This is a genomic window from Nonomuraea sp. NPDC049419, from assembly GCF_040676995.1.
Classification (GTDB): domain Bacteria; phylum Actinomycetota; class Actinomycetes; order Streptosporangiales; family Streptosporangiaceae; genus Nonomuraea; species Nonomuraea salmonea.
The window spans coordinates 113,209-228,551 of the sequence record NZ_JBFAQB010000007.1 but is presented as its reverse complement, the minus strand read 5'-3'; the positions used below and the strand labels follow the sequence as shown (position 1 = coordinate 228,551).

At 71.5% G+C, this 115,343-nt stretch carries 97 protein-coding genes and 1 tRNA gene (2 of these 98 only partly in view); 35 read left to right on the top strand and 63 right to left on the bottom strand.

Translation table 11 applies throughout. The annotated features are described in order from the left end of the window. Together AB0K12_RS22935 and AB0K12_RS22930 are read left to right on the top strand one after the other, a co-directional pair. Positions 1-585, top strand: the 3' portion of a protein-coding gene (locus tag AB0K12_RS22935; protein WP_364564465.1) for an inositol monophosphatase. 216 nt of this gene lie to the left of the window's left edge; the window shows 585 of its 801 coding nt (coding positions 217-801); its start codon lies beyond the left edge, outside the window; its stop codon occupies positions 583-585. A gap of 106 nt (positions 586-691) precedes the next feature. Further along, positions 692-934, top strand: coding sequence for a hypothetical protein (locus AB0K12_RS22930; protein WP_364564462.1), 243 nt, complete (start codon positions 692-694; stop codon positions 932-934). A 1-nt stretch (position 935) separates the two neighbouring features. On the opposite strand, the gene AB0K12_RS22925 is transcribed toward AB0K12_RS22930, so the two are convergent. Continuing rightward, a complete protein-coding gene (locus AB0K12_RS22925) occupies positions 936-2,108 on the bottom strand; it encodes an SLC13 family permease (protein ID WP_364564459.1) in 1,173 nt (390 codons plus the stop codon). 57 nt (positions 2,109-2,165) lie between these two features. On the opposite strand from AB0K12_RS22925, the gene AB0K12_RS22920 reads away from it, so the two are divergent. Further along, positions 2,166-7,733: a TIR domain-containing protein gene (locus AB0K12_RS22920; RefSeq protein ID WP_364564456.1), complete on the top strand. Its 5,568-nt coding sequence runs from the start codon at positions 2,166-2,168 to the stop codon at positions 7,731-7,733. On the opposite strand, the gene AB0K12_RS22915 is transcribed toward AB0K12_RS22920, so the two are convergent. The 8 genes from AB0K12_RS22915 to polA all read right to left on the bottom strand — a co-directional run bounded on the left by AB0K12_RS22915 (position 7,730) and on the right by polA (position 18,312). Next, positions 7,730-7,951: a hypothetical protein gene (locus AB0K12_RS22915; RefSeq protein ID WP_364564453.1), complete on the bottom strand. Its 222-nt coding sequence runs from the start codon at positions 7,949-7,951 to the stop codon at positions 7,730-7,732. The two genes, AB0K12_RS22920 and AB0K12_RS22915, sit on opposite strands and share 4 nt — an antisense overlap. A 40-nt stretch (positions 7,952-7,991) precedes the next feature. Beyond that, a complete protein-coding gene (coaE, locus tag AB0K12_RS22910) occupies positions 7,992-8,594 on the bottom strand; it encodes a dephospho-CoA kinase (RefSeq protein ID WP_364564450.1) in 603 nt (200 codons plus the stop codon). A 92-nt stretch (positions 8,595-8,686) separates the two neighbouring features. After that, complete coding sequence (locus tag AB0K12_RS22905; protein WP_364565012.1) at positions 8,687-9,154, bottom strand: GNAT family N-acetyltransferase; 468 nt, start codon at positions 9,152-9,154, stop codon at positions 8,687-8,689. 13 nt (positions 9,155-9,167) lie between these two features. Beyond that, complete coding sequence (locus tag AB0K12_RS22900) at positions 9,168-11,231, bottom strand: alpha/beta hydrolase (RefSeq protein ID WP_364565009.1); 2,064 nt, start codon at positions 11,229-11,231, stop codon at positions 9,168-9,170. Between the two features lie 92 nt (positions 11,232-11,323). Beyond that, positions 11,324-12,478, bottom strand: a complete 1,155-nt coding sequence (locus AB0K12_RS22895; protein ID WP_364564447.1) for an epoxide hydrolase family protein — start codon at positions 12,476-12,478, stop codon at positions 11,324-11,326. Positions 12,479-12,780: 302 nt separating this feature from the next. Continuing rightward, on the bottom strand, positions 12,781-14,262 hold the full coding sequence (gene rpsA, locus AB0K12_RS22890) for a 30S ribosomal protein S1 (protein ID WP_355427943.1): 1,482 nt from the start codon (positions 14,260-14,262) through the stop codon (positions 12,781-12,783). A 192-nt stretch (positions 14,263-14,454) separates the two neighbouring features. Continuing rightward, the gene (locus tag AB0K12_RS22885) at positions 14,455-15,549 is read right to left on the bottom strand and encodes a polysaccharide deacetylase family protein (protein ID WP_364564443.1); all 1,095 of its coding nucleotides are present in this window, start codon (positions 15,547-15,549) and stop codon (positions 14,455-14,457) included. Positions 15,550-15,621: 72 nt separating this feature from the next. After that, positions 15,622-18,312 carry a DNA polymerase I gene (gene polA, locus AB0K12_RS22880; protein ID WP_364564440.1) on the bottom strand — a complete coding sequence of 897 codons (2,691 nt, stop codon included), beginning with the start codon at positions 18,310-18,312 and terminating at the stop codon, positions 15,622-15,624. An 80-nt stretch (positions 18,313-18,392) separates the two neighbouring features. Here polA and AB0K12_RS22875 point away from each other — a divergent pair, with 80 nt between their 5' ends. From AB0K12_RS22875 to AB0K12_RS22850, 6 genes are all read left to right on the top strand, one after another. Beyond that, on the top strand, positions 18,393-18,788 hold the full coding sequence (locus tag AB0K12_RS22875) for a hotdog fold thioesterase (RefSeq protein ID WP_355427847.1): 396 nt from the start codon (positions 18,393-18,395) through the stop codon (positions 18,786-18,788). Between the two features lie 588 nt (positions 18,789-19,376). After that, positions 19,377-20,519 carry a branched-chain amino acid ABC transporter permease gene (locus AB0K12_RS22870; RefSeq protein ID WP_364564436.1) on the top strand — a complete coding sequence of 381 codons (1,143 nt, stop codon included), beginning with the start codon at positions 19,377-19,379 and terminating at the stop codon, positions 20,517-20,519. A gap of 16 nt (positions 20,520-20,535) precedes the next feature. After that, positions 20,536-21,534 carry a branched-chain amino acid ABC transporter permease gene (locus AB0K12_RS22865; protein WP_364564433.1) on the top strand — a complete coding sequence of 333 codons (999 nt, stop codon included), beginning with the start codon at positions 20,536-20,538 and terminating at the stop codon, positions 21,532-21,534. Continuing rightward, complete coding sequence (locus AB0K12_RS22860) at positions 21,524-22,468, top strand: ABC transporter ATP-binding protein (RefSeq protein ID WP_364564430.1); 945 nt, start codon at positions 21,524-21,526, stop codon at positions 22,466-22,468. The genes AB0K12_RS22865 and AB0K12_RS22860 overlap by 11 nt, the downstream gene beginning before the upstream one ends. 83 nt (positions 22,469-22,551) lie before the next feature. Continuing rightward, positions 22,552-23,286, top strand: a complete 735-nt coding sequence (locus AB0K12_RS22855) for an ABC transporter ATP-binding protein (protein WP_364565006.1) — start codon at positions 22,552-22,554, stop codon at positions 23,284-23,286. A 65-nt stretch (positions 23,287-23,351) separates the two neighbouring features. Further along, positions 23,352-23,753 carry a hypothetical protein gene (locus AB0K12_RS22850; protein ID WP_364564428.1) on the top strand — a complete coding sequence of 134 codons (402 nt, stop codon included), beginning with the start codon at positions 23,352-23,354 and terminating at the stop codon, positions 23,751-23,753. A gap of 62 nt (positions 23,754-23,815) precedes the next feature. On the opposite strand, the gene AB0K12_RS22845 is transcribed toward AB0K12_RS22850, so the two are convergent. Continuing rightward, complete coding sequence (locus AB0K12_RS22845; protein WP_355427832.1) at positions 23,816-25,108, bottom strand: ABC transporter substrate-binding protein; 1,293 nt, start codon at positions 25,106-25,108, stop codon at positions 23,816-23,818. A 179-nt stretch (positions 25,109-25,287) separates the two neighbouring features. Here AB0K12_RS22845 and AB0K12_RS22840 point away from each other — a divergent pair, with 179 nt between their 5' ends. Further along, positions 25,288-26,151, top strand: a complete 864-nt coding sequence (locus AB0K12_RS22840) for a hypothetical protein (RefSeq protein WP_364564424.1) — start codon at positions 25,288-25,290, stop codon at positions 26,149-26,151. A 103-nt stretch (positions 26,152-26,254) separates the two neighbouring features. On the opposite strand, the gene AB0K12_RS22835 is transcribed toward AB0K12_RS22840, so the two are convergent. Both AB0K12_RS22835 and AB0K12_RS22830 read right to left on the bottom strand, forming a co-directional pair. Further along, complete coding sequence (locus AB0K12_RS22835) at positions 26,255-27,559, bottom strand: ABC transporter substrate-binding protein (RefSeq protein ID WP_364564422.1); 1,305 nt, start codon at positions 27,557-27,559, stop codon at positions 26,255-26,257. Positions 27,560-27,913: 354 nt separating this feature from the next. Then, positions 27,914-28,498: a response regulator gene (locus AB0K12_RS22830; protein WP_364564419.1), complete on the bottom strand. Its 585-nt coding sequence runs from the start codon at positions 28,496-28,498 to the stop codon at positions 27,914-27,916. Positions 28,499-28,615: 117 nt separating this feature from the next. Between AB0K12_RS22830 and AB0K12_RS22825 the strand changes: the two genes are divergently transcribed. From AB0K12_RS22825 to dapD, 4 genes are all read left to right on the top strand, one after another. Next, positions 28,616-28,689 (top strand) — tRNA-Leu (locus AB0K12_RS22825). Positions 28,690-28,752: 63 nt separating this feature from the next. After that, positions 28,753-29,523: a helix-turn-helix domain-containing protein gene (locus tag AB0K12_RS22820; protein ID WP_364564416.1), complete on the top strand. Its 771-nt coding sequence runs from the start codon at positions 28,753-28,755 to the stop codon at positions 29,521-29,523. Between the two features lie 134 nt (positions 29,524-29,657). Beyond that, positions 29,658-30,080, top strand: coding sequence for a pyridoxamine 5'-phosphate oxidase family protein (locus AB0K12_RS22815; protein WP_345401508.1), 423 nt, complete (start codon positions 29,658-29,660; stop codon positions 30,078-30,080). Positions 30,081-30,105: 25 nt separating this feature from the next. Beyond that, on the top strand, positions 30,106-31,071 hold the full coding sequence (dapD, locus tag AB0K12_RS22810) for a 2,3,4,5-tetrahydropyridine-2,6-dicarboxylate N-succinyltransferase (RefSeq protein ID WP_364564412.1): 966 nt from the start codon (positions 30,106-30,108) through the stop codon (positions 31,069-31,071). 248 nt (positions 31,072-31,319) lie between these two features. Here the strand turns inward: dapD and pyk are convergent, their stop codons facing one another. The 7 genes from pyk to gltB form a co-directional block, all read right to left on the bottom strand. After that, positions 31,320-32,750, bottom strand: a complete 1,431-nt coding sequence (gene pyk / locus AB0K12_RS22805; RefSeq protein ID WP_364366196.1) for a pyruvate kinase — start codon at positions 32,748-32,750, stop codon at positions 31,320-31,322. Between the two features lie 35 nt (positions 32,751-32,785). After that, positions 32,786-33,136 (bottom strand): DUF2784 domain-containing protein, encoded by a 351-nt coding sequence (locus AB0K12_RS22800; protein WP_364564408.1) that lies wholly within the window; start codon positions 33,134-33,136, stop codon positions 32,786-32,788. Beyond that, on the bottom strand, positions 33,133-34,776 hold the full coding sequence (locus AB0K12_RS22795; RefSeq protein WP_364564406.1) for a S8 family serine peptidase: 1,644 nt from the start codon (positions 34,774-34,776) through the stop codon (positions 33,133-33,135). The genes AB0K12_RS22800 and AB0K12_RS22795 overlap by 4 nt, the downstream gene beginning before the upstream one ends. A gap of 141 nt (positions 34,777-34,917) precedes the next feature. Further along, the gene (locus tag AB0K12_RS22790) at positions 34,918-36,327 is read right to left on the bottom strand and encodes an MDR family MFS transporter (protein ID WP_364564403.1); all 1,410 of its coding nucleotides are present in this window, start codon (positions 36,325-36,327) and stop codon (positions 34,918-34,920) included. Positions 36,328-36,477: 150 nt separating this feature from the next. After that, positions 36,478-37,059, bottom strand: coding sequence for a helix-turn-helix domain-containing protein (locus AB0K12_RS22785; protein WP_364564400.1), 582 nt, complete (start codon positions 37,057-37,059; stop codon positions 36,478-36,480). 103 nt (positions 37,060-37,162) lie between these two features. Further along, on the bottom strand, positions 37,163-38,641 hold the full coding sequence (locus AB0K12_RS22780) for a glutamate synthase subunit beta (protein WP_364564398.1): 1,479 nt from the start codon (positions 38,639-38,641) through the stop codon (positions 37,163-37,165). Positions 38,642-38,655: 14 nt separating this feature from the next. Next, complete coding sequence (gene gltB, locus AB0K12_RS22775) at positions 38,656-43,161, bottom strand: glutamate synthase large subunit (protein WP_364564395.1); 4,506 nt, start codon at positions 43,159-43,161, stop codon at positions 38,656-38,658. Between the two features lie 487 nt (positions 43,162-43,648). Here gltB and AB0K12_RS22770 point away from each other — a divergent pair, with 487 nt between their 5' ends. Further along, positions 43,649-45,193, top strand: coding sequence for a bis-aminopropyl spermidine synthase family protein (locus tag AB0K12_RS22770; protein WP_364564392.1), 1,545 nt, complete (start codon positions 43,649-43,651; stop codon positions 45,191-45,193). Between the two features lie 350 nt (positions 45,194-45,543). Here AB0K12_RS22770 and AB0K12_RS22765 read toward each other — a convergent pair whose 3' ends face one another. The 14 genes from AB0K12_RS22765 to AB0K12_RS22700 all read right to left on the bottom strand — a co-directional run bounded on the left by AB0K12_RS22765 (position 45,544) and on the right by AB0K12_RS22700 (position 58,685). Then, positions 45,544-46,134, bottom strand: a complete 591-nt coding sequence (locus AB0K12_RS22765) for a hypothetical protein (RefSeq protein WP_364564389.1) — start codon at positions 46,132-46,134, stop codon at positions 45,544-45,546. Continuing rightward, positions 46,134-46,874 (bottom strand): hypothetical protein, encoded by a 741-nt coding sequence (locus AB0K12_RS22760; RefSeq protein ID WP_364564387.1) that lies wholly within the window; start codon positions 46,872-46,874, stop codon positions 46,134-46,136. Before AB0K12_RS22760 ends, AB0K12_RS22765 begins: the two co-directional genes overlap by 1 nt. A 2,351-nt stretch (positions 46,875-49,225) precedes the next feature. Beyond that, positions 49,226-49,930 (bottom strand): VIT1/CCC1 transporter family protein, encoded by a 705-nt coding sequence (locus AB0K12_RS22755; RefSeq protein ID WP_364564383.1) that lies wholly within the window; start codon positions 49,928-49,930, stop codon positions 49,226-49,228. Further along, positions 49,927-51,219 (bottom strand): prolipoprotein diacylglyceryl transferase, encoded by a 1,293-nt coding sequence (lgt, locus tag AB0K12_RS22750; protein WP_364564381.1) that lies wholly within the window; start codon positions 51,217-51,219, stop codon positions 49,927-49,929. Before lgt ends, AB0K12_RS22755 begins: the two co-directional genes overlap by 4 nt. Before the next feature lie 26 nt (positions 51,220-51,245). Further along, the gene (locus tag AB0K12_RS22745; RefSeq protein WP_364564379.1) at positions 51,246-52,010 is read right to left on the bottom strand and encodes a thioredoxin domain-containing protein; all 765 of its coding nucleotides are present in this window, start codon (positions 52,008-52,010) and stop codon (positions 51,246-51,248) included. Further along, positions 52,007-52,486 (bottom strand): MauE/DoxX family redox-associated membrane protein, encoded by a 480-nt coding sequence (locus AB0K12_RS22740; RefSeq protein ID WP_364564376.1) that lies wholly within the window; start codon positions 52,484-52,486, stop codon positions 52,007-52,009. Before AB0K12_RS22740 ends, AB0K12_RS22745 begins: the two co-directional genes overlap by 4 nt. A gap of 518 nt (positions 52,487-53,004) precedes the next feature. Next, entirely contained in the window at positions 53,005-53,799 is a 795-nt protein-coding gene (trpA, locus tag AB0K12_RS22735; RefSeq protein ID WP_364564373.1) for a tryptophan synthase subunit alpha, read from the bottom strand. Positions 53,800-53,886: 87 nt separating this feature from the next. Then, entirely contained in the window at positions 53,887-55,092 is a 1,206-nt protein-coding gene (gene trpB / locus AB0K12_RS22730) for a tryptophan synthase subunit beta (RefSeq protein WP_345409700.1), read from the bottom strand. A 38-nt stretch (positions 55,093-55,130) separates the two neighbouring features. Beyond that, a complete protein-coding gene (gene trpC / locus AB0K12_RS22725; RefSeq protein ID WP_364564370.1) occupies positions 55,131-55,970 on the bottom strand; it encodes an indole-3-glycerol phosphate synthase TrpC in 840 nt (279 codons plus the stop codon). Between the two features lie 122 nt (positions 55,971-56,092). Continuing rightward, positions 56,093-56,524 carry a DUF2752 domain-containing protein gene (locus AB0K12_RS22720; protein ID WP_364564367.1) on the bottom strand — a complete coding sequence of 144 codons (432 nt, stop codon included), beginning with the start codon at positions 56,522-56,524 and terminating at the stop codon, positions 56,093-56,095. A gap of 28 nt (positions 56,525-56,552) precedes the next feature. Further along, positions 56,553-57,284, bottom strand: coding sequence for a DUF4190 domain-containing protein (locus tag AB0K12_RS22715; RefSeq protein ID WP_364564364.1), 732 nt, complete (start codon positions 57,282-57,284; stop codon positions 56,553-56,555). A gap of 121 nt (positions 57,285-57,405) precedes the next feature. Then, complete coding sequence (locus AB0K12_RS22710) at positions 57,406-57,975, bottom strand: Trp biosynthesis-associated membrane protein (protein ID WP_364564361.1); 570 nt, start codon at positions 57,973-57,975, stop codon at positions 57,406-57,408. Positions 57,976-57,979: 4 nt separating this feature from the next. Then, positions 57,980-58,327 carry a phosphoribosyl-AMP cyclohydrolase gene (hisI, locus tag AB0K12_RS22705; protein ID WP_364564358.1) on the bottom strand — a complete coding sequence of 116 codons (348 nt, stop codon included), beginning with the start codon at positions 58,325-58,327 and terminating at the stop codon, positions 57,980-57,982. 37 nt (positions 58,328-58,364) lie between these two features. Continuing rightward, the gene (locus AB0K12_RS22700; RefSeq protein ID WP_364565002.1) at positions 58,365-58,685 is read right to left on the bottom strand and encodes an STAS domain-containing protein; all 321 of its coding nucleotides are present in this window, start codon (positions 58,683-58,685) and stop codon (positions 58,365-58,367) included. Positions 58,686-58,855: 170 nt separating this feature from the next. Between AB0K12_RS22700 and AB0K12_RS22695 the strand changes: the two genes are divergently transcribed. Beyond that, the gene (locus AB0K12_RS22695; protein WP_364564354.1) at positions 58,856-59,686 is read left to right on the top strand and encodes an MEDS domain-containing protein; all 831 of its coding nucleotides are present in this window, start codon (positions 58,856-58,858) and stop codon (positions 59,684-59,686) included. Next, positions 59,679-60,104, top strand: coding sequence for an ATP-binding protein (locus AB0K12_RS22690; protein ID WP_364564351.1), 426 nt, complete (start codon positions 59,679-59,681; stop codon positions 60,102-60,104). Before AB0K12_RS22695 ends, AB0K12_RS22690 begins: the two co-directional genes overlap by 8 nt. Positions 60,105-60,112: 8 nt before the next feature. On the opposite strand, the gene AB0K12_RS22685 is transcribed toward AB0K12_RS22690, so the two are convergent. Both AB0K12_RS22685 and AB0K12_RS22680 read right to left on the bottom strand, forming a co-directional pair. Then, positions 60,113-61,894, bottom strand: a complete 1,782-nt coding sequence (locus tag AB0K12_RS22685; RefSeq protein WP_364564348.1) for an ABC transporter ATP-binding protein — start codon at positions 61,892-61,894, stop codon at positions 60,113-60,115. After that, positions 61,891-63,723, bottom strand: coding sequence for an ABC transporter ATP-binding protein (locus AB0K12_RS22680; RefSeq protein ID WP_364564999.1), 1,833 nt, complete (start codon positions 63,721-63,723; stop codon positions 61,891-61,893). Before AB0K12_RS22680 ends, AB0K12_RS22685 begins: the two co-directional genes overlap by 4 nt. A gap of 116 nt (positions 63,724-63,839) precedes the next feature. Between AB0K12_RS22680 and AB0K12_RS22675 the strand changes: the two genes are divergently transcribed. The 3 genes from AB0K12_RS22675 (at position 63,840) to AB0K12_RS22665 (ending at position 66,252) form a co-directional block, all read left to right on the top strand. Then, positions 63,840-64,469, top strand: a complete 630-nt coding sequence (locus tag AB0K12_RS22675; RefSeq protein WP_364564345.1) for a TIGR03085 family metal-binding protein — start codon at positions 63,840-63,842, stop codon at positions 64,467-64,469. Positions 64,470-64,667: 198 nt separating this feature from the next. Continuing rightward, positions 64,668-64,829, top strand: coding sequence for a hypothetical protein (locus tag AB0K12_RS22670; protein WP_345401436.1), 162 nt, complete (start codon positions 64,668-64,670; stop codon positions 64,827-64,829). Positions 64,830-64,890: 61 nt separating this feature from the next. Beyond that, positions 64,891-66,252 (top strand): glutamine synthetase family protein, encoded by a 1,362-nt coding sequence (locus AB0K12_RS22665; RefSeq protein WP_364564341.1) that lies wholly within the window; start codon positions 64,891-64,893, stop codon positions 66,250-66,252. A 7-nt stretch (positions 66,253-66,259) separates the two neighbouring features. Here the strand turns inward: AB0K12_RS22665 and hisF are convergent, their stop codons facing one another. Genes hisF through hisD form a run of 9 tightly spaced genes read right to left on the bottom strand, consistent with a single transcriptional unit; the run spans position 66,260 to position 72,267 of the window. Beyond that, on the bottom strand, positions 66,260-67,021 hold the full coding sequence (hisF, locus tag AB0K12_RS22660; RefSeq protein WP_345401430.1) for an imidazole glycerol phosphate synthase subunit HisF: 762 nt from the start codon (positions 67,019-67,021) through the stop codon (positions 66,260-66,262). After that, positions 67,018-67,428 (bottom strand): Rid family hydrolase, encoded by a 411-nt coding sequence (locus AB0K12_RS22655; RefSeq protein ID WP_355420781.1) that lies wholly within the window; start codon positions 67,426-67,428, stop codon positions 67,018-67,020. The genes hisF and AB0K12_RS22655 overlap by 4 nt, the downstream gene beginning before the upstream one ends. A 20-nt stretch (positions 67,429-67,448) precedes the next feature. Continuing rightward, positions 67,449-68,171, bottom strand: coding sequence for a bifunctional 1-(5-phosphoribosyl)-5-((5-phosphoribosylamino)methylideneamino)imidazole-4-carboxamide isomerase/phosphoribosylanthranilate isomerase PriA (gene priA / locus AB0K12_RS22650; RefSeq protein WP_345401424.1), 723 nt, complete (start codon positions 68,169-68,171; stop codon positions 67,449-67,451). Beyond that, positions 68,172-68,513: a hypothetical protein gene (locus AB0K12_RS22645; RefSeq protein WP_355420775.1), complete on the bottom strand. Its 342-nt coding sequence runs from the start codon at positions 68,511-68,513 to the stop codon at positions 68,172-68,174. Then, on the bottom strand, positions 68,510-69,145 hold the full coding sequence (gene hisH / locus AB0K12_RS22640; RefSeq protein ID WP_364564334.1) for an imidazole glycerol phosphate synthase subunit HisH: 636 nt from the start codon (positions 69,143-69,145) through the stop codon (positions 68,510-68,512). The genes AB0K12_RS22645 and hisH overlap by 4 nt, the downstream gene beginning before the upstream one ends. After that, positions 69,142-69,297: a hypothetical protein gene (locus tag AB0K12_RS22635; protein ID WP_355420772.1), complete on the bottom strand. Its 156-nt coding sequence runs from the start codon at positions 69,295-69,297 to the stop codon at positions 69,142-69,144. Before AB0K12_RS22635 ends, hisH begins: the two co-directional genes overlap by 4 nt. Further along, positions 69,294-69,887 (bottom strand): imidazoleglycerol-phosphate dehydratase HisB, encoded by a 594-nt coding sequence (hisB, locus tag AB0K12_RS22630; protein WP_364564331.1) that lies wholly within the window; start codon positions 69,885-69,887, stop codon positions 69,294-69,296. Before hisB ends, AB0K12_RS22635 begins: the two co-directional genes overlap by 4 nt. Further along, entirely contained in the window at positions 69,884-70,954 is a 1,071-nt protein-coding gene (locus tag AB0K12_RS22625) for a histidinol-phosphate transaminase (RefSeq protein ID WP_364564329.1), read from the bottom strand. Before AB0K12_RS22625 ends, hisB begins: the two co-directional genes overlap by 4 nt. Beyond that, on the bottom strand, positions 70,951-72,267 hold the full coding sequence (gene hisD, locus AB0K12_RS22620; protein ID WP_364564326.1) for a histidinol dehydrogenase: 1,317 nt from the start codon (positions 72,265-72,267) through the stop codon (positions 70,951-70,953). Before hisD ends, AB0K12_RS22625 begins: the two co-directional genes overlap by 4 nt. 411 nt (positions 72,268-72,678) lie before the next feature. Between hisD and AB0K12_RS22615 the strand changes: the two genes are divergently transcribed. The 3 genes from AB0K12_RS22615 (at position 72,679) to AB0K12_RS22605 (ending at position 75,499) form a co-directional block, all read left to right on the top strand. After that, positions 72,679-72,882, top strand: coding sequence for a hypothetical protein (locus AB0K12_RS22615; protein ID WP_345401409.1), 204 nt, complete (start codon positions 72,679-72,681; stop codon positions 72,880-72,882). Positions 72,883-72,930: 48 nt separating this feature from the next. Beyond that, positions 72,931-73,935, top strand: coding sequence for a non-homologous end-joining DNA ligase (gene ligD / locus AB0K12_RS22610; RefSeq protein WP_364564322.1), 1,005 nt, complete (start codon positions 72,931-72,933; stop codon positions 73,933-73,935). 88 nt (positions 73,936-74,023) lie between these two features. Next, positions 74,024-75,499, top strand: a complete 1,476-nt coding sequence (locus tag AB0K12_RS22605) for a trypsin-like peptidase domain-containing protein (RefSeq protein WP_364564320.1) — start codon at positions 74,024-74,026, stop codon at positions 75,497-75,499. On the opposite strand, the gene AB0K12_RS22600 is transcribed toward AB0K12_RS22605, so the two are convergent. After that, on the bottom strand, positions 75,486-76,613 hold the full coding sequence (locus tag AB0K12_RS22600) for an MFS transporter (RefSeq protein WP_364564317.1): 1,128 nt from the start codon (positions 76,611-76,613) through the stop codon (positions 75,486-75,488). The genes AB0K12_RS22605 and AB0K12_RS22600 overlap by 14 nt on opposite strands. Positions 76,614-76,668: 55 nt before the next feature. Here AB0K12_RS22600 and AB0K12_RS22595 point away from each other — a divergent pair, with 55 nt between their 5' ends. Next, positions 76,669-77,406: a helix-turn-helix transcriptional regulator gene (locus AB0K12_RS22595; protein ID WP_364564315.1), complete on the top strand. Its 738-nt coding sequence runs from the start codon at positions 76,669-76,671 to the stop codon at positions 77,404-77,406. Positions 77,407-77,465: 59 nt separating this feature from the next. Next, a complete protein-coding gene (ybaK, locus tag AB0K12_RS22590; protein ID WP_364564996.1) occupies positions 77,466-77,921 on the top strand; it encodes a Cys-tRNA(Pro) deacylase in 456 nt (151 codons plus the stop codon). A 12-nt stretch (positions 77,922-77,933) separates the two neighbouring features. On the opposite strand, the gene AB0K12_RS22585 is transcribed toward ybaK, so the two are convergent. Further along, positions 77,934-80,540, bottom strand: a complete 2,607-nt coding sequence (locus AB0K12_RS22585; RefSeq protein WP_364564311.1) for a transglycosylase domain-containing protein — start codon at positions 80,538-80,540, stop codon at positions 77,934-77,936. Positions 80,541-80,592: 52 nt separating this feature from the next. After that, positions 80,593-81,903 carry a UDP-N-acetylglucosamine 1-carboxyvinyltransferase gene (gene murA / locus AB0K12_RS22580; protein ID WP_364564308.1) on the bottom strand — a complete coding sequence of 437 codons (1,311 nt, stop codon included), beginning with the start codon at positions 81,901-81,903 and terminating at the stop codon, positions 80,593-80,595. A 63-nt stretch (positions 81,904-81,966) separates the two neighbouring features. Between murA and AB0K12_RS22575 the strand changes: the two genes are divergently transcribed. Then, a complete protein-coding gene (locus AB0K12_RS22575) occupies positions 81,967-82,521 on the top strand; it encodes a hypothetical protein (protein ID WP_364564306.1) in 555 nt (184 codons plus the stop codon). Here AB0K12_RS22575 and AB0K12_RS22570 read toward each other — a convergent pair. Then, complete coding sequence (locus AB0K12_RS22570; protein ID WP_364564303.1) at positions 82,518-83,900, bottom strand: amidase; 1,383 nt, start codon at positions 83,898-83,900, stop codon at positions 82,518-82,520. The genes AB0K12_RS22575 and AB0K12_RS22570 overlap by 4 nt on opposite strands. 58 nt (positions 83,901-83,958) lie before the next feature. After that, entirely contained in the window at positions 83,959-87,486 is a 3,528-nt protein-coding gene (gene dnaE / locus AB0K12_RS22565; RefSeq protein ID WP_364564301.1) for a DNA polymerase III subunit alpha, read from the bottom strand. 159 nt (positions 87,487-87,645) lie between these two features. On the opposite strand from dnaE, the gene AB0K12_RS22560 reads away from it, so the two are divergent. Beyond that, complete coding sequence (locus AB0K12_RS22560; RefSeq protein ID WP_364564299.1) at positions 87,646-88,998, top strand: amino acid permease; 1,353 nt, start codon at positions 87,646-87,648, stop codon at positions 88,996-88,998. An 81-nt stretch (positions 88,999-89,079) separates the two neighbouring features. Further along, on the top strand, positions 89,080-90,141 hold the full coding sequence (locus tag AB0K12_RS22555; RefSeq protein WP_364564297.1) for an SGNH/GDSL hydrolase family protein: 1,062 nt from the start codon (positions 89,080-89,082) through the stop codon (positions 90,139-90,141). 110 nt (positions 90,142-90,251) lie between these two features. Here the strand turns inward: AB0K12_RS22555 and AB0K12_RS22550 are convergent, their stop codons facing one another. After that, the gene (locus AB0K12_RS22550; RefSeq protein WP_364564294.1) at positions 90,252-91,139 is read right to left on the bottom strand and encodes a chorismate mutase; all 888 of its coding nucleotides are present in this window, start codon (positions 91,137-91,139) and stop codon (positions 90,252-90,254) included. Positions 91,140-91,426: 287 nt separating this feature from the next. Here AB0K12_RS22550 and AB0K12_RS22545 point away from each other — a divergent pair, with 287 nt between their 5' ends. Genes AB0K12_RS22545 through AB0K12_RS22520 form a run of 6 tightly spaced genes read left to right on the top strand, consistent with a single transcriptional unit; the run spans position 91,427 to position 98,495 of the window. Beyond that, positions 91,427-93,379 (top strand): protein kinase, encoded by a 1,953-nt coding sequence (locus AB0K12_RS22545; RefSeq protein WP_364564291.1) that lies wholly within the window; start codon positions 91,427-91,429, stop codon positions 93,377-93,379. Positions 93,380-93,389: 10 nt separating this feature from the next. Continuing rightward, on the top strand, positions 93,390-95,249 hold the full coding sequence (locus AB0K12_RS22540) for a protein kinase (protein ID WP_364564288.1): 1,860 nt from the start codon (positions 93,390-93,392) through the stop codon (positions 95,247-95,249). Positions 95,250-95,286: 37 nt separating this feature from the next. Then, a complete protein-coding gene (locus tag AB0K12_RS22535; protein WP_364564286.1) occupies positions 95,287-96,141 on the top strand; it encodes an AraC family transcriptional regulator in 855 nt (284 codons plus the stop codon). A gap of 11 nt (positions 96,142-96,152) precedes the next feature. Further along, entirely contained in the window at positions 96,153-96,815 is a 663-nt protein-coding gene (locus tag AB0K12_RS22530; protein ID WP_364564283.1) for an AzlC family ABC transporter permease, read from the top strand. Further along, entirely contained in the window at positions 96,812-97,123 is a 312-nt protein-coding gene (locus tag AB0K12_RS22525) for an AzlD domain-containing protein (protein ID WP_364564281.1), read from the top strand. The genes AB0K12_RS22530 and AB0K12_RS22525 overlap by 4 nt, the downstream gene beginning before the upstream one ends. Before the next feature lie 10 nt (positions 97,124-97,133). After that, on the top strand, positions 97,134-98,495 hold the full coding sequence (locus AB0K12_RS22520; protein WP_364564278.1) for a protein kinase: 1,362 nt from the start codon (positions 97,134-97,136) through the stop codon (positions 98,493-98,495). Positions 98,496-98,610: 115 nt separating this feature from the next. Here AB0K12_RS22520 and AB0K12_RS22515 read toward each other — a convergent pair whose 3' ends face one another. The 3 genes from AB0K12_RS22515 to AB0K12_RS22505 form a co-directional block, all read right to left on the bottom strand. After that, entirely contained in the window at positions 98,611-99,540 is a 930-nt protein-coding gene (locus AB0K12_RS22515) for an RluA family pseudouridine synthase (RefSeq protein WP_364564276.1), read from the bottom strand. After that, complete coding sequence (lspA, locus tag AB0K12_RS22510; RefSeq protein WP_364564273.1) at positions 99,533-100,051, bottom strand: signal peptidase II; 519 nt, start codon at positions 100,049-100,051, stop codon at positions 99,533-99,535. The genes AB0K12_RS22515 and lspA overlap by 8 nt, the downstream gene beginning before the upstream one ends. A 65-nt stretch (positions 100,052-100,116) precedes the next feature. Beyond that, positions 100,117-100,506: a TraR/DksA C4-type zinc finger protein gene (locus tag AB0K12_RS22505; RefSeq protein ID WP_364366072.1), complete on the bottom strand. Its 390-nt coding sequence runs from the start codon at positions 100,504-100,506 to the stop codon at positions 100,117-100,119. A 463-nt stretch (positions 100,507-100,969) separates the two neighbouring features. On the opposite strand from AB0K12_RS22505, the gene ileS reads away from it, so the two are divergent. Beyond that, entirely contained in the window at positions 100,970-104,116 is a 3,147-nt protein-coding gene (gene ileS / locus AB0K12_RS22500; RefSeq protein WP_364564270.1) for an isoleucine--tRNA ligase, read from the top strand. Between the two features lie 454 nt (positions 104,117-104,570). On the opposite strand, the gene AB0K12_RS22495 is transcribed toward ileS, so the two are convergent. From AB0K12_RS22495 to ftsW, 10 genes are all read right to left on the bottom strand, one after another. Then, positions 104,571-106,742 carry a hypothetical protein gene (locus AB0K12_RS22495; protein ID WP_364564267.1) on the bottom strand — a complete coding sequence of 724 codons (2,172 nt, stop codon included), beginning with the start codon at positions 106,740-106,742 and terminating at the stop codon, positions 104,571-104,573. 62 nt (positions 106,743-106,804) lie between these two features. Beyond that, positions 106,805-107,680 (bottom strand): DivIVA domain-containing protein, encoded by an 876-nt coding sequence (locus tag AB0K12_RS22490; RefSeq protein ID WP_364564264.1) that lies wholly within the window; start codon positions 107,678-107,680, stop codon positions 106,805-106,807. 106 nt (positions 107,681-107,786) lie between these two features. Next, on the bottom strand, positions 107,787-108,080 hold the full coding sequence (locus tag AB0K12_RS22485) for a YggT family protein (protein WP_345401346.1): 294 nt from the start codon (positions 108,078-108,080) through the stop codon (positions 107,787-107,789). Between the two features lie 80 nt (positions 108,081-108,160). Next, on the bottom strand, positions 108,161-108,661 hold the full coding sequence (gene sepF, locus AB0K12_RS22480) for a cell division protein SepF (RefSeq protein WP_364366060.1): 501 nt from the start codon (positions 108,659-108,661) through the stop codon (positions 108,161-108,163). Positions 108,662-108,800: 139 nt separating this feature from the next. Next, positions 108,801-109,493, bottom strand: coding sequence for a YggS family pyridoxal phosphate-dependent enzyme (locus AB0K12_RS22475; protein ID WP_364564259.1), 693 nt, complete (start codon positions 109,491-109,493; stop codon positions 108,801-108,803). 125 nt (positions 109,494-109,618) lie between these two features. Continuing rightward, positions 109,619-111,157, bottom strand: a complete 1,539-nt coding sequence (gene ftsZ / locus AB0K12_RS22470; RefSeq protein ID WP_364564256.1) for a cell division protein FtsZ — start codon at positions 111,155-111,157, stop codon at positions 109,619-109,621. A 336-nt stretch (positions 111,158-111,493) separates the two neighbouring features. After that, complete coding sequence (locus tag AB0K12_RS22465) at positions 111,494-112,162, bottom strand: FtsQ-type POTRA domain-containing protein (protein WP_364564253.1); 669 nt, start codon at positions 112,160-112,162, stop codon at positions 111,494-111,496. Positions 112,163-112,252: 90 nt separating this feature from the next. Then, the gene (gene murC, locus AB0K12_RS22460) at positions 112,253-113,650 is read right to left on the bottom strand and encodes a UDP-N-acetylmuramate--L-alanine ligase (protein ID WP_364366048.1); all 1,398 of its coding nucleotides are present in this window, start codon (positions 113,648-113,650) and stop codon (positions 112,253-112,255) included. Then, positions 113,647-114,726, bottom strand: coding sequence for an undecaprenyldiphospho-muramoylpentapeptide beta-N-acetylglucosaminyltransferase (gene murG, locus AB0K12_RS22455; protein WP_364366045.1), 1,080 nt, complete (start codon positions 114,724-114,726; stop codon positions 113,647-113,649). Before murG ends, murC begins: the two co-directional genes overlap by 4 nt. Positions 114,727-114,738: 12 nt before the next feature. After that, on the bottom strand, positions 114,739-115,343 hold the 3' portion of the coding sequence (gene ftsW / locus AB0K12_RS22450; RefSeq protein WP_364564248.1) for a putative lipid II flippase FtsW. Its footprint extends 685 nt past the window's final position; the window shows 605 of its 1,290 coding nt (coding positions 686-1,290); its start codon lies off the right edge, out of view; it ends in the stop codon at positions 114,739-114,741.

Sequence of the window (115,343 nt, the reverse complement as noted above, 5' to 3'; positions counted from 1 at the left end):
AACGGCTCCGCGGGCGGCGAGTGGACATGGCTGGTGGATCCGCTCGACGGCACCAACAACGTGGCGATCGGGCTGCCCGCGTACGTGGTGGGCGTCGCGCTGTGCCGGGCCGGGCTGCCGCAGCTCGGCGTGGTGCACGACCCCGTCTCGGGACAGACGTGGTCGGCCGTCAGGGGCGGGGGCGCGCTGGCCTCGTCAGGGGGGCGGCTGTCGGCCCCGTACGCGCCGAGCCCGCACGGCCCGCTGCTGGCCTGGATCCAGGGCTACGGCATCGCCAGGGACGACCCGACCGTGCTCAGGCTGAAGACGGCGCTCGACCTCAACGCCCGCAGGGTGCTGCAGCTGTGGACGCCGCTACTGTCGTGGGCGATGCTGGCCCGCGGCGACATCGACGGCATCGTGGGCTACCGCACCGGCGTGGTCGACCTGCCGGCGGGCGCGCTGCTCGCGCAGGAGGCGGGCATCGAGATCAGGGCGCTCGACGGCGGCCCGTACGACGAGTGCGTCAACGGCGCCTCCGACGTGCGCAGCTACGTGGCGGCTCACCCGCGCGCCCTGCCAGGGCTGCTCGCGCTCCTGCAATGAGGAGAAGTGCGCGCACGCAGTGTGTCGTTCTGCGATGAGTTCCGCCGCTCCGCGCGGTCTACTCAAGTGACGCCGGAACCCGGCGCACCGCGGAGAGGAGCCCGACATGATCACCACCACCGAGCTGGCGCAGGTGCTCTTCGTCACCCCCCTGCAGCCCTCCGACGGGCTGTCGCCCGCCCAGATCCGCTCGGCCGTGGACGAGCGGCTGTGCGCGTGCGGCGGCGACCCGTCGTGGTGCGCCGCGTACGTGGCGCAGGAGGCCGGCGACCACCCCGAGACGTACGCCCCGCGCATGCGGTGGGCGCTGGCCGCGGTGGCCGGCGCCTACGAGCCCGTCGCCGCGTGAGTCAGCCGAACGTGACCAGCGCCCACACCGTCGCCGCCGTGCCCACGACGGCCAGGCCGGCGCCGATGAGCAGGAAGCGCCGCATGGGCACGGCCACGTCGTGGCGGCGGCACGACTCGAACCACAGCAGCGTCGCCAGCGACGCCCACGGCGTGATGACCGGCCCGACGTTGGTGCCGGCCAGCAGCGCCAGCAGGTGGTCCTGCTCGGCGGCCGGGATGACGGTCTCGACCGCCTTGTACGCCGGCAGGTTGTTGATCAGGTTGGACAGCCCGGCCCCGACGGCGGCGGTGCGGTAGGGGTCGCTCTCGGTGCCGATCAGCCAGGTCATCAGCGCCGACAGGCCGTGCCCGCTCAGCGTCGGCACCACCAGGAAGAGCCCGGTCACGAAGATCACGAGCTGCCACGGGACGAGGTGCCAGGTCAGGCGCTCGCGGGCGCGCAGCACGAAGGCGGCCACGACGACGACGGCCGCGGCGCAGGCGGCCACCGCGACGTGCGCGCCGACCAGCAGCAGCACGATGAACAGCAGGCAGCCGGCCGCGGCCGCCCCGAACAGCACCCGGTCGCCGACGGGCTCCAGCACCGGCGGGGTGTAGCGCAGGTCGCGACGCTCGCCGCGGCGCCAGAAGAACACCCACAGGAACACCATCGTCACCGCGATCGCGGCGATCTGCGGAGCCCACATGCGGGCCGCGAACTCCTGCGTGCTGAGACCGATCTTGCGCATGCCGAGCAGGTTGGTGAGGTTGGAGACCGGCAGCAGCAGGCTGGCGGTGTTGGCCAGCCAGATCGTGGTCATCGCCAGGGGCAGCGCGGCGATGCGGGCGCGGGGGGCGAGGGCGAGCATGACGGGGGTGAGCAGGACGGCCGTCGTGTCGAGGTTGAGGAAGATCGTGACGAAGGACGCGAAGGCCGTGCAGAGGAAGAAGAGCGCGGCGTAGTTGCCGCGGCCCAGCACCGCCATCCGCGCCGCGATCGCGTCGAAGACCTGCGCCTCCTTGGTCAGCTCCGCCACCACGATGATCGCCACGAGGAAGATCAGCAGCGGGCCGATCTCGCTGAGGCTCTCGACGGCCGCGTGCCAGGGCAGCAGCCCGGTGGCCACGAAGACCAGCCCCAGGATCAGCAGCCCGATCCTGATCCAGTCGAGTACGCCAAGACGCCGCAACACCCGACGATGATCGCACACGGACTGCACATCGCCGACGCCACAGGGGATACTGACGAGATGGCACGTGACGGCAGGCCGACCGACATCTTCGTCAGCTACTCCCCCGCCGACACGGCCTGGGCGACCTGGATCGCCTGGGAGCTCGAGGCGGCGGGCTACAAGACCATGATCCAGGCGTGGGACTTCGTGCCGGGCACCAACTTCATCGACTTCATGGACCGCGGCGTCAGCGAGGCGCGGCTCGTCGTCGCCGTGCTCTCGCGCAACTACCTCGGCTCCCGCTACGGGCGCATGGAGTGGCAGGCCGCGCTGCGCGCCGACCCCGACAACCCGTCCAACAAGCTCGTCACCATCCGCCTGGAGGACGTGCCGCTCGAAGGGTTGCTGTCCACGATCACCTGGGTCGACCTGCTCGGCGTCACCGATCCAGGACAGGCCAGGGCGCTGCTGCTCGGCCGGGTCAGAGAGGCGCTGGCCGGCCGCGCCAAGCCCGAGGCCGCGCCCGCCTTCCCCGACGGCACCAGCAGGCCGGTCCCCGTGCCGACGCTGCCGGCGCCCGCCGAGCGGCCGAGGGCCAGGCGCACCCCGGTCACCGCGCCCACGTTCCCGCCGTCGGCCGCGGGCGGGCGGGGGCGCGAGACGATCAGCGTGCTGCACATCGGCGGGCCCCGCTTTGGGAGGGGGTTGCCCGAGCCCGGCGACCCGTTCACGCCCGAGGACATGCAGGCCCGCATCTGGGCCGACCTGACCGCCATGTACGACCGCGGCATGCCACGCCCCGACCTCATGGTCGTCGCGGGCGACCTCACCGAGTCGGGCACGCTCGGCCAGTTCGGCCAGGCCACCAGGTTCGTCACCGACCTGCGGCTGCTGCTCGGGCTCGAGCCGCACCGGCTCGTCCTGCTGCCCGGCCCGCGCGACGTCACCAAGGCCGCCGCCAGCGCCTACTTCATGACCTGCGAGGCCGACGACGTCAGCCCGCAGCCCCCTTACTGGCCCAAGTGGCGCCACTTCGCCACCCTGTTCGGCGAGGTCTACCAGGGGCTCGACGACCGGGTGTTCGACGGCGGGCAGCCGTGGAGCCTGTTCGAGGTGCCCGACCTGCGCGTGGTCGTGGCCGGGCTCAACTCGACGATGGCGATGAGCCACCTGGAGCGCGACGCGTACGCGCTGATCGGGGAGGCGCAGGCGGCGTGGTTCGCCGAGCGGCTCCGGCCGTACGAGGAGCGCGGGTGGCTGCGGCTCGGCGCGATCGGCCACCCGCCGGCCGAGCTGCGCGACGCCGCCACGTACGAGCGGCTGCTCGGCCGCCGGCTCAACCTGCTCTTCCACGGCGGCGCCGGCACGGCGGCCGAGGGCCGGGTGGCCGCACCGCGCGCCGGCCGGCACCAGGTGATCGAGATCGGCCCCGACGGGCTGCGCACCTGGCTGCCCGACGAGGGCACGCCCGAGCGGGTCAGGGCCAGGTGGCGGGCCGCGCAGACCACGTTCACCGGGCAGACGCCGGCCGCGCCGCCGCCCGCGCCCGAGCCGGAGCAGCGCGCGCCCAGCCCCGTCGAGCTGCTGCTCGACCGCATCGCCGAGGTGTGCGAGGCCCGCCACGAGCGGGCCAGGATCCGCAGGTTCGACGCCCACCTCGTGGTCACCCACCCCGAGGACGGGTTCGTCCGGCAGACCATGATCGGCGCGTACGTCGGCGAGCCCACCGTGGAGAGCGCCGACGGCTTCGTCCGCACCGCCCACGCCGCCGGGCTCGCGGCCGAGCTGGTCTACCAGGGCCCGCCCGCGCCGCGCTCGGTCCGCGAGGAGCTGATGCGCAAGGGCGTGCGCCTGCGCAGCTTCACCGAGTTCCAGGGCCTGCTCGACCTCAGCGGCTACGTCACCGAGCAGACCGCGCGCCTCGCCTCCGACCGCCGCTATCCGCCCGGCCTGTACGTCCCCCAGCGCTACCGCGAGCTCGACCGCCCCGGCAGCGCCGTCAGGGCCGGGCTGACCGACGAGATGATGCGGCTGCTGTCGGCCGACCACGGCCGCTTCCTGCTGCTGCTCGGCGACTTCGGCCACGGCAAGACGTTCGCGCTGCGCGAGCTGGCCCGCCGCATCCCCGCCGAGCTGCCCCACCTGACGCCGATCCTCATCGAGCTGCGCGCGCTCGACAAGGCGCACTCGGTCGACGCGCTGGTGGCGGCGCATCTGGCGAGCCACGGCGAGGAGGTCATCGACCTCAAGGCGTTCCGCTACCTGCTCAGGCAGGGGCGCATCGTGCTGCTGTTCGACGGGTTCGACGAGCTGGTGACCAGGCTGACCTACGACCGGGCGGCCGATCACCTGGCCACGCTGCTGTCGGCGGCCGAGGACAAGGCGAAGATCGTGGTGGCCAGCCGCACCCAGCACTTCAAGTCGCACAGCCAGGTGCTGACCTCGCTGGGCGAGATGGTGGGCGTGCTGCCGCAGCGGCGGGTGCTCGGCGTGGAGAACTTCGCGCCCGACCAGATCAGCTCCTACCTCGCCAACAGGTTCGGCGACGACGCCGAGGCCGGCGCCCGCATGGCGCTGATGCGGGAGATGGAGGACCTGCTCGCGCTGGCCCAGAACCCGCGCATGCTGAGCTTCATCGCCGACCTCGACGCCGACCGCCTGCGCACGGTCGCCGAGGCCCGCCACACGATCAGCCCTGCCCTGCTGTACGAGGAGATCCTCACCTCCTGGCTGGCCTTCGAGGAGCGGCGGGCCAAGGTGCCGGGCTCGACCGGCGGGCTCAGCGTCGAGGAGCTGTGGCGGGCGGTGACCGCGCTGGCGGTGCGCCTGTGGGAGTCGGGCGACGCGCTGCTCGGCGTGGACGAGCTGACCGAGATCGGCGAGACGCTGACCGACCTGGCCGACGGGCAGCTGTCGGCCGCGCACGCCGCGTTCCGCATGGGGTCGGGCAGCCTGCTCGTGCGCACGGAAGAGGGCATGTTCGGGTTCATCCACACCTCGGTGATGGAGTGGCTGATCGCCCGCCGCATCGCCGCCACCATGGACGACCCGGTCCTGCTGTCGCGCCGGCCGCTGTCGGCGCTGACCGTCGAGTTCCTGTGCGACCTCGCCGACGTACGCGCGCTGCGCGCCTGGGTGAACCACCCGCCGGCCGACGACGTCTCCCGCGCCAACGCCGTCAAGATCTCCGCCCGGCTGCGCACGCCGGCCCGCGCCGACCTGCGCGGCGCCAACCTCAAGGGCGAGGACCTGTCGGCCAGGGATCTGCGCGAGGTCGACCTGACCGGCGCCGACCTGTCCGAGGCGACGCTGGTCGGCACCAACCTGTCCAGGGCCGTGCTGAAAGACGCCCGCCTGACCGGCGCCAGGCTCGACGCCGCCCAGCTCACCGGGGCCGACCTGCGCGGCGCCGACCTGTCGGGGGCGCGGCTGGCGCAGGTGGACCTGAGCGACGCGGCCGTCGAGGGCGCCCGCTGGCACCGCGCCACGCTGATCGACGTCACCGGCACGCTGCCGCACCTGCCGGGCGCGGCCGTGGTGCCAGGACAGCCGGTCGAGGTGGAGTTCGCGCCCGCCGGCATCGGCGTCCCGTACGGCTACCACTTCCAGACCAGCCGCCTGCCCGAGCCGATCGCCTACAGCCCCGACGGCGCCACCCTCGCGGTCGGCAACGAGGACGGCGGCGTGCTGCTGTGCGTGGGCGGCGCGCCCGTGCGCACGCTGCAAGGGCACCGGGGCCGCGTCTACGCGGTGGCGTTCGCCGGCGAGCTGATGGCCACCGGCGCCAGCGACGGCGTCGTGCTGCTGTGGGACGCGCTGACCGGCGAGCCGCTGCGCCGCCTGGCGGGCCATCCCGACGGCGTCTGGCCGCTGCGGCTCAGCGCGTCGGGCGACCTGGTGGCGGCGGGCGGCGGCGACGGCGTCGTCCGCGTGTGGGAGAGCGCCACCGGCCGCCTCGTGCACGAGCTGGCGGGGCACCGGGCGCCCGTCTACACCGCCTCCTTCGGCCGCTCCGCCCTCGTCACCGGCGACGCGGCCGGCACCGTCCGCGTGTGGGACCTCGGCTCCGGGCAGATGAAGGAGACGCTCGGCGAGCACCGCGGCAGCGTCTTCCGCGCCGTGCACAGCCCCGACGGCCGGCTGCTGGCCACCGGCGACGAGGCCGGCACCGTACGCCTGTGGGACACCGCGACCTGGACCCGCCTGCACGAGCTGACCGGCCACACCGGCAGCATCTACTCGCTGGCGTTCGCGCCCGACGGCTCGCTGCTGGCCAGCGGCGACACCGCCGGCGCCGTACGCCTGTGGTCGCCGTCGGGCGAGGAGCGCGGCGTGCACACCACCCACGCGACCAGCGTCTACCAGGTCGCCTTCAGCCCCGGCGGGCAGATCCTGGCCAGCGGCGACGCCAACGGCGTCGTACGCCTGCAGCGGCTCGGCGACGGCAACAGGGTCGAGCTGACCGGGCACCGCAGCTCGGTGTGGCCGTTCGTGTTCAGCCCCGACGGCCAGGAGCTCGCCACCAGCAGCAACGACGGCACCGTACGCCTGTGGGACCCGCACAGCGGCCAGTGCCAGCGGGTGCTGCGCGGCCACGGCCGCCGCATCTCCTCGGTCGCCTTCAGCGCCGACGGCTCGCTGCTGGCCACCAGCGGCAACGACGGCGTCGTACGCCTGTGGGAGTCCCGCACCGGCCGCCGGCTGCGCGAGTTCACCGGCCACAACGACCGGCTCATCTCGGCCTCCTTCTCCCCCGCGGGGCCGGTGCTGGCGACCGCGAGCAACGACGGCGGCGTGCACTTCTGGAACGCTTCGACCGGCGATTACGAGCGCGAGCTCAACGCCGAGACCGAGCACGTGTGGGCCGAGGCGTTCAGCCCCGACGGCGACCTGCTGGCCACGGCCAACGACGACGACACCGTCCGCCTGTGGTACCGGCCGACCGGGCGGCTGGCGGGCAACCTGACCGAGCATCGCGGCCGGGTGCGCTCGATCGCGTTCAGCCCCGACGGCGACCACGTGGCCACCGGCTGCGACGACACGCTCGTCAGGGTCTGGCACCTGCCCACCGGCCGCCGGGTGACCGTCCTGCAGGGGCACAGCGACCGGGTCTACTCCGTCTCCTACTCCCCCGACGGCCGCTTCCTGGTCAGCGCCGGCAACGACGGGCGCGCCCTGGTGTGGGAGCTGCTCCCCGGCCACGCGCCGCGCCTGGTGCACACGCTGCGGCACGAGGGGCGGCTGTGGAGCGCGGCGTTCGGCGCGGCGGGCTCGGTGCTGGCCACCGGCGGCGACGACACGCTCGTCCGCGTCTACGACGCCGCCACCGGCGACCTGCGCCACTCCCTGTCAGGCCACAACCGCCGCGTCTGGTCGGTCGCCTTCAGCCCGGCGCCCGGCTCCGAGCTGCTGGCCAGCGCGGGCGACGACGGCGTGGTCATCCTCTGGGAGGGCGGCGCGCGGCGGGCGACCCTGCTGGGGCTGCCCGAGGGGTGGGCGGCCCTGGCGCCCGACGGCCGCTACAAGCTGCAGGGCGATCCAGGCGGGCAGTTCTGGCACGTGGTCGGGATGTCGCGGTTCGAGCTGGGCGAGCTGGACGCGTACCTGCCGGGAGTGCGGCAGGTGCCGCTCGACGCGCCCTTCTAGAACACCTCGATGCGGTGTCGCACGTGGAGGAGGTCAGGAACGTTGCGGCCGTCGCGGTGGAGCGGCGTCGGCCCCTCGCGCACCTCCGTGCAGCCGCCGTCCGCCGGGATCGCGACCCGGCCGCCGGTGACCGTCCACGGGTCGCTCATGCGGGCGATGGAGAGCTGCGCGGGGCCCCCCATGCCGCGCCCCGGGCCCGCCCAAAGGCCGGCGCCCACACGACGATCTTTCTGATCGTCGCGGCAGGATGTCAGGTCGTCAACCCACGGCGGCGCGGCGCAGGAGGTCGTCCCAGACCTCGGCGACGCGGGCGTCGAGCTCCTCGAGTGAGCCGTCGTTGGGGATCACGATGTCGGCCGCGGCCAGCCGGTCGTCCCTGCTCGCCTGGGCGGCGATGCGGGCCTTGGCGTCGGCCTCCGCCATGCCGCGGTGTTCGGCCAGGCGGCGGATGCGCAGCTCGTCGGGGGCGTCGACCACGATCACCACGTCGTACATGGGGGCCAGGTTGTTCTCCACCAGCAGCGGCACGTCGTACACCATGATCGTGTCGTTGCCGGCGCCCCGCTGCAGCTCCGCGACCCGCTCCCCCACCAGCGGGTGCACGATCGCGTTGAGCGCGGCCAGCTTCTCGGAGTCGGTGAAGACGATGGAGCCGAGCTTCTCCCTGTCGAGCGAGCCGTCGGGGCGCAGCACCCCGCCGCCGAACGTCTCCGCCACCCGCGCCAGCCCCGGCGTGCCGGGCTCGACCACCTCACGGGCGATCAGGTCGGCGTCGATCACCATCGCGCCCCTGGCCGAGAGCCGCTTGGACACCTCGCTCTTCCCGGAGCCGATGCCGCCGGTGAGCCCGATCTTCAACACGCCGGAAAGCCTATCGCCCGGATCTCACGCCGCCTGCTCCGGCGTCACGCGCAGCACGCTTCCCCTTGCCACGCTCCGGCGTCATGCGCAGCTCACTCCCCGTCCGCCGGCTCCGGTGTCATGCGGAGGTGGATGAGGGTCAGGTGGTCGTCCATGCGCTCGCGGTGGGTCTCGCGGTAGCCGAGCCGGCGGTAGAGCCGCAGGTTCCCCTCGGACAGGTGGCCGGTGAACAGGTCGAACGCCTTCGCCTGCGGCACCTGCTCGTGCAGGGCGCGCAGCAGGGCCGTGCCGATGCCCCTGCCCTGCAGGTCAGGGGCCACGACGAGGCGGCCCACCAGGCAGGTGGCGCCGGAGAGCCGCCCGCGTACGGCGCCGACGATGCGCCCCGACTCGACCGCCTTGAGCACGACCGCGCCCTCGATGACCTTGCGCATCTGCTCCAGCGACTCGACCAGCGGCGGGATGTAGGGGTCGCCGTAGAGCTGCGCCTCGCTGAGGTAGGCCGCCCGCTGCAGGGTCAGGACCTCGCCCGCGTCATCGGGCACCGCCCGCTCGATCACCACCCGCCGCAGCCTACTCCCCGCGCCCGGCCCCCGCCGTCAGCTCGCCGGGACACGACGTGCGCCCCTTGGGCGGCTTTCCGCGTACGAGGAAGTCGTGCACCCGGGCCCGCAGGCAAGCGGCCCGCAGCTTCCCGGCCCCCTGCAGCAGATAGGCGTCATGCCCGTCCCCGTGCCACAACACCACCGCACCGGGGATCCCCCGCCCCAGCCGCGCCGCCGGGGCAGGCGGACTGACCACATCCAGCCGCCCCACTCCGACCAGCACCGACGCCCGATCATCGGCTCCTACGCCACCGATGTCACCCGGCACTGCGGAACCTGCCGCACCGCGCTCAAGGCCGCCGCTTGCGCCGGCACGAGGCACGGCAGGACCGGTGTCGGTCTCCTGGCCGCCGCCAGCCCTGGGCCCGAGGTCGCTGCCGGTCCGCGCCGGCCGGTCACCGGCGTCTCCCGAGGAGGGCCGGCCCTCGCCTCCGGCCGGCGCGGACGCCTCGGCGCCGGTCAGGCGGGACCGGTCGAGTCGCGGGGTGTGGGGCGGCCAGCTCGGACGGGCCCGCAGCCCCAGGCACCTGCCGACCTCGTAGCGGCCGGTCAGCCAGCCCACCCGGGGCGCCACCTCTCGTAGCCTGGCCTCCATGCGCAGGAAGGTCCGGTAGCCGGGCACCGCGGGCATGAAGTCGTGGCAGTGCATCGCCCGGGAGACCGTGGCGGGCGCCTCGGCCCGCCGTACGTCGGCGAGCGCCAGCAGCGCCCGCGTGTCCCCCTCCTCGGCGGCGGCCAGCGCCCTGGCCAGCTCGGGCCACCGCTTCGGGTCGAGCCCGGCGAGCACGGCCGCGACGACGCGCCGCTCGTCCACCGCCCGCCTGCCGGGAACGACCCCTGGCCCTGCCTTGGACGATCGCCCGCCCGCCGAACCGCCGGCGACGACCGACGGTCCTCCACCGAGCAGCTCGCCGAGCCAGGGGCCCGCCTTGAGTGGCGTCTCGCCGAGCAGAGCGTCCAGCCCGGGACCGTCGGGCGAGCCTGCCGTCGGCTCACGAGGGCCGGAGGGCGGGCCTGGGTTCGCGGGCAGGAGCAGCTCGGCAGGCGAAGCCGTGCGCTGGGTGCCGCCGCCCGAATCGACACCGCCGACCCCGTGGGCGAGGAGGTCGTCCAGGACCTCGACGGCGTCGCCGTCCAGGGGGCAGGCCAGGTGGTTGACGCACCAGTCGCGGAAGTAGCGCAACTGGCGCTCGGCCGCCCTCGCGTGGGCGATGAGGCGCCGGCCCAGGCCGGGCTGGAAGTGGTCAGGGACGCCTTCCAGGTAGATCCGACCGGCCCGGCCGGGGAACAGCTCCAGGTACGCCTGCCCGTACACCGCCCCGTACCCGTTGCCGAAGTAGCGCAGCCGGCGCCGGCCGAGTGCGTCGCGCAGGGCGTCGAGGTCGTGTGCCACCTGCCAGGCCGTCAGGCCGTCGTAGGCGGGCCCGGCCGCGATCCGGCAGCTTCTGTCGTAGGCGGCGTTGTGACGGGCGTAGGAGCGCCATGCGGCCTCTCCAGAGGCGATCTGGAGCCGCCGGGGGTCGGGTGGCGGCACCGAGCAGCGCACCATGGCCGCGCTCCCCCTGTCGCCGATCCCGCGCGGCTCCACCAGCACCACGTCGAACCATCGGGCCAGCTCGCTCACCGTGTCGGGCCTGGCGCGCACGTCCTGGACGGTGGAGCCCGCCCCGGTGTTGACGACCAGCGGGCCGAGGCTGCGTGCGGGGTCGCGGGCGGGCAGCCAGGCGAGGTCGATCTCCGTACGCGTCCCGGACGGCCGCTTCCAGTCCACCGGCACGGACAGCTTCCCGCACCTCAGCCCGTCGCCGCACTCCCGCCACCGCACCCGCCCGAGCGCCGGGCCGTCCGGCTCGCCGGACCGGTCCGACCAGAAGCCGCCGCCCCGCTCGTCCACCGGATCCAGTGCGCCGTCCGTGGCGGCGGCGGCGGACGCCACGGACGCCACGGACGGTACGGCGGTGACGAGGACGGCGCTGGCGAGGACGGCGGCGGTCGTGAGGCCCGCCGCCGCCCTGATGACCGGCTGAACCATGCCCACGCAGATCGCTCCCGAGAGTCGCAGCCACCAAGCGCCGCCCAGTCTCCCAGCACTCACCGGCGCAGGTCACAGGCTTGCAAAGACCCTCAGGTAAAATCTCCATCGCGCCGCTGCAGGATCCGGAAAAACTCCCTTATACCGTTCACGAGCGAGGCGGGCGACGCCATGGCGACCATGTGGCTGGGGCTCTCGCCGCGTCCCCAGTAGACGATGTCGTTGCCGCGCTCGGCGATCCGCCGCAGCACCTCGGGCCCGCCGTGGGTGACCCCGGTCGGCACCTCCTTCTGGTCGACGGGCAGCCCGGCCGCCCCCTCGTAGTACGGCCACGAGGACGATCCGCCGGTGCCGGTCAGCCAGTACAGGCTGGCGTTGGTGAGCAGCAGGTCCCTGTCGATGGGCTCGGCCCCCGGCTCCCACCCGTCGAACTCCCTGAACCGCTCCACCAGGTACGCGAGCTGCGCCACCGGCGAGTCCACGAACCCGTACGCCAGGGTCTGCGGCCGGGCGGCCAGGTAGGGCCCGTAGCCGCTGCCGCCCGCCATGCGCCGCCCCATCTCCTCCAGCAGGGCAAGGTCCTCAGGGGCGGCCCCGTCCAGCTCGCCGGGCTCGCCCGTGGGGACGCCGAGCCCGGCCGTGATCACCGCGCCCATCACGTGCTCGCTGTCGAGGGCGGCCAGGCGCGGCGTGACGAGCGCTCCCGCGTCGTTGCCGTGCGCGACGTACCGGTCGTAGCCGAGCCGCCGCATCAGCTCGGCCCACGTGCGCGCCACCCGGTCGATGCTCCACGGCCGCGGGCCGGCCGGCTCGGGGAACGGCGAGAACGCGAACCCGGGCAGCGACGGGGCCACGACGTGGAAGGCGGCCGAGGGGTCGAGCCCGTGGCCGCGCGGGTCGGTGAGCGGGCCGATGACGTCGAGGAACTCGGCGACGGAGTTCGGCCAGCTGTGCGTCATGATCAGCGGCACGGCGCCCGGCTCCGGCGAGCGTACGTGCAGGAGATGCACCCGCTGCCGGTCGATGACGGTGGTGTACTGCGCGAACGCGTTCAGCCTGGCCTCCTGCGCCCGCCAGTCGAACCCGCCGGCCCAGTACGCGGCCAGCTCCCGCAGATGGTCCACGGGCACGCCCCGGTCCCACCCTCCCGGCAGCGCCCCCGCCCACCGGGTCCTGCGCACCCGCTCGCGCAGCTCGTCCAGGTCGGCCTGCGGGATATCGATACGAAAAGCGGTGATCTCTTCCATGCCCGGCACGCTAACGACGAACGCGGCAAGGAGCCTTCCGCAATAGCGCAGCCACGGAAGCGAACCCGCGAGGGCGCCGCGAACGAGCCGCATCGGCCGCCATCGGCCGCCACCGGAGCCGGCGCGCGAAGGCCCCCGCCGAGCGGCCGTGAGCGGAGGCGCCGCCCGACGAACCCGGCCGGGAAGGGCCGGGACATGCGGGAGGCCCCGCACGGAGAACCGTGCGGGGCCTCCCCCACTGCTGATGGCCGCCACCCGGCGCGAAGATCACGCCTCAGGCGGCCGGCGCCCGGTGCGGGGCGTCAGCTCTGGCCGCCCGCGAGCTTCTCGCGGAGCGCGGCGAGCGCCTCGTCAGAGGCGAGCGCGCCGCTGGCCGGAGCCGACGAGGAGCCACCCTGCTGGGGCTGGGTCTCGCCGCTGTAGGACGAGGGAGCGGCCTCGCCGGCCTCCGCCTCGGCCTTGCGGGCCTCCTCGATCTGCTTCCTGTGAGCCTCGAAGCGCTGCTGGGCCTCGGCGTACTGCCGCTCCCACTCCTCACGCTGCTTGTCGAAGCCCTCGAGCCACTCCCCGGTCTCCGGGTCGAAGCCCTCGGGGTAGATGTAGTTGCCCTGGTCGTCGTACGTGGCCGCCATGCCGTAGAGGGTCGGGTCGAACTCGACCTCGGCGCCGACACCCTCGTTGGCCTGCTTCAGCGAGAGGCTGATGCGGCGACGGTCGAGGTCGATGTCGATGATCTTCACGAAGATCTCGTCGCCGACCTGGACGACCTGCTCCGGGATCTCCACGTGGCGCTCGGCCAGCTCGGAGATGTGGACCAGGCCCTCGATGCCCTCCTCGACCCGGACGAACGCACCGAACGGCACCAGCTTGGTGACGCGGCCCGGCACGACCTGGCCGATCTGGTGGGTGCGGGCGAACTGCTGCCACGGGTCTTCCTGGGTGGCCTTGAGCGACAGGGAGACGCGCTCGCGCTCCATGTCGACGTCGAGGACCTCGACCGTGACCTCCTGGCCCACCTCGACGACCTCGGACGGGTGGTCGATGTGCTTCCAGGACAGCTCGGACACGTGGACCAGGCCGTCGACGCCGCCGAGGTCCACGAACGCACCGAAGTTGACGATCGAGGACACGACGCCCTTGCGGACCTGGCCCTTCTGGAGGGTGTTGAGGAACGTCTGGCGAACCTCGGACTGCGTCTGCTCGAGCCAGGCGCGGCGCGAGAGGACGACGTTGTTGCGGTTCTTGTCGAGCTCGATGATCTTGGCCTCGAGCTCGCGACCGACGTACGGCTGCAGGTCGCGGACACGGCGCATCTCGACCAGGGACGCCGGGAGGAAGCCACGCAGGCCGATGTCGAGGATGAGACCACCCTTGACGACCTCGATGACCGTGCCGGTGACGATGCCGTCCTCGTCCTTGATCTTCTCGATCGTGCCCCAGGCGCGCTCGTACTGAGCACGCTTCTTGGACAGGATCAGGCGGCCCTCCTTGTCCTCCTTCTGGAGAACGAGGGCCTCGACGTGTTCGCCGACCTCCACGACGTCAGCGGGATCGACATCGTGCTTGATCGAAAGCTCGCGCGAGGGGATGACACCCTCGGTCTTGTAGCCGATATCGAGAAGAACCTCGTCTCGATCGACCTTGACGACGGTGCCCTCGACGATGTCGCCGTCGTTGAAGTACTTGATGGTCTCGTCGATCGCCGCGAGGAAGGCTTCCTCGGACCCGATGTCGTTGACCGCTACCTGCGGGGTGCTCGAGGTGGCCTCAGTGCTGGACGTCATGTGTGGAATTGCTCCGAACGCGGACAGGATGTCGATGTGGCGGATGCGCGGCAGGCCCTCTTCCGCATCAAGCCGAGGAATTACGACATCGACGTGACCGAGCGCGAGCCCGCTCCGTCTGAGGCGCGCGCGAGCCCACAGCGCAGCGATCAGCATATGAGACCAACGCCACGGGGTCAATCCGGCGGGGCGTCAATAGGCGATGACCTGGCGCCCTCGCTTGGCGATGATATTACCTCGAACCTTCTCCGGGATGGAGATGCGGTCGGGGTCGCCGTCGCTGACGTAGCGCTTGCCGGGATGCCGGTCCAGCCAGTCGAGCCAGTATTGGGAGCACCACTTGCGGCACTCGCCCTTCTTGCCGTTGCTCTGGATGCGCTGGATCGCCCCGCGGTCGAACTTTTTCGCGTACGGCGAGAGCGAGGGCTCGGCCCCGGCGAGGAACACGCCCGCGAAATCATAACGCGTGCCGTCCCAGGAGCCGGTCCTGGCGGGCTTCTTCCCCTTGGGCAGGGACCCGTACGGCAAAGCCATGGTCTGGGACGGCGGCGCGCCGAGCTTCTTCAGCAGCCGCTCCAGCCGGACGATCTGCTCCTTGACCTTCTTGCGCTTGAGCGTGCGCAGGTCGGGGTGGCTCCAGGTGTGGTTGGCCACCTCGTAGCCGTGGCCGGTCAGCCACCGTACGGCCGCCGCCTGCGCGTCGTGCTCGCGCAGCCCGAACGGCTCCTTGCTGATCCAGAACGTGGCCACAGGACGGAAGCCCGGGTGCCGGGCGGCCACGTCCTGGATGACGCCCACGGCGGTGTCGGGCAGCGGCCGGCCGTCGGCGCCCAGCCCGAAGTGGCTCGGATGCCCGTCGTCGAACGTCAGCACCACGGGGAACTTGCCGGCCGGCACCCTGATCTCGCCCCTGACGAACTCGGCCGCGGTGATCGGCACGTAGCCGCGCTCGGCCAGCTTCTCCAGCTCCTTCCTGAGCTGGGCGGGCGTGCGGTCGAGCGAGGCGCGCCGCTTGGCGAGGATGCGGTGGTACATCAGCACCGGCACCAGCCCCGCCTCGTTGGCGCGCACCTGCTTGGCGAACTCGGGCGTGGACACCACCCCGGGCGGCTGCCCGACCGGGGTGGGCTCGGGCGGCTCGGCGCTGCCCTGGACGGTGGCGCCGGCCTGCGGCCTGGCGTGCGGGCGCGGCTCGCCCGGCATGAGAGCGAGCCCGATGACGGCGATCGTGATCACCACCGCGTTGGCGACGACGATGACCCGCGTGAGGGACGCTGATGACCGCACGAAACTCCCGGCCGCTCGGTGATGACGGCTCCACAGATTAATGCAGAACCGCCCACAGCGCGGCTTTCGCGGCTAGTGGCCCGCGTCCTCCCACGTGCGGCCGACGCCCACCGAGACCTCCAGCGGGACCCGCAGCCGGTAGGCGGCGTTCATCTGGTCGCGCACCAGCCGGCTGAGCCGGTCGAGCTCGCCCGGCGCCACCTCGAACACCAGCTCGTCGTGGACCTGGAGCAGCATCCGCGAGGCCAGCTCCTCCTCGCGGATCGCCTGGCGCACGTTGAGCATGGCGACCTTGATGATGTCGGCGGCCGAGCCCTGGATGGGCGCGTTGAGCGCCATGCGCTCGGCCATCTCGCGGCGCTGGCGGTTGTCGCTGGTGAGGTCGGGCAGGTAGCGCCGGCGGCCCATGATCGTCTCGGTGTAGCCGTCGGTGCGGGCCTGGGCGACGATGGCGTGCAGGAAGTCGCGGACCCCGCCGAACTCCTGGAAGTATTCCTCCTTCAGCGCCCGCGCCTCGGCCACCGGGATGTTGAGCTGCCCGGCGAGCCCGAAGTCGGACAGCCCGTAGGCCAGGCCGTAGTTCATCGCCTTGATGCGGGCCCGCAGCTCGCCGTCGATCTGCTCGGGCGGCAGGTCGAAGACGCGGGCGGCGGTGGCCTGGTGGAAGTCGTGGCCCGACTCGAACGCCTCGATCAGCGACTCGTCGCCCGACAGGTGGGCCATGATCCGCAGCTCGATCTGGCTGTAGTCGGCGGTCAGCAGCGTCTCGTAGCCCTCGCCGACCGTGAAGCCCTGCCGGATGCGGCGGCCCTCGGCGGTGCGGATCGGGATGTTCTGGAGGTTGGGCTTCTCCGACGACAGCCGCCCGGTGGCGGCGATGATCTGGTTGAAGGTGGTGTGGATGCGCCCGTCGTCGGCGATCTCCTTGATGAGGCCCTCGACGGTGGTGCGCAGCTTCTGCTGGTCGCGGTGGCGCAGCATGATCGTGGGCAGCTCGTGCTCGGTCTGGGTGGCGAGCCAGGCGAGCTGGTCGGCGTCGGTGCTGTAGCCGGTCTTGATCTTCTTCGTCTTGGGCAGGTTGAGCCGGACGAAGAGGATCTCCTGCAGCTGCTTGGGCGAGCCGAGGTTGAACTGCTCGCCGACCGAGCGGTGGGCCTCTTCGACGGCGTGCTTGACCGCGGCGCCGAACTCGGCCTCGAGGGCGGCGAAGTATTCGCTGTCGACGGCGATGCCGGCCCGCTCCATCTCGGCGAGCACGGTCAGCAGCGGCAGCTCGACGTCGCCGAGCAGCTGGGTGCCGCCGCGGCCGGCCAGGAAGGTCTCGAGGGAGTCGGCCAGCTCGCGCACGGCGCTCGCGCGCAGCGCGAGGTCCTTGGCCGGTGCGTCCTCGTCGTCGCCGAACAGCGCGGCCTGCCCGTTGTCCTCGTGCTCGGCGCGCAGGTCGCGGTGGAGGTAGCGGCGGGCGAGGTCTTCGAGCGCGAACGTGCGCTGGCCCGGCATCGCGAGGTAGGCGGCCAGCGCGGTGTCGCAGCTGAGGCCGCGCAGCTCCATGCCCTGCGCCCACAGGGCCAGGATGGGCCCCTTGGCGTCGTGGACGGCCTTGGGCCTGGTCTCGTCGCCCAGCCAGGCCCGCAGGGCCGCCTCGTCGCCCTCGGTGAGCTTGACGGGGTCGATGTAGGCGGCGGTGCCGTCGGGGGAGGCGATGGCGACGGCGTCGACGCGGCCGGTGCCGCGGCCGTAGGCGCCCTTGAAGGCGAGCCCGGCGCGGCCCTCGGGCAGCGCGGCGAGCCAGCCGGCCACCCGGCCGGAGCCGAGCAGCACGGTCTCGACCTCGAAGCCCTGCTCGGGCTCCTGCTCGCCGGTGCCGAGCACCTTGAACACCCGCTCGCGCAGCTCGCCGCGGATCTGCAGGGTGTCGAACAACTTGTTGATCTCCTCGCGGTCCCACGCGCCCTGCTCGAGCTCGCCCGGCTGGACCTCGACGGGGACGTCGCGCAGCAGCTCGGTGAGCCGGCGGTTCATCAGCACCTGGGCGACGTGCTCGCGCAGCTTGTCGCCGACCTTGCCCTTGACCTCGTCGACCCGGTCGACCAGCGCGGTCAGCGAGCCGAACTCGCGCACCCACTTGGCGGCGGTCTTCTCCCCCACGCCGGGGATGCTCAGCAAGTTGTCGCTGGGGTCGCCGCGCAACGCGGCGAAGTCGGGGTATTGCTGCGGGGTCAGGCCGTATTTCTCCTGGACCGCCTCGGGGGTGAAGCGGGTCATGTCGCTGATGCCGCGCCGGGTCATCAGGACGGTGACGTGCTCGTCGACCAGCTGCAGCGCGTCGCGGTCGCCGGTGACGATCAGGACGTCCATGCCCTGCTCGCGGGCGCGCGTGGCGAGGGTGGCGATGACGTCGTCGGCCTCGAAGCCCGCCTTGGACAGGTGCGGGATGCGCAGCGTGTCGAGCAGCTCGTAGATGAGCTGCATCTGACCGCGGAAGTCCTCGGGCGTCTCGCTCCTGTTGGCCTTGTAGTCGGCGTATTCCTCGTGGCGGAACGTCGGCTCCGACCGGTCGAAGGCCACCGCGACGTGGGTGGGCTGCTCGTCGCGCAGGATGTTGGTCAGCATCGAGGTGAACCCGTAGACCGCCTCGGTGTGCTGACCGTCGGTGGTCATGAGGTTGGCGTCTTTGAGCGCGTAGAACGCGCGATAGGCCAGCGAATGCCCGTCGAGCAGCAGCAGGCACGGGCGGCTGGGGGTCACTTCACTCTTCGGCACACAGGCAGCCTAGTCTGCGTCTCCGACAGAAAACCCGAGCTCGGAAGAGTGGAGGCGTCACTTTGACGCAGACCGACCCTATGGACGTCTCGATATTCGGCGACCTGCACGAAGGAACGCTCGCCGACCGGCTGGGCATCGAGTTCCTCGAGGTCTCGCCTGAGCGGGTGGTGGGCCGCATGCCGGTCGAGGGCAACACGCAGCCGTACGGGCTGCTGCACGGCGGAGCGTCGGCGGTGCTGGCCGAGACGCTGGGCTCGGTGGGCGCGGCCGTGCACGCCGGGGCCGGGCGGATCGCCGTGGGCATCGAGATCAACGCCACCCATCACCGCTCGGCCCGCTCGGGCTGGGTGACGGGGGTCGCGACCCGGCTGCACGGGGGCAGGACGCTGGCGACGTACGACATCGAGATCACCGATGAGCAGGGCAGGAGGGTGTGCACCTCGCGGCTCACCTGCATGCTGCGTGACGCCTGACCGTAGTGCCCCTTACGTCACTTCGTCCGACCCTTTGCGCATGCCCCCCGCGGGTCGCTACGGTTGTTTCACCAGAGCCCGCGGGGAGGCCAAGTAGAAAACGTGTCCGGCCCCGCGTATGCGGGGTGCTCCCGTGTATGGCCGGGGATGCCTGACATGGCCCCAACGGCCGCCCCCGCGGGCTCGTCCACCTTTATCTTCCGATCGTTACGAGATCGTTCCCTCAAGCTGCCAGGCGTCTACCGCGATTTAGCCCCTGACCTGCCGTGTTGTTTGCTCACATCACTGACACACACATGTCACTAATTGGTGACGAACGATACTGAACCGGGCGTCTCCGCAATAAGCTCCCGCCATTGCATCCCAGTTGTGCCTGCGATGCGCGCGTGTCGAGATGGAGGGGCACAACCCCGCCTTGACCTACTTGAGGGAGCACCATTGCGCAGAGCCGTGATCGCGTTCACGGCCTTTCTGAGTGGACTCATCTTCCTGCTCGCCGGCCCCGCGCACGCGGATCCGACGGATTGCCAGGGATTGAGGGGAACGCTCAAACTCCAAGGCCAGCCAGTGAACGGCGCCAAAATCGCCGTGACCACCGAAAGCGGGCAACCCGTCGAGGAGGTCACCACCAATCCCGAGGGCACGTGGGAAGTTCAGGTCGAGGAGCCGGGTAAATACAAGGTCACCCTCGACCCCAGCACCCTCCCGCAGAACGCGGAGGTGCGCGGCGGCAACAACACCCGTACGCCGACCGTCTACGAGGGCAACTGCTCGGCCGTCCTGTTCGCGCTCCAGCCCAAGGGCGCGCCCGGCCAGGAGCAGCAGGAGGACGTCGGCGCCGCCAGCACGTTCTGGGCCCAGGCCGCGCAGCTCACCTTCGAGGGACTCAACCTCGGCCTGATCATCGCCCTGGCGGCGCTCGGCCTGTCGCTGATCTACGGCACCACCGGCCTGACCAACTTCGCCCACGGCGAGCTGGTCACCCTGGGCGCCCTGCTGGCCTACGGCTTCAACGTCGGCCTGGGGCTGCACCTCGTCCCCGCCGCGCTCATCGCCGTCATCGCCGCGGCGGTCCTCGGCTACTTCCAGGACCGCCTGTTCTGGGGCCAGCTGCGCAGGCGCGGCACCGGCATCATCGCCATGATGATCATCTCGATCGGCGTCGCGCTCTTCATGCGCTACGTCTTCCTGATCTTCTTCGGCGGCCAGACCGAGTCCTTCGCGCAGTACAACGCCCAGCCCGGCATCGAGATCGGGCCCATCTCCGCCGCGCCCAAGAACCTGGTCGCGATGGGCATCGAGCTCGTCGTCCTGATCATCGTCGGGTTCGCGCTGCTGCGCACCCGCACCGGCAAGGCGGCCCGCGCCGTGGCCGACAACCCGGCGCTCGCGGCCTCCTCCGGCATCAACGTCGACCGGGTCATCAGGATCATCTGGACCGGCGGCGGCGCCATCGCGGCCCTCGCCGGCATCATGCTCGCGCTCTCCCAGAACCTGAAGTACACGATGGGCCAGGAGATCCTGCTGCTCATCTTCGCGGGCGTGACGCTCGGCGGGCTCGGCACCGCGTTCGGCGCCCTGGTCGGCTCGCTCGTGGTCGGCCTGTTCATCCAGGTCTCCACCTTGTGGGTGCCGCCGGAGCTCAAGAACGTCGGCGCGCTGGCAGTGCTCATCATCGTGCTCCTCGTCCGGCCGCAGGGCATCCTCGGCCGCCGCGAGCGGATCGGCTGATCGGGGGAGGATCAGAATGGACTGGATCACGATTCTCAGCACCACCATCAAGTCCGCGGTCAACGTGGAGACGGTGCTGTACGGCCTCGCCGCCATCGGCCTGAACATCCACTTCGGCTACACCGGCCTGCTCAACTTCGGCCAGGCGGCGTTCATGGGCGTGGCCGGCTACGGACTGGCCGTCACGGTCACCGTGATGGGCCTGCCGTTCTGGATCGGCATCGGCGTCGGCATCGTCGGGGCGATCATCCTGGCGATCCTGCTCGGCATCCCGACCCTGCAGCTGCGGGCCGACTACCTGGCCATCGTCACCATCGCCGCCGCCGAGATCGTCCGGCTCGTCTTCCGCTCGGTGACGTTCAAGGACGTCTTCGGCGGCTCCGACGGCCAGCGCGGCTTCAGCGACGGCTTCTACGCGCTCAACCCGTACCCCGAGGGTGACTACGGCTTCAACCTCGGGCCCGTGCCGTTGTTCTTCAACAACCGCTCGATGTGGGTGCTGACCGTCGGCTGGCTGCTCATCGTGCTGTGCTGCTTCATCGTCTTCCTGCTGATGAAGAGCCCGTGGGGCCGCGTGCTCAAGGCCATCCGCGAGGACGAGGACGCGGTGCGCAGCCTGGGCAAGAGCGTGTTCTCGTACAAGATGCAGGCGCTCATCCTCGGTGGCGTCATCGGCTCGCTGGGCGGCTTCATCTACGGCCTGGCGTACGGCTCCGTGCAGCCGGACGTGTTCGGCACCGAGACCACGTTCTACCTCTACACGATGATCATCCTGGGCGGCGCCGCCCGGGTGCTCGGCCCCGTCGTCGGCGCGGCACTGTTCTGGGTGCTGCTGGTCCTGCTGAACGGCACGCTCAGCGAGGCCGTCGCCGCCGGCTACATCACCATCATCGACACCAACCAGGTCGGTGCCCTGCGCTACGTCCTCGTCGGTCTCGGACTCATCCTGTTGCTCGTCTTCCGGCCACAGGGCATCTTTGGTGACAAGAGGGAGCTGGCAATCGATGCACGCTGAGACCCAGACGACGGCCGGCGACCGCAAGGCCGCGGCCCTGGCCGCGTTCAAGGACCTGGCCCGCGATCCCGGCGTGCCCAAGCCGGACCCCATCCTCGTGGTCGACAAGGTGCTGCGCCGCTTCGGCGGTCTCACCGCCGTGGACGTCGAGCACGTCGAGATCCAGCGCGGCTCCATCACCGCGCTGATCGGCCCCAACGGTGCGGGCAAGACGACGTTCTTCAACCAGCTCACCGGCTTCGACACGGCCGACGCGGGCTCGTGGACGTTCAACGGGCGGCCGATGAACGGCGTGCCCGCGCACAAGGTCGCGCGGGCCGGCATGGTGCGCACGTTCCAGCTCACCAAGGCGCTCTCCCGGCTGACCGTCATGGAGAACATGCGCCTGGGCGCCCAGCACCAGAAGGGCGAGAGCTTCTGGCGCGCCATGATCCCGGCCTTCTGGCGCGGCCAGGAGGAGGAGATCACCGAGCGGGCAGAGGAACTGCTGGCCCGGTTCAAGCTCGACGCCAAGCGCGACGACTTCGCCGGATCCCTGTCGGGCGGCCAGCGCAAGCTGCTGGAGATGGCCCGCGCGCTCATGGTCCGGCCGGAGCTGGTCATGCTGGACGAGCCGATGGCCGGCGTGAACCCGGCGCTGACGCAGTCGCTGCTCGGCCACGTCAAGGACCTGCGCGAGCAGGGCATGACGGTGCTGTTCGTCGAGCACGACATGGACATGGTCCGCGACATCAGCGACTGGGTGATCGTCATGGCGCAGGGCGCGGTGATCGCCGAGGGGCCGCCCTCGACGATCATGTCCGACGAGCGCGTGATCGACGCCTACCTGGGCGCCCACCACGACGCGCCGCTCTCGGAAGGCGACCTTGAGACGCAGCTCCACGAGGCCGAGGCGGCTCTGGAGGCCGAGATCGAAGAGGAGACGCAGAAGTGAGCGCCGACGAAGCGCCGACCCCCGACGCCCAGGAACCGGACACGGCGGGCTCCCAGCGGGCCGTCACCGACCGCAGCGACCACCTGGCGGGCGCCGAGAACGCGGTGCTGCGCTGCGACGAGCTCATCGCGGGCTACCTGCCGGGCGTCAACATCCTCAACGGCGCCGACCTGTACGTCCAGCAGGGCGAGCTGATCGGCATCATCGGCCCCAACGGCGCCGGCAAGTCGACGCTGCTGAAGGCCATGTTCGGGCTGGTCAACATCCGCAGCGGCACGGTCCTGCTCAAGGGCGAGGACATCACGAACATGAAGGCCCACTCGCTGGTCTCGCGGGGCGTCGGCTACGTCCCGCAGACCAACAACGTCTTCCCCAGCCTCACCATCGAGGAGAACCTCGAGATGGGCGCCTTCCAGGTGCCGGGGAAGTTCAAGGAGCGCTTCGAGTTCGTGGCCGAGCTGTTCCCCGCGCTCAAGGAGCGGCGCAAGCAGCGCGCCGGCTCCCTGTCGGGCGGTGAGCGGCAGATGGTGGCGATGGCCAGGGCGCTCATGACCGAGCCGTCCGTGCTGCTGCTGGACGAGCCGTCCGCGGGCCTGTCGCCCAAGCTGCAGGACCTGGTCTTCATCCAGGCCCAGCAGATCAACAAGGCGGGCGTGACCGTGATCATGGTGGAGCAGAACGCGCGCCGCTGCCTGCAGATCTGCCACCGCGGATACGTCCTCGACCAGGGCCGCAACGCCTACACCGGCACCGGGCGGCAGCTCGCCGACGACCCGAAGGTCATCGAGCTGTACCTCGGCACGCTCGCGAAGGCGTAACGGATCACTTTCGAGACGGGGAAGGGACTCCCGCGGGAGCCCTTCCCCGTCTTTTAATGTGCCGTGTGAACCGTTTAGCGACAGTCGCGCTCGTCCTGCCCCTCGTCCTCGTCGGCTGCCAGGAGTCGGCGTCCTCCTCGGCCAAGTACAGCACCGGAGGCGACCCCACCGACGACCCGTGCGCGCGCGTGGTCTCGGCCATCGGATACGCCGGCCTCATGCTGGAGCCCAGAGGTCAGGAGGACCGGCAGAACTTCGAGGACGCCGTCATCGGCCGCCTGGCCGAGGCCCACGGCATCACGCGGGAGTTCGCCGACCGGCTGCCCGGCTCGCTGCGGCCGGCCGCCGAGACCGTCAAGCTCACCACGGCCCGCCTGTCCAAGGGCGACGTCCCCAGGGAGCGCCAGGTGGCGCTGCTGAAGCAGTACCGCGCCGCCGCCGACCAGATCGTGGCCGGCTGCACGTGAGCGCACGCGAAAGGGCCCGGCCGTGACGGCCGGGCCCTTCTCTGACGAGTGCCGGGTGGTGCTCAGCCCTCGATGTTGCCAGTACGGTACTCCAGCGCCTTCACCGGGTACTTGTTGTTGTTGCCGTACTGGTAGATGCCGATCGTGGCGACGGCCGGGTCACCGGCGTCGTTGAACTCGACCGGGCCGCTGACGCCCTCGTAGTCGATGTCCTTGCCGGCCTTCAGCAGGTCCACGCACTCCTTGAAGTTCGTGCACTTCTCGCCGCCCTTGCTGACCTCGGCCAGCTTCGCGGCGATGTCCACGCCCGCGTCGCTCTTGGCGGCCTCGGCGGCCAGCGCGATCAGGTTCGCCGCGTCGTACGACTCGGGGGCGTAGGTGTAGTCCTCGAGCTTCGGGTTGACGGCGAGCAGCTTGTCGCGGAACTCGTCGGGAGCGGCGGCGCCGGGGTAGGTGCCCTTGACGCCGGTCAGCGTGCCCTTGGGCATCTTCTCGTAGTTGGTGTTCGACATGTTGCCGTCCACCATGTACCACTTGTGCTTGCTGGCCGGCATGCCCTGCTTGACCAGCTCCTGGACGACCTTGGCGGTCTCCTCGAACCCGATGAGCACGATGCCCTTGGGGTTCTTGGCCTTGAGCTTGGCGACGTCGGCCGAGAAGTCGGCCGCCTTCGGGTCGTAGTCGACGCGCTCGACGACCTCGCCGCCGCCGTCGGTGACGGTCTTCTGGACCTGGTCGGCCAGCCCGGTGCCGTACGAGTCCTGCATCGCCATGATGCCGACGGTGTCGTTGCCGTCGGAGATGATCAGGTCACCGAGGACGCGGCCCTGCAGCTTGTCCGGCGGAGCCGTACGGAAGTACAGGCCGTTGTCCTGGATGGTGGTGAACTTGTCCGAGGTGTTGGCCGGCGAGAAGTGCACCACGCCCGCGCCCGTGATCTTGTCGATGACCGACTCGGACACCGACGAGGACGCGGCGCCGATGATGGCGTCGGCCTTCTGGGCAAGCAGCTTGTCAACCGACTGCGAGGCGATGTTCGTGGTCGTGTCGCCGGAGTCGGTGTCGAACTTGGTGACGGGCTTGCCGAGCACGCCACCCGCCTCGTTGATCTCCTTCACCGCCGCGTCGACACCTGCGAACTCGGGCGGGCCGAGGAACGCCAGCGAACCGGTCTGGGGCAGCAGCGTGCCGAGGGTGAGCGTGCCATCGCCCTTCGCCGCGGGAGCGGAAGAGGCCGGTGCGGCACTCTCGGAAGTCTGCGTGGCGGTGTCACCGCCACCACCGCAGGCTGTCAGGGCCAGGCTGGTGGCGGCCACGACAGCCAGCGCCCGTCCCACGGGAGCAATGCGGATCATGAAGTGTCTCCTTCATTCCAGGCCGGGATCCGTCAGCACCGCCGAGCGTTCCCGATCGAATGCAGGAAACGTACAAAATCGTCGCATGCTCCAACCAGATGCGCTGAGGAACTGTCGGCACTTGGATGCGGAGTCGTAATCACTCCTCAACTTACGGGACCTGCGTAAGGATGCTTAATGTGCATCTGGTGAAGCGCATAACCCCCGCCCTCGTGACGGCGCTCCTCGCGGCGGGCTGCACCGGCGCCGCGCCGGCTTCCCCGCGGCCGGCCGCACCGCCGCCGGGGGTCACGGTCTCGCTGGCCCAATACCGTTCGGACGAGCCGGTGCACGTCCTTCAAGTGGCCGTCCGAAATATTCATGAAACACCGGTTTATTTCGCTGATGTCCAACTTGTCACGGCGTCCTTCACGACCCTGCCGCCGCAGCGCGCCGACGCCACGATCCGCAAGACCGCACGCACCGACCTGCCCCTCACCTACGGCCCCGCCAACTGCCCGCCCACGGGCCTGCCCGAGGTGGCGCCCGCCACCGTCGTCGCCCGCGTCAGCACCGGCGGCCGGCCGCCGCACGCCGTCGCCTTCCCCGTGCCGCACCCCGACCCCCTCCTGGCCAGGCTGCTGCGCGACGAATGCTCAGAACACCTCGTCAAGCAGGCCGTGACCATCGAGTTCGGCCCCGAGTGGAAACAGACCGGATCCGGCGCGGACGCGGTCATGCGGGGCGACCTCGTCGTCACCCGGCGCGGGCCCGGCGTCGTCCGCCTCACCTCCATGGGCGGCACCACCCACTACATCGTCGAGCACGCGGAGCCGCTCGGCACGCTCGACGCGGAGGCGCGGCAGGTACGCCTGCCGATCCGCCTCACCCCTGGCCGCTGCGACGCCCACGCCTTCGCCGAGGCCAAGAAGGCGTTCCTGTTCCCCGTACGCGTCGCCCTCGACGGCGGCGACGAACGCGTCGTCATCGTCACACCGCCCAAACCCCTGCAGGACAGGCTCATCCACTACGCCGCCCGCGCCTGCGGGCTGCCCCAGCAGTGAAACCCGGCAGTGAAGCCGGCAGTAAAAACCGGCAGCGAAAACCGGCAGTGAAAAAACCGCCCCTCCCGCGGGCGCGACGCGGGAGAGGCGGTCAGCCGGGGGGTCAGCCCGCGATGTTGCCCGTGCGGTACTCGATCGCCTTGCTCGGGTACTTGTTGTCGTCCCCGTACTGGTAGACGCCGATCGTGGCCACCTGCGGGTCACCGTTGTCGTCGAACTCGACGGGACCGCTGACGCCGTCGTAGTCGATGTCCTTGCCGGCCTTCAGCAGGTCGACGCACTCCTTGAAGCTCTTGCACTTCTCGCCGCCCTTGCTGACCTCGGCCAGCTTCGAGGCGATGGAACGGCCGCTGTCGTCCTTGGCGGCCTCCGCGGCCAGGGCGATCAGGGTCGCGGCGTCGTAGGACTCGGCGGCGTAGGTGAAGTCGTCGAGATCCTTGTTGATCTCCTTGAGCTTGTCCCTGAACGCGTCCGGCGCCTCGGCGCCCGGGATCGTGCCCTTGACGCCCTTCAGGGTGCCCTTCGGCATCTTCTCGTAGTTGGTGTTCGACATGTTGCCGTCCACCATGTACCACTTCACCTTGTCCGCGGTCAGACCCTGCTTGACCAGCTCCGCGACGACCTTGGCACCCTCTTCGAAGCCGATCAGCACGACCGCCTTCGGGTTCTTCGCCTTGATCTTGGCGACGTCGGCCGAGAAGTCCGCGGCCTTGGGGTCGTAGTCGACCCGCTCCACCACGCTCGCGCCCGCCGCCTCGGCCGTCGCCGTCACCTGGTCGGCCAGGCCCGAGCCGTACGAGTCCTGCATCGCGAGGATGCCGACCGTGTCGTTGCCGTCGGCCGCGATCAGGTCACCGAGCACCCGGCCCTGCAGCTTGTCCGGCGGCGCCGTACGGAAGTACAGGCCATCGTCCTTGATCGTGGTGAACTTGTCCGAGGTGTTGGCCGGCGAGAACTGCACCATGCCCGCACCCGTGACCTTGTCGATGATCGACTCCGACACCGACGAGGACGCGGCGCCGATGATGGCGTCCGCCTTCTGCGCGATCAGCTTGTCCACCGACTGCGAGGCGATGTTCGTGCTGGTGTCGCCCGAGTCCGTGTGCACCACGTCGATCGGCTTGCCGAGCACCCCGCCGGCCTCGTTGATCTCCTTCACCGCCGCGTCCACGCCCGCGAACTCGGGCGGGCCGAGGAAGGCCAGCGAACCGGTCTGGGGCAGGACCGTGCCGAGCGTCAGCGTGCCGTCGCCCTTCGCCGCCGCCGGCGCCGAGGAGGCCGCCGAGGTCGCGGGGGCGGCGGACTCCTGCGCGGCCGTGTCGCCGCCGTCACTGCCACACGCCGTCAGTGCCAGGCTCGCCGCGGCCGCGACCGCCAGGACGCGGCCGGCCGGAGCAATGCGGTTCATCAAGATGAGACTCCCCCTATCTCAACGAAGGGACGATCGCCTTCGCTGGGTTTACCGGGCTCAGCATGCCCGTTGTGGGGTGAAATGGGGAGTTCTTCCGATACTTTTATGCCAATTCGTAATGTCGTAAACACTGATAGTAATGGTTTGTTTCAGGAGAGTTACGGACATGACTCGCTAGGCAGGTCTGAGCGACGATATTTCCGGACACAGACCAAAACACCCCACGAGCCCCTTACATCCCAATTCCCGGGCACCCCGCTTCGCCCCAGCCGAAACCCACCAGGAAGCACCCCGAAACCCACACGGAACGCCCCTACCGGACACCGGCCGGGACCCTCGCACGCTCCGGCCTCAGGAGCGGTCCGCCGCGTCCGCGATGACGATCTGAGCGACCTCACGCATGCTCAGCCGCCGATCCATCGACGCCTTCTGGATCCACCGGAACGCCTGCGGCTCCGTCCACCCGTGCTGCGCCATCAACTGACCCTTGGCCCGCTCGACCAGCTTGCGCGTCTCCAAGCGCTCGGACAGGCTCGACACCTCGGCCGCCAGCGCCACCATCTCGTCATGCCTGCTGACCGCCATCTCGATCGCCGGCACCAGATCCGCCTTCGTGAACGGCTTGACCAGATAGGCCATCGCCCCCGCGTCCCTGGCCCGCTCCACCAGATCACGCTGGGAGAACGCGGTCAGGATGAGACAGGGGGCGATGCGCATCTCGGTGATCCGCTCGGCCGCCGAGATGCCGTCGAGCACGGGCATCTTCACGTCGAGGATGACGAGGTCGGGTTTCAGCTCGTCGGCCAGCCGGATCGCCTGCTCACCGTCACCGGCCTCGCCCACGACGACGTAGCCGTCCTCCTGGAGCATCTCCTTGAGGTCGAGGCGGATCAGGGCCTCGTCTTCCGCGATCACTACTCGCCGCTGCGTACTCACGAGCAGAAGAGTACAGACGTCCGGTAGATTAGATCCACGCTGGATCGATCCGGCCTCTGGTTAGGCTAGGATTCGAACGCGCAGGACCCCCATGCGTCCGGACATTCCCGGATCTCAGCCCCGGTATTCCAATTGGCAGAGAAGGCGGATTCAAAACCCGCACAGTGTGGGTTCGAATCCCACCCGGGGCACTGACACGACCGCCTGGCTACCGGCCGGGCGGTTTTGTCGTACGTGGCTGCGACACTCTGCGCATGTACGATCTCACAGTCCGTGAGCAGGCTCTCCGGCTGCTCGCCTCCGGGCTCAGCATAAGCGAGGCGAGCCGCCAGACCGGAGTCAGCCGCGCCGCCATCAAGGAGTGGCGCGACCGTCCGGCATCAGACTCTCCCATGACCGGCACGTGCCCCCGTTGCGTCACGGTCCCCCACCTCCCCGCCCCTGCCGGCACCTACGCCTACCTGCTCGGCCTCTACCTCGGCGACGGCTGCATCTCCTGGGTCGGAGACCGCGCCAAGCGCGTCTGGTCCCTGCGCATCATGTGCGCCGACACCTGGCCTGGGCTTGTGGGCGAATGCGTCGAGGCGATGCGGATGATCCGGCCGACCAACAAGGTCCGGGTGCTGCGGCGGCAGGGGTGCAGCGAGGTCAACTCCTACTCCAAGCACTGGCCACACCTGTTCCCCCAGCACGGTCCCGGCAAGAAGCACGAGCGCGCGATCACCCTCATGCCCTGGCAGCAGGAGATCGTCGCCACCCATCCCGGGCGCTTCGTGCGCGGGCTCATGCACTCCGACGGCCACCGGGGGCTCAACCGCGTGCGGCGCGAGCTGCCCGGCGGCGTCCGCTGCTACGCATACCCGCGCTACCTGTTCAGGAACGAGTCGGCGGACATCCTCGCCCTGTGCGGTGCGGCGCTCGACCTGCTCGGGGTCGCCTGGCGCTACAACAAGCGCAACGAGCTGTCGGTCGCGCGGCGGGAGGCGGTGGAGGTGCTCGATCGGTACGTCGGGCCCAAATACTGATCGGTCCCGTGGGGCTGGTGGGGTGGGAGGCGTCAGGGAGGGAAGGGTGAAGGATGGTGGGGTCGGGACTTTTCGGGATCCCGCCCAGCGGGAATAGCCGTTGCACGATCGATGAGACACGGGGGTGGGGTGGGATGCCGTTGAGCCTGGCGGATCGGGAGGCGTTCCTGGCGGAGCCGCACATCGCGAGCCTGGCCGTGGAGTCGGGTGACGGGCGGGGGCCGCTGACGGTGCCCGTCTGGTACGACTACCTTCCGGGCGGCGAGGTCAGGTTCCTGACCGACGGCGACTCGATCAAGGCCAGGCTGATCGCGAAGGCGGGGCGGTTCTCGCTGCTGGTGCAGCGGTCGAGCCCGACCTACCGGTATGTGTCGGTGGAGGGCCCTGTGGTGCGGTCGGGGCCGACGACGCTGGAGGATCTGACCCGCATCTCGTCCCGCTATCTGCCGCCCGACGCCGTGTCGGGATATGTGCAGGGTTCCGATCTCCATGTGCTGGTGACGTTCAGGATGCGGCCCGAACATTGGCTGTCGGCCGACCTGGGCGCTCTGGGCTGAGCTCAAGAACGGTATTTTTGGGCCCGTGACTGCTATCGACCCGACCTCGATCGGTGCCTTCGGCACCGGCCTGGCGACCATCGCCGCTGACGGCACCGTACTCGACACCTGGTTTCCCGCTCCCGAGCTGGGCGACGCGCCGGCCGCGGGGACGCGGCGGCTGTCCGGCGATGAGGCCGGGGAGCTGGCCGAGCTGACCGGCCCCGACACGGCGCGCGGCGTGGAGGTGGTGGCGGTGCGCACCGGCATCGCCAAGCTCTCCGAGCCGCCGGCCGACGCGCACGACGTCTACCTGCGCCTGCATCTGCTGTCGGCGCGTCTGGTGCGCCCTCACGGGGTGAACCTCGACGGCGTGTTCGGCCTGCTGGCGAACGTGGTGTGGACCAACTTCGGGCCGTGCCCGGTGGCGGACTTCGAGCGGACGCGGCTGCGGTTGCGCGGGCGGGGGCCGGTGACGGTCTACGGCGTGGACAAGTTCCCGCGGATGGTCGACTACGTGCTGCCTTCCGGGGTGCGCATCGCCGACGCCGACCGGGTGCGGCTGGGTGCGCATCTGGCGTCCGGCACGACGGTGATGCACGAGGGCTTCGTGAACTTCAACGCCGGCACGCTCGGCGCGTCGATGATCGAGGGCCGGGTGTCGGCCGGCGTGGTGGTCGGTGACGGCTCCGACGTGGGCGGCGGCGCCTCGATCATGGGGACGCTGTCGGGCGGCGGCAAGCAGGTCATCTCGATCGGTGAGCGCTGCCTGCTGGGCGCGAACGCCGGGCTCGGCATCTCGCTGGGCGACGACTGCGTGGTGGAGGCCGGCCTCTACGTCACGGCGGGCACGCGGGTGACCCTGCCCGACGGCACCGTGGCGAAGGCGGCCGAGCTGTCGGGTTCCAACGGCATCCTGCTGCGGCGTAACTCGCAGACGGGCGCGGTGGAGGCGCTGCCGCGCCAGGGCGGCAAGGTCGAGCTGAACGCGGCCTTGCACGCCAACGACTGACGCCCCGGCCTATGCCTGGTGGGCTGCTGAACGGGCGGCCCACCCCGATGCGTGACGGCAACGGCCTCACGCGGGATTGGTGAGGCCGGCGCGAAGGCGCCGACCGACCCGCCGCGGGCCCGCATGTGACGCCCGCTGACCCGCCGCAGGCCCGCATGTGACGCCCGCCGACCCGCCGCGGGCCCGCGTGTGGGGCCCGCTGGCCCGTGAGCCCCGGGCGGCAGGCCCGGGGGCTGGGCACGTGGGGGTCAGTGGGCGTGGGAGACCGCTGAGCCGATGGTGTGGACGCGCAGGGCGTTGGTGGAGCCGGGGGTGCCGGGAGGCGAGCCGGCCACGATGACGACCTTGTCGCCCTTCTCCAGCCGTCCGAGCGACAGCAGCGACGCCTCCACCTGCCGCACCATGTCGTCGGTGTGGTGTACGAACGGCACGTGGAAGGTCTCCACGCCCCAGGTCAGCGAGAGCTGCCCGCGCACGTGGGGCGCGCTGGTGAAGGCCAGCAGCGGGATGGGCGAGCGGTAGCGGGCCAGGCGGCGCGCGGTCTCGCCGGACATGGTGAACGCGATGAGCGCCTTGGCGCCGACGATGGCGCCCACCTCGGCGGCGGCCCTGGCGATGGCGCCACCGGTGGTCTCGGGCATGCGCTCGAGGGTGTGGGTGGCGTGCAGCGAGGACTTCTCGGCGGCGCAGGCGATGCGGTCCATCGTGGAGACGGCTTCGATCGGGTAGTTGCCGACGGAGGTCTCGCCGGACAGCATGACCGCGTCGGCGCCGTCCATGACGGCGTAGGCGACGTCGGAGGTCTCGGCGCGGGTGGGGCGCGGGGAGTTCATCATGGAGTCGAGCATCTGGGTGGCCACGATGACGGGGTGGGCCTTCTCGCGGCACAGCTCGATGATGCGGCGCTGGACGATCGGCACCTGCTCGAGGGGCAGCTCGACGCCGAGGTCGCCGCGGGCGACCATGATGCCGTCGAAGGCGTCGACGATCTCGGGGAGGCGGTCGACGGCCTGCGGCTTTTCGATCTTGGCGAGCAGCGGCAGGCGTACGGCCTCCTGCTCCATGATGTTGCGCACCACGTCGGCGTCGGACGGGCGGCGGACGAACGACAGGGCGATCATGTCGAAGCCGGTGCGCAGCGCCCAGCGCAGGTCGGCTTCGTCCTTGTCGGTCAGCGCGGGGGCGCTGACGTTGACGCCGGGCAGGTTGAGGCCCTTGTTGTCGGAGATCATGCCGCCGATGACGACCCGGGTGATGACGCGGTCGCCGTCGACGCGGGTGACCTCGAGCACGAGGCGGCCGTCGTCGACGAGGATGGTGTCGCCGGGGCTGACGTCGTTGGGCAGTCCCTTGTAGGTGGTGGAGACCTGTTCGCGGTCTCCCGGGACGTCTTCGCCGGTGATGGTGAAGACGTCGCCGAAGCCGAGCCGGACGGGGCCTTCCTCGAAGGTGCCGACGCGGATCTTGGGGCCCTGCAGGTCGGCGAGGACGCCTACACCGCGGCCGAGGTCGGCCGCCACCTCCCTGACCCGGTCGTACACCTCTCTGTGCATGTCATGGTTGCCATGGCTGAGGTTGAACCGTGCTACGTCCATGCCCGCGGCGATGAGCTCGCGGAGGCGTTCCTTGGACGATGTGGCGGGGCCTAGAGTGCAGACGATTTTCGCGCGACGAGTCACGAGTCCTACCTTAATTGGTACAGACCACTTGGCAGTCACTGACGACGGAGAACGTACCCGACGTATGAGAACAGAACGAGAACGGCGACCGCCAGTCGCGCCACGTTCGTGTACTCACCCGCGTAGATCACGCCTTCGATGTAGTGGTCGATGAAGCCGCTCGCGGGCAGACCTGCCCCGCCCGCGTGGCGACGTGCCCAGTCTTCCACGAGTGTGAGCGGGCATTCGACGCCGGTCACGACGGACAGCACTCCCCAGGCCGCGACGGCGAGGTGGATCCAGATCGTGCGGCGCCGGCGCCAGGCGAGGAAGCCGCCTAAGGTCAGGTAGGCGAGAAAAGCGAAATGTACCCCCATCGCGGCGTCGGCGAGGAGGCGGTACATCATGGCTGCGCGGTCGCCGCCTTCCAGGCGTTCACGATGCCGTGGCCGTAGAAGCCGTTGTCGTCGGTGTCGCCCTGGCACAGGTGTTTCTCGCTGGTGCCGAAGGCGTTGTAGGTGTACTCGCGCGGGCTGGGGCAGGCCTTGGGGGTGGCGGTCTTGTAGAGCAGGTCCTGGACGGTGTCGGGGGCGAGTTCGAGCCCGCCCTTGCCGGGCTTGCCGAAGCGGCTGATGAGGATGGCGGCGACGCCGGTGGCGTGCGGCGCGGCCATGGAGGTGCCTTCGAGGTACTGGTAGTAGGAGCAGGTGCCGCCGGTGCAGTCGCGTACGACGTCGGCGCCCTTGGGCTTGCCGTCCTTGCCGACGCGGCCCGCGGCGCGCAGCACGTGTTCCGGCGCGGCGGCGAGGATGGACCTGGTGACGTTGACGCCCTCCCCGTCGAGCACGTCGCCGCCGGGGGCCGAGACGTCGGTCTGCTCGACGCCGTAGTCGCTGTAGGCGGCCTTGCGGCCGGAGGGGCCGAGCGCGGAGACGGAGATGACGCCTTTGGACTCGGCCGGCACGTTGATGCAGGAGTTGTCGATCTCGCGTTCCTTCTCGTCGCCCTTGGGGTAGCCGGGGCTCTGCTTGTCGATCTTGGGGTTGCCGAGGTCGGTGGAGCCGTTGCCGAGGGCGGAGATGAGGGTGACGCCGCGTTCGCGCGCGTAGTCGAGTGCGCGTTGCATGCCGGTGATGATGGCGCGCTGTTCGAGCTGCTGTTTCTTGGTGTCGGACTTGTTGGCGCGGCAGTTGAACAGCCAGGGGTCGACGTAGTAGCTCATGTTGACGACGTCGACGCCGATGTCGGCGGCGTAGGTGAGGGCGTCGAGGCTGGGCTTGAGGAAGAAGAAGCCGGAGTCCTGGCCTGCCCTGATGTTGACGATCTGGACGCCGGGCGCGACGCCGGCGATGCCGATGCCGTTGATGGGCGAGGCGATGGTGCTGGCGACGTGGGTGCCGTGGCCGTCGTCGTCGGCGTCCACGGGGTCCTTGCAGTTCTTGGCCTCGCAGGGGCCGTCGAGGGTCTCGCCGTAGTCGTCCTTGGGGCGGTCGGTGACGAAGTTGCGGCTGAGCTCGCGGTTGAAGTTGGGGGCGATGTCGGGGTGCTTGCCGTCCACACCGGTGTCGATGACGCCGACGAGGACCTTCTTGCTGCCGGGGACCTTGGCGTTGGCGCGGTCGGCGCCGATCATGCGCATGTCCCACTGGCGGGGGGCGAGCGGTTCGCCGGCCCGCTTGGTGAACGCCTGCTCGTCGGGGAGTGCTCGCGTGGCGGGCTTCGATGCCGTACGTCCGATGCTGCGGTCGGGGCTGACCCCGACGACGGCGGGGTCGCCGCCCACGGCCCCCTGGAAGCCGTCGCCGCCGGCGGCGAGGAGGTAGCCGAGCTTGGTGTCGTCGGCGACGGTGGTGCCGCCGGCGCGTTCGACGGCGGCCTTGGCCTCACGTGCCCGGCCGTGCTCGTAGAAGACGAGGTATTCGGGCTGTCCCTGGCCTTGGGGGGTGGGTTTGCGGGCGGCCTCGCCGGGCTGGGGGGCGGTGGCCGAGCAGGCCGCGAGTGTGAGCGCGGCGGCCAGCGCCGTCATGCCGGAGGCGAGCCGCCGCATAGTTCCCCCTACGCCTGAATGCCGCAGAATCTGAATGTTCCCGACAGTCAACCAGTGATGCAACCGAGTGGTGAAATTTCGGTTGATGGTGGGCGAAGCGGACCTCTATCCCCCAGCCCGCTTCGCCCCTTCAGGCGCGTGTCAGTCGCGGTGGCTCAGCCGTACGTCAGGAAGCCGGGCCAGCAGCACCGCGGCGGCCAGCATGATCGGCCCGGTCCACGCGAACACCCCGGTGATCGCGTCCGCGAAGGCCAGCTGCGTGGCGTGCCGTACGGCCTCGGGCAGCGCCTGGACGGCGGCGGGGGTGAGCGCGGCCTGTCCCGGCGCGAGGCCGGCGGCGAACACGCCGCCGAGCACCGACACGCCCACCGCGCCGCCGGCGCCACGGGCGAACGTGACGGCCGAGGTGGCCGCGCCCCGGTCGGCCGCGGGCGTGGTGGTCTGGACGGCGAGCAGCAGGTTCTGCCCCATCACGCCCAGCCCGAGCCCGCACAGCACCATGTACGCCCCCGACGCGACCGTGCCGGTGCCGAGGTCCATGGTGGCGAACAGCAGCCCGGAGATCCCGGCGCAGACGGCCCCGCCCACGATGAGCCACTTGTACCGGCCGAGCCTGGTCACCAGCTGCCCGCCGAGCGTGGAGGCGACGATCATGCCGCCCATGAGCGGCAGCAGCAGCAGCCCGGAGTCGGCCGCCCCGGCGCCGCGCGCGAGCTGCAGGAACATGGGCAGGAAGGTCGCCAGGCCGAGCATCGCGGTGGCCATGAGCACGACGGTGACGACGGGCAGGGTGAAGGAGGCCGAGCGGAAGAGCCGCAGCGGCAGGATGGGCTCCTCCGCCGCGCGTTCTGCGAGGACGAACAGCAGGGCCAGCAGCACCGCGCCGGCGCCGAGCCCGATGATGACGGGCGAGGTCCAGGCGTGCACGGTGCCGCCCCAGGAGGCGAGCAGGGTCAGGCAGGTCAGCAGCCCGGCGATGAGCGCGGCGCCGAGCCAGTCGACGCGGTGCGGCGAAGTGCGCCGGGGCAGCTTGAGCACGGCGAAGGCGACGGCCAGCGCGACGGCGCCGAGCGGCAGGTTGATGTAGAAGATCCAGCGCCAGGAGACGTGCTGGGTGAGGTAACCGCCGACGAGCGGCCCCGCGATGGAGGCCAGCCCGAAGACGCCGCCGAACAGGCCCTGGAAGCGGGCGCGTTCGCGGGGGGTGGCGAGGTCGGCGGCGATGGTCATGGTGAGCACCATGAGGCCGCCCGCGCCGATGCCCTGGAAGGCGCGGAAGGCGATGAGCTGGCCCATCGACTGGGCGGCGCCGCACAGGGCCGAGCCGATGACGAACAGGACGATGGCCGCGAGGTAGAGGGTGCGGCGGCCGTACATGTCGCTGAGCTTGCCGAACAGCGGGGTGGCGATGCCGGAGGTCAGGGCGAACGCGGTGACCAGCCAGGACAGGCTCTCGAGCCCGTGCAGCTCCCCCACGATGGTGGGCATGGCGGTGGCCACGACGGTCTGGTCGAGCGCGGCCAGGAACAGGGTGATGATGAGTGACCCCATGCTGACCCAGAGTGTTCGTCTCGGGGTGGACTGCTGGGGGATTGTCGCTACCATGAGTCGACTCCTTGCTTCTTTTTCGCGAGAGGGCAGGAGTGATCCGCGGCGATCGGGGGTGCCACCCCGGTCGCCGCTTGTCTTTCCTCAGGAGAGTCAGAGCCCGTTTTCGAGCAGCGTGTACGCCTCCTCGAGCAGGTCCTCCACCGCTCCGCCGCCGGCCAGCGACTCCTGCACGGCCGAGATGGCCGCGCCGAAGGTGGCGATGACGAGCAGCCTGGCGTGCACGGCGCTGGTGACGCCTGGACGGCCGCTGACGGCGCCGAAGAGGCTCTCCATCAGCTTCGTCTCGTCGACGGCCCTGGCCTTGGCGGCCAGCTCGGGGTGGCGCCTGCGCAGCTCGGCGAACGGCTTCATGTCGGCCATGATCGGCCGCAGCCGCGCGGCGAGCGTGCGCGCCACGACCTTGAGCGACTCGAAGGCGGGCTCGTCCGCCGGCCTTTCCTGCAGCAGCCCGATGAACTCCTCGGGCGTCCACATGGGGCCGGGGGCGAGCGCCTCCTCCTTGGAGGCGAAGTAGTTGAAGAAGGTGCGCGGCGAGATGTCGGCCGCCGCGCTGATCGCCTCCACGGTGGCGGCTTCGAGCCCCTGGTCGAGCGCGATGCGCACGGCGGCCATCCTGATGGCCTGCCGCTTGTCGGCCCGGCGGCGCTCGCGCCGCTCCTGCGGACTCTCCATGCCTTGCACTGTACGCACTTTTTGCACGACCTGCAAGACATGCAGAGTCTGCAAAAAACAGAGCGCCCGCCACAAGGGCGGGCGCTCCTGAGAGACGAGCAGGTCAGACCAGCGGACGCGCGGTCGGCAGGATCGGGTACGGCAGCGCCGTGTCCCCGGTCAGGAACCGGTCGACGCCGGAGGCGGCGGCCCGCCCCTCGGCGATGGCCCACACGATGAGCGACTGGCCGCGGCCCATGTCGCCCGCCACGAAGACGCCGTCGACCTTCGACATGTACGTCTTGTCGCGCGCCACGTTGCCCCTGGCGTCGTAGAAGCCGTCACCGGCGACCTCGGCCAGGTCCTGCAGCAGCGAGCCCTTCTCCGGCCCGAGGAAGCCCATGGAGAGCGTGACCAGCTCGGCCGGGATCTCCCGCTCGGTGCCGGGGATCGGCTTGAAGCCGTTCTGCGGCCCCTCGACCTCGACCAGGCGCAGGGCCCGCACGTTGCCGTCGTCGTCGCCGACGAACTCGGTGGTGGAGACCGCGTAGACGCGCGCTCCCCCGCCCTCGGCCAGCTCCTCGTGGGCGCTCTCCATCTTGAACAGCATCGGGTAGGTCGGCCACGGCTGGCCGGCCGGCCGCGTGGCGGGCGGCTGCGGCATGATCTCCAGCTGCGTGACGGACGCGGCGCCCTGCCGGATCGCGGTGCCGATGCAGTCGGCGCCGGTGTCGCCGCCGCCGATCACCACCACGTGCTTGCCCTCGGCCGAGATGGGCGAGGCGGGGAAGTCGCCCTCCTGGACCTTGTTGGACAGCGGCAGGTATTCCATCGCCTGGTAGATGCCCTTCAGCTGACGCCCGGCCACCGGCAGGTCGCGCCACTGGGTGGCCCCGCCCGACAGCACCACGGCGTCGAACTGCTCGCGCAGCTCGGCGGCGGTGATGTCGACGCCGACGTCGACGGAGGTGCGGAACTCGGTGCCCTCGGCCCGCATCTGCTCGAGCCGGCGCTCGATGTGCCGCTTCTCCATCTTGAACTCGGGGATGCCGTAGCGCAGCAGGCCGCCGATGCGGTCGGCCCGCTCGAACACCACCACGTCGTGCCCCGCCCTGGTGAGCTGCTGGGCGGCGGCCAGACCCGCCGGTCCTGAGCCGACGACCGCGACCTTCTTGCCGGTCTTGACGGCCGGCGGCTGCGGGCGCACCCAGCCCTCGGCGAACGCGCGGTCGATGATCTCGACCTCGACCCGCTTGATCGCCACCGGGTCGGAGTTGATGCCGAGCACGCACGCCGCCTCACACGGAGCCGGGCAGAGCCGGCCGGTGAACTCGGGGAAGTTGTTGGTGGCGTGCAGCCGCTCGATGGCCTCCTGCCAGTCGGTGCGGTAGACCAGGTCGTTCCACTCGGGGATGAGGTTGCCCAGCGGGCAGCCGTTGTGGCAGAACGGGATGCCGCAGTCCATGCAGCGGGCCGCCTGCTTGGTCAGCTTCTCCTGGGAGAAGTCCTGGTAGACCTCGCGCCAGTCGCTGATGCGGACGTCCACGGGACGGCGCGCCGGCAGCTCCCGGTCGTGCGTGAGAAAACCCTTCGGGTCAGCCATGCGGTACGCCTCCCTTAACCCTGAACCGCGGCCGCCATGACGGCCTCGTCGATGTCCCTGCCTTCGATGCGGGCGGCCTCGGCGGCCTCCAGCACCCTCTTGTAGTCGGTCGGCATGATCTTGCCGAACCTGGCCAGCGCCGCGTCCCAGTCGGCCAGCAGCTGCTTGGCGACCGGCGAGCCGGTCTCCGCGAAGTGCTTCTCGACGGTCTCCTTGAGGAACTCGGCGTCCTCCTCGGTGAGCGCCTCGATGGCGACCATCTCGCGGTTGACCCGCTCGGGCTTGAGATCCAGCAGGTACGCGACGCCGCCCGACATGCCGGCCGCGAAGTTGCGCCCGGTCGGGCCGAGCACCACGGCCTTGCCGCCGGTCATGTACTCGCAGCCGTGGTCGCCCACGCCCTCGACGACCGCCGTCGCGCCGGAGTTGCGCACGCAGAACCGCTCGCCCACGACGCCGCGGATGAACACCTCGCCGGAGGTGGCGCCGTAGAGGGCGACGTTGCCGGCGATGATGTGGCCGTCGAGCGGCGCCTCGTCGTGCGGCCGCACCGTGATGCGCCCGCCCGACAGGCCCTTGCCGACGTAGTCGTTGGCGTCGCCGGTCAGCCGCAGCGTGATCCCGCGCGGCACGAACGCGCCGAACGAGTTGCCCGCCGAGCCGGTGAAGGAGATGTCGATGGTGTTGTCGGGCAGCCCCTTGCCGCCGTGCCGCTTGGTCACCTGGTAGCCGAGCATGGTGCCGACCGTGCGGTTGACGTTGCGGATGGGCAGCTCGAGCGTCACCGGGGTGCCGTCGTTGATGGCGCCCTCGGCGAGCTGGATGAGCGTGTTGTCGAGCGCGTGCTCCAGCCCGTGGTCCTGCTCGGCGAGCCGGCGCAGCGCGGTGCCGGCGGGCAGCTCGGGCCGGTGCAGGATCGGCGACAGGTCGAGGCCACTGGCCTTCCAGTGCTCCTCGGCCGCCGTCGTGTCGAGCAGCTCGACGTGCCCGATCGCCTCGTCGAGCGAGCGGAAGCCCAGCTCGGCGAGGTATTCGCGGATCTCCTCGGCGATGAACTCGAAGAAGTTGACCACGAACTCCGGCTTGCCGGTGAAGCGCTTGCGCAGCTCGGGGTTCTGCGTGGCGACGCCCACCGGGCAGGTGTCGAGGTGGCAGACCCGCATCATGACGCAGCCGGAGACGACCAGCGGGGCGGTGGCGAAGCCGTACTCCTCCGCGCCGAGCAGCGCGGCGATGACGACGTCGCGGCCCGTCTTGAGCTGGCCGTCGACCTGCACCACGATGCGGTCGCGCAGGTCGTTGAGCAGCAGCGTCTGCTGGGTCTCGGCCAGGCCGAGCTCCCACGGCGCGCCCGCGTGCTTGAGCGAGGTCAGCGGCGAGGCGCCGGTGCCGCCGTCGTGGCCGGAGATGAGCACCACGTCGGCGTGCGCCTTCGACACGCCGGCCGCGACCGTGCCGACCCCGACCTCGGCGACCAGCTTGACGTGGACCCTGGAACGCGGGTTGGAGTTCTTCAGGTCGTGGATGAGCTGGGCGAGGTCCTCGATGGAGTAGATGTCGTGGTGTGGCGGCGGCGAGATGAGGCCGACGCCAGGCGTGGAATGGCGGGTCTTCGCGATCCACGGGTAGACCTTGTGGCCGGGCAGCTGGCCGCCCTCGCCGGGCTTGGCGCCCTGCGCCATCTTGATCTGCAGGTCGTCGGCGTTGACCAGGTATTCGGAGGTGACGCCGAACCGTCCCGATGCCACCTGCTTGATCGCCGACCTGCGGGCCGGGTCGTACAGGCGCTCGGGGTCCTCGCCGCCCTCGCCGGTGTTGGACTTGCCGCCGAGCCGGTTCATCGCGATGGCGAGCGTCTCGTGCGCCTCCATGGAGATGGAGCCGTACGACATCGCGCCGGTGGAGAAGCGCTTGACGATGCTCTCGACCGGCTCGACCTCCTCGATGGGGATCGGCGTGCCCTTGCGCAGCTTGAACAGGCCGCGCAGGGTCATCAGCCGCTCCGCCTGGGAGTCCACGAGGTTCGTGTACTCCTTGAAGATCTCGTAGCGGCGGGTCCTGGTGGCGTGTTGCAGCTTGAAGACGGTCTCGGGGTTGAACAGGTGCGGCTCGCCCTCGCGCCGCCACTGGTATTCGCCGCCGACCTGGAGCTTGCGGTGCGGGTTCTCCACCCGCGGGTAGGCGTGGCGGTGGCGCTGCGCGACCTCCTCGGCCAGCACGTCGAAGCCGACGCCGCCGAGGCGGGAGGTGGTGCCGGTGAAGCAGGAGTCGATGACCTCCTGGCTCAGGCCGAGCGCCTCGAAGATCTGCGCGCCGGTGTAGGAGGCCACCGTGGAGACGCCCATCTTGGACATGACCTTGATGACGCCCTTGCCGTACGCCTTGATGAGGTTGCGCACGGCCTTGTGCTTGTCGGCCTTGAGCACCCCGCTGTCGACGAGGTCCTCGATGGTCTCGATCGCCAGGTAGGGGTTGATCGCGGCGGCGCCGTAGCCGATGAGCAGCGCCATGTGGTGGCACTCGCGGGCCTCGCCGGTCTCGATGACCAGGCCGATCTTGGTGCGGGTCTTCTCCTGGATGAGGTGGTGGTGCACCGCGCCCGTCAGCAGCAGCGACGGGATCGGCGCCCGCTCCTCGGAGGAGCCGCGGTCGCTCAGCACGATGATGCGGGCGCCGTCGGCGATCGCCCTGGACGCCTCGGCCCTGATCTCCTCCAGCCGCCGCAGCAGGGCCTCGCCGCCGCCGGAGACGTCGTACAGGCCGCTGATCACGTAGGGGTGGAAGCCCGGCAGGTCGTGCTCGTCGTTGATGTGGATGATCTTGGCGAGCTCGTCGTTGTCGATCACCGGGTACGGCAGCACGAGCTGCCGGCAGGAGCTGGGCCCCGGGTCGAGCAGGTTGCCCTCGGGCCCGAGCGTGCTGGCCAGGGAGGTGACCAGCTCTTCCCTGATGGCGTCCAGCGGCGGGTTGGTGACCTGCGCGAACAGCTGGGTGAAGTAGTCGAACAGCAGCCGCGGCTTCTCGCTCAGCACGGCCACGGGCGTGTCGGTGCCCATGGAGCCGATCGGCTCCTGGCCGGTGCGCGCCATCGGCGACAGGATGATGCGCAGCTCTTCCTCGGTGTAGCCGAAGGTCTGCTGCCGCTTGACGAGCGCCTCGTGGGTGGGGATCTCGCGCTGGCGGGCGGGCAGTTCCTCGAAGCGGACGAGCCCGGCGTGCAGCCAGTCTTCGTAGGGGAGCTCGGCGGCGAGCTCGGCCTTGATCTCGTCGTCCTCGATGATCTTGCCGCGGGCGGTGTCGATGAGGAACATCCGGCCCGGCTGCAGGCGGCCCTTCCGGACGACGTCCTCCGGCGCGATGTCCAGCACGCCGGCCTCGGAGGCCAGCACGACCAGGCCGTCGGCGGTCACCCAGAAGCGGCCAGGACGCAGGCCGTTGCGGTCGAGCACGGCGCCGGCGACGGTGCCGTCGGTGAAGGTGATCGAGGCTGGGCCGTCCCAGGCCTCCATCATCGTGGAGTGGAACTCGTAGAAGGCGCGCCGCGCCGGGTCCATCTCCGTGTGGTTCTCCCACGCCTCCGGGATCATCATGAGCACGGCGTGGGGCAGGCTGCGGCCGCCCATGTGGAGCAGCTCGAGTGCCTCGTCGAAGCTGGCGGTGTCGCTGCCATCCGGGTCACAGATGGGGAAAAGTCGCGAAATATCGCCCGGAATGTGGGCGGAGGCGAGCATCGCCTCGCGCGCCCGCATCCAGTTGCGGTTGCCCTTGACCGTGTTGATCTCGCCGTTGTGGGCGATGTAGCGGTAGGGGTGGGCCAGCGGCCAGCTCGGGAACGTGTTGGTGGAGAAACGCGAGTGGACCAGCGCGATCGCCGTCGCGTAACGCTCGTCGCTCAGGTCGGGGAAGAACGGCTCGACCTGGTCGGGCGTCAGCATGCCCTTGTAGACGATCGTCCGCGAGGACAGCGAGGGGAAGTAGACGTCGGCCTCGTGCTCGGCCCGCTTGCGCAGGCAGAACGCCAGCCGGTCGAGCTCGAGCCCGGCACGGCCGTCCTGGTCGGCGACGAACAGCTGCGCGAAGTGCGGCATCACGGCCCGCGCGCTCGGGCCGGGCAGGTCGCGGTCGACCGGCAGCTCACGCCAGCCGAGCACGCTCAGGCCCTCCTCGGCCGCGATCTCCTCGATCAGGCGGACGGCGAGCGCCCTGGCCTCGGAGTCGAACGGCAGGAAGGCGATGCCGGTCGCGTACGAACCGGCCTCGGGCAGCGTGAACGGCACGCTCGCCCGGTAGAACTCATCGGGGATCTGCGTCAGGATCCCGGCTCCGTCGCCGGTGTCCGGCTCGCTACCCTTGGCCCCCCGGTGATCGAGATTGCACAGCGCCGTCAGCGCCTTGACCACAATGCCGTGATCACGCCGACCGGCGACGTCGGCGACCATGGCGACACCGCAGGCATCGTGCTCGTTGGCGGGGTGGTAAAGACCCTGAGGCTCGGGGAACCCGAGGTGGGCAGCAGGCATTGAATCCCTCCCGTCGTCTTCGTCTGTCTGAAACTCCTGCACAGGCGAGGGACGACGTTGGCCCTGCTGCATATCGTGGGTAGAGGTTACCTCACCCTGCCGGAATGGTGCCCGCCGCGTCCGCATTGCGAACCTTGTGAGCCGTCCCGACATCCGAACTCGCTATCCCAAACCCCGGACACCGCCCGCGAAATTCCCGCTCAGCCCACCGATTTCCGCCACCCGAATCGACTTCCCCGCCCCCACCCGCGCATCCCCCTCCACCGCCCAGCGCCCCAGGACCCCCACCGTCCCCTTCGCCCCCACTTCCGGCCCCGGCCTTACCCCAGCCCAAACCTGAATACCGGCCACCCACGCCCCATCGACACCACCGTCGCCGCTGCGGCACACGTGCAAGCGGGCCCGCCCTGTTGGGGGAATCGGCCTTCGACCCGGCGGGCGGCGGTGGGCGGGGATCTTGAGGGTAAGGCACCGATAGGGTTCGGTCATGGAGCGTGACGGGGTGGAACGGCTGCTCACCGAGGCCAGGGCCGACAGCAGGCGGCTGCGGCACGCCTTGGCCCTGCTGTGCGACGGCCAGTGGTGGACGCCGGCCGGCCTGGTGAGGGAGACCGCGACGTCGCGGCGTACCATCGAGGCCCTGCTCCGCGAGCTCACGCTGGAGCACGACGGCGACCGGATGCGTGTCCCTCTCATCGACACGCCCGCCTACCAGGACCTCATCGCCGTGGCACCGCCACCGGAGGACCCGGTGGCGCATCTCGTCCCCCACTACGCCCACGTGCTCGACCGCCTCACCGGCCTCATCGCCAAGGCGCCGCGTGCCCGCCACGTGCTCGACCACGTCTCCGCCACGCCCGAGACCGTGCTGCGGCGGGCGCTGCTGCTCGGGGCCCGCTTCTGGCTGCCCGGCACCCGGCTGCTGTGCGTGGGCGACCACGACCTGACCTCGCTGGCCGTCAAGCTGGTGCATCCGGAGACGGATGTGACGGTGGTCGACGTGGACGAGCGCATCCTGGCCTACATCGACGAGCAGCACCTCGGCGTCCGTACGCGCTGGGCCGACCTCCGGCTCGGCCTGCCCGCCTCGGCTCGTGACCACGACCTGGCGCTCACCGATCCGCCGTACACGCCGGAGGGCATCGGCCTGTTCGTGGCGCGCGCGGTGGAGGGGCTGCGGGACGAAGGGCGGGTGTTGCTGGCGTACGGGGCGAGCGAGCGCACCCCGATGCTGGCGCTCAAGGTCCAGCAGGAGCTGACCGAGCTCAACCTCGCCTACGAGGCCATGTACCCCGACTTCAACCGATACTTCGGCGCGGAGGCCATCGGCTCGGCCGCCGACCTCTACCTCCTGCGCCCCACCAGCAAGACCCGCCCCGCCGTGCAGTCGCGCCTGTCCCGCCAGTCCACCGCCATCTACACACAGGGCCCGCAGTCGATCGAGAGCGCGGGCCGGTCGGTGGCGCAGGCCGAGTCACTCGCCGATTTCGAGCCCGACCTGCTGGTCGGCGAGTGGCCGAAGGACCTCACCCAGCCCCGTGTCAGGCTCTCCACCTGGCTGGCCAAACCCCACGCCACCGTGCCGACCCGGGTGGCCGTCTCCGTGCCGCCCGGCCTGGAGGCCGCGATCCCGCGCCTGCTGCTGGCCACCCGCGCCGCTCACGTCCGCGTCGTGGGCGCGGCTCTGCCGCCCCTGCCGGAAGTGCTCACCACCGTGTACGACGTCCGCGACGCGACCGCGACCGCCTACAACGCCGTACGCCGTCCCCAGCCCACCGGCGAGGCCGAGGCGGTGCTGCGCAGGATCCTCGACAACGGACACGCCAAGATCGCCAACACGTGGCGCGAGGCCCTGATCGCCGTCGCCCGCGCCCAGGGCACGACCCTCACCAAGAACGAAGCCCGCGCCCTGATCCGCGAGGCCGCCGGCTGGTCCGACGCCCTGACCCCCCTCGAAACCCCGCTGCACCACCTCTCCGCGCTGCCGTCGGCAGTCACCACCACGGTCACCGCCCTCACCACCACAACCTGACCCGCCCGCCCGAACTCCGCGCGTTGAGACACCCACAGCTCAACCTGCGATCACGCCTGTCCTAGGGGACGCACCCACCACCCCTGACCCGAGCAACCCGGCACCCACCGCACCCGGCCCGGCACCCGTCACGCACCGCGCCCGGCCCGGTACCCGTCGCGCAGCAGACGAGCACCCCGCCACGCCCGGCCTGAGCATCCGGCACCGTCCGCCCGGCTCAGCACCGGCCATGCCGTGCCCTCATCGCGCGGCACCCGCGCACCGCCTGATTTCCGCCTGGCCCATCCATCACCCATCGCGCAGCGGGCAGGCGGACCCAAGCCGCGCGTGCGGGCGGAAGCCGGCAGGTCCTACGTCGCCGCCACGATGCGGCTCTGGACCACCCGTCCCAACCCGTCCAGGGCGATGAGGGCGGTGACCAGATCCTGTGCGGATGCCTTCCCGCCCACCCAGCTCACCGTCACGTAATGCCCCATCGCGCGAACCTGGGCGCTGCTGCCGGCGACCTCGAAGGGGATGTCCTGCCGCACGAACGCATCCTTGCGCAGGTCGGTCACCAGCGCGTCGGCCGCCCGCCCGTCGCTCAGGTTGAAGATGACGAACTGGCCCGCCACCGACCCGCCCTGGTACGTCGCCCGCAACGCCTGCGTGCACCCCTCGGCCGTGGTGCCCGACAGAAGCTCGGAGCAGTCGGTGAACACGTCGGCCGCGACCCGGCGCAGGGCGCCCAGGGCCGCGGCGGAGGAGGGGAAGACCTCGTCGGCGGTGAGCGGGGTGGCGTCGTGCTGGCGGCTGTCGATGGCCGCGTAGAAGGCGGAGGTCGCTTCGGTACGCAGGGCGGACGGCCGGGGCGTCTCCCTGCCCAGCCACATCCATCCGCCCACGGCGACGGCCACGACCAGCACACCGGCCGTCAACGACAGGAACACGCGCCGGGACATCAGGACGACGGCCCCGTGATCGACACGACACGACGGTAGACCGCCTTCTCGGCCCCGCGCAGGGCGAGGGTGAGCGAGACGTAGTCGTCCTTGGCGGTGGGCTCGGCGCCGTCCACCCGGCCCAGCCACACCAGCCCGACGTAGTGGCCGAGCGCGTAGCCGCCCGCCTCGGAGTAGCCGCCGGGCGGGAAGGCGGCCTTGCCGGAGGTCAGGGGCTGCACCCAGCCGCCCCGGTAGAGCACCTTCAGCTGCTCCACGAGGTCGCCCGCCGACTGGGCGTCCTTGAGGTTGAGCAGCGTGTACTGGCCCACGTAGCGGCCGTCGGAGCTGAGGTAGAGGCCGCGGGCGGTCTGCGTACAGCCTGCTTCGGCGGCCAACTCGATGAGCTCCGCGCCCTGCAACGCCTGCGAGCACTCGCGGTCGAGCTTCTTGGCGGCGAGCTTCAGCTTGAGCTTCTTGGAGACGGTCAGCTCCTTCTGGCTGAACACCTCCTTCTCCGTCAACGCCTTCCCGTCCTTCGTACGCTCGGCCACGGGGTCGAACAGCTTGGGCGAGTCCCAGCCGTGGAACACCTTGGGCAGCACCGCGTCCGGTGCGAGCACGGCCGCGGTGGCCTGCCGCTCCGGCGTGTACGTCCCCAGCGACCTGACCACCGTCACGAACCCGACCCCCGCCACGATCACGGCGACCACCGTGGAGATGATCACCAGGAGCCGCTGCCGCTCAGGCCGCATGCCCATGTCGGTGAGGATGGGGAACTGCCAGTCGGAACGCGGCGTCCGCCGCCGCTTCCGCCCGTTCCCCTCAACCTCACCACGGGCTACGCCCTCCGACGCCTCGCCACCATTCGCCGCACTCCCGTCCGCGGCAACCCGCCCCCGCTTACCACCCCGGGACAGCCCCTCCAGCGGCAACCCAAGGCCACTGTCGTCATCCTGGCCACCGCGCGCCCGCGAACCGGAGTCCACCTCATCCTTGGCCCGCCGGTCATCACCCTTCCCCCGGCCACGGAACCCCAGCCTCCGCCGCTGCCCACCCTCATCATCGGCAGCGCCGGAACCACTCCAGAAGTCCTCATCCCCATCAGCGGACGCCTCACCGGCCGCAGCCGCCCGCCTCCCCTTGGCAGCACCCCGTCCCCGACCACCGTCGACATCAGCCCGGCCATCACCACCAGCACCAGCGGCATCGCTCCCAGCACCAGCCCGGCCGAGGGGGTCGCTCGCGGCACCAGCCCCGCCAAGGGGGGCGCCTTCGACACCACCCCGGCCCCGGCCTTCGCCGACCGCCGCCGATGGGGCATCGCTGTCCACGTTCGCATGCCGGCGTCCTCGACCAGTAGCGGCACGCCTACCGTCCTCCGACCCGGGTGCCGGCGAACCACCGCCCGCAGCCCGGCCGCCCTCATCCGTGGCCGCTCGCCGCCCACGACCGGACGTCGCACGCCTATCCCCGTCCGGCCCGGTCGCCGACCACTCCCCGCTGGCCGACGCCGCGGACTGCTCGGCCCGGCGAGCGGCCCTGCGCCCACGACCACCCAAAGAACGCCTGGACGCCTCACCCTCGGCCCGGCCCTCGACAGCCGGCTCCCAGATGTCATCCGCCCCCGCTACCGACTGGCCGCTCTCCTCACGGGACGCCGCCTTCCTGCCACTGCCGGCCGCCTCCCAGCCACCGCTTCGAGCCCCTCCCCCATGCCTACCGGGATCCGTCCCAGCAGCCGACCAGGCATCGCTGGGCGTGCCCGCCCCCGCCACCGGCCACCCAGCGGCATCGGTGCCGCCCGCACCAGGCTGCCCGTGGCGACGCGCCCGCCGACCCCCCGAACGCGATCTCCTACCACCCTCGGCCCCGGCCCCCGGAACCGCCTCACCAACCGAACGACCATCCCCAGCAGCCCGCCCGTCATCAACGAACCAGCTGTCGGAGGCAGGCCGACCGTCATCCGCCGACCCGACATCACCAGCCCGCCACCCGCCAGTGCCCGACCGCCCATCAGCCGCAGCCCAACCACCGGTGCCTGAGCGGCCGTCGCTCGCAGGCCAACCGCCGGTGCCCGACCGACCGTCACCCGCAGGCCGACCACCCGAACTGGAGCGGCCACCACCAGCAGCCCAACCACCAGTCCCCGAACCACCGTCACTCGCGGGCCAACCACCAGTACCCGAAGAACCATCGGCCGCAGGCCAACCACCTGTGCCTGAGGTGCCATCGCTCGCAGGCCAACCACCGGTACTGGACCGGGCGTCGTCGGCGGGCCAGCCGCCGGTTCCCGATCGGCCGTCACCGGCGGGCGGGGCATCGCTCAGGGGCCGGGCGTTTCCGGCGGCACGCCTGCCACGGCCACGACTCCGCCCCCGGCTGTCGCCGAAGGCCTCCCACCCGTCGCCGCGCCGACCGCTCTCGGTGCCGGCATCCGACCAAGCTCCAAGGCCGACATCGCCAGCACCTGTCCGAGCACCACCAGCACCGGTCCCTACGCCGCCAGCGCCCATCCCTACGCCGCCGGCACCCGCCCCAGCACCGCCAGCGCCCGTCCCAACGCCGCCGACGCCCATCCCAGCACCGCCGCCGCGCGCCTCAGCACCGCGACCGCCATCCATGTGAGCGCCACGACTGCCGCGCCTTCCAGCGCTGCGCCTGCCTCGTGTCCCAGCATCACGGCCGTCGCCTGTCCTGGCGCCACCGTAGGCATCTCCCTGGCCCACGCCCGCACCGGCGACATAGTCCGTGCCGACGCCATAGCCACCGAAGCGCCCGGTGCCACCGTCCCGGCCGTCGGCGGGGACGCCCGCGCCGGGCCAGGCGCCTTCACCGGGCCCCTGCCCGGCTCCCGGCCCGTACCCCGGCCCGTACCCCGGCGCAGCCTCCGACCCGAACCCAGAACCCGACCCGAACCCAGAACCCGACCCGAACCCAGAACCCGACCCGAACTCGGAACCCGACCCGAACTCGGAACCGGAGCCGAACTCCGAGCCGGAGCCGGGCTCTGGGCCGGAGTCAGCGGCGGAGCGGCGGGAGTTGGAGCGGTTGCGGCCGGTGCCGTCGCCGCCGGAGCGGCCGGAACCAGGGTTGGCGCGTCGGCGGGCCATCACAGCCCCGCCGCCCCGATGACGTTGCCGAGGGCGAAGGTGACCGCTGCCGCCACCGCCCCCACCAGGAGTTGCCGCAGCCCGGAGTACCACCAGCGGCGGGCGGTCACCGCCGACACCAGCGCCCCTGCGGCGAACAGCGCGCAGCAGGACACCACAGCGGAGATCACCAGCTCGCGCGCCCCGAACAGGTACGGCAGCAGCGGCAGCGCCGCCCCCACCGCGAACGACACGAACGACGAGACGGCGGCCACCACCGGCGACGGCAGCTCGCCCGGCACCACGCCGAGCTCGTTGCGGGAGTGCACCTCGAGCGCGCGGTCGGGGTTGCGGGAGATCTGGCGGGCGACCTCGGCGGCCAGGGCGGGCGTCACGCCCTGGTCGACGAAGGTCTGGGCCAGCTCGGCCAGCTCGTCCTCGGGGTGGTGGGCCAGCTCGCGCCGCTCGACGGCGATCTCGGCCTGGGCCAGCTCGCGCTGGCTGGCGACGGAGACGTATTCGCCGCCCGCCATGGACAGGGCTCCGGCGGCCAGCCCGGCGACGCCGCCGAGCGCGACCACCCTGGGGTTGGTGCTGCCGCCGGCCACACCTGCGATGAGCGCGAAGTTCGACACCAGGCCGTCCATCGCGCCGAACACCGAGGGCCGTAGCCAGCCTCCGGTGACGTCGCGATGGTTGTGGTGGACCTCCGCGCGATCGCTCATCGGGGGTTCTTCTCCTTCGTCACGGTCTCGGCCTCCACTGGCCCCGCCTGCTCGCCCTCCTCCTGGGCCGCCGCAGAAACGACATCGTCGCCCTGCGCCGACGACCCGGACGCGGCCGGGTCAGCGCCGACCGAGTCGGAGGCACCGGACGCGCCAGAGGTGGAAGAGACAGGGCCGGCCGCGTCAGAGCCAGGAGCATCGGAAACGGACGTGTCAGCGGCGGAGGTGTCAGAGCCCGACGCGTCGGAGGTGGAGGCTTCGGCGCCCGGCCTGCCGGTGCCGGACGGTTTGTCGCCGTCAGCGTCATCGGCCGAGGAGGCTCCGGACGGTGGCTCCCCGGACGGGCCCTCGGCAGTCGTGGACGAAGAGCCGGCGGTCGTGGCCGAGGACTCGCCCGTGCCGGGGTCGGCCTGGCCGGCGCCGTGAGCCGGGTCGGGCTCGTCGTCGGGGCCGGACTCGGGCAGCGCCACGATCTCCTCGCCCGTCTTGTCACGGGTGGCGAAGAAGTAGACCAGCGCGAGCACGAACAGCACGATCGAGGTCCACTGGTTGATGCGCAGCCCGAGGAACTCGACCGCGTGATCGACGCCGCCGACCGGGTCGATGCGCAGCCCCTCGATCCAGAAGCGGCCGAGCGTGTAGCCGGCGACGTAGAGGGCGAACAGCCGGCCGTGGTGCAGCGCGAAGCGGCGCCCCGCGAAGATGAGCAGGAAGCCCAGCGCGACGTCCCACAGCGACTCGTACAGGAAGGTCGGGTGGTAGAGCACGCCGGGCTCGCCGCCGTGCTCGATGTCGATCTCGAGCCCCCACGGCAGGGTGGTCGGCGAGCCGTAGAGCTCCTGGTTGAACCAGTTGCCCCAGCGGCCGATGCCCTGCGCGAAGGCGATGCCGGGCGCGACCGTGTCGGCGATGGCGCTCATGGACAGGCCGCGTTTGCGTACGGCCAGCCAGACGCCGAGCGCGCCCAGCGAGATGGCGCCCCAGATGCCGAGGCCGCCCTCCCAGATGAACAGGGCCTGGTAGGGCTCCTTGATCGCGCGGCTGCCGAAGTAGGTCTGCCAGTCGGTGATGACGTGGTAGAGCCGGCCACCGATCAGGCCGAAGATGACCGCGGGAACCGCGATGTCCACGATCGTCCCCGCCTGGCCGCCGCGGGCGCGCCAGCGGCGCTCGCTCAGCCAGACGGCGACGATGACGCCGAGCACGATGCATAGCGCATAAGCCCGGATCGGGATGATTCCGAGATACCAGACCCCTTCTGAAGGGCTGGGAATCGAGGCTAGGGGCATGTCAAGCGAGGGTAGCGGAAGCGGGCCTACTTGGCCGCCTCGGTAATCTCATCACGCAGCTGCGACGGGCTGAACAGTACCTGATTGTCTATTTCTGTTCCGTTCAATTTCACTGTCGGCGTGTGATCGAGCTTCTGCTCTTCGGTGACCTTCTTGCTGTACGCCAGCTGCGCGTCGGCGTTCTTGTTGCTGGTCACGCACTGGTCGAAGCCGGGCGTGTCGACACCGGCCTCCTTGCCCCACTGCTTGAGCTGGTCGGGCAGGAAACCCTGCTCGGTCTCCGGAGGCTGGTTCTCGAAGAGCAGGTCGTGGAAGGCCATCCACTGCTTGCCGTCGGCGACACAGCGGGACGCGCTGCCGGCGCGTACGGAGTTGGCCCTCGTCGGATCCTGCGAGAAGATCGTGATCGGGTGATAGACGACCTTGGCCTTGCCCTCGGCGGCGAGGTTCTTGAAGGTCTGGCCGCTGACGCGCTCGAGCTCCTTACAGGCCGGGCACTGGAAGTCCTCGTAGATGTCGACGACCGGCCCTGTGACGCCGTTCTGGGCCATCACCGCGGTGCCGTCGGACTGCACGGCGATCGGCGCGAGGGCGCCGAGGGCCTCCTCGGAGCGCGAGGTGCTCGCGGCGTACCACCAGCCGAGGCCGACGGCCGCCACGGCGACCACGCCCGCGGTGGTGTAGGTCACGATGCGCCGGCGCTTGTCGCGGGCCCGCTGAGCGGCCTGCTGCGCCTTGATCTTGTCGCGCGCGGACTGTGACTTGGTCTTGGTGCGCTCGCCCTTGCTCATCCTTCGTCCTCCCCCTCATCAACACCATTGTCGCCCCCGAGACCGAGAGCTCCGTCGAGCGCGAAGCGGCCCGGCGGGAAGCGCACGGCCCACGCGCCGAGCAGCACGAGGCCGAAGTCGCGCAGGATGTCGAGCAGGTAGGTCGGCTCCTGTCCGGCACCCAGCTGGCCGCCGCCACCGAAGCAGCCGCAGTCGATCCGCAGGCCGTTCGCCCACGCCCAGGCGATGCCGAAGACGAACGCGAACATGAGCAGTGCGGCGATCACCGCGGCCGCCCTGGTCAGCAGACCGACGACCAGCAGCACGCCGACCACGATCTCCAGGATGGGCAGTGCGTAGCCCACCGCGACGGCGATCGATTCCGGCAGCAGCTGGTACGCCTTGACCGCGACCACGGAGTCGGCCGGGTTGCCGATCTTGAGCGCGCCCGCCGCGATCAGCACCCCGCCCAGAACCAGCCGGGCGACGGTTGTCACCCAGGGTATCGCCGTTCTCGCCATCAGTGACGATTGTGACGCGGCCACTAGTGTTCTCCTCTTTCTCTGCGCCGGAAAGCGCACAGTACCCGCGACTATCCGATCACGTCCGGGATAAGCGTCGGCTAAGCGCGTATCCCGCCATTGAACTGGGAGGTTCGCCGCAACCCAGCCTCAACCGGGCAAAGATCGATCCCCTGTCCGGAACGTCAGGAGCGCGCGCAACGCACGCTCACAGGGCGAGGGCAGGGCGGGCCCTGTCGGCCGCGCGCCGAAGGACGGCGGCAAGGCGCGCGGGGCGTCAGCACATGTGAGGTGACGGCCGAGCCCCGCCCAGGGGCGGAGAAGCAGGCCAACGGCGCACCCCACCGCGAGCGGCACGAGCCGGACCGGTGCCCCCGCACCTTGCAACCGGTGGAGGGGCAGGCCCTCGCACGTCCAAGGTGGTGGCCGTGGCTGCACGTCCGATGCGGCGTGCGATCGGCCCGGCGCGGCCTCGTACGGGCCGCGCCCAAGCGTCAGCGGCGGACGCCCTTCGCCATGTCGCGGGCCAGGGTGGCGATCGACTCGCGGCCGACCGCCTCGTCGGGGGCGTCGAGGATGCGGCGGATGAAGGCCGAGCCCACGATCACGCCGTCGGCGTAGCCGGCCACCTCGGCCGCCTGGGCGCCGGTGCCGACGCCGAGGCCGACGCACACGGGCAGGTCGGTGTGGGCGCGGGTGCGCTCGACCAGGCCCTGGGCGGCGACGTTGACGGTCTCCCTGGCGCCCGTGACGCCCATGAGCGAGGCGGCGTAGACGAACCCGGTGCAGCAGTCGACGACGGCCTTGATGCGCTGCTCGGTGGAGCTGGGCGCGACCAGGAACACCGTGTCGATGCCGGCCGCGGCGGAGGCCGCGCGCCAGGGCTCGGACTCCTCGGGCGTCAGGTCGGGCGTGATGGTGCCGACGCCGCCGGCGTTGGCGAGGTCGCGGGCGAACCGGTCGGCGCCGTATTTGTCGATCGGGTTCCAGTAGGTCATGACGAGCGTCGCGGCGCCGGTGGCGGCCACGCCTTCGACGGTACGCATGACGTCGGCGATGCGGGTGCCGTTGACGAGCGAGCGGTGCACCGCGTCCTGGATGGTCGGCCCGTCCATGAGCGGGTCGGAATAGGGCAGGCCGATCTCGATGACGTCGCAGCCGGCCTCCACCAGGGCCGCGGCGGCGGCGACGGCGCCGTCTTTCGACGGGAAGCCCGCGGGCAGGTAGCCGACGAGCGCGGCCCGGTTGTCCGCCTTCGCCTTGGCGAAGACCGTCTGAAGAGTCGTCATGTCTGTCCGTTCCGAAGGTCGAATCCCACCATGATGCCCTGCTCGGCGCCCGGCCCGAAGCCTTCGGGCGTCACCGGGCCGGCGGTGTCACAGGTTGAAGTACTTCATGGCCGTGCCCATGTCCTTGTCGCCGCGCCCGGAGAGGTTGACCAGGATGATCGCCTCGGGGCCGAGCTCGCGGCCCAGCTCGAGCGCGCCGGCGAGCGCGTGGGAGGACTCGATGGCGGGGATGATGCCCTCGGTCCTGGCCAGCAGCGAGAACGCGGCCATCGCCTGGTCGTCGGTGACGCCGTGGTAGGTGGCGCGGCCGGTGTCCTTGAGCCAGGCGTGCTCGGGGCCGACGCCGGGGTAGTCGAGGCCGGCGGAGATCGAGTGGGACTCGATGGTCTGGCCCTCGTCGTCCTGCAGGACGTAGGTGCGCGAGCCGTGCAGCACGCCGACCGAGCCGGCGGTGAGGGTGAGCGCGTGCTCTCCGCTCTCCAGGCCGTGGCCGGCGGCCTCGTAGCCGTGCAGCTGGACGCCCTCGTCCCCGATGAAGGCGTGGAAGGCGCCGATGGCGTTGCTGCCGCCGCCGACGGCGGCGCAGACCGCGTCGGGCAGCCGGCCGGTCAGCTCGAGCATCTGGCGGCGGGCCTCGACGCCGATGATGCGCGCGAAGTCGCGCACGATCTCGGGGAACGGGTGCGGGCCCGCGACGGTGCCGAACAGGTAGTGGGTGGTGTCGACGTTGGTCACCCAGTCGCGGAACGCCTCGTTGATGGCGTCCTTGAGGGTCTGGGAGCCGTTGGTGACGGGCACCACGGTCGCGCCGAGCAGCTTCATCCTGGCGACGTTGAGCGCCTGGCGCTCGCAGTCGACGGCGCCCATGTAGATGACGCACTCGAGGCCGAGCAGCGCGGCGGCGGTGGCGGTGGCCACGCCGTGCTGGCCGGCGCCGGTCTCGGCGATGACCCGCTTCTTGCCCAGCCGCTTGGTCAGCAGCGCCTGGCCCAGCACGTTGTTGATCTTGTGGGCGCCGGTGTGGGTGAGGTCTTCGCGCTTGAGTATGACGCGCGCGCCGCCCGCCTGCTCGCTGAAGCGCGGCACGTCGGTCAGCGTGGTGGGACGGCCCGCGTAGGTGCGCAGCAGGTGGTCGAACTCCTTGATGAACTGCGCGTCGTTCTTGGCCTTCTCGTAGACCGCGGCCACCTCGTCGAGCGCCGGGATGAGCGCCTCGGGCACGTATCGGCCGCCGAAGATGCCGAACTTGCCGTGCACGTCGGGGTCGTCGCCGTGCGCGCCGTTGCCCGCCAGGTCGGCGGCGGTCAGGATGGTGCCTTCGTTTGCCACTGCTATCCCTCTGCTGAGTGGTCGGGGCGCGTCGACGGATGAGCACCGGCGGTCACCAGCGCCTCCACTGCCTTGCGCGGATCCTTGCCGGTGACCAGGCTCTCGCCCACCAGCACGGCGTCGGCGCCGGCCCTGGCGTAGGCGAGCAGGTCGTGCGGGCCGCGCACGCCCGACTCCGCGATCTTGATGACATTATCCGGGATCTTGGGCGCGATCTTCGCGAAGACGTCGCGGTCGACCTCGAGTGTCTTGAGATTTCGCGCGTTGACCCCGATGACCCGCGCGCCGGCCGCGACGGCCCGCTCGAGCTCCTCTTCTGTGTGCACCTCGACCAGCGGGGTCAGCCCGATGGACTCGGCGCGCTCGATGAGCGAGACCAGTGCCTCCTGCTCCAGGCAGACGACCATGAGCAGGGCCAGATCGGCGCCGTGGGCGCGGGCCTCCCACAGCTGGTAGGAGGTGAGGATGAAGTCTTTACGCAGGATCGGGATGTCGACGCGGGCGCGGACGGCGGCGAGGTCGTCGAGACTGCCGCCGAACTTGCGGCGCTCGGTGAGCACGCTGATGACGTGGGCGCCGCCCGCTTCGTAGTCGGCCGCCAGCGCGGCGGGGTCGGCGATCGCGGCGAGCGCGCCCTTCGACGGGCTGGAGCGCTTGACCTCCGCGATCACCGAGATGCGGTCGCCCCCGAGCGCGGCCATGGCGTCTCTGGGCGGCTGCGCCCGCTCGGCCCGCTGCTTGAGCTCGTCCATCGAGACGGCCTGCTGACGTGCGGCGAGGTCGGCGCGCACCCCGTCGAGGATGTCGTCGAGGACACTCGGCCCTTCCGTCCGCTCACTCACGCGCTGAGGTCCCTCCGGTCGGCTTCTGGGGGTGTGGCGGAGAGTTCGCGTCGGCGTCCGCTCTCTGCCTTGTCCTGCGATGGTATCGGCCTCAGCGACGCGCCCTCACCACCGGTCCCCGCCTATGGGGCGAGGAACGCCCCGAAAGGCAGATTACGGACTACCCAGTAGACCATGACGACCACGATGAACGCCCACAGCCACGCCGGGTGCGGCACGGCGGTGCTCATGGACCTGCCCCGCCACGCGCGCACGACCCAGCGCCCCCACCAGAACAGCAGGATCGGCAGCATGACCACCAGCAGGGGGTTGAGACCGAGCGCCGCCACGGGGTCGAGGTGGGCCAGCGCGTGCATGGTGCGCAGCGTGCCGCAACCCGGGCAGTAGAGGCCGGTGATCCACAGGAACGGGCAGGTCGGGTAGTGGCCCGGCTCGTTGGGGTCGACCACGGCGGCGACCACGAAGGCCGAGCAGGTGACGGCCGCGACGCCGAGCGGCGGGAGCAGGACCTTCAGGCGCCGCGTGCCTGTCCGCTCGGTTGTCGCGTGGCTCATGTTTCCAGTATCCGCCTTCCCTGGATGCTCAGTAGTCGTACGTGGCGGTGGCCGCGGTGCTCAGCCCGATGAGCGAGAGCAGCATGCCGCCGAAGATGATCCAGCCCAGCACCCACAGCACGACGGTGATGTAGGAGGTGACCAGGCCGCCGACGGCCATGCCCGAGCCCTCTTCGCCGGTGCGCTTGATCCGGTTGAGGGCGATGTGGCCGAGGATCACGCCGGGGATGCTGGTGAGGCCGCAGAAGACCAGGCCGATGATGCCGAGGACGAGCGAGGCGACCGCCATGCCGTTGGTGGAGCGGGGCTGCTGGGGCGCGCCGTAGTAGCCCTGCTGCTGGTCGTAGCCGTAGCCCTGCTGCTGGGAGTAGCCCCCGCTCGGGGGCATCTGGCCGTAGCCGAGGTCCTGTGGGTAGCTGGGCGGCTGCTGGCCGTAGCCGCCGCTGCTCTGGGGCTGCTGACCGTAACCTCCGCCGCTCTGGGGCTGCTGACCGTAGCCGCCCCCGCTCGGCGGCTGCTGACCGTAGCCGCCCCCGCTCGGCGGCTGCTGGCCGTAACCTCCGCCGCCGCTGGGAGGCTGCTGGTTGTACCCGCCACCTCCGCTCGGGGGCTGCTGGCCGTAGCCGCCGCTCTGGGCCTGCTGACCATAGCCTCCGTCGTAGCCCGGCTGCTGCTGGCCGTAGCCGGGCTGCTGCCCGTAGCCGCCGCCCGGTGGTTGCGCGCCGTAGCCGCCGCTACCGCTCTGATCCCCGTAGCTCATGAGCTGGCTCCTCAATCATTCGTGGCGAGTTGATACGGCAGCTTAGTGAGGAATTCTTTGCCAAGAAGACAAGGACTCAGAACAGTGGAGGTTTCGACATCGGGCCGTGTTCAGCGGGTGTTCAGCGGCCTTCGGTGGGGTCGTCGCCCCTGTCGAGCGCCTCCCAGAGCGCCCTGTCGTCGCTGACCTGCGCCTTCGTCTCGCCGGGCGTGGCCTGGGCCCGGTCGTAGCGGGCGGACATGCCCGCCCACCGGGCGCCGCGCACGATCGCGGTGACGCCGCCGGCGAGCATCAGCAGCGCGCCCGCCGCCGCGACGGCGGGCCACAGCGGCGCGCTCTCCCACGGCACGTCGGTGGCGCCGCGCAGCGCGTTCTGCTCGGCGAGCCAGCCGGTCACATCGGACGCGCCGAGCGCCGTCCAGGTCGCCGCCGCGGCGCCCGCGCCGCACAGGGCGAGCACGGCGCCGACGACGCGGCGGCCGGTGCCCTTGCTGGCGAGCACGGCCACCACCCCGGCGAGCCCGGCCAGCGCCACGGGGGTGAGCACGGGGCTGAGGTCGCCGCCGGTGGGCGCGGCCACGCCGCTCTGGAGCACCCGCGCCCAGTCCTGCCCGGCCGCGACGAGCACCAGGAGGCAGCCGAGCACGGTCGCGGCGACCCAGATCCACAGCTCCCGCTTGTCGCTGCGCATGGTGTCAGCCGTTCACGATCTCGAACTGGCCGGCGTCGAAGCAGGTGCGGTCGCCGGTGTGGCAGGCCGCGCCGACCTGGTCGACCTTGACCAGCAGGGTGTCGCCGTCGCAGTCGAGCGCCACGGACTTGACGTGCTGGACGTTGCCCGAGGTGCCGCCCTTGACCCACAGCTCCTGGCGGCTGCGCGACCAGTAGGTGGCCCTGCCGGTGGTGAGCGTCCGATGCAGGGCCTCGTCGTTCATCCAGGCCAGCATGAGCACCTCGCCGGTGTCGTACTGCTGGGTGATCGCGGGCACCAGACCGTCGGGGTTGCGCTTCAACCGCGTGGCGATCTTCGGGTCGAGGGACATGCTGCCATTCAACCAGGCCACCGCCGCGCCCCCGTCGTCAGGCGAGCGCCTCGGGGAGGGTGTCGTAGATGGGGAAGAGCGGCGCGAGGTTCGTCCTGCGGAGCCTGCGCAGCACCTGGCCGTCGGGGGCGACGAGCGCCATCGTACGGTCGCGCTCGCGCAGTGAGGCGAGCAGCCGCACCAGCACGCCGAGGCCGGTGGTGTCGATGAAGGTCAGCGCTGTCAGATCCACGACGAGTTTGGAGTCGTGAGCGGCGACCGCTTCGTCCAGGCATTTCCGCACTTGGGAGACGTTGTCGACGTCCATCTCCCCCGCCAGTCTCACCACCACAGAACCCCCGTGATGGTGTCGCGACATCTCCAGCACATCCACGCCCATGCTCCTCATAACCCCTCCCGTGGGCGGCTCCGCCGAAAACGTACACCGGTCTGGGGCGGATCACGGTGCGTTTTGCTGAGAATGCGGTACGTGATCACATCCGGGCGAGTACTTTCTGACTCGACCGCGTGCTAGGGGAGGGCAGGATCGTGGTGCACGTCGCGGGCTCCGTTCTGGATCCGGATCTGGGCGATCATGTCTGCCTGCCGTTCGACGGCGAGCGGGAGCGGATGACGCTCACGCGGGCGTTCACCGTGAACGGCCTGCGCCGCCGTACCAAAGTGGTGATCATCACCCACACCGACACCCCCGAGCGCACGCGCAGGTGGCTGGCGCCGCTGGTGCCGGGGTTCGCCGACGCCGAGCAGGCCGGCCAGATCACGATCCTGGCCTGCGCCGACACCCACTTCACCGACGGTTTCCTCGACCTCGGGCGGCTGCACGCCGAGCTGGCCGAGGCCCGCGACCAGGCGCGCAGGGACGGCAGGCACGGCGTGTACGCGCTGGTCGACGCCTCCTGGGGGCTGGGCGACGTGCCGGGGCACGCGGCTTTCGAGGCGGCCGTCAACGAGCTGTTCGGCGAGGGCTGGCTGGCGGCGGTCTGCCAGTACGACCGCGGCGTCTTCCCCCGCGACGCCCTCGACCGCGCCGCCGCCGTGCACCCGATCTCCCCCGAGCAGGCGCTGCTGCGCTTCGCGCACGCCGAGTCGGGGCTGCGGGTGTGGGGCGACGTCGACCTGACCAACAGGCCCGCGTTCGCCTCACTGCTTGAGCGGCTGGAGAAGGAGCCCGGCGAGGTGGTGATCGACGCGGCCGGGCTCGAGTTCATCGACGCGGGCTCGGCCCAGCTGCTGACGATGACGGCGATGGCCAGGCCGCGCGGCACGACGACGGTGCTGTGCCGTGACCCGATGGCCCGGGTGCTGCGGCTGATCGGCGCGGACGCCTACATCGCCGTACGACGGGCGGACGATGTGTAGACAGGTGCTCTGCACCGCCTTCGCCCGCGGCCGCATCACGCTCCTGCGCAGGACCGTCACCGAGCACGCGAGAGCCGAGGGGCTGACCGGCCGCGGCCTGGAGGACTTCGTCCTGGCCGTCAACGAGATCGTCACGAACGCGGTCCTGCACGGCGGCGGTCACGGCCGGCTGCGGCTGTGGTCGCACGCCGGCCGGCTGTGGTGCGAGGTCAGCGACGAGGGCCCGGGGCTGCCCGCGGGGTGGATGGGCGACGGGCGCCCGCCCGAGGGGCTCGACTTCCGCGGGCGGGGGCTGTGGCTGACCGGCATGCTGTGCGATCAGGTGATGATCGTGTCGGGGCCGGCCGGCACGACGGTGATGTTCTCCGCCCTGCTGAGCGACGCCCCCAGCCGCGAGCCGGCCGCCGCCCTCCTATGAACGCCCTCCTATGAACGGGCCGCCGACACCCAGGAGGCGTGCAGGTCGGCGTACACGCCGGGCTCGCCGACCAGCTCGGCGTGCGGGCCGCGCTGCACCAGGCGGCCCGCGTCGAAGACCAGCACCTCGTCGGCGTTCTCCGCGGTGGACAGCCGGTGGGCGATGGAGATCGCGGTGCGTCCCCTGGTGACGCCTTCGAGCGCGCGGGCCAGGCGTACCTCGGTGGCCGGATCGACTGCGGAGGTGGCCTCGTCCAGCAGGAGCAGGTCGGGGTCGGCGAGGTAGGCGCGGGCCAGCGCGACGAGCTGCCGCTCCCCCGCCGACAGCGACTCGCCGCGCTGCCCGACCGGCGTGGCGAGGCCCGCGGGCAGGCCCTCCAGCCAGTCGGCCAGGCCCAGCTCGGTCAGCGCCAGCTCGATCTCCTCCGCGGTGGCCGACGGCTTGCCGTAGCGGATGTTGTCCTCCAGGGTGCCGTCGAACAGGAAGCCGTCCTGCGGCACCATGACGATGCGCTCGCGCAGCGAGGAGAAGCGCACGTTCCGCAGGTCGTGGCCGTCCACGGTGACGCGGCCCGCCGCCGGGTCCATGAGCCTGGTCAGGAGCTTGGCGAACGTGGTCTTGCCCGAGCCGGTCTCCCCCACCACGGCCACCCGCGAGCGCGGCGGGATGGCGAGCGTGATCTCGCTCAGCACGGGCGCGCCGCCGGGGTAGGAGAAGTGCACGTCCTCGAAGGCCACCTCGATGGGGCCGCGCGGCAGCACCACGCCCTGCTCACCCGGGTCGGCGACGTCGGGCGGGGTGTCGAGCACGCCGAGGATGCGGCGCCAGCCCGCGACCGCGTTCTGGGCCTCGTTCAGCACCTCGGTGGCGGTCTGCAGCGGCGAGACGAACAGCGTCACGAGGAACAGGAACGCCACCAGCTCCCCCTGCGTGATGCCGCCCGACAGGCCGAGTCGCACGCCGAGCAGCACGATGCCGGCGATGGCGACCGCGGCCACGATCTCGGTCAGCGGGAAGACGAACCCGACGATGGTCTGCGCCCGCACCTGCGCCTTCTTGTTGGCGTCCACGGCCCGGTCGACGCGCTCGGCGGTGCGCCGCTCGGAGGCGTAGGCCCTGATGACGGCGGCGCCGACCACCGACTCGCTGACCGCGGCCAGCATGTCGCCGGTGCGCTCGCGCACGGTCGTGTACGCCCGCGACAGCAGCCGCTGGAAGCGCGGCAGGGCGATCATCAGCGGGATGAAGCAGACCCACACCAGCAGCGTGAGCTGCCAGGAGTAGACGAACATCAGCACCGTGGCCACGAAGAGCTGGCCGAACGACACGATGATCATCAGTCCGCCCCACTGCATGAACGTGCTGATCTGGTCGATGTCGTTGGTGACGCGGGAGACCAGGGCGCCGCGGCGCTCGGTGTTCTGGGTGAGCACCGACAGGTCGTGCACGTGGCGGAAGCCGCGGACGCGCAGGGTGGCGAGCGAGGACTCGGTGGCCTTGTAGAGGCGGACGTTCATGACGTACCCGGCCAGGGCGGTCAGCACCACCGCGGCGGCGCAGATCACCACGGCCTTGGTGATGTACGAGACGTCGGGCGTGCCGTTCTTGAGCCCGGTGTCGATGGTCTGCTGCACCGCGACCGGCACGATGACCTTGCCCAGGGTGGCGATCACGGCCAGCGCCAGCGTGCCGAGCAGGCCCTTGCGGAACTCGGGCGTCAGCGACAGGCCCTGGCGGATCGTGGCCAGCGCGGAGCGCTCGGCGTTGCCGTGGATGCTCTGCGCGGTCATGCGCTGACCCCTTCTTCCTCGATGTCGATGTCCGCGTCTATGTCCGCGTCGATGTCCGACAGCTCGATCGCGGTGCGCTCGGCCTCCTCGCGCTCGTAGGCGGTCACCAGGTTGCGGTAGCCGTCGCAGCGCTTGATGAGCTCGTCGTGGGTGCCGCGGTCGGCGACGCGGCCGTGGTCGAGGTAGACGACCTCGTCGGCCAGGGCGATGGTGGCCATCCGGTAGGCGACGACCACGACGGTGGACGCCTCGGCGGCGTCCCGCAGGCCGTACAGGATCTTGGCTTCGACCTGCGGGTCCACGCTGGAGGTGGCGTCGTCGAGGATGAGCAGGCGGGGGCGGCGGGCCACCGCGCGGGCCAGGGCGAGGCGCTGGCGCTGGCCGCCGGACAGCGAGGCGCCGCGCTCGCCGACGCGGGTGGCGAGGCCGTCGGGCAGCCGGCCGACGAAGCCGTCGGCCTGGGCCAGGCGCAGGGCGCCCCAGACGTCGTCGTCGCTGATCTCATTGGTGGCCTCGGCTCCCAGGGCGACGTTGCCGCGTACGGTGTCGTCGAACAGGAACGTCTGCTGCGGCACCAGCGCCACCGAGGCGGCCACGGCGCCGTAGGGCAGCTCGCGCAGGTCCACGCCGTCGAGCAGCACCCGCCCCGAGTCGGGGTCCACCAGCCGCACCAGGAGCTGCACGAGCGTGGACTTGCCCGACCCGGTGGGGCCGACCAGCGCGACGGTACGCCCGGCGGGGACGTCGAAGGTGACGTCGTGCAGCACCTGGGCCTCGCCGTAGGCGTAGGAGACCCCGCTGACGCTCAGCTCGGCGGGGGCGTCGGAGGCCGGGGCGGCGGCGGTGCCGTACTCCATGGAGCCGTCGGCGTCGAGCACGGCCTGCACCCGCTGCCAGCCGACGACGCTGCGCGGCAGCTCGGCAAGCACCCAGCCGAGCGCCCTGATGGGAAAGGCCAGCAGCGTGAACAGGTAGGCCACCTGCACCAGGCCGCCGGGGTCGATCGCGCCCGCGGACAGCCGGGCCGCGCCGACGGCCAGCACGGCGAGCACGCCGAGCGTGGGCAGCGCCTCCAGCATGGGGTCGAACAGGCCGCGTACGCGTCCGACGGCGATGTTGGCGTCGCGCAGCTCGTGGGCGCGCCGCCGGAACCGGTCGGTCTCCAGCTCCTCCCTGCCGAGCGTCTTGACGACGAGCGCGCCGTCGAAGCTCTCGTGGGCGATCTCGCTGACCTCGGCGCGCAGCTGCTGCGCTCGGGTGGCGAGCGGGCTGAGCCTGCGCTGGTAGAGCAGGTTGAGCACGGCGATGGCCGGGAAGATGAGGAAGCCCACGAGCGCCAGCACCAGGTCGGTCACCACCATCGCGACCGCCGCGGTGACCAGCATGACGATCACGCCGACGGCCATCGGCAGCGGCGCGAGCGGCGCCCAGGCGGCCTCGGCGTCGGCGCTGGCGTTCGACAGCAGCTGCCCGGTCGGGTGCCGGTGGTGCCAGGCCAGCGGCAGCCGCAGGTACTGTTTGGTGACGTCGCGGCGGGAGCGGGCCTGCATGCGGTACTGCAGGACGCCGGCCAGGATGCGGCGCCCCGCCACGCCGATCGCCTTGAGCAGCGCGGCGCCGACGATGAGCAACACGCCGGTCCACATCGCGCCCGCGGCGACCTCGCCGTCGGCGAACGCGGCCAGCACCACGTTCTGGGTCGCCCACCCGAGGGCGGAGGCGGAGGCGACCGTCATGCCGCCGTAGACGGCGCTGGCCAGCACCGCAAGGGTGAAAACCAGCTTCTCGGTGCGAATGGCCACCCCAAGGACGCGGAGTCCTTGACGCATCACGGCCGAGGTGACCTTGCTCGCCACTCCGTGGGTTTCCTCTCATGTCTGTTGTTTGTACGTATGTCACTATCACGCCCGATCAGTCGGTTATTCCCAGCGGTAGGCTGATCCACGTGACTCACGCTCGTGGCGAACGCACCGCGCTCTGCGATCTGCTCGACCGGCTCGGCCCCGAAGCGCCGACCCTGTGCACGGGCTGGACCACCTACGACATGGCCGCCCACCTCGCGCTGCGCGAGCGCAGGCCCGACGCCATGGGCGGCATCGCGCTCAAGCCGCTCGCCGGCTACACCGCCTCGGTGCAGCGGCGGCTGAAGGACCGCCACCCCTACCCCGAGCTGGTCGGCCTGGTCCGCAAGCCGGGCGGCGTCTACGGCCTGCTGCCCGCGCTCGACGAGGCGGTCAACACGCTGGAGATGTTCGTCCACCACGAGGACGTGCGCCGCGCCCAGCCGGGCTGGGAGCCGCGCGAGCTGCCCGAGGACCTCGAGCGGCTCATCTGGAAGCGGGTCTCCACCGGCGCCCGGCTGATGCTGCGCAAGTCGCCCGTCGGCGTGGTGCTGCACCGGCTCGGCGGCGGCGTGGTGCTCGGCGGCCCCAAGGGACACGCCCGGGTCGAGGTCACCGGCAGGGCGGCGGAGCTGCTGATGTTCTGCTTCGGGCGGCAGGGACACGCCCGGGTGGAGCTCACCGGTGATCCGGCCGCGGTGGCCGCGCTGCGCGAGGCCACCCTCGGCGTCTGACCCTTCCCTGGTCAGGGCGGCCGAGGGTTTCGGATGCGCGGAAAAACCGGCGGGGCAGGCGCTCGCGCGCCGTCCGCTGCCCTTACCATGGCATAGGAAAGAAGCCCCCCGGTTAGGATCATGTACATCTTCAGAGATGCCTAAGGATCGCCCAGACTCGGGTATATACGGCTGGGAACGAACTGCAGGAGGCCCCCCATGCAGGTCAAGAAGGTGATCACCTACGTGGCTGTCGCGTTCGTGGTCTTCTACCTGTTCACCCGGCCGGCCCAAGCCGCCGCCGCGGTCAACGGTGTGTTCGACGGAATCGTCCACGGAGCCAATCAGCTGGCGGTGTTCTTCTCGAGTGTTCTGACCTGACGGGTGGTTCTGTCTGCGTGAGGTGCTTCCCCGCGCTGCCCAATCGTGTTACGCAGACAGGATGACAGATCGCCTCACCGGCACCAGACCTCATCAGCTCGACGCCGCCGCCCGGCGCGTCCTCGAACGAGCCGAGCTCGAGGGCATCGAGCTGATCCGTTTCCTGTACGCCGACCACGGAGGCGTGATCCGCGGCAAGGCGGCGGCACGGTCCCGGCTGGCCGAGCGGCTCAGCTCGGGCATCGGCCACACGGTGGCCATGATGGCGATGAACATGCTCGACCAGTTGCAGGAGGTCGAGCACATGGGCCCGGTGGGTGAGGTGCGCATCGTCCCCGACGCCACCACCTACGTCCCGCTGCCGTACGCGCCCGGCGCCGCGGCGATGCTGTCGGACCTGCGCATGCCCGACGGCTCTCCGTGGGGGGCCTGCCCCCGCACGTTCCTGAAGGACGCGGTCGCGCAGCTGCGCGCCGAGGGCTACACGCTGGAGGCGGCCTTCGAGCCGGAGTTCACGCTCGGCCGCCGGCTGCCCGACCCGTCGGGCGGGCCCGACCGGCTGGTGCCGATCGACGACTCGCTCTGCTACGCGGCGATCGGGTTCGACACCGCCCACGACTACGCGATCAAGCTGGTACGCGCGCTGGAGACGCAGGGGCTGCGCGTCGAGCACTACCATCCCGAGCTCGGCCCCGGCCAGCAGGAGCTGTCGATCCGCCACGCGCCCGCGCTGCGCGCCGCCGACAACCACGTCCTCTACCGCGAGACCGTGCGCGGCGTGGCCCTGCGCATGCAGATGTGGGCCTCGCTGGCCCCCAAACCGCTGGCCGACCAGGCCGGCAACGGCGCCCACCTGCACCTGTCACTGTGGAGCGACACGCGCAACGTCTTCGCCTCCGACAACGAGGTGCGTGACGGCTTCATCGGCGGCCTGCTCGCCCACCTGCCCGCCCTGACGGCGCTGACCTGCGGCAGCGTCAACGGCTTCCGCCGGCTGGCGCCGCGCATGTGGTCCAGCGCGTACGCGGTGTACGGCCCCGACAACCGCGAGGCCGCCGTGCGCGTCTGCTCCCCGCTGGGCGAGAGCGGCGAGCCCAACCTGGAGCTGAAGCCGTCGGACTCGGCGGCCAACCCCTACCTGTCGCTCGGCGCGGTCATCCACGCCGGCCTCGACGGCATCCGGCGCAAGCTCGACCCGGGCGAGGCGGTGGAGGTCGACCCCGACACCCGGCCGGGCCGCTATCCGCGCCTGCCGTCCTCGCTGGAGGAGGCGCTGGACGCGCTGGAGGCCGACGAGGTGCTCATGGAGGCGCTCGGACCGCTGCGGCGCAGCGCGTATCTGGCCGTCAAGCGGTCCGAGGCCGCGGCGTTCGCCGGCAAGGACACCTCCTACGAGCTCTTCCACCACTTGCGGGTGTTCTGAGCCCCGCTCAGCGGACGGGGTGGCCCGCGTTCCTGAGCGTCTCCTTGACCTCGGAGATCTTCAGCGTGCCGAAGTGGAACACGCTGGCCGCCAGCACCGCGTCGGCACCCGCCGCCACGGCCGGAGGGAAGTCCTCCAGGCGGCCGGCACCGCCGCTGGCGATCACCGGCACCCGCACGGCCGCCCTGACCGCGTGCAGCATCTCCAGGTCGTAGCCGTCGAGCGTGCCGTCGCCGTCCATCGAGTTGAGCAGGATCTCGCCGGCGCCCAGCTCCTCACCCCTGGCCGCCCACTCCACCGCGTCGATGCCGGTGCCGCGCCGCCCGCCGTGAGTGGTCACCTCGAAGCCGCTGGCCGTCCCGGGCGCCCGCCTGGCGTCCACGGACAGCACGACGCACTGCGCGCCGAACCGCCTGGACGCCTCGGTGAGCAGCTCGGGCCTGGCGATGGCGGCCGTGTTGAGCGACACCTTGTCGGCGCCCGCCCGCAGCAGCCGGTCGACGTCGTCGGCCGACCGCACGCCGCCGCCCACGGTCAGCGGGATGAAGACCTGCTCGGCCGTCCTGCGCACGACGTCGAGCATGGTCTCGCGCTCCCCTGAGGAGGCGGTGATGTCGAGGAAGGTCAGTTCGTCGGCGCCCTCCTCGTCGTAGCGCCTGGCCAGCTCGACGGGGTCGCCCGCGTCGCGCAGGTTCTCGAAGTTGACGCCCTTGACCACGCGCCCGGCGTCCACGTCGAGACAGGGGATGACTCTTACCGCCACGGTCATGTTCGCAGTGCCTCGATCTCGATCTCTACCAGCATTCTCGGGTCGACCAGCCCGGCCACCCGTACGCCGGTGCACGCGGGGCGCACCTTGGCGAAGACCTCGTGGATCGCCTTGCCCACGGGGTCGAAGTGACGTTGTTCCACCACGTAGTAGCGGACCATGACGACGTCCTCACGTGTCAGGCCGCCCATCAGGACGGCTTCGAGCGCGATCTCGATCGAGGTCAGGGCCTGCCGATACGGGTCTCCGACGTGGCGTACCTCTCCGTCGACCGTGGCCGTGCAGCCGGACACGATCACTCGCCCGCCCGCCACCACCGCGCGGGCGTAACCGTACTTCTCCTCCCAGATGCCGCCCGAGAACACCCGGTAACCGGTGCTCTCCATGCCGATGCTGCTGATACTCATCTCGCCCCCTCCCGGCACGGCTACACGCGTACCGCGGCAAGCGCATCTTCCAGGGTGAACGCGTGAGCGTACAGGGCCCTGCCCACGATGGCGCCCTCCAGTCCGTCGGGGACGAGGGAAGCCAGGGAGACCAGGTCATCGAGGCTGGAAACGCCGCCGCTGGCCACTACGGGCTTGTCGGTGCGGGCCAGGATGCGGCGGTAGAGGTCGAGGTTGGGGCCCTGGAGCATGCCGTCCTTGGTGACGTCGGTGACGACGTAGCGGGGGCAGCCGTCGGCCTCGAGCCGGTCGAGCACCTCCCACAGGTCGCCGCCGTCCTCGGTCCAGCCGCGGGCGGCCAGCGTGGTGCCGCGCACGTCGAGGCCGACCGCGATGCGGTCACCGTGCTCGGCGATGATCTTGCTGCACCAGGACGGGTTCTCCAGCGCGGCGGTGCCGATGTTGACCCGCCTGCAGCCGGTGGCCAGGGCCGCTGCCAGGGAGTCGTCGTCGCGGATGCCGCCGGACAGCTCCACGTTGACGTCGAGCCGGCCGATCACCTCGGTGATCAGCTCCCGGTTGCTCCCCCGGCCGAACGCGGCGTCGAGGTCCACGAGATGGACCCACTCCGCGCCCGCCTCCTGCCAGGCCAGCGCGGCGGCCAGCGGCGCGCCGTAGCCGGTCTCGGTGCCGGCCTCGCCCTGCACCAGGCGTACGGCCTGGCCGTCGGCGACGTCGACGGCGGGCAGCAATGTGAGAGACATTCAGGTCCTCCGGTCGAAAGCGAGAGTCACGACTACGGGCACGAACAGCACCGACAGCACCAGGACCGCGAAGCTGATCGGGAACGACCCCCACACCAGCCACGCGATCACCTGGACGAGCAGGAAGCCGAGCGCCACCACGGCGTTCTGGGCACGGTGGCGGCGGGCGAGCAGGCCGCCCTGCCGGTAGAAGCGCACCGGCCGTGCCATGGGACGGGGCGTCAGGCGGGTCAGCAGGGCGCGGCGCCTGGCCGCGCGGGCCTGCCGCTCCTCGTTGGCCCGGATCGCGCGCGCCCGCTCGGCCTCCCGCTCCGCCCTGCGGCGCGCACGCTCCTTGCTCACGTCAGCGCCTTCAGCCAGTTTCGCAGCAGGGTGGCTCCGGCGTCGCCGGACTTCTCCGGATGGAACTGGGTGGCCATGAGCGGGCCGTTCTCCACGGCGGCGACGAACGGCACGCCGTGCTCGGCCCAGGTGACGACCGGCTCGGCGAACCCGTCGCCAGGCCGCAGCACCCAGTCGCGCACGCCGTAGGAGTGCACGAAGTAGAAGCGGGTGTCGGCGTCGAGCCCGTCGAACAGCACGCTGCCGGCGGGCGCCTTGACCGTGTTCCAGCCCATGTGCGGCAGCACGGGCGCCTCCAGCCGCTCGACCGTGCCCGGCCACTCGCCGCAGCCCTCGGTCTCGACGCCGTGCTCGACGCCGCGCGCGAACAGGATCTGCATGCCGACGCAGATGCCCAGCACCGGCCGGCCGCCCGACAGGCGGCGGCCGATGATCTGCTCGCCGCGCACCGACTTGAGGCCCTCCATGCAGGCCGCGAACGCGCCCACGCCCGGCACCACCAGGCCGTCGCACTCCTGCGCGGCCCGCACGTCGGACGTCACCGTCACCTCGGCGCCCGCCCTGGCCAGGGCCCGCTCGGCCGAGCGCAGGTTGCCCGAGCCGTAGTCGAGCACCACGATGTTCTTCTTCACCACCACAACACCCCCGCCGTGATCGCCATCACCGCGCCGACCGCGCAGATCGCCGCGCCGATCTTCAGCCCCTGTCTGGCCAGGGAGAACACACCGCCGCCGAGGAACAGCCCGATGAACACCATCACCCCGGCGAGCAGGTTGTCGGTCATAGCACGCCCTTGGTGCTCGGCACCCCGCTGGCCCGCGGGTCGAGCTCGGACGCCTCGCGCAGCGCCCTGGCCAGCGCCTTGAACTGGGCCTCGACGATGTGGTGCGCGTTGCGGCCGTAGGGCACGTGGACGTGCAGGCAGATGGCCGCCTGCGCGACGAACGACTCCAGGATGTGGCGGGTCATCGTCGTGTCATATTCGGGGCCGATCATCGGCGCCATGCCCTCGGGCTCGGCGTGCACGAGGTAGGGGCGGCCCGACAGGTCGACGGTGACCTGGGCGAGCGACTCGTCCAGCGGGCACGACGCGCTGCCGAACCGCCGGATGCCGGACTTGTCGCCCAGCGCCTCGCGGAACGCGGCGCCCAGCGCCAGCGCGGTGTCCTCGATCGTGTGGTGGGAGTCGATGTGGAGGTCGCCCTCGGTCTTGACCGTCAGGTCGAACAGTCCGTGCTTGCCGAGCTGCGCCAGCATGTGGTCGTAGAAGCCGACCCCGGTGGCCACCTCGACCCGGCCGGTGCCGTCAAGGCCGACCTCCACCAGGACCGAGGTCTCCTTCGTGACACGCTCGACGCGACCTACGCGGCTCACATTGCTCCTTCCAGGGCGGCGCGGAAGGCCGCCATCTCCTCGCCCGTGCCGATCGACACACGCAGCCACTCGGGCGGGCCCACCTCGCGGATGAGCACGCCGCGCTCCAGCATCCCCTCCCACACCCTGCGCCGGTCGGGGAAGCGCCCGAACAGCACGAAGTTGGCGTCGGAGTCGGCCACCTGAAGGCCCTTGCCGCGCAGCCAGGCCACCGTGTCGTCACGCTCGCGGCGCAGCGCGTCGACCGTGCCGAGCAGCTCGCCGCGGTGGCGCAGCGCCACCCGCGCCGCCGCCTGGGTGAGCGTGGACAGGTGGTAGGGCAGCCGCACCAGCAGCAGCGCCTCGACCACCGCCGGGTGCGCCGCCAGATAGCCGACGCGGGTGCCGGCCATCGCGAACGCCTTCGACATCGTCCTGGTGACGATCAGCCTCGGGTGGGCGGGCAGCAGGGTCAGCGCCGACGGCGTGCCCTCACGGGCGAACTCGGCGTAGGCCTCGTCGACCACCACCATGCCGGGAGCCGCCGACAGCACCGCCTCGATCGTCTCCAGCGGCTGCGCCGTGCCCGTCGGGTTGTTGGGCGAGGTCAGGAACACCACGTCGGGGCGGTGCTCCTCGATCGCGGCGACCGCCTTGCCTGGGTCGATCGAGAAGTCCTCCTCGCGCGTCGCCCTGATCCACTCGGTGCTGGTGCCGCCGGTGATGATCGGGTGCATGGAGTAGGAGGGCTCGAACCCGATGGCGGTGCGGCCATGGCCGCCGAACGCCTGGAGGATCTGCTGGAGCACCTCGTTGGAGCCATTGGCGGCCCACACCTGCGCGGTCGTCAGGCCGTGACCGAGGTAGGCGGCCAGGTCGGCGCGCAGCTCGGTCGCGTCTCTGTCGGGGTAGCGGTTGAGCTCGCCGGCCCGCTCACCGATCTCCCCGGCCAGGTCGGCGACCAGCGCGGGCGAGGGCGGGTAGGGGTTCTCGTTGGTGTTGAGGCGCACGGGGACGTCGATCTGCGGCGCGCCGTAGGGCGTCTTGCCGCGCAGATCGTCGCGGATGGGCAGGTCGTCGAGGTTCACGCGGTCTCCGTCGGCACTCGCCAGTCGAATCGGGCGCGGATCGCGGCGCCGTGTGCGGGCAGGTCTTCGGCGTCGGCGAGCACCGACACGTGGGCCGCCGCCCCGGCGAGCGCCTCGCGGGTGTAGTCGACGACGTGGATGCCGCGCAGGAACGACTGCACCGACAGGCCGCTGGAGTGGCAGGCGCAGCCGCCGGTGGGCAGCACGTGGTTGGAGCCGGCGAGGTAGTCGCCGAGCGAGACCGGGGAGTAGGGGCCCACGAAGACGGCCCCGGCGTTGCGCACCCGCGCCGCCACGGCCGCCGCGTCGGCGGTCTGGATCTCCAGGTGCTCGGCGGCGTAGGCGTCGACGACCTTGAGACCGTCGTCGATGGAGCTCACCAGCACGATGCCGGACTGCCGGCCGCTCAGCGCCTCGGTGATGCGCTCGGAGTGGCGGGTGGCCGAGACCTGGCCGGGCAGCTCCTTCTCGACCGCGTCGGCCAGCTCGGGGCTGGTGGTGACCAGCACGGCGGCGGCGATTGTGTCGTGCTCGGCCTGGCTGATCAGGTCGGCGGCGACGTGGACGGGGTCGGCGCTCTCGTCGGCGAGGATCGCGATCTCGGTGGGGCCGGCCTCGGAGTCGATGCCGATGCGGCCCTTGAGCAGCCGCTTGGCCGCGGCCACCCAGATGTTGCCGGGGCCGGTCACCATGGTCGCGGGCTCGCACTCCTCGGTGCCGTAGGCGAACATCGCCACCGCCTGCGCCCCGCCCACGGAGTAGACCTCGTCCACGCCGAGCAGCGCGCACGCGGCCAGGATGGTGGGGTGCGGCAGCCCGCCGAACTCCTTCTGCGCGGGGCTCGTCACCGCCAGGGAGCCGACGCCCGCCTCCTGGGCGGGCACGACGTTCATCACGACGCTCGACGGATAGACCGCGCGGCCGCCGGGCACGTAGAGGCCCACCCGGTCGACGGGCACCCACCGCTCGGACACCGTGCCGCCCGGCACGACCTGGGTGGTGACGTCGGTGCGCCGCTGGTCGCGGTGGACCAGCCTGGCCCGCCTGATCGACTCCTCCAGCGCGGCGCGCACGCGGGGGTCGAGCCCGGCCAGCGCGTCGCGCACGGCATCGGCGGGGACGCGGGCGGAGGCGATCTCGACACCGTCGAACCTGGCGGTCAGCTCCCGTACGGCTGCCGCCCCGCGATGGCGCACCTCGTCGCAGATGGGCCGCACCTTCTCCAGGGCGGCCTCGACGTCGAGCTCGGCGCGGGGCAGCACGTCGCGCAGGTTCGCCGGCAGGGAACCGCGCATGTCGATACGGGAAATCACCCCCACAGTCTACGGAGTCCGGGCTCCGATTCAGGCGGCGTCCACCATGCGGACAGGCTGCTCGCCCGAGGGACGCCCCGCCGTGGAGAGCCGACGGCCGCGGGGGGCGGCGCTCGCCGACGCACGCCCCTCGCGGCCGTCCTGACCCCGGACCGGGCCTGCCGGGGCCGGCGCCGTGGCCGTCACGGGGGTACGGCCACGGCCGGGGAAAGCCAAGGGAAACTCCGCTGCCCCGCAGGCGCGCCCTCTAACGCACTTCCTCAAGAAAAACTTTGCGGCACTACAAGGTGACGTCGCGTGATTTTTGCCCACGATATCCCGCTGCCGCGCGGCGCGGGGCCGGGGGCGGGCCGCCGGCGGCGACGTCCGACATTATCTGTCCATTATGTCCGGACCTTTACCCTTACCGGCATGGGACAGTGGCACGGGCCTGACGGCCTGCTCGTCGAGGCGATCATCTTGGACGATCGCCCGCTCCTGCGTGTCTCCCACCGCGTCAACGGCCGCACCTACCTGCGCGGATACTGCGCCACCGTCGCCGAGCTCGGCGAGCACGGCGTGGACCTCGCCGAGCTCGTGGAACGCACGGAAGACAGGCCGCTTGACCATCTGTAGACCCCTGCCCGCCACTGTCGATCAAGCGGGCGGGGTACGGCATGCACCATGGTCCGGCTGCCGGTCTACACGCCCATGCTGGCCCAGGCCGGCACCCTGACCTCCGTCCAGGGCCCCGGCTGGGCCGTGGAGATGAAATGGGACGGCGTGCGCGCCCTCGCCTACGTCGAGGACGGCGCCGTCCGCCTGATGTCGCGCAACGCCAAGGACATCACGCCCGCCTACCCCGAGCTCCAGCTCATGGCCGCCGCCACCGGCGGCCACGACGCGGTCATCGACGGGGAGATCGTCGCCTTCGACGACGCGGGGCGGCCCAGCTTCGAGGCCCTGCAGCCCCGCATGCACCAGCGCAACCCGGCCGCCGTGGCCGCGCTGACCAGGACGGTGCCGGTGACGTACATGGCCTTCGACATCCTGCACCTCGACGACGCCGTCACCGTCGCGCGGCCCTACACCGAGCGGCGCGCGCTGCTGGAGAGCACGCTCACGCCCGGCTACCGGTGGCAGGTGCCCGTCTGGTTCACCGACCACGCCCAGCGCGCCTTCGAGTCCTCGCAGCAGCTCGGGCTCGAAGGGGTCGTGTGCAAGCGGCTCGCCTCGCCGTACCGGCCGGGACGGCGCAGCAGCGAATGGACGAAGGTCAAGAACGTCAGCACCGCCGAGGTCGTCATCGGCGGGTGGAAGCCGGGCAGCGGGCGGCGCTCGGGCACGATCGGGTCGCTGCTGCTCGGCGCGTACGACGACGCGGGCCGGCTGCGGTTCGTCGGCCACGTCGGCACCGGCTTCACCGACCAGGTGCTGCGCGACCTGCGCGACCGGCTGGCCCCGCTGGAGCTGCCCGGCCCCCCGTTCGGCGACGAGGTGCCGCGCGAGCACGCCCGCGACGCCCACTGGGTACGCCCGGAGCTGGTCGGCGAGGTCCAGTACGCCGAGGTCACCGGCGACGGCCGGCTGCGCCACCCCTCCTGGCGCGGGCTGCGCCCCGACCGCGAGCCCGCCGAGGCCCGCACCTCCGGACTGCTCCCCCACCAGGGCGACGCCGCCGCCGGCTGACGCCCGACACGCCACCCCTGACCACACATCGTCCCCTAATGGTGACTTAGAGTGACCAAAAGGTATGTCGAACGGTTCGGGGGACATAGTGCGCAGAACTCTCGTCACCACGCTGGCCGGACTCACCGGTTTCACCGGGCTCGCCGCCCCGCCCGCCACGGCCGACCAGCCGCCCCTCTTCTCCGCGGAAACCGAGCACCAGGCCCCGCCGCCCGTCTGGGGCGCCGCGTCCTCGCCGCTCATGCGTCCAGGGCAGGCCGTCAGATACTGGACCGCCGCCAAACAGGCCGAGGCCAGAGCCGCCGACCTGCCGAAGAGCCCCAAGGGAGCCGCGCGCACCGCCGCGCCCCTCAGCGTGCCCACCGCCAAGCGCCTCACCCCCGGCGGCGACGTCAACGGCTACGCCCGCGTCCGCAGGCCGTACACCGCCGTCCCCTACAGCCGCATCAGCGGCCGGCTCTTCTTCATCAACGCGGGAGGGCAGCCCGACTCCTGCACCGCCTCCGTCGTACGCTCCGCCAGCGAGCTGCTCATCGCCACCGCCGCCCACTGCGTCTACAGCGTCGCGGAAGGCACCGCCACCGGGCAGTGGCACCGCAACTTCCTGTTCATCCCCGCCTACGACGGGCGCGCCGCCGGCCTGCGGGGGCGCGAGCCGTACGGGCGGTGGGGCGGCCGGCGCGCCTGGAAGCCCGACGGCTACACCGGCCTGCACGGCGGCGACTGGAACTCCAGCTACGACATCGCCCTCATCGAGGTCGGCAGGCGCGAGCGCACCCTCCAGGACGCCGTGGGCGCCTTCACCCCCATGCTCAACCAGGGCGGCAGGCACACCATCGCCACCACCGGCTATCCCGGGCTGCTCGGCAGGGAGCCGTACGACGGGCGCGACCAGCTCTGGTGCCTCGGCAGGACCCGGCAGTCCGCCGGCGTCGCCCGGACGGAGACCATGCTCGCCGCCAACGCCACCGGCCGCCCCGCCGGAAGCGGACGCATGGAGACGCACAACTGCCACCTCTACAAGGGCCACTCCGGCGGCCCCTGGTTCCTCAAGAACACCGGCGACCTCATCGGCGTGCTCTCGGCCGGCAAGGAAGACGGCGAGGCCGACGGCAACTCCGTCGCCACCGCGCTCAACCTCGAAGGCTACGGCGCCATCGTCGGCAAGGCCGACCCCAAGGGCGTCTACGACGCGCTGTCCGTCAAGCTGAGCCGCCCCGCCAGGCCCGCGAGGCCCGTCAGGCGCGGCCGCACCACGACCGTCACCGCCACCGTCACCATGCGCGGGCTCATGGCAGCCACCCGGGTACCCGTCACGATCGCCGCGCCGCGCGGCGCCGCGCTGGCCGCCGTGCACGGCGTCGCCTGCGCGCCCACCCGCCGCCAGGCCACCTGCCTCATCCCGGCCGTCCGTCCCGGACGGCCGGTCAGGATCAAGGCACGCGTGCACGTCGCCGCCGACGCGCCGCGCCGCCTGCCGCTCGCCGCCCGCGTCACCTCGACCAGGCTCGACCCGACGCAGCGCGACAACACCGACGTGCTGCGGCTGTTCACCCGCGGCTGACCTCGGCGACGGGCTCCTTCATCGTGCGGGCCAGCAGCCAGGCCAGCACCGGGAAGACGATCAGGCAGGCCAGCGCCGTCCGCAGCGACGACGCCTCCGCCACCGCGCCCACCAGCGGGCTCGCCAGCCCGCCCACGCTCACCGCCAGGCCCAGCGTCACCCCGCCCGCCGTGCCCACCCGGCTCGGCAGCAGGTCCTGACCCAGCGTGACGTGCAGGGAGAACGGGGCGTACAGGGCGATCGAGGAGGCCGCCACGAACACGTACGCGGCCGGGCCTGGCACCAGCACCGCGCCCGCGACCGCCGGCACGGCCAGCGCGTACGCCAGCCGCATCGTCCGCACCCGCCCCCACCGCGCCGCCAGCCTGCCGCCCAGCACCGTGCCCACCGCGCCGCCCGCGAACAGCACGAACAGCGCCACCGCCCCTGCCGCTCCCCCGCCCATCAGCAGGGCCACGAACGCGCTCAGCCCCACGTACACCACCGAGCGGAAGACGATCACCAGCGTCAGCCTGGCGAACGCCGGCCAGTCGTCGCGCCCCCGCACCGCCGCCACCGCTCCCGGCGTCCGCGCGCCGCCCGACAGCGAACGCACCGCGGGCGACGTCGCCAGCGCGCCCAGCACGGCCGGCAGCACCAGGAACGGCGAGGCGCCCAGGCCGCCCGCCGCCAGCAGCGGCGTCACCAGCACCGGCGCCGAGGCGAAGCCCAGCGTCCCGCCGAGGGAGAACCAGCTCATCCGCACGTGGCCGCCCTCGCTCGCGATCCGCGCCAGGCGGGCCGCCTCCGGGTGGTACGCGGCCACGCCGAGTCCGGACAGTGCCACGGCCAGCCAGGTCAGCGCGTACGAGTCGGACAAACCGCCCGCCGCCACCCCCACCCCCGACACCACCATGCTCACCGGGATCAGCCACGGCATCCGCCACCGGTCCGTCAGCACCCCGAACAGCGGCTGCACGATCGACGACAGCAGCGTGGCGGCCAGCACGATGCCGGACACCGCGACGTACCCGTAACCGCGCCCGGCCACCAGGAACGGCACGAGCGCCGGGACCGCGCCCTGGTAGAAGTCCACGCAGGCATGGCCCGCGGCGAGCATGGGGATCCGCTTCACGCCTTCGATGATTCCTGCGGACGACGCTGGCACGCTTCCGATAAAATGCCAAATCATGTCGGAAATCCGCCACCTGCCCGAGGCTCCCACCGGACGCCGTCCCCTGACCTCGGGCGGCGGCATCGACGCCCACCGGCACGACACCCACCAGATCGTGTACGCCTGCCGCGGCGTCCTGTCCGTCACCACCGACGCCGGCACCTGGGTCGCCCCCGCCAACCGGGCCATCTGGGTGCCCGCGGGCACCGTGCACGAGCATCGCGCCCACGGCGACACCGACCTGCGCCTCGTCGGCCTCACCGGCGACCCGCTGCGCCTGGCCAGGCCCGCCGTGCTCGCCGTCGGGCCCCTCCTCCGCGAGCTGATCATCGCCTACACCGGCGAGCCGCCCGCGCCCGAGCCCGAGCGCGGCCGGCTCCTCGCCGTCCTCCTCGACCGGCTCCGGCGCGCCCCCGAGCAGCCCCTGCACCTGCCCACCGCCCGCGACCCCCGGCTGGCCGCCGTCTGCGCCGCCCTGCACCGCGACCCCGCCGACACCAGCACCCTCGCCAGGCTCGCCGCCCGCGCCGGCACCAGCGAGCGCACGCTCGCCCGCCTGTGCCGGGCCGAGCTCGGCATGAGCTTTCCGCAATGGCGCACCCAGCTCCGGCTGCACCACGCGCTCCTGCTGCTGGCCGACGGGGTGCCGGTGACGGTGGTCGCGCACCGGTGCGGGTGGGCGTCGGCGAGCGCGTTCATCGACGTGTTCAGGAAGGCGTTCGGGTACACCCCCGGCCGGGCCTTTACAATGTAGATTCGCTACACTGGGGTGTCGTGAGCAAACCCAAAGGTAAGGGCGGCACTCCGGCCACCATGGCGCTGACCAGGGCCAAGGCCGAGTTCACGCTCCACCCCTACGACCACGACCCCGACGCGCAGGCCTACGGCGAGGAGGCCGCCGACGCGCTCGGCGTCCCCTACGAGCGGATCTTCAAGACGCTGGTCGCCGAGGTCGAGGGCGGGCTGGCCGTGGCCGTCGTGCCCGTCGCCGGCAAGCTCGACCTCAAGGCGCTGGCCGGCGCGCTCGGCGGCAAGCGGGCCGCGATGGCCGAGGCCGCCAAGGTCGAGCGCGTCACGGGTTACGTCGTCGGCGGCATCAGTCCGCTGGGCCAGCGCAAACAGCTCCCCACGGTGGTCGACTCCTCAGCCCTCGACTTCGAGACGATCTACTTCTCCGCCGGCAAACGCGGCCTCCAGATCGAGACCGCCCCCGCCAACCTCATCACCCTCACCCGCGCCGTGACGGCCCCCATCGGCAGAGCCGCCTAGGGTGAGAGCACGTCACCCGGGCCGATGACCCTGCGGCGGCCCGCCGTTCCCTCCGGGACGATCACGCCCTGGATGAGCGCCGCCCTGACCGTCGGGACGCGACCGTCCAGACGGCTGTGAACGACCTGAGCCCTCCTCCGACCCCTGCGGCTGAACGCGACCGACGGAGCCGTCCTGCCGGGCCGGCTGGGGACGGGCGGGCTGGGGACGGGCAGGCTGGGGACGGGCAGGCTGCGAGCGGGCGGGCTGGGAGCGGGCCGGAGGGCGCGCGGGAGCCGGGGCCTGCGCCCTCTCAGGGGCCTGCGGCCTTTCTGGAGCCGGTGCGCTGCCGGGAGCCGGCGCCCTTCCGGGAGAGACCTGTTGTGGGGTGTGGGTGGCCGGGCGGTGGCGGTCGCGTGGGGGCCAGTCGAAGGTGAGCTCCGTGCGGCCCTGCCTTGGGGAGATCACTTCGTCCCGGCCCATCAGCCACTCGAACAGGCGGCGGTGGCGGCGCAGGAACGGGTGGGTGCGGCGCTTCCTGCGTTCCTCGTCGGCCAGGGCCTGCTCCAGGCCCGGCGTGTGGCCGCCGCCGAAGCGGGACATGTCGGGTTTGGGGAAGCCGCGCGGCTCCGTACGGCGCAATGCCCGGCGCATCGACTCCACCCAGATCGGCCCCGGCAGCGACGCCCCCTGCACCGCCCCATAGTGCCGGTCACCGATCTGCACGCCCCGCAGCGGGAACTTGTACGACCCCCTGATGTCCCCCACGCTGACCGCCGCCGCCAGGTCGGGCGTGTGCCCGGCGAACCACGCGGAGGTGTAGCCGTTGTTGGTGCCGGTCTTGCCCGCGGCCGGCCGCCCGATGCTCTGCCCCTGCATGGTGCCCTTGTCGAAGACGCCGGTCAGCACGTGGTTGACGGCGTCGGCGACGCGCTGCTCGATGGCCTGCTCGCAGGAGGGCGGCACGTGCGTACGCCGCCCGTCCCTGCCGGTGATCTCCACGATGGCGAGCGGCCGGCAGTAGAGCCCGCGCGCCGCGAAGGCCGCGAACGAGGCCGCCACCGTCACGGGGTCCATCTCGTTGATGCCGAGCGTGAACGTCGGCACCTCCCGCAGCGGCGCCCCGTCGGCCCTGACGACGCCGAGCTTCTTCGCGGTCTTGACGACGTTGCAGAGCCCGACCTTGCGCTCCAGCATCATGTAGAAGATGTTGACCGACTTCCAGGTGCCGGTCTCGATGCTGTGCGGCCCGCCGTCGCCCTCGCCGCTGGCGTTGGTGATGCGCGTGTCGGGGTCGTTGACGGAGCGGCCGTCACAGTTCCGGTAACCCTGGGACGGCGACAAGGCGCCGGGCGTCTGGAAGCCGTCGCCGAAGCGCCAGCCCTGCTGCAAGGCGGTGGCCAGGGTGAACACCTTGAACGTCGAGCCCGCCTGGAAGCCCTGCCCGCCCCCGTGGGCGACGTCGGCCGGCAGGTTGAAGGTGGTCCTGGGGCCGTTCTTGCGGTCGCCCGGGTTGCGGCCGAAGCGCTTGCTCGCGGCCATCGCCCTGATGCGGCCGGTCCCCGGCTCGACCATGGCCTCGGCGGCCACCTCGGTGTCCTCGGGCGAGACGTGCCGGCGGATGGCCTGCTCGGCGGCGCGCTGGGCGACGGGGTCGAGGCTGGTCCTGACCACCATGCCGCCCTTGGCCATGCGGCGGCGCCGCTCGGCGGCGGTGTTGCCGAAGACGGGGTTGGTGAGCAGCTCCTGCTGGACGTACAGGCAGTAGAAGGGGTACTCGGACTGGGCGCAGCCGCCTGGCTCGGGCCGCAGCCGCAGCCCGAGCGGCGAGCTCTTGGCCTGCGCCGCCTCCTGCTGGCTGATCAGCTTGAGCCCCGCCATGCGGTCGAGCACGAGGTCGCGCCGCCCCTTGAGCCGCTCGCGGTGCGCGCTCCCGAGCGAGGGATCGGTCGAGTACGGCATGCGCACCGCCCCCGCCAGCGTGGCCGCCTGGGTGAGCGTGAGCCGGGCGGCGGAGGTGGAGAAGAACCGCCTGGCCGCCGCCTGCACGCCGTGGGCGCCCGCCCCGAAGTAGGCGATGTTGAGATAGCGCTCCAGGATCTCGTCCTTGCGGTACTTGCGCTCCAGCGCGAGCGCCAGCCGCAGCTCGTTGATCTTGCGGGCCAGGTTGGGCGCGCGGGCCTTGTCGCGCTCGGCGTCGGTGCGCGCGCTCTCCACCAAGATGTTCTTGACGAGCTGCTGGGTCAGGGACGAGCCGCCCTGCCGGATGCCGCCCGCCTGGGTGTTGGTCAGCAGCGCTCGCAGCGTGCCCCTGACGTCGAGGCCGCCGTGCTCGTAGAAGCGGGCGTCCTCGATCGCCACGATCGCCTGGCGCATCACGGGCGCGACGGCGCCGAGCCGCACGGTCGTCCTGTTGGCCTCGTAGAACTGCGCGAACGGCCGGCCGTTCCTGTCGAGCAGCCTGGTCACCTGGGCGAGCTGCTCCTCGCGCGGAGCGGGCGGCAGGTCCACGAAGGTGTTGACGGCGTTCTTCGCGGCGAGGCCGCCCCCGCTCACCACCGGGACGGCCAGCGCGGCCGCCAGCAGCCCGCCCAGCGCCCCCGCCAGCCCGAGAGCCCCGATGGATCTGAGTACGCTCACGTCAGATGTGTACGACGTCCCGATCAGCGGCAAACGCCCGGCTGCGAGCTCTTTACCGTTGCCTGCGGATGTTCAGACCGAGGGACGCGAACTGCTCGAACGGCCGGTGGTAGCCGCGTTCGATGTGGTGCACGCCGCGCAGCGTGGAGGGCCCGTCGGCGACGGCGGCGGCCAGCACGGCCGAGAAGCCGGCCCTGATGTCGGGCAGCGTCACGTCGGCGCCCCTCAGCTTGGACACGCCGCGCACGACCGCAGAGTGGCGGGCGTTGGTGTCGTGGTAGCGGCAGGCCGGGCCGCCGAGGCACTGGTCGAACACCTCGATCTCGCAGCCCATCTTCTGCAGCGCGGGCACGTACACCAGGCGGTTCTCGAAGACCGTCTCGTGCAGCACGGACATGCCCTGGCTCTGGGTGAACAGCACCATGAGCGGCGTCTGCCAGTCGGTCATGAAGCCGGGGTGGGTGTCGGTCTGCACGGCCGCCGAGCGCAGGCCCTCGGGGGGCGCGGTGGCGCACAGGTACTCGTCGTTGATGTCGAACCTGGCGCCCATCCTGGCCAGCGTGGTGATGGCGGTGACGAGGCGATCCTGGGGGCAGCCGTGCACGCGTACCTCGCCCTGGGTGATCAGCCCCGCCGCGAGGTAGGAGAACGCCTCGATGCGGTCGCCATTAAGCCAGGTGGAGGCGCCGCGCAGGCGTTCGACGCCCTCGATGACGATCCTGCGGTCGGGCGACAGCTCGATCCGCGCCCCCATCCGCTGCAGGAACAGCGCCAGCTCCACCACCTCCGGCTCGGTGGCGGCGTTCTTCAGCACGGTCTTGCCGTCGGCCAGCACCGCCGACATCAGCACGGTCTCGGTGGCGCCCACGCTCGGGTACGGCAGCTCGATGCGGGTGCCGTGCAGCCGGCCCGCCTTGGCGTAGATGCCGGCGTCCTGCACCTCCACTTCGGCGCCCATGGCGCGCAGCGCGTCCACGTGGAAGTTGACCGGCCGCCGCCCGATGGGGTCGCCGCCGACCAGCGGCACGAACGCCTCACCCGCCAGGTGCAGCAGGGGGCCGAGCATGAGGATGGGGATGCGGTTCAGGCCGGTGAACGCGTCGGGCACCCGGGGCTCGATCGCCGCGCCCCGCTCGATCCTGATCTCCGTACGGGAGATCTCGACGTCGATGCCCAGGGCGCGCAGCATGGCGGCGGTGATCTCGACCTCGCCGACCTCGGGGGCGTTGTGGATGCTGCTCTCGCCGTCGCCGAGCATGGCGGCGACCATGTGCTTGGACACGCCGTTCTTGGAACCGCGTACTTCGACGTCACCCCGGAGCGGGCCGGAGGGTTCTATCTGCCAGACCTCTTCTGCAATCACGAAGTGAGCCTAACCGGGAGATACCATCAAGCTGATTCGGACGTACATGTGAGGGGGAGTCGCGTGGCGAGGGAAGTACGCGCATTTGCGGTAACTGTCCTCACTCTCGCCACTCTCGGAGCCGCCGCCGGCCTGCTCTGGTCAGGGCTGACGCCCCGGGCCCCCTACCAGGTCGTCGGGCAGGGCGAGCCGGTGCTCGCGGACCCCACCACGCAGGCGCTGATCGCGGCCGACGGCTGGTTCGCGGTGATCACCGGCGGGCTCGGGCTGGTGTGCGGCGGCGTCGCCTGGTTCATCGCACGGCGGTGGATGCTGCCGGTGCTGCTCGGGCTCTGCGCGGGCGGGGTGCTTGCGGCGTTCTTGACGCTCTGGATCGGGTCCTCGGTGACGATCGGGGCGGTCACGGTGGAGGCCGCCGTGGCGGCGAACGCCGCGCCCGGGGTGTCGATCGTCCCCGGCGCGCTGGAGCTGACCGCCAAGGGCGTGCTGGTGTGCTGGCCGCTGCTCGCCGTGGGGTTCTTCGCGCTGCTCGAAGGTATGCACGGCTACCGCGAGTCGCCGCTGCGGCAGCCGTACGGGATCGAGCCCGGCGGCCCGCACACCGGCGTCTGGCGCTAGAGCGCGGGCCGCCGCCTGGCGTGGCCCGTGGCGAGCTCGAACGCGCGCGCCACCCGCAGCACCCTGGCGTCCTCGAACGGCCGCCCGATGATCTGCACGCCCACCGGCAGCCCCTCGGGGGTGAACCCGGCGGGCACCGACGCGGCCGGCGCGTGCAGCACGCTGACCCAGTACGCCGAGCGCATCCACGACAGGTAGTCGGGCAGCTTGTGACCGTTGATCTCGCTGACGTGCGGATGCTCGACGGGGAACGGCGGCACCTGGCTGACCGGCGCGATCAGCACGTCGTAGGTGTCGAAGAAGGCGGCCATGCGCTGGTAGAGGCGGCTGCGCGCGATCTCGGCCCTGGCCAGGTCGGCGCCGGTGACCTTGCGGCCCTGCTCGACGTTCCAGGCGGTGTTGGGGCCGAGGCCGCTCTTGTCGCCGTGGGCCAGCAGGTAGAACCAGGCGCGGTAGGTCCTGAACGCGTCGTCGGCGCCCTCCAGGTCGAGCTCGACCTGCTCGACGCGGGCGCCGAGCCCCTCGAACACGGCGGGCGCGGTCGCGGTGACCGCCGCCGTGCGCGGATCGACCGGCAGCCCGCCCAGGTCGGGGCTCCACGCCACCCGCAGCCCGGCCACGCCCTGCTCCGGCTCGGGCGCGAACACCTCCTTGATCGCGTACGGCGAGCGCCGGTCGAACCCGGCGACCGCCCCGAGCATGAGCGTCACGTCCTCGACCGTGCGCGCCATCGGCCCCGGCACCGACAGCGTGTACCAGGCGGCCGTGTCGGACGGCGCGGGCACGCGCCCCGGCGTCGGCCGCAGCCCGACGACGTTGCAGAACGAGGCCGGGTTGCGCAGGGAGCCGCCCATGTCGGAGCCGTCGGCCAGCGCGACCATGCCGGTGGCCAGCGCGACCGCCGCTCCCCCGCTGCTGCCTCCGGCGGACTTCGACAGGTCGTAGGGGTTCCTGGTGGCGCCGAACACCTCGTTGACCGTGTGGGAGCCGGTGCCGAACTCGGGGGTGTTGGTCTTGCCCACGGTGATCGCGCCGGCCGCGCGCAGGCGGCGCACCATCACATCGTCCTGCTCCGGCACGTGCTCGGCGAACAGCGGCGAGCCGTACGTCGTGCGGATGCCGGCGGTGTCGTGCAGGTCCTTGTGCGCGACCGGCACCCCGTGCAGCGGCCCGGTGGGCTCGCCGGCCGCGAGTGCCCGGTCGGCCGCCCCGGCGGCTTCGAGCGCGTGGCCGGCGGCGAGGGTGACGACGGCGTTGACGGCGGGGTTGACCTCGTCGATGCGGTCGAGATGGGCGCGCAGGACCTCCACGGCGCTCACCTGCCTGGTCTTGATCAGTCGGGCCAGCTCGGTCGCGGTCAGGTAGTGCAGTTCGCTCACGTTGTGATCCTCTCCCACGCGTGGCGGGCGGGCGACGGCGAGGGTTGCCGAAGGCCGCTCACGCGTTGAGGCAGGCCGGGCCGAGGAGCTGTTTAAGGTCGCCCATGAGCGCCGGCGACGGCGTGACCCGCAGCCGGTCGTCCACCCGCAGCACCGTCGTCCTGGGCCCGTTGCGCACCTGGAGGTGCACCTCGGACGTGCCGGGGTGGGTGGTGAGTATCTCCTTCAGCCGGCCCACGACGGGCGGCGTGCAGCGCGTCAGCGGCAGGCTGACCAGCACGGGACCGCCCGCCTCCTGGGTGAGGTCGGGCGCGGTCACCTCCATGGCGATGATCTTGGCGACGTCCTCCCGCTTGTCGATGCGGCCCTTGACGAACACGATCGCGTCCTCGGCCAGGATCGTCGAGCACAGCTGATAGGCCGACGGGAAGATCATCACCTCGATCGAGCCCGCGAGGTCCTCCAGCTGGGTCAGCACCCAGGTGTCGCCCTTCTTGGTGATCTTGCGCTGCACCCCGCTGAGGATGCCGCCCACGGTCACCACCTGCCCGTCGGGGCGGCTGTCGTCCTGCACGGCCGCGATCGAGCAGTCGGCCCCCGCCGCCAGGACGTGCTCGACGCCGAACAGCGGGTGGTCGGAGACGTAGAGGCCGAGCATCTCCCGCTCGAACTGCAGCAGCGTGGTCTTGTCCCACTCCCCCGGCGGGATCTGCACGTCGAACGTCTGATCCTCGCCCCCTTCGAGCGCCCCGAACAGCGAGTCCTGACCGATGGCCTCGTTCTTCTTGATGTCGATGATCGCGTCGACGGCCTGCTCGTGCACCATGACCAGGCCCTTGCGCCGATGCCCGAGCGAGTCGAACGCGCCCGCCTTGACCAGCGACTCGATCACCCGCTTGTTGCACACCACGGCGGGCACCTTGCGCAGGAAGTCGGAGAAGCCGGTGTAGCGGCCCTTGCTCCTGCGGGCGGCGATGATGCCGTCGACCACGTTCGCGCCGACGTTGCGGATGGCCGACAGGCCGAAGCGGATGCCGGTGCCGCGCGGCGTGAAGTCGAAGTCGGAGTCGTTGACGTCGGGCGGCAGGACCGTGATGCCCATGCGGCGGCACTCGTTGAGATAGAGGGCCGACTTGTCCTTGTCGTCCTTGACCGAGGTCAGCAGCGCCGCCATGTAGGCCGCCGGGTGGTTGGCCTTGAGGTAGGCCGTCCAGTAGGCGATGAGGCCGTAGGCGGCCGTGTGTGCCTTGTTGAAGGCGTAGTCGGAGAACGGCAGCAGGATGTCCCACAGCGCCTTGACGGCCCCGTCGGAGAAGCCGTTGTCCTTCATGCCCCGCTCGAAGGAGGCGTACTGCTTGTCGAGCTCCGCTTTCTTCTTCTTGCCCATCGCGCGGCGCAGCAGGTCGGCGGCGCCCAGGGAGTAGCCGGCCACCCGCTGGGCGATGGCCATGACCTGCTCCTGGTAGATGATCAGGCCGTAGGTCGTGTCGAGGATGTCCTCGAGCGGCTTCTCCAGCTCGGGGTGGATGGGCGTGATCTCCTGCTGGCCGTTCTTGCGCAGCGCGTAGTTGGTGTGGGAGTTGGCGCCCATCGGGCCGGGGCGGTAGAGGGCGAGCGCGGCGGAGATGTCCTCGAAGTTGTCGGGACGCATGAGGCGCAGCAGCGAGCGCATGCCGCCGCCGTCGAGCTGGAAGACGCCCAGCGTGTCGCCCTTGGCCAGCAGCTCGTAGCTCTTGCGGTCATCCAGCGGCAGCGCCGGCAGGTCGACCTTCTCGCCCGTCGTGGACTCGATCAGCTTGAGGCAGTCGTCCATGATGGTGAGGTTGCGCAGGCCCAGGAAGTCCATCTTGAGCAGGCCGAGCGTCTCACACGTCGGATAGTCGAACTGCGTGATGATCGCGCCGTCGGAGTCGCGGCGCATGATCGGGATGTGGTCGGTCAGCACCTCGCGCGACATGATCACGCCGGCCGCGTGCACGCCGGTCTGCCTGATCAGGCCCTCGAGGCCCCTGCCGAGGTCCATCGTGGCCTTGACGTCGGGGTCCTCGTCGTAGAGGCGGCGCAGCTCGCCCGCCTCGGCGTAGCGCGGGTGATCGGGGTCGAAGATGCCGGCCAGCGGGATGTCCTTGCCCATGACGGCGGGCGGGAACGCCTTGGAGACCCGGTCGCCGAGCGCGTAGGGGTAGCCCAGCACGCGCCCCGCGTCCTTGATGGCGGCCTTGGCCTTGATGGTGCCGAACGTGGCGATCATGGCCACCTTGTCGGCGCCCCACCGCTCGGTGACGTAGCGGATCACGTCACCCCGCCGGCGTTCGTCGAAGTCGATGTCGACGTCGGGCATCGACACGCGTTCGGGGTTGAGGAACCGCTCGAAGATCAGGCCGTGCGGGATCGGGTCGAGGTCGGTGATGCCCATCGCGTACGCCACCAGCGACCCCGCCGCCGAGCCGCGCCCGGGCCCGACCGGGATGCCCTGCTGCTTGGCCCACATGATGAAGTCGGCCACCACGAGGAAGTAGCTCGGGAAGCCCATCTGCTCGATGATGCCGATCTCATATTCGGCCTGCCTGCGGTGCTGCTCGTCGTAGCCCTCCGGCCAGCGGCGGGCCATGCCCTCCCAGACGGTCTTGCGGAAGAACTCGCTCTCGGTCATGCCGTCGGGGACGGGGAACGTCGGCATGAGGTTCTTGTGCTCGAAGAACCCGCTCGGATCGACCTTCTCGGCCACCAGCAGCGTGTTGCGGCAGCCCTCCGCCCACAGCTCGGAGGAGTCGACCGCGCGCATCTCGCCGGCGCTCTTGAGGTAGTAGCCGGTGCCGTCGAAGCGGAAGCGGTCGGGGTCGGACAGCTGCCTGCCGGTCTGGATGCAGAGCAGCGCGTCGTGGGAGGCGGCGTCGGACTCGTGGGTGTAGTGGGAGTCGTTGGTGACCAGCGGCGGGATGCCGAGCCGTCTGCTGATGCGGGTCAGGCCGTCGCGGACGCGGCGCTCGATGTCGAGGCCGTGGTCCATGATCTCCAGGAAGAAGTTGTCCTTGCCGAAGATGTCCTGATATTTCGCGGCGGCCTTGAGCGCCTCGTCGTCCTGGCCGAGCCGCAGCCTGGTCTGCACCTCGCCCGAGGGACAGCCGGTGGTGGCCATGAGGCCCTCGGCGTGCTCGGCGATCAGCTCGGCGTCCATGCGGGGCCACTTGCGCACGAAGCCCTCGGTGTAGGCGCGCGAGGACAGCCGCATGAGATTGTGCAGGCCGGTCTTGTCGCGGGCCCAGATCGTCATGTGGGTGTAGTGGCCGCCCGCCGAGACGTCGTCCTTGCGCTGGTGCGGCTCGCCCCACAGCACCGGCCGCTTGGTGTGGCGCGACTCGGGCGCCACATAGGCCTCGATGCCGATGACCGGCTTGACCCCGGCCGCCGTGGCCTGCTTGTAGAAGTCGTAGGCGCCGTGCATGTTGCCGTGGTCGGTGATGGCGATCGCCGGCATGCCCAGCTCGCCGGCCAGCTCGAACATCTGCTTGAGCCGCGCCGCTCCGTCCAGCATCGAGTATTCGGTGTGGACGTGCAGGTGAACGAACGAGTCACTGGACGACATGTAACCGCGCCTCCCAGTCGCTGAACGGACGTGCGGATCCGACTTTAATCCGCGCCACCGACAGGTCCTGCGGCCTCAGGAACGGCGTGCCGGGGGCCACCCGCACCCGCCGCACCCGATACCCTCGGAAGTCACCTTGAGTAGCCGAGGAGTGACACCGTGCGCACGGAGACGGACGAGGGATACCGAAAGGCGCTGGGTAACCGGCAGGTCCAGATGATCGCCATCGGCGGGGCGATCGGCGTCGGCCTGTTCCTGGGCGCGGGCGGCCGCCTGGCCGCCGCAGGGCCCGGGCTCGTGCTCTCCTACACCGCCGCCGGGCTGGCCGCCTTCTTCGTCATGCGGGCCCTCGGCGAGCTGGTGCTCTACCGCCCGGTCTCGGGCTCCTTCGTCGAGTACGCCGGCGAGTTCATCGGCCCGTGGGCCGCGTTCGCCAGCGGCTGGATGTACTGGATCAACTGGGCCTTCACCGGCATCGCCGAGCTGACGGCGATCGCCGCGTACATCCACTACTGGGCGCCCGCCTGGCCGCAGTGGCTGACGGCGCTGATCGCGCTCGGCATCGTCATGACCGTCAACCTGCTGTCGGTGCGGTTGTTCGGCGAGCTGGAGTTCTGGTTCGCGATGCTCAAGGTGCTGGCCATCACGACCTTCCTGGTCGTGGGGCTGGTGCTGGTGGTGTTCGCGGTGGGCGACGCGGGGCCGCACAACCTGGTCGCGCACGGCGGGTTCTTCCCGACCGGGTTCCCGCTGGTGCTGATGAGCCTGCAGTCGGTCGTGTTCGCGTACGCCTCGATCGAGCTGGTCGGCATCGCCGCCGGTGAGACGGCCAGGCCGCACGAGATCATGCCCCGCGCGATCAACGGCGTCGTGTGGCGCATCGCGATCTTCTACGTCGGCTCGGTCGCGCTGCTCTGCATGGTCCTGCCGTGGACCGCCTACAGCGCGGGCACCTCACCCTTCGTGACCGTCTTCGCCGGCCTCGGCGTGCCCTGGGCGGCCGACGCGATGAACCTCGTCGTGATCACCGCCGCCCTGTCGTCCTGCAACTCCGGCCTGTACGCCACCGGCCGCATCCTGCGCTCGATGGCCATGAAGCAGGAGGCGCCGGGCTTCACCGGCGTGCTCAGCTCCCGCCACGTGCCGATGGGCGGCATCCTGTTCACCGCGTCGATGCTGCTGGCCGGCGTGGCGCTGTTCTACTTCCTGCCCGAGCGGGCCTTCAACATCGCCACCGCCTGCGCCTCGCTCGGCGTCATCACCACGTGGGGCGTGCTGGTGTGGTGCCAGATCCGCCTGCGCCGCTCCGGCCACCGCTCCACCTTCCCGATGCCCGGCTCCCCCTACACCAACTGGCTGACGCTCGGGTTCCTCGCGCTGGTGGTGCTGCTGATGCCGTTCGCCGACGAAGACCAGCTCGTCGCCTTCTTCCTCATCCCGGTGCTCGCCGTCGGCATCGCCTTCGGCTGGCGGATGGTACGCCGCCGTCGCGACGCCGTACCCAGGGCCTGACCCGCCCGGCCATACCCGGCCCGGTGATCGGCTGGGTAGTCTCGATGGCGCAGTCGTGAGGAGTCGCCGCTCGGGGAGGTCGTGCTGGACGAGGCTGGACGCGGCACCAGGGGGTCGCTCATCAGGGCCGGAGCGGCGGTCGCGATCGGCGTGGCGCTCGCACTGGCCTGCCTGCCCCTGGGGGTCTATCCGAAGCTCTCCTGCGCGGTGCTCGACGCGGGCTGCCCGCCCGGCTCACCCGCGGGCGAGCTGCCTCGGGTGACCCGCCTGACCGCATTACAGGCCGCCCAGAGCGGCGCCTACGTGGCGCTGGGCGACTCCTACTCCTCCGGCGAGGGGGTCTACGACCTCGACAGGCAGCCGGTCAACGAGGGCGCCGACCGCTGCCACCGGGCCACCGGCTCGTACGTGCCGCTCGTCGCCGAGACCTACCGCTTCGGCGGCGGCACCGCCTTCTACGCCTGCAGCGGCGCCACCACCCGCCAGCTCCTCGCCGGGCAGCACGGCCAGCCGCCCCAGATCAGCCGGGTCGGGCCGGGCGCCAGCCTGGTCACGCTCAGCATCGGCGGCAACGACGCCGGCTTCAGCAAGGTGCTGACCGGGTGCATCGTGAAGCTGCCGTGGTCGTCGGCCTGCGTCGACCAGGAGACCGCGGTCAACCGGCGCATCGACGAGCTGCGTACGAGCGTGCTGCGGGTGCTCAGGGAGCTGCGCGTGCGGGCCCCGCAGGCGCGGGTGATCGTCCTCGGCTACCCGCGGCCGTTCCCCCAGGACCCGGTGGCCACCGTCGACAACCTGAGCGCGGCCGACCAGCGGTGGCTCAACGGCGTGACGCGGCGGCTCAACGACACGGTCGGGTCCGTGGTGAAGGACTTCGACCGGACGATCGCCGCGTTCGGCGCCCCCGGCAGCGCCGAGTACGTCGACGCCTACGAGGCGTTCAGCGGGCACGAGGTCGGGCAGCCCGCGCCGTACCTGAACGGGCTCGCCATGGAGGTGGGCGAGCTGCGCGTCAACGCCCGCAGCTACCACCCGACCGGCGACGGCTACCGCCGCTTCGCCGAACTGATCATCAAACAGATCGCCGACGGCCCCGGCCGCCCACTGAACAACCTCCAGCTCTCCCAGCCCACCCCCGGCTGACCCGCCAGGGTCACCGTGGCAGTCGGAGGGCAGTCGGAGGGCGGTCAGGGGGCGGCGCGGCGCGCGGCCCCCTGCGGCGGACGGGCCCCGTCAGAGGGCGTCAGCGCGGGTCAGGGGGTGGTGCGGCGCTCCGCGAGGCGCAGGCCGGCCTCGATGACGGCGTTCATGATCGGGGTGAGGCCGGGTTCGCCGAGTGACGGGGCGCGCTTGGCCATTCTGGCGACCAGGGCGCGTTCGCGGTCCATGTCGCGTCCTGCGAAGCCGCCCACCGGCTTGATGCGCTGCACGATGCCCGCCAGCTCCACCCGGCGTTCGAGCAGCGTGGCCAGGGCGGCGTCCACCCGGTCGATCGCGGCGCGGCACTCGGGCAGCGTGGCGGGCGACTCGGGGCGCAGCAGCCCGCCGGTGACGGTGACGGCCTCCTCCGCGAGCGCGCGGCCCTCGGGGCCGGCCACCAGCCCGTCCGCCCCGGCGGCGACGGCCGCGGCGGCGAGCTCCGGGCCGCCGGTGACGTCCACGAGCACGGGACGCTCTGACGCGGCCCGCGCCGCGCGTACGAGACCCAGATCGGGCCGCCCGCCCTCGCACAGGATCACCCGCCCGTCGCCCTCGACGGCGCAGTAGTCGGCCAGCCCCAGCCACTCCTCGAGCGACGCTCCCGGCCGCCGCTCCACGACGACCGGCAGCCCCGTCCCGGCCGCCGCCCGGACGAGGGGGATGTCCCGCGTCCACGACGCCCCCACGACGACCGCATCGGCATGCGCGGCGATCGCCGGCAGGTCCGCCGCGGTGTCCGGCTCAACGAGCGTGACCCCCTGCGCGAGCCCGGCGGACCGCCCGTCAGGCGCCGCAGCGGGCGGACCCGGGGGCAGTGCCGAGGTCGCCTCGTGGGCTGGTCGTCCGCGCAGGCTGACGCGGGTGGCGATGATCGCGGGGCGCCCTTCACCCACCGGCAGGCCGCCCAGCGTGATCGCCTGCCGCTCCAAAGTCGATGACATCCCGACTCCTCATTCGGCCGGCCCCTGGAGCCGGCGGGGGAACGAAAAAAGGCAGAGACGATGGTCTCTGCCTCGTGCCGACTCCAGGTGGTCGCTAGCTGACGACCGGCTCTCCCGGAGCCGGCTCGGTAAACGCGTAGCGACGACAAGTCATATCTGAACCTTACACCCCGGCCTCCACCTGCTGGGCGGCGCTTCTCACAGGACGGACTGGCCTTCGAGCGAGTCGCCGATGATCCCTGCCTATGGGAGTATTTCTTGGCCTAGAGGAGGGTTTGAGGCCGTTGATGTCGGATCGCAAGCAGGAGGGACGCCGCATCGCCGGCCGCTACCAGCTGCAGGAACCCATCGGCAGGGGCGGGATGGGCATCGTCTGGCGTGCCTACGACGAGCTCTTGGACCGCACGGTGGCGGTCAAGGAGGTCAGGTACGCCGCCGCCCTCGGCGAGGAGGTGCAGCTGCTGAACCGGCGCACGATGCGCGAGGCGAGGGCGGCGGCGAGGTTCGAGCATCCCAACGTGATCGTCGTGCACGACGTGATCGAGGAGGACGACCGGCCCTGGATCGTCATGCAGCTGGTCCAGTCGCGCTCGCTGGGCGCGGTGATCAAGCAGGACGGTCCCCTGCCGCCCAAGCGGGTGGCGGAGATCGGGCTGGCCGTGCTCGACGCTCTGCACCGCGCCCACGAGGCGGGGGTGCTGCATCGGGACGTCAAGCCCGAGAACGTGTTGCTGGCCGACGACGGCAGGGTGGTGCTGACCGACTTCGGCATCGCCACGCTGGAGACCGAGACGCAGCTCACGGTGACGGGCCTGGCGGGCACGCCGGCGTTCATCGCGCCCGAGCGGCTCAAGGGCCTGCCCGCGCGGCGCGAGTCGGACCTGTGGTCGCTGGGCGCCACCCTCTACACGGCGGTCGAGGGCCGCTCGCCGCACGAGCGCGGCATGGCGCTGGCGACCATGCACGCCGTGCTGACGGACGAGCCCGACCCCGCCCCGCACGCGGGGCCGCTGACCGACGTGATCATGGGGTTGCTGGTCAAGGAGCCGGTGCAGCGGCTGACGTACGAGGAGACGCAGCGCATGCTGCGCGCGGCCATCGCGGGCTTCTCGCAGCCGAGCGCGCCGCCCACCGCCCAGTTCCCCGCGGCGCAGTTCCCGCCCGAGCAGGAACTGCGGGTGCCGGAGCCGGCCAAGCGTCCTGCCCAGAGCCAGGCCCAGAGTCAGGCGCAGGGCCCGCGGCAGGGCTCGGGGCAGCAGCCTCCGAAGCCGAAGCGTCCTGGCCCCGCCAAGGCACGGCGGCCGTACGCGCCGGTGGAGGACGACACCCCCACCGACCCGAACCTCGCGAGCGCCCGCTCGCAGGCCGCGCCCGCCGCTGAGAACGTTCCCGAGACCGGCGTGCGCCTGTCCCAGGCGCCGACCGCAGAGCCGCGGCAACCGCCGTCGGGGCCGACCGGCGAGTCCACGTTGAACGCGTCGAAGGGCGAGCCGCGGCGCATGATCACGGTCGTCGCGGCGGCCGTGGCCGTGCTGCTGGTCGCGGGCGTGGGCGGCTATCTCGGCCTGCGTTCCGCGCCCGAGGACTCGGATGGCGAGGGCGCCCAGGCGGCGGTCGCCAGCACCGTCCCGACCGGGCCCAGCGCGTCCGCTCCGCAGACTCCTCCGGCGTCCGCGACTGCCACCCCCTCTGATGATGAGGAGGAGGAGCCGTCCCCGGCCCAGTCCCCGAGCCCCACGGCCGAGCCCGAGGAACCCAAGGAGACCAAGGAGACCAAGCCCGCGCTGCCGTCCGGCTGGAAGATGCACACGGACAAGAAGCTCGGATTCTCCATCGGCCTGCCCAAGGGCTGGGACGAGTGGCAGCGTTCGGGGATCGTCGGCAGCGGCGTCGAGTACAAGGGCCCCGGCGGGGCGCCCAACGCGCACGTCCGCATCGAGCGGGCCTCCAAGCTGGGCAAGGACCCGCTGAAGGGCTGGAAGAAGCTGGAGTCGCGGCTGAAGAACCGCTTCGGCGGCTACCAGAAGCTCAGCATCAAGGAGGTCGAGTACGGCAAGGCGGCGGCCGACTGGGACTTCATCTGGCCCACGCAGACGGGCAAGTCCCGCATCCGCTACCGGGGGTTCATCGCCGAGGACGGCAAGGCGTACGCGATCTACTGGCACACCCTGAACAGCCACTGGAAGGACGACCTCCGCTTCTTCGAAGGCTTCTGCGCGACGTTCTCGCCGAAGAAGTAGGCTGCGCGGCGTGCACGTCAGCAATCGTTACCGCCTCGTCGAGCCCATCGGCGAGGGCGGCATGGGGGTGGTCTGGCGGGCCTACGACGAGTTGCTCGACCGTACGGTCGCGATCAAGGAGGTCCGCTACACCGGGGTCGGCGACGCCAAGCGGGCCGAGCTCAACCGCCGCACCATCCGCGAGGCCAGAGCGGCCGGGCGGCTCGACCATCCGTCGGTGGTCGTCATCCACGACGTCGTCGAGGAGGACGGCCGGCCGTGGATCGTCATGCAGCTCGTCCGCTCCCGCTCGCTGGCCAGGGTGATCTCCGAGGACGGGCCCCTGCGTCCCGCGCAGGCCGCGGTGATCGGCGGCCGGGTGCTCGACGCGCTGCGGGCCGCCCACGCGACCGGCGTGCTGCACCGCGACGTCAAGCCCGAGAACGTGCTGCTCGCCGACGACGGGCGGGTGGTCCTCACCGACTTCGGCATCGCCTCCATGGAGGCCGAGGCCGGGCTGACCGCGACGGGCGGGCTGGTCGGCACGCCCGCGTACATGCCGCCCGAGCGGCTCAACGGCGAGCCCGCGCGGCCCGAGTCCGACCTGTGGTCGCTGGGCGCGACGCTGTACACGGCCGTCGAGGGGCGGCCGCCGTTCAAGCGCGACTCGTGGGCGGCGACCGTGGCGGCGGTGCTGCGCGACGACCCCGAGCCGCCGGCGCGGGCCGGGGCGCTCGGGCCGATCGTCATGGGGCTGCTGCGGCGCGAGCCGGGCGCGCGGCTGCCAGCCGCCGAGGCCGCCCGCCTCCTGTACGACCTCGCCGCCACCGCCCCACCCCGCCCCGCGACCACCACGGACGCCCCATGGCACGCCACCCCACCCGCCGACGGCTCCGGGCACACCACGCCACCGCCCCACGCCTCCTGGCAGCCCACGCCACCTCCCGACGGCTCCCTCTGGCACGGCACGCCTTCTCCCGAAGGTGTCGGGCACGCAAGGCCGCCTTCTGCGGGCTCCGGAGGGGCCACGCCTGAGCCGTCCTGGGCCGCCGCACCAGCGCACGCCTCCTGGCAGGGGACACCGCCGGGCGGCGGGTCCTACCCGGGTGGGCAGCCGACCGGGGATGGGCGGCCCGCCGGGCAGGGCCAGGCGACGATGGACCGGCCGCGGGGCGGGCGGCGCAAGACGTTGTGGGTGGGCCTGCCCGCGGCGGTGCTCGTCGTGGCGGTGCTGGGCGCCGGAGGCGTGCTGCTGTCCGATCGCTGGACGGGCACGACCGCCGCGCAGAGCCCCTCACCCACGGCGGACACCCCGACGGGCGAGCCCACGACGGGACCGCAGGAACCGACGCAGGAACCGACGGAGGAACCATCGGAGGAGCCGTCCGAGGAGCTAACGGACGACCCGGCGGAGGAGCCCAGAGACGAGCCTGAGATCCCGGAAGGCTGGCGGCCCTACCGGAACGCGGACGGCCGCTTCCAGCTCGCCGTGCCCGCCGAGTGGCAGGTGAAGAAGACCGACGGCCGCGACAGCGTGTCGGTCACCGGTCCGGGCACTCCCGGCAAGCTGCTGGTGGAGTGGACGGTCCCCGACATCACCTGGACGGACCCGGAACGGCACTGGATCCTCCTGGAGGCGGAGATCAAGAAGAAGGGCGAGTTCCAGAGATACCGGCGGATCGGCATCAAGTCCACCGAGTTCCTGGGCCGCCCGGCCGCCGACTGGGAGTTCACCAGGGTCCGCGACGGCGTGACGATCCACGTGCTCAACCGCGGCCTGCGCACCGCCGACGGCCGCCCGTTCGCCGTCTACTGGGAGACCACGCACGCGCGCTGGGCCCAGGACCGCCACTACTTCTACGACTTCCTCGAGACGTTCCGGCCCCTGTGAGTAGGACGCGTAAGTAGGACGCTATGAGTAGAACGCTGTGAGCAGGACGACCGAGGAGCGGGCGACGTTCTGGCGGCACCCGGCGGTGCCGGAGACCGACCTGCTGAAGGCCCGCTACGTCACCCACCGCTTCTCCCGGCACGTCCACGACGGTTACGCCATCGGGCTGATCGTCTCGGGGGTGGAGGAGTTCGACTACCGGGGCACGCTGCTCCGGGCGGGCGCCGGCGAGGTGGTGCTGGTCAACCCGGAGTCGGTGCACACCGGGCACGCGGGGGCGCCGGGCGGGTGGGCGTACCGGATGCTTTATCCGTCGATCGAGGCGGTGGCGGCGATCGCGCGTGAGCTGGGCGGGCCTGGCGGGACGCCGCACTTCCCGCGCCAGGTGGTGCGCGACGCCGACGTGGCGGCGCTGCTGCGGCGGGCGCACCAGGCGGCCGAGCAGGGCGACGCGCTGGCCGCGTCGACGCTGAGCCGCACGCTGTTCGCCCGGTTGCTGACGCGGCACTCCGCGCCGAAGCCGCCCGCCGCGCTGCCCGGCGAGGGCAGGATGGCCGTGCGCGCGGCGCTCGACCTGCTGCACGAGAGCCTGCTCGACCCGCCGACGCTCGACGGGCTGGCGGAGGCGGTGGGGGCGCGGCCGTTCCCGCTGCTGCGGGCGTTCAAGGCGGCGACGGGCCTGCCGCCGCACGCCTACCTGATCTCCCTGCGCGTCGCCAAGGCGCGGCACCTGCTCCTGAGCGGCATGCCGCCGGCGCAGGTGGCGGCCGAGTCGGGGTTCACCGATCAGGCGCATCTCAGCCGGCATTTCAAGCGCATCGTGGGCGTGCCGCCGGCGGCGTACCAGCGGGCCGCAGGATCGTACAAGAACCGACATTCCCGCATCTCATAGCCTCGGGAGGCATGGAACCGACAACTCACCGTTCCGCGGCAGTGCGGGACGGTCTGGGCGTGGGCCTGGCCGTGGGGCTGTCCGGGCTCGCCTTCGGCGCCGCGGCGATCACCGCGGGCCTGTCCGTGGCGCAGGCGTGCGTGCTGAGCCTGCTGGCGTTCACGGGCGCCTCGCAGTTCGCGCTGACGGGCGCGGTGGGCGCGGGCGGCGACCTGCTGGCCGCCGGCCTCGGCGCGCTGCTGCTGGGCGGCCGCAACACCCTGTACGGCCTGCGCCTGGCCGACCTCCTCCAGGTACGCGGCCCCCGCAAGCTGCTGGCCGCCCAGGGCGTCATCGACGAGACGACGGCCGTGGCGATGGCCCAGCCCGACCCCCGCTCCTCGCGTACGGCCTTCGTCACCACCTTCGCCACCCTCTACCTCACCTGGAACCTGACCACGCTGGCGGGCGCGTACGGCACCTCCTTCCTCGGCGACCCCGCCGTCCTCGGCCTCGACGTCGTGGGCCCGGTGGCGTTCCTGGCGATCCTGTGGCCCCGGCTGGCGGGCAGCGCCGAGCTGCGCGGGCTGGCCGCGGTGGCGGCGGTGATCGCCCTGTGCGCGACGCCGTTCTTCCCGCCCGGCGTGCCGGTGCTGCTGTCGGCCGTGGCGGTCCTGGTGGTGATGGTGCGATGACGTTGTGGTGGGCGATCGCCCTGGTGTGCGCGGGCTGTTACGCGCTGAAGCTCGCGGGCCTCGCCGCGCCGCGCGCGGTGCTGGACCATCCGAAGGTGCGCAGGTTCGCCGAACTGGTGCCGGTGGCGCTGCTCGCGGCGCTGATCGCGGTGCAGGTGTTCACGCAGGAGGGCGGGCTGAGCTTCGATGCGGCCCGTACGGCGGGACTCGGCGCGGGAATCGTCGCCCTCCTGCTCCGCGCCCCTTTTCTGGTCGTTCTGGCGGCAGCGGCGGCAATGACGGCGCTTGTCCGGTTTCTTCTGGGGTAGTCGCCGGTGCATGTCCGAATCCGCAGTGATGGTCGGTGGGCGTTACCGGCTCCTCAGGACGATCGGCAAGGGCGGCATGGGCACGGTGTGGCACGCGCACGACGAGGTGCTCGGCCGCGACGTGGCGGTCAAGGAGGTGCCTCCGCCTCCTGAGCTGACAGGCGCCGAGCGCGAGGATTTCGCTGTGCGCACGTTCAGGGAGGCCAGGGCGGCGGGCCGGGTGGCGCACCCGGGCGTGGCCACGGTCTACGACGTGCTGGAGGAACGCGGGCACCCCTGGATCGTCATGCAGCTCGTACGATCGCGCACGCTCGGCGAGCTGCTGCGCGACGAGGGCCCCATGACGCCCCTCCGCGCCGCGGACATCGGGCTGCAGCTGCTGGAGGCGCTGCGCGCCGCGCACGCGGCCGGGGTGCTGCACCGCGACGTCAAACCGGACAACGTGCTGCTCACCGAGGACGGCAGGGCCGTGCTCACCGACTTCGGCATCGCCACCACGGAGGACGAGGCGCCGGTCACGCGTACGGGCGTCCTGGTCGGCACCCCGGCCTTCGTCGCCCCTGAACGCGCGGCGGGCGGCCGGGCGCGGCCCGCGTCCGACCTGTGGTCGCTGGGCGTGACGCTGTACCTCGCGGTCGAGGGCCACTCCCCCTTCCACCGGGACAACGCGCTGGCCACGCTGGGCGCGGTGATGCACGCCGAGCCGGCGCCGCTGGCCAGGGCGGGGGTGCTGGCTCCCGTCCTGCACGGGCTGCTGCGCAAGGATCCGGCCGAACGGATGACGCTGGAGGAGACCGAGCGGCGGCTGGCCGGCATCCTGGCGGGCGGCTCGCCCGAGCAGACCGGGCCCGTCCCGCTGCCCGCGCGGACCGGGCCCGTCGTGGTGCCGCGCCGGCGGTCACTGGTGCTGCCCGCGGCCGCGATCGCGGGCGGCGCGCTGCTCGTCGGCATCGTCACGGGCGGAGCGGCCTGGTGGTCGAAGCAGGGCCGTGAGCAGCCGCGCGGCGGGCGGCCCGTACCGGCGGTGGCGACCACCTCGGCACCGGCCGACCGCGACACGACGACCAAACCGCCACCGGCGGGCGAGTCACCCCGCAGCGACACCGAGGTGGTCACTCCCCGCAGCGACACCCAGGTGGTCACTCCCCGCAGCACCCCACCACCCGCCCGCACCGAGCCGAGAACCCCGGACACCGGCGAACGCACCCAGAAGCGCCGCCCCCGCCCCGACGACACCCCGACCAGGACGCGGGACGAGACCGCCCGGAAGAACAAGACCGCCCAGGAGGACGAGACGGACCGCCCGCAGCGGCAGAGCGAGTCCCCCTCGGAGGAGACCCCCGGCCAGATCGAAGGCTCGGACGGCGGCTGAGCCCGCTCAGGGGGCCGCCGCAGGCGTGATCGGCGCAGGGGCCGCAGGGCACGAACCGCGCCCCGCGCGAGGGCCGCCGGGCACGGACCTCAGGCCGGCGGTCTGCTGGCCCGGGTCAGGACTCGGCGCGGACCAGGTCGAGGGCCTTCTGCAGGTCCTGCGGGTAGTCCGTGCTGAACGACATCCACTCCCCGCTCGACGGGTGCTCGAAGCCGAGCGCGACCGCGTGCAGCCACTGCCGGGTGACGCCCAGGCGGGCCGCGAGCGTGGGGTCGGCGCCGTACAGCAGGTCGCCGACGCACGGGTGGCGCAGCGCCGACATGTGCACCCGGATCTGGTGCGTACGCCCCGTCTCGAGCTTGATGTCCAGCAGGGACGCCGCCCGGAACGCCTCGACCGTGTCGTAGTGGGTCACCGAAGGCTTGCCACCGGCGACGACGGCCCAGCGGCCGTCGCCCGACGGGTGCCGGTCGATGGGCGCGTCGACGGTCCCCCTGAACGGGTCGGGGTGCCCCTGCACGAGCGCGTGGTAGCGCTTGTCGACCGTGCGCTCCTTGAAGGCCCGCTTGAGGAACGAGTACGCGTGCTCGCTCTTGGCCACGACCATCGCGCCCGTGGTGTTGGCGTCGAGCCGGTGCACGATGCCCTGGCGCTCGGCGGCCCCGCTGGTGGCGATGGTGTGACCGGCGCCGAGCAGCCCGCCGATCACGGTGGGCCCGGTCCAGCCGACGGTGGGGTGCGCGGCCACGCCGATGGGCTTGTTGACCACGATGACGTCGTCGTCCTCGTACACGATCGTCATGCCCGGCACCGGCTCGGCGACCGGCATGGGCGTGGTGACCGGCGGCGGCATCGTGACGTCGAGCCAGGCGCCGGCGTGCACGCGGTCTGACTTGGCCGGCACGCGGCCATCCACCAGCACCTCGCCCGCGCCGATCAGCTCGGCCGCGCGCGTGCGGGAGAACCCGAACAGGCGCGAGAGCGCGGCGTCGAGCCGCTCGCCCTCCAGCCCGTCGGGCACGGGCAGGCTGCGCTGCTCACTCATCCTTGGCCGCCTCCTCCTTCGGCCCGTCGATCTCCTTCGATCCGTCGATCTGCACGTTGCGCCAGGCCAGGATCACGGCCAGGATGCCGCCGCAGACGATGGCGGAGTCGGCGATGTTGAAGACGGGGAAGTAGTCGATGAGCGGGAAGTTGCCCGGCAGCACCTCGATGAAGTCGACCACGTGGCCCTGGAGCTGGGTGGAGCGCCCGAACCCCGAGGGGTAGCGCAGCAGCCGGTCGGTGAGGTTGCCGACGGCGCCGCCGAGCAGCAGGCCGAGCGCGATCGCCCAGGAGAGGCTGCCGAGCTTGCGCGCCGTGCGGATGATGGCGACGACCACGCCGGCGGCGATGAAGGTGAAGACGAAGGTCATTCCGGTGCCGATGCTGAAGGCGGCACCGGAGTTGAAGATGACCCGGAACTGGAGCACCCCGGGGATCACGACCAGGGGCGCCTCACCCTCAAGGGTGCGCAGCACCAGCGTCTTGGTGGCGAGGTCGGCCGCGTAGATCACGGCCCCCAGCGCGACGAGGACGGCGAACAGGCGCCCGCGTGGCCGGCCGGCGGTGCCCCCCTGTCCTACCGGCGCTCCTCCTTCTGCTTGCAGGCCACGCACAGCGTCGCCCTCGGGAACGCCTGGAGGCGTTCCTTGCCGATCGGCTTGTGGCACGATTCGCACACTCCATAGGTCCCTGCGTCGATCCTGGCGATCGCACGTTCGTTCTGCGCGACCAGATCGCGCGCATTCAGGGTAAGGGCGATCTCGCGTTCGCGCTCGTACGTCTTCGCGCCGGCGTCCGCCTGGTCGTCGCCCGCGCCCTGTGTGACGTCCCCAGAGGCTATCTCCGACTCGTGGCGCAGGATGTCCGCCTCGAGCTCGTCGATCTCCTGCTGGAGCCTGCCGCGTACCTCGGCCAGCTCCTCATCCGACCACATCGACGGTGTAGCGGTCTGCGTGACTGCCGCCATGGCTGCCTCCATGCTGATCAAGGCCGTGAATGGTGCGGGCAGCTTAGGATCCTGATAACGGAACGGCAAACGACCCGCCGGACGGTTTACCTAGCCCGTACTATCCCGCCTCGCGCATTCAACTCCTCCACACCGGCGTCCATTCCCACATCTTTGCGCCCTTTACGACTCACCTACCGCTGGGCGGTGATGAACCTCCTGACCCGGAAACCTGGAAGCCTTGACCCCGACTCTGCGTTATGGTTTAAGCCTGCAAGGCGTTGATGGGGCCCGCTGTGAGGGATATCACCCCGGAGCCGCCGGAAGAACGGCTCGTGAGAGCTCATTAGACCCGGCAGCAGTCAAACGAAGAGGGCCTCGCCCGCGGGCGGGGTCAAGAAGGGTGGTACCGCGGGGCCGCGAGGCTTCGTCCCTTCACGCCAAAGCCCAACCGGCCGATTCACGCGTGGAGGTCACGCCCGAGATGTCTTCCCCAACGTTCCGCTCTCTTCCCGCGCAGGTCGACCTGCCCGCGCTCGAGCGCGAGGTCCTGGACCGCTGGCGGGACGGGAAGATCTTCGAGCGTTCCGTCGAGCAGAACGCCGGCAACCCGTCGTGGGTCTTCTACGAGGGCCCGCCCACCGCCAACGGCCTGCCTGGCGTGCACCACGTCGAGGCCCGCGTGTTCAAGGACCTGTTCCCGCGCTACAAGTCGATGCGCGGTTTCAGCGTTCCGCGTAAGGCCGGCTGGGACTGCCACGGGCTGCCCGTCGAGGTCGGCGTCGAGCGCGAGCTGGGCCTGTCCGGCAAGAAGGACATCGAGACCTACGGCATCGCCGAGTTCAACGCCAAGTGCCGGGAGTCGGTGCTGCGCCACGTCGACGCGTTCGAGCAGATGACCGAGCGCATGGGCTACTGGATCGACCTGTCCCAGGCCTACCGCACGATGGACCCGTCCTACATCGAGTCCGTGTGGTGGTCGCTGAAGGTCGTCTTCGACAAGGGCCTGCTGTTCCGCGACTTCCGCATCACCCCCTACTGCCCGCGCTGCGGCACCGGGCTGTCCGACCACGAGCTGGGCCAGCCGGGCGGCTACGAGACCGTCTCCAGCCCGTCGGTCTACGTCCGCATGCCCGTCACCTCGGGCCCGCTGGCCGAGGCCGGCGCCTCGCTGCTGGTCTGGACGACCACGCCGTGGACGCTGGTCTCCAACACCGCGGTCGCCGTCCACCCCGACGTCACCTACGTCGCCGCCCGCACCGCCGACGGCGAGGTGCTGGTCGTGGCCGAGCCGCTGCTGCCGGTGCTCGGCGAGGGCGTCACCGAGGTCTCCCGCCACACCGGCCGCGAGCTGGAGCACACCACCTACAGCCGGCCGTTCGACCTGGTCGACATCCCCGGCGCCCACTACGTCGTGCTCGGCGACTACGTCACCGTCGAAGACGGCACCGGCCTGGTCCACCAGGCGCCCGCCTTCGGCGCCGACGACATGGCCGTCATCAAGCGCTACGACATGCCCGTCGTCAACCCGATCGGCCCCGACGGCCGCTTCCTCGACGACGTCCCCATGGTGGGCGGCCGCTTCTTCAAGGACGCCGACGAGGAGCTGACCGAGGACCTTCAGCGGCGCGGGCTGCTCTTCCGCGGCGGCCACTTCGAGCACAGCTACCCCCACTGCTGGCGCTGCCACACCCCGCTGCTCTACTACGCGCTCCCGTCCTGGTACATCCGCACCACCGCCGTCAAGGACCAGATGCTGGCCGAGAACGCCGGCACCAACTGGTACCCCGACACCATCAAGTGGGGCCGCTTTGGCGAGTGGCTGCGCAACAACGTCGACTGGTCGCTGTCGCGCTCCCGCTACTGGGGCACGCCGCTGCCGCTGTGGGTGTGCACGCAGGACGAGTCCCACGTCACGTGCGTCGGGTCGCTGGAGGAGCTGGGCGCGCTCGCCGACCAGGACGTCTCCGCCCTCGACCCCCACCGCCCCTACGTCGACGACGTCACCTTCGACTGCCCGTCGTGCGGGGCGCTCGCCCGCCGCGTGCCCGACGTCATCGACGCCTGGTACGACTCCGGCTCCATGCCGTTCGCCCAGTGGGGCGAGCGCGGCAAGCCCGAGGGCGTCTACCCGGCGCAGTTCATCTGCGAGGCCACCGACCAGACGCGCGGCTGGTTCTACTCGCTGATGGCCGTCGGCACGCTCGTCTTCGGCCAGTCCTCCTACGAGAACGTGCTCTGCCTCGGCCTCATCCTCGCCGAGGACGGCCGCAAGATGAGCAAGCACCTCGGCAACATCCTCGAGCCGATCCCGCTGATGGACCAGCACGGAGCCGACGCGCTGCGCTGGTTCATGGCCTGCTCGGGCTCGCCGTGGGCGGCCCGCAGGGTGGGGCACGGCACCCTTGAGGAGATCGTCCGCAAGGTGCTGCTGACGCTGTGGAACACGGCGTCCTTCTTCACCCTCTACGCCAACGCCGAGTCCTGGTCTCCGTCCCGGCTCTCCCAGGCCGTCCCGCCGGCCGAGCGCCCGCTGCTCGACCGCTGGGCGCTGGCCGAGCTGCACCGCACGGTGGCCGAGGTCACCGCGGCGCTCGACGACTACGACACCCAGCGCGCCGGCCGCCGCCTGGCCGACTTCCTCGACGATCTGTCCAACTGGTACGTCCGCCGCTCGCGCCGCCGCTTCTGGCAGGGCTCGGAAGAGGCGTTCGCCACGCTGTACGAGTGCCTGGAGACGGTGATCAGGCTGATGGCGCCCATCACGCCGTTCATCACCGACCACCTCTGGGACGTCCTGCGCGCCGACGACACCCCGTCCTCGGTGCACCTGACCTCCTGGCCGCAGGCCAGGGAAGACCTCATCGACCCGGTGCTGTCCGACCAGATGGCGCTCGTACGCCGCCTCGTCGAGCTGGGCCGCTCGGCCCGTGCCTCCTCCGGGGTCAAGACCCGCCAGCCGCTGCGGCGGGCCCTGGTGGGGGCGCACGACTGGCCGTCCCTGCCCGGCGAGCTGCGCGGGCTGGTCGCCGACGAGCTCAACGTCCAGGCTCTGGAGGACATGTCGGGCTTCAGCGCCGACCTCGTGTCCTACACGGTCAAGCCCAACTTCCGGGCTCTGGGCAAGCGGTTCGGACCGCAGACCAAGCTGGTGGCCGCCGCGCTGGCCGCCGCCGACGCCACCCGCGTGGCCCGCGCGCTGCGCTCGGGCTCCACCGTCATGGTGGAGGCCGAGGAGGTGGGCGAGGTCATGCTCGGCCCCGACGAGGTGATCGTCACCGAGCAGCCCCGCTCCGGCTGGGCCGTCGAGACCGGCGCCATCGGCACCGGCACCGGCGAGACGGTGGCGCTCGACCTGGAGCTGACCGACGAGCTGCGCCGCGCGGGCCTGCTGCGCGAGGTCATCCGCCTGGTCCAGGACGCCCGCAAGTCGACCGGCCTGTCCATCACCGACCGCATCGACCTGTGGTGGACGACGACGTCGCCCGAGCTGGCGACGGCGCTGCGCGCGCAGGGTCAGGTGGTGACCGAGGAAGTCCTCGCCGCCTCCCTCACGGAAGGCACCACCGCCGACCTCCCCGCCCACACCGACGCGGACCTCGGCCTCACCTTCCAGCTCCGCCGCGCCTGAACACTGCAGTGAGACGGCCCCTGGCGACCACCGCCAGGGGCCACTCATGGGCCCCCTCGGCCAGGGCAACGCCCCTCAGACAGAGCCGCCCCTGAGCGGACCCCATCGAAGACGCCTGGCGCGCCAAGCCACGTAGGAAGGCACGTCTCCCCACACCACGCAGCAGGAGGACGGCGCCGTGCCGCCGCTGCCCAGCCGAGCACACCCCGACACCGCTCAACTTGAAGCCTCACGCGCCACGGCACTCGTCCCGGATCACGGCGCTCAGGAGCAGCCGGCCCGGACGCCTTGCACAGCGGTGAGCGACGCAACCGCCTTCCGCAGAAGCCGGCGACACACCCACCTTGGCCAGCAGCGAGCCACCCGACCGCCTCTCGCAGGAGTCAGCGGCAGGACCAGCTCGCCGGCGGTGAGCACGCCGGCTGCCTTGCGGCGGTAAGGACAAGCTGGTCGTTCAGCTGACCGTTTGGCGGTCGTGTTGGCAGACTGGGCAGCTCGTCAGGCCGGCGGCCTCCGCGGCGGCGAGGGTCATCGTCTCCACGCCGTCGCCCGCTCCTCGGACCAGTGGGCAAGAAGTGCCGTGGTAGCGGCGGGTGCCGGTGATGACCTTGACCGTTTGCGGCCCTCGTGCCTTGTCGTTTCCGTTGTCCTTGGACCCGGCCGGCTCGTCGCCGGGCTTGGAGCTGGACGATCCGGCCTTGGAGCCCGCGTCCTCGGCGTCTGTCGTCCTGGAGTCCGCGGGTCCCGCATCGGTGGACTTGGAAGCGGTGGACTTGGAAGCGGTGCCGCCGTTGGACGAGCCGCCGCCCTCAGCTCGGGGTCCTTGCCCCTGCGAAGCACCGCCCTTGGCCGCCGGAGCCCCGCTGCCGGTGCCCCCTGAGGATCCGGAGCCGGGTCCTGAGGAGCCGGGCCGCTGGCCTGTGCCGCTGCCGGCGCCCTGCGGTCTGGTGCCCGTGCCGTCGGTGGTGGTGCTCTTGGGGTCGTCCGACGCCGTGGACGGGGTTCCGTTCTTGGAGCCTGAGCCGCCGGACGGCGGACGCTCGGCCCCGCTCCTGCCCGGGGTGGCTCCGGGAGTCCTGGACGGCGCGCCCGGAGGCAGCGGGCCCCTGGGCTTGGCCGTCGCCTCGGCCGAGGACGCGGGCCGCTCGTGCAGGATGACGGTCTCCCCCGGCGCGGGCTCGTCACCGGCGGGACCCTTGCCCGGCTTGCTCCCGGCCTCCGAGGGACGCTCCGAGGGACGCTCCGAAGCTCCGGACGGCCCAGGACGCTCCTGAGCCTTGGACGGGCCAGGACGTTCCGTCGCACCGGACGAGCCGGGACGCTCCGGCGCACCGGACTTGGGCGCCCCGCCCGCGGGCTTGGGCGCCCCAGGGCGCTGTGGCATGCCCGACGCCGTCACGCGTGGCTGCGGCGCCGTGGCGGGCCCGGCGGCGTCATCGTCAGCCTCACCGGCACCGGACGACGGCCCGGCCTTGCCGCCAGCCGACCCGGCCTGCTCACCGCCGGGCTTGCTCCCCTGCCCTGGCTTCCCGGACGCGGACCCACCGGCCGTACCGGGCTTGGCGCCCGTGCGGCTCCGGTCGGTGCCGGTGGCGCCTGGACGGGGTGAGGTGGAGCCCTGTGCGGGCTTGGCGGGGGTGGGGACGCTGGGCGACGTCTCGTCGTCGGAGGCGCCGGTCGTGTCGCCGGAACCACCAGCTGCGGTCGTGCCCTTCGCGGGCGTGCCCGGCTTGGCCTTCGCGGGTCCTGACGCCGGCGCTCCGGGCTTGCCGGAGGTGGAGTCGGCTCTGCGCGCGAAAGGCGGCGGCCGGAAGTAGGAAGTCTCTGCATCCGCCTGCTCGTCGTCCGAGCCACCACCGGTGTCGGTGCCGGTCTCGGGGGCGGCGGAAGGTGAGCCCGTTGCCTGGTCGGCCGGGGCGGCCGGGGGACGGCCGAACCACCCGGCGGCGCCTTCCTCGTGGGCGGCGGCAGGCTCCGGGCTGGGGGTGGAAGCCTTCGTGTCGGGCTTCGGCGGGGTGACCGGCGGACGAAGGTCGCGGGTCTCCGCGGAGTTGTCAGATCGGCTCTTGGCAGGAGCGGTGCCGGGGTGGGCCGCAGGCTCGGGGTCGGCGGCAGGCGGCAGCTGCCGTCCGCCGAGCGCGGCGTCGGGCAGGCACGTCGTGCAGGGCGTGAAGCCCTCCTCGCGTGCCTCCTCGTACGTCAGCTCCTCGTGATCCCGTCCGGCCAGTTGCCTGCACCCGGGGACGTGGTAGCGCTTGCGTCCCGGGATCACCAGCACGATCGCATCCGGCGCGATGCCGGCGGCCGCGGGGCGGCGCGGAACGGGGGCCGGAACGGTCGCCGTGCGCTGCTGCGGTGCCTGCGGATGCGGTCGGGACTGCGGGGGCGGCTGCTGAGCCATGGGGCCGGTCTGGGTGTACGGCTGCGCGGGCGGCATGAGCCCCTTCGGGGGGGTGGCCGGCGCAGCGGCCTGCCCACCTCCGGGAAAAAGCTCGTTCCGTCGCAGAAACGCCCCGATCACCAGGAACAGCGCGGACAGCACGCTGACCACGATGGACCACATGATCAGGAACGGCTTCGCCAGTACGAAGCCCGCGATCAGCAGCACCACTGCCGCGAGCACCAAACCAGCACTGATAAGGATCACAGGGGGCTCTTTCGAGTGGCAGGTCCTAGTGACCCGTTACTTTACCGCCGGTCGTTGTGGGGACCGTCACCGCCGGGGAAAGCGCCCTGCGGAGCGTCGCCGCCGAACGGGCCGGGGCCTCCGGGGAGAGGCTGCTGGCCGCCCTGGGGCACGGCGTGCGACATGGCGGGTGCCTGGCCCTGCGGACCACCGGACAGCACGGGGAACCCGCCGCTGCCTTCGGCGGAGACATTGAGCTCGGCGAGCTGGTTCTCCAGGTAGAGCTTGAGCCTGCTGCGGTATTCGCGCTCGAAGCTGCGCAGCTCCTCGACCTTGCGCTCGAGCTCGTCGCGGGTCTGCACGAGCGAGCCCATCGCCTGGCGGTGGCGCTCCTGGGCGTCGCGCTCGAGCGTCTCGGCGCGGGCCCTGGCGTCGCCGATGACCTGCTCGGCCTGGCGGCGCGCCTTGGTGAGGATCTCGTCGGCCTCGCGCCTGGCGCGGGTCACCGTCTCGTCCGCCTCCCGGCGGGCGTCGGCGATCGCCTGGTCGGCGGTCTGCTGGGCGAGGGCGAGCACGCGGGCCGCGGTGTCCATGTTGTCCTCCGCGGGAGGCATGTTCATGGCCACGGGAACCTGCGGCTGCTGCACCGGCGGCGGCTCGGGGGCCCGCATGGGCTCCGGCTGCGGCGGCTGCATCATCTCGGGCTTGGGCTGCTCCTGGACCGGCGCCGAGGCCATGGGCATGTTCATGCCGCCGGGCACCTTCCCGCGCAGGCACTCGGCCAGCTTCGCGCGGAGCTCCTCGTTCTCTTGGATCAGGCGGTCGAGCTCAGCCTCCACCTCGTCGAGGAAGGCATCGACCTCCTCCTCGTCGTAGCCCGGCCGGAGCCGGGTGGTACTGAACTGCTTGTTCCGCACATCAGCGGGCGTCAGCGGCATTTTTTGGTCTCCTTGGCGCGCTTGGAGTCTGTCCGGAGGACGGTAACCCGAATCACTTCAGCGCGGACACGAGTTGGATCACGACCGGCGGCCCCACGGGCCCCGCTCATCGTGGGCCGAGGGCCCCGGCGATCTGAATCAAGATCAGAACCACGATGAACAGGACAGTGAAGCTTAGGTCAAAGGCCACCGTACCCAACCGGAGCGGAGGAATGAAACGGCGGAGGAACTTGAGGGGTGGGTCAGTTGCGGTGTACGTGGCCTCCGCCACGACGAGCACCACTCCGGAGGGACGCCACTGCCGGGCGAACGCCTGCACCGTCTCAAAGATCATCCTGCCGATGAGCAGCACCAAATAGAGAGACAGGACTACGACCAAGATCCCACTCACGATCTCCACGGCCCGGCCGCGCCTCCACTTCTGATGTGCCTCCAGGTCTTGGGGTAGACCTGGTTGGGTCCGATAGGCATACAGAGACTCTAACTCTGATTGAAGAACCCGCGTTCCGCGATTCGAGCCTTGTCCTCGGCGGTCACCTCGACATTGGCAGGGGACAACAGGAACACCTTGTTGGTAACACGTTCAATGCTGCCATGTAGGCCGAAGACGAGACCTGCCGCGAAATCAACCAGTCGCTTGGCGTCGCTGTCGACCATCTCGGTCAGGTTCATGATGACGGGGGTGCCGTCACGGAAGTGCTCGCCGATCGTACGCGCCTCATTGTAGGTGCGGGGGTGCAGGGTGGTGATGCGGGCCAGATCGGTCGTGCGGCGCTCCACGATGGTGGTCGTGGGCCTGGGTGCCGGGACCCCCGCCTCGGGCTCGTCGTCGCGGTCCTGGACCGCCACGGGACGCTCCTCGCCGGGCCGCTGCACCTCGTCGTCGTAGGCGTAGTCGTCGGTGTAGGTTTCGTACCTCTCGTAGCGGTCGTCCTCCACGAGACCGAGGTAGACCGCCATCTTGCGCATCGCGCCGGCCATCGCTACGTCGTCCTCCTGCTCATGGTCGCACTCGCTCGGGCCCGTCGCCGTGCCCTGAGGCGGTAGGCGTACCCCCTGGAGCTCACCGCTGACTCGACCTCTACTTGATCATGGGCCTGAAGACCCACTTGAGGGGACATTACCTGACGAAGGGCTTGCGACGACCGAGCAACGCCGTACCGACCCGCACGTGTGTCGCGCCGTACGCGATCGCCTCGGCGAGGTCGGCGCTCATCCCCGCCGAGACCATGGTCGCGCGGGGGTGCTGCTCCTGCAGCGCCACCGCGAGGTCGCGGAGCCTGGCGAAGGCCTTGGCCGGCTCTTCGTCCAGCGGCGCCACGGCCATGACGCCGCCCAGCCGCACCCCGTCGGCCAGCGCCACCTCGTCGGCGAGCGCGAGCAGGTCGGAGGCCCTGGCGCCGCCCCTGCCCGGGTCGTCGTCGAGCGCCACCTGCAGCAGGCAGGTGATCTCGCGGCCCTGGCGGACGGCCTCCTTGCTGATCGCCTCCACCAGCCTGAGCCGGTCGACGGAGTGGATCACGTCGGCGTAGCCGACCACGGAGCGGACCTTGTTGGTCTGCAGCTGACCGACGAAGTGCCAGGTCACCGGCAGCCCCGCGAGCTCGCGGGCCTTCGGGGCGGCCTCCTGGTCGCGGTTCTCGCCGACGTCGCGCACGCCCAGCTCGGCCAGGACGCGGACGTCGTCGGCGGGCCTGGTCTTGGTGACGGCGATCAGCGTGACCTCGCTGCGGTCGCGGCCCACGGCGTGGCACGCCGCGGTGATGCGCTCGTCGACCTCGGCGAGACCGGCCGCGATCTCGTCCCTTCTCACGTGCCTCTCCCTCTTCGCTTTCACCAGGTGACCGGCTTTTGGCGCGTTCCCGCCACCGTACGCACGACGGCGCCGCTCCCGGATCCCTGCGGGGAGCGGCGTCAGGCGGGACAACGTGGCACCGGCTATTTGAGGAAGTCGGGAACGTCGAGTTCCTCTTCCTGCTCCTCGAAGATCACCCGGGGACGTTTGGGGGGCTCCGACATGCGGGAGGTGATGGGCGTGGGCGGGTTGGCGGGCTCGGGCGTGGGCCGGGGGATCGAGACGGGGCCGGACGGCCCGTCGGCGGACTCTCCCAGCTCGGACCTGTCGTCGCGATCGCCCGAACCCGAACGCTCGGACCCCTGGTCGTGCACCGGCTCGACCGGCCGCACCGGCTCCGGCCTCGACTCGGCGCGCGGCTCCGGACGGAACTCCGAGCGCGGCTCGGGCCGGGATTCGATGCGCGGTTCGATGCGCGGCTCGACGCGGGGCTCGGGACGCGGCTCGGGTCTCGCCTCGGCGCGCGGCTCGGGCCTGATCTCGGGACGCGGCTCGGGCCGGAAGTCCGTACGGGGCTCAGGACGCACCTCAGCGCGCGGCTCAGCCCGCAACGGCGGCGGGTCGGACTTGATGCTCGGGGAGGCCACGTTCGGCCGCGCAGGCGACGACACGGGCGGCGCGGGAGGCGCGGCGGGACGGCCCGCCGGCCGGGGCGCCTGCTTCTCCGCCGGGCCGGGCACGTCGTCGAAGCCGGCCGCGATCACGGTGACCCGCACCTCGTCGCCGAGCGCGTCGTCGATGACCGTGCCGAAGATGATGTTGGCGTCGGGCGCCGCGGCCATCGACACGAGCTGGGCGGCCTCGTTGATCTCGAACAGGCCGAGGTCGGAGCCGCCCGCGATCGACAGCAGCACGCCGTGGGCGCCGTCGATGCTGGCCTCGAGCAGCGGGCTGGAGACGGCCATCTCGGCGGCGGCCACCGAGCGGTCGTCGCCGCGGGCGTGGCCGATGCCCATGAGGGCCGAGCCTGCGCCCGACATGACCGACTTGACGTCGGCGAAGTCGAGGTTGATCAGGCCGGGCGTGGTGATCAGGTCGGTGATGCCCTGGACACCGGAGAGCAGCACCTGGTCGGCCGCCTTGAAGGCGTCGAGGACGCTGACCTGCCGGTCGGAGATCGACAGCAACCGGTCGTTGGGGATCACGATGAGCGTGTCGACCTCGTCACGCAGCGTCTCGATGCCCGCTTCGGCCTGCGATGCCCTGCGTCGTCCCTCAAAGCTGAACGGACGGGTCACGACGCCGATGGTGAGCGCGCCGAGCGACCTCGCGATGTTGGCCACGACGGGCGCGCCGCCCGTGCCGGTGCCGCCACCCTCGCCCGCCGTGACGAAGACCATGTCGGCCCCCTTGAGGACCTCCTCGATCTCCTCACGGTGGTCCTCGGCCGCCTTGCGGCCGACATCGGGGTTGGCGCCGGCGCCGAGCCCGCGCGTGAGCTCACGGCCCACGTCGAGTTTCACATCGGCGTCACTCATCAGCAGCGCCTGGGCGTCGGTGTTTATCGCGATGAACTCGACGCCCTTGAGTCCCTCCTCGATCATCCGGTTGACGGCGTTGACTCCGCCGCCGCCGATGCCGACGACCTTGATGACCGCGAGGTAGTTCTGCGGTGCTGCCACGACGAGGGGCCTTTCCGCTCGTTGACTTGCCATTTCGGTGCGGATTGTCTCCGCTTTTTGTCAGTTCGGGTAACTCTCAACCTCAGGTTGAGATTTAGATTTATGTCAACCTGAGGATTGATACGGACAGTAGGAGTTACGCTCCGGGCCGGTCAACTAACCGCGCCGCAAGCACGTCCGGCGTGTCGCGCGCTGTCCGTTTCGCTCCGCAGTCACGCCTGGTGGCGAGCCTCCTATGCCGAAAGTCCGGCTTACAGGCTCTCATGTCGCGGGCCCCGCCCGGCACAGGCTCGGCGATGCCGTTGCCCCGGACTTGCCGGGCGCTGACGATCACGATCACTTCAGCGTCACCACGTCCGGGGAGCTGACGTCGTAGAAGGTGGCGGATCGTTCCTTTTTGAGAAGCGAGGCCAGGATGCGGCCCTTCTCCTCGGGACGGTCGGGCCCGCCCCAGAGCACCGTACGCCCGTCGGACAGCACCAGCGTGACGCCCTCGGCCGTGCCCGCGCGCACCTGCCTGACCTTGCCCGCGACCTCGGACGGCATCGCGCGCACGACTTTGAGTGCCGCCGTCATGACCGGATCGCCGGGAACGGGACGGTCGACCTTGAGCACCGGCAGCAGGGGCGGCACGGCCGACTCGACCTCGATCACCACGCCCTGCCCGTCGACGATCGCCACCTTGCCGCCGGTCTCGATCGCCGCGACCGGCTCACGCTCGACCACCTCGATCTTGAGCGTGCCCGGCCAGACGCGATCGACCTTGGCGGAGGCGAGCTGCCTGATGCCGAGGACGCGGCCCTCGACGTCGGCGAGGTTCACGGTGGCCAGGGGATGCAGGTCGGGCACGCCCGCCTGCTGCTTGATGCGCTCGCTCGGCACTGTGAGATTTCCCACGATCTCGATCGAACGCACCCCCAGCACCGGCGAGAAGAACACCAGCCACGCGGCCGTGCCCACCACTCCCGCCGTCAGCAGCACCAGGAACGCCGTGCGCGCCTTCATCGCCCTCCCACGTACATGCGGCTCATGTCGGCACCGAACCTACGCCGACGGCGGCGTGCGGCCCGCGCGCCACGCCCAAAGCGCGGGCGCTCAGGACAGGCGGGCGACGATCTGCGGCCCCAGCTCGGTGACGTCGCCCGCGCCCATCGTCAGCACGATGTCGCCGGGCCGCGCCCGCTCGGCCACCAGCCCGGGCACGGCCGACCTGTCGGGCGCGTACGCCACCCGCCCGGCCGGCAGCGGCACCCGCTCCGCCACCATGGCGCCGGACACCCCGGGCTCAGGGTCCTCCCTGGCGCCGTAGACGTCGAGCACGATGGCCTCGTCGGCCAGGCCCAGAGCGGCGCCGAACTCGTCGGCGAAGAACCGGGTGCGTGAGTAGAGGTGCGGCTGGAAGATCGCGATGACCCGGCCGGTGCCGGAGTAGGAGGCCACCACGTCGCGCGCGGCCCGCAGGTCGGCGGCCAGCTCGGTCGGGTGGTGGGCGTAGCTGTCGAAGACCGCGACGCCACCCGCCTCGCCCTTGGCCTCGAAGCGCCGCTTGGCCCCCGTGAAGGCGCCCAGGCCCTCTCTGATCTCCTCGAACGGCAGCCCCAGCTCGTCGGCCACGGCGATCACCGCGGTGGCGTTGAGCGCGTTGTGGGCCCCGGGAACGGCCAGCCTGACCTCTCCCCTGCCCTCGATGGAGAACACGGTGCCGAAACCGTCGGGCCTGACCTCGCCCACGCGGTAGTCGTCGCCGCGCAGACCGTACGTCTTGACCCGCAGCCCGCGCTCGGCGGCCCTGCGCGTCAGCTCGGCCGCCCCCGGGTCGTCGGCGCACAGGATGAGCAGCGAGCCGACCCGGTCGGCGAAGCGCGCGAAGCTGTCGTGCACCGCCCGCGGATCGCCGTAGTTGTCGAGGTGGTCGGCCTCGACGTTGGTGACCACCGCGATGTCGGGGGCGAGCATGAGGAAGGAGCCGTCGCTCTCGTCTGCCTCGGCCACGAACACCCCGCCCTGGCCGTCGTCGGCGCCGAGGCCGGTGGTGACGAGCTGGCCGCCCACGCAGTAGGACGGGTCGGCGCCGCACTTCTGCAGCGCCACCGTGAGCATGGAGGTGGTGGTGGTCTTGCCGTGGGTGCCGGCGATGGCGACCGCGGTGCGGCCGGCCATGACGGAGGCCAGCGCGGCGGCCCGCGGGATGATGCGCAGCCCCTGCTTGAGCGCCTCGCCCAGCTCGGGGTTGGAGTCGCGGATGGCGGTGGAGACGACCACGGTGTCGACGTCTCTGATGTGGGAGGCGGCGTGGCCGATGTGGACGGTGGCGCCCAGCTCGCGCAGCTCGGTGATCAGCTCGGAGCTGCGCGCGTCGCTGCCGGTCACGCGTACGCCGCGCTTGAGCAGGATGCGGGCGATGCCCGACATGCCGGCGCCGCCGATGCCGATGAAGTGCACGCGCCCCAATTCTTCGACGGCGACGGGATCGACCAGCTTCACGAGACTCATCCGGCTATCTCCAACACTTTCCTGGCAAGCATGATATCGGCGTCCTTGCTCCCGAGTCTGGAGGCGTTCTCCGACATGACGGCGACCCGCTCGGGGTCGTGGAGCATGGGCAGCACGTGGTTGATGATCCATTCGGCGGACAGCTCGGCGTCGTCGACCACCAGGCCGCCGCCGCCCGCCACGATGCGCTCGGCGTTGATGCGCTGCTCGCCGTTGCCGTGCGGCAGCGGCACGTAGGCGGCGGGCAGCCCCACCGCGGTCAGCTCGGCGCACGTGAGCGCGCCGCTGCGGCACAGGGCGACGTCGGCGGCGGCGTAGGCGAGGTCCATGCGGTCGACGTAGGGCAGCAGGACGTATTGCGGGTCGCCGGGCGGCGGCTCGTGCTCGACGGTGTTCTTCGGCCCCAGCACGTGGAGCACCTGCACCCCGGCCCTGCGCAGCGCGGGGGCGGCGGCCAGCGCCGCCTGGTTGATCGAGCGCGCGCCCTGCGAGCCGCCGAACACCAGCAGCGTCGGCCGGTCGTTCTCCAGCCCGAACCACGAGCGCGCCTTGTCGCCCATGGACAGCCGGTCGAGCGAGACGATGTCGCGGCGCAGCGGGGTGCCGACGTATTCGGCCTTGGGCAGCAGCTGGGCGTCGGGGAAGCCGGTGAAGACGTGTTCGGTCAGCCGGGCGCCCAGGCGGTTGGCCAGCCCTGGACGCGGGTTGGCCTCGTGGACGACGATCGGCAGGCCCCGCCGCTTGGCCGCCAGGTAGGCGGGCGTGGCGACGTAGCCGCCGAAGCCCACCAGCACGTCGGCCCGCACCCGGTCGAGGATGCTCGCCGTGGCGTTGATCGCCCCCGCGAGCCGGCCCGGCACCGTGAGCAGGCTCGGGGTGATCGTCCTTGGCAGGGGCACGGCGGGCACCAGCTCCAGCTCGTATCCCCGGGCAGGCACGAGCCGCGTCTCCAAGCCGCGCTCCGTGCCCACGCAGGTGATGCCGACGCTCGCGTCAAGATGGCGCAGCGCGTCCGCAAGGGCGAGCGCGGGCTCGATGTGCCCGGCCGTCCCCCCACCGGCGAGGACCACCCTCATCTCGGTCACTCCCTAACGTGTCGCTCGGCCTCTGGTCGTACGCCGCAGGCCCAGCCAGCTTAGGGCCCGGGCGGCGGGTCCGGGGCCACGTGCCGCCAAGGCCTCGCGCGCGCCGGGCTCGCGCCGCGCGAACGACAGCAGCATGCCGAGCGCGGAGAGGGTGGGCAGCAGGGACGAGCCGCCGTACGAGACCAGCGGCAAGGGGATGCCGGTGATCGGCAGCACGCCCAGCACCGCCCCCATGTTGACGGTCGCCTGGCCCACCACCCAGGCCACCATGGCGGCCGCGGCGAGCCTGGTGAAGGCGTCGTTGACGCGCACGGCCACGCGCAGCCCCGCGTAGCCCAGCAGGCCGAACAGCGCGACCACGATCAGCGTCCCCATCAGCCCCAGCTCCTCGCCGAGGATGGCGAAGATGAAGTCGCTCTCGCCGTGGGGCAGCCAGCTCCACTTCTGCCTGCTCTCGCCCAGGCCGACGCCGAACCAGCCGCCAGAGCCCATCGCGATCTGCCCCTGCACGGCCTGGTAGCCGGCGCCCTGCGCGTCGGCCCACGGGTCGAGGAAGGCGCCGATGCGCGCCATCCGGTACGGCTCCACCTTGATCATGATGACAGCGG

Bases quoted from the DNA above. Each gene is read 5' to 3' on its own strand.
- dnaE (WP_364564301.1), bottom strand. From the start codon at position 87,486: ATGTCGTCCAGTGACTCGTTCGTTCACCTGCACGTCCACACCGAATAC.
- AB0K12_RS22920 (WP_364564456.1), top strand. From the start codon at position 2,166: ATGGCACGTGACGGCAGGCCGACCGACATCTTCGTCAGCTACTCCCCC.
- AB0K12_RS22685 (WP_364564348.1), bottom strand. From the start codon at position 61,894: ATGACCGCGCAGAGCATCCACGGCAACGCCGAGCGCTCCGCGCTGGCC.
- sepF (WP_364366060.1), bottom strand. From the start codon at position 108,661: ATGGCCGGCGCGATGCGCAAGATGGCGGTCTACCTCGGTCTCGTGGAG.
- trpA (WP_364564373.1), bottom strand. From the start codon at position 53,799: ATGACGACTCTTCAGACGGTCTTCGCCAAGGCGAAGGCGGACAACCGG.
- AB0K12_RS22720 (WP_364564367.1), bottom strand. From the start codon at position 56,524: ATGAGCCACGCGACAACCGAGCGGACAGGCACGCGGCGCCTGAAGGTC.
- ileS (WP_364564270.1), top strand. From the start codon at position 100,970: ATGTCTTCCCCAACGTTCCGCTCTCTTCCCGCGCAGGTCGACCTGCCC.
- AB0K12_RS22765 (WP_364564389.1), bottom strand. From the start codon at position 46,134: ATGTCCCGGCGCGTGTTCCTGTCGTTGACGGCCGGTGTGCTGGTCGTG.
- AB0K12_RS22665 (WP_364564341.1), top strand. From the start codon at position 64,891: ATGACAGATCGCCTCACCGGCACCAGACCTCATCAGCTCGACGCCGCC.
- ybaK (WP_364564996.1), top strand. From the start codon at position 77,466: ATGGCGCTGACCAGGGCCAAGGCCGAGTTCACGCTCCACCCCTACGAC.
- AB0K12_RS22595 (WP_364564315.1), top strand. From the start codon at position 76,669: ATGTCGGAAATCCGCCACCTGCCCGAGGCTCCCACCGGACGCCGTCCC.
- AB0K12_RS22845 (WP_355427832.1), bottom strand. From the start codon at position 25,108: ATGATCCGCATTGCTCCCGTGGGACGGGCGCTGGCTGTCGTGGCCGCC.
- AB0K12_RS22550 (WP_364564294.1), bottom strand. From the start codon at position 91,139: ATGTCATCGACTTTGGAGCGGCAGGCGATCACGCTGGGCGGCCTGCCG.
- AB0K12_RS22865 (WP_364564433.1), top strand. From the start codon at position 20,536: ATGGACTGGATCACGATTCTCAGCACCACCATCAAGTCCGCGGTCAAC.
- AB0K12_RS22760 (WP_364564387.1), bottom strand. From the start codon at position 46,874: ATGGGCATGCGGCCTGAGCGGCAGCGGCTCCTGGTGATCATCTCCACG.
- AB0K12_RS22715 (WP_364564364.1), bottom strand. From the start codon at position 57,284: ATGAGCTACGGGGATCAGAGCGGTAGCGGCGGCTACGGCGCGCAACCA.
- AB0K12_RS22790 (WP_364564403.1), bottom strand. From the start codon at position 36,327: ATGGGGTCACTCATCATCACCCTGTTCCTGGCCGCGCTCGACCAGACC.
- AB0K12_RS22465 (WP_364564253.1), bottom strand. From the start codon at position 112,162: ATGAAGGCGCGCACGGCGTTCCTGGTGCTGCTGACGGCGGGAGTGGTG.
- AB0K12_RS22525 (WP_364564281.1), top strand. From the start codon at position 96,812: ATGACGTTGTGGTGGGCGATCGCCCTGGTGTGCGCGGGCTGTTACGCG.
- ligD (WP_364564322.1), top strand. From the start codon at position 72,931: ATGGTCCGGCTGCCGGTCTACACGCCCATGCTGGCCCAGGCCGGCACC.
- AB0K12_RS22530 (WP_364564283.1), top strand. From the start codon at position 96,153: ATGGAACCGACAACTCACCGTTCCGCGGCAGTGCGGGACGGTCTGGGC.
- AB0K12_RS22520 (WP_364564278.1), top strand. From the start codon at position 97,134: ATGTCCGAATCCGCAGTGATGGTCGGTGGGCGTTACCGGCTCCTCAGG.
- AB0K12_RS22545 (WP_364564291.1), top strand. From the start codon at position 91,427: ATGTCGGATCGCAAGCAGGAGGGACGCCGCATCGCCGGCCGCTACCAG.
- AB0K12_RS22930 (WP_364564462.1), top strand. From the start codon at position 692: ATGATCACCACCACCGAGCTGGCGCAGGTGCTCTTCGTCACCCCCCTG.
- AB0K12_RS22900 (WP_364565009.1), bottom strand. From the start codon at position 11,231: ATGGTTCAGCCGGTCATCAGGGCGGCGGCGGGCCTCACGACCGCCGCC.
- hisI (WP_364564358.1), bottom strand. From the start codon at position 58,327: ATGTCCCTCGACCCGAAGATCGCCACGCGGTTGAAGCGCAACCCCGAC.
- AB0K12_RS22670 (WP_345401436.1), top strand. From the start codon at position 64,668: ATGCAGGTCAAGAAGGTGATCACCTACGTGGCTGTCGCGTTCGTGGTC.
- AB0K12_RS22655 (WP_355420781.1), bottom strand. From the start codon at position 67,428: ATGAGTATCAGCAGCATCGGCATGGAGAGCACCGGTTACCGGGTGTTC.
- lgt (WP_364564381.1), bottom strand. From the start codon at position 51,219: ATGCCCCTAGCCTCGATTCCCAGCCCTTCAGAAGGGGTCTGGTATCTC.
- AB0K12_RS22800 (WP_364564408.1), bottom strand. From the start codon at position 33,136: ATGATGTACCGCCTCCTCGCCGACGCCGCGATGGGGGTACATTTCGCT.
- murC (WP_364366048.1), bottom strand. From the start codon at position 113,650: ATGAGTCTCGTGAAGCTGGTCGATCCCGTCGCCGTCGAAGAATTGGGG.
- AB0K12_RS22505 (WP_364366072.1), bottom strand. From the start codon at position 100,506: ATGGCGGCAGTCACGCAGACCGCTACACCGTCGATGTGGTCGGATGAG.
- AB0K12_RS22785 (WP_364564400.1), bottom strand. From the start codon at position 37,059: ATGGAGAGTCCGCAGGAGCGGCGCGAGCGCCGCCGGGCCGACAAGCGG.
- gltB (WP_364564395.1), bottom strand. From the start codon at position 43,161: ATGCCTGCTGCCCACCTCGGGTTCCCCGAGCCTCAGGGTCTTTACCAC.
- priA (WP_345401424.1), bottom strand. From the start codon at position 68,171: ATGTCTCTCACATTGCTGCCCGCCGTCGACGTCGCCGACGGCCAGGCC.
- AB0K12_RS22615 (WP_345401409.1), top strand. From the start codon at position 72,679: ATGGGACAGTGGCACGGGCCTGACGGCCTGCTCGTCGAGGCGATCATC.
- AB0K12_RS22895 (WP_364564447.1), bottom strand. From the start codon at position 12,478: ATGGAAGAGATCACCGCTTTTCGTATCGATATCCCGCAGGCCGACCTG.
- AB0K12_RS22795 (WP_364564406.1), bottom strand. From the start codon at position 34,776: ATGCGGCGGCTCGCCTCCGGCATGACGGCGCTGGCCGCCGCGCTCACA.
- AB0K12_RS22835 (WP_364564422.1), bottom strand. From the start codon at position 27,559: ATGAACCGCATTGCTCCGGCCGGCCGCGTCCTGGCGGTCGCGGCCGCG.
- AB0K12_RS22710 (WP_364564361.1), bottom strand. From the start codon at position 57,975: ATGCGCAGCGACAAGCGGGAGCTGTGGATCTGGGTCGCCGCGACCGTG.
- AB0K12_RS22635 (WP_355420772.1), bottom strand. From the start codon at position 69,297: ATGACCGACAACCTGCTCGCCGGGGTGATGGTGTTCATCGGGCTGTTC.
- rpsA (WP_355427943.1), bottom strand. From the start codon at position 14,262: ATGACGTCCAGCACTGAGGCCACCTCGAGCACCCCGCAGGTAGCGGTC.
- AB0K12_RS22770 (WP_364564392.1), top strand. From the start codon at position 43,649: ATGGAGCGTGACGGGGTGGAACGGCTGCTCACCGAGGCCAGGGCCGAC.
- AB0K12_RS22690 (WP_364564351.1), top strand. From the start codon at position 59,679: ATGTGTAGACAGGTGCTCTGCACCGCCTTCGCCCGCGGCCGCATCACG.
- AB0K12_RS22780 (WP_364564398.1), bottom strand. From the start codon at position 38,641: ATGGCTGACCCGAAGGGTTTTCTCACGCACGACCGGGAGCTGCCGGCG.
- AB0K12_RS22515 (WP_364564276.1), bottom strand. From the start codon at position 99,540: ATGAGTGAGCAGCGCAGCCTGCCCGTGCCCGACGGGCTGGAGGGCGAG.
- AB0K12_RS22860 (WP_364564430.1), top strand. From the start codon at position 21,524: ATGCACGCTGAGACCCAGACGACGGCCGGCGACCGCAAGGCCGCGGCC.
- AB0K12_RS22875 (WP_355427847.1), top strand. From the start codon at position 18,393: ATGGACGTCTCGATATTCGGCGACCTGCACGAAGGAACGCTCGCCGAC.
- hisF (WP_345401430.1), bottom strand. From the start codon at position 67,021: ATGACCGTGGCGGTAAGAGTCATCCCCTGTCTCGACGTGGACGCCGGG.
- AB0K12_RS22680 (WP_364564999.1), bottom strand. From the start codon at position 63,723: ATGCGTCAAGGACTCCGCGTCCTTGGGGTGGCCATTCGCACCGAGAAG.
- murG (WP_364366045.1), bottom strand. From the start codon at position 114,726: ATGAGGGTGGTCCTCGCCGGTGGGGGGACGGCCGGGCACATCGAGCCC.
- AB0K12_RS22745 (WP_364564379.1), bottom strand. From the start codon at position 52,010: ATGAGCAAGGGCGAGCGCACCAAGACCAAGTCACAGTCCGCGCGCGAC.
- AB0K12_RS22490 (WP_364564264.1), bottom strand. From the start codon at position 107,680: ATGCCGCTGACGCCCGCTGATGTGCGGAACAAGCAGTTCAGTACCACC.
- AB0K12_RS22700 (WP_364565002.1), bottom strand. From the start codon at position 58,685: ATGTCGCGACACCATCACGGGGGTTCTGTGGTGGTGAGACTGGCGGGG.
- AB0K12_RS22820 (WP_364564416.1), top strand. From the start codon at position 28,753: ATGTACGATCTCACAGTCCGTGAGCAGGCTCTCCGGCTGCTCGCCTCC.
- AB0K12_RS22755 (WP_364564383.1), bottom strand. From the start codon at position 49,930: ATGAGCGATCGCGCGGAGGTCCACCACAACCATCGCGACGTCACCGGA.
- AB0K12_RS22815 (WP_345401508.1), top strand. From the start codon at position 29,658: ATGCCGTTGAGCCTGGCGGATCGGGAGGCGTTCCTGGCGGAGCCGCAC.